The following is a 114,325-nucleotide window of genomic DNA, read 5'->3' as shown; positions in this document are numbered from 1 at the left end:
CTGCGCGTCGGCGCCGCCACCGAGGTGGAGCTGAAGGAGAAGAAGCACCGCCTCGAGGACGCGATCTCCGCGACGCGCGCCGCGATCGAGGAGGGCATCGTCTCCGGCGGTGGCTCCGCGCTCATCCACATCTCGAAGGACCTCGACGACCTCGGCCTCACGGGCGACGAGGCCACGGGCGTCGGCATCGTCCGCCGCGCGCTGGTCGAGCCGGCCCGCTGGATCGCCGAGAACGCCGGTCTCGAGGGCTACGTGGTGACGCACAAGGTGGCCGAGCTGGAGGCCGGTCACGGCCTCAACGCCGCCACCGGCGAGTACGTGAACCTGCTCGACCAGGGCGTCATCGACCCGGTCAAGGTCACGCGCTCGGCCGTGCAGAACGCCGCTTCGATCGCGGGCATGCTGCTCACCACCGAGGCGCTCGTGGTGGACAAGCCCGAGGAGGAGGCCCCGGCCGCCGGCCAGGGTCACGGTCACGGCCACGGCCACTGACCGCGCCTTCCGTCCCGTTACGGCCCGCACCCGGAGGGGGTGCGGGCCGTACGGCGTTTCAGGGGCCGGGCCCTAGGCTGGGGAGCATGCGGTACGCGCGGGCTGTGGAGCGGTTGAGGATGCTGGCCGGGGCGTGCGAGCAGACCAGGCGGCTGCCGGCGGAGGAGCCGTTCCTGCGGGAGGCGCACGTGTTCGGCCCTCTGACGGAGGGGGCGGATCCGCTCGCCGAGATCGAGGTCGCCTTCGTGCTGAACCTGCCGCCGGAGGAGGTGGCCTGGGGCACGCACCCGCCGGGCACGGCGTGGCTGGTGGACTTCCTGCGGCTGGACGAGGGCGGGATCGCCTACTGGTGGCGGTCGTTCGGGGAGCCGGTGGCCAACCATCGCATCCACCGGCCGGTGCGCTTCTGGTCGCTGGAGGGGATCGACGAGGGCGTGCTGGCGGCGCTGCGGGAGCGGCGGTTCGAGGCGCTGCGCGGTGCTGGGGCTCCCCGCGGGGAGGAGCGGGTCGCCGGGGTGGCGGAGGAGCTGGAGGCGGCTCTGGAGCACCTCAGGGCGGTGCAGGGGGCGTACTGGGACCGTCAGTGGCGGCGGGAGCACCGGGGGTTGCGGCGGTATCCGGAACATCACCTCTGGGAGGCGGTACGGGGATACCTCGAACTGCTGGACGCGCGCGATGAATGATCTTGAGCGGCGGCGTGTCCCCTCATGGGCGGGTTGGGGGGAAGTGGGGGAAAAGGTGGCTTATTGGAGTAAACCGGGAGTGTGCGATAAGCGTCGGGGGGTCTGACAAATGTCGCGCATTCCGGGTTATCGCCTGAAACATTATGTCAGCATAAAGGCTTAGTGTGGTCGGTTGATTACTGCTCGTTATCGTCGCTTCAATGTGACCAATCCGTAGCCGTTCGCTATGACGACAGGCCGGATCAGTGCGGGCATCATGCCTATCGTGAGCGAGGGAAGCGTCGCCGACGCCAAAATTGGGGTAAGGCTCGCGTCGAGACTTCCGGCACGGACGGATGACTCCGACCTTAGGGAACTGACGAGCCTCGCCGTGCAGGGAGATCGCAGTGCGATCGAATCCCTGCTCGGGGAGTTGCGTCCGATGGTGGTGCGGTATTGCCGCGCCAGGCTGGGCAGGGTTTCAGGGCAATATCACATTGCCGATGACGTAGCCCAGGAGGTGTGCATCGCGGTGTTGTCCGCGCTGCCGCGGTACCGGGACATGGGGCGGCCCTTCGCGTCCTTCGTGTTCGGGATCGCCTCGCACAAGGTGGCCGACGCGCTGCGGAGCTCGGTGCGCTCCGCGGTGCCGACCCAGGATCTGCCCGACGGGCCCGACGACGGCCCGGGGCCCGAGGAGACGGTGGTCCGTTACATCGAGGTGGAGCACGCCCGGCGGCTGCTGGCCAGGCTGCCCGACAACCAGCGCGAGTTGCTGCTGTTGCGGGTGGTGTCGGGGCTGTCGGCCGAGGAGACCGGTAATGTACTCGGTATGTCACCGGGTGCGGTCCGCGTCGCCCAGCATCGGGCGCTGGCGAGGTTGAGGCAGATGGCCGAGCTGGAGTCGGCTTGACGCCTGAGGAAGATACCGATGCGCTGCTCGACGCGCTCGGTCGTGGAGAGCTGCCCGATCCGGGCGATCGCGCGGCGCGGCTGCTCGCCGCGCTGCTCGAGGACGTCGATCAGCGGCGCTCCTCCGTGTCGATGACGCCGTCGACGTAGCCGCGGGCGTAGTCCCAGCTGACGTAGTCGGCGGGGTCCGGATGGAAGGCCGGCTCGTGCACCTGCGGCTGGCCTTTCTCGATCATCTGTTTGAGGTTGCCGCGCAGCAGCTCCCAGTCGAAGAAGTGCTGCTCGCCGCATTCAGGGCAGTCGAGCACGAGCCCCAGCACCCCCTGCGGTTCGAGCAGGGAGCGGAAGACCTCGACGTCGGCGAGGTCGGTGATGGCCTCGTCGCGCTCGGCGGCGGTGAGTGGCTCGGCGTCGTCGAGCGCGCCCATCGCCGAGGACGGGTCGTTCGGGTCGTCCGCGAACGGATCGCGGGGGACGTCTTCCAGCACCTTCCCACCATATGACCGAAGCGGCCCGCGCGGTGGGGTTTACCTCAGCCATCCGCGTCTGGCCGCCTCGACCCCGGCGTGGAAGCGGGATTGAGCCCCCAACTCGGTCATCGCGTCGGCGAAGCGGGCACGGACGGTGCGTACCGACACGCCGAGCTGGCGGGCGATCGAGTCGTCGCACATGCCCTGCGCGGCCAGGCGCAGCACCTGGAGAGCGCCGTCTCTCCCGCGTCCCCACGGCAGGGGCACGGCGCGGGCCCACAGCTCGCGGAAGAGCGAGCTGAGCACGCCCACCACGACGGACGTGCGCACGAGGTAGAAGTTGTAGGCGTGGTCGGGCAGGTTGCCGCCCCAGTGGGCGGGCAGGCCGGCCATCTCGGGCCCGGCGGCCATGAACCAGCTCGGCACCCGGTCCATCGTGCGCACCTCGCCCCCCGCCTCCGTGAGCCGGGTGAGCTGATCGCGGACGCCGGGGAGCACCAGACTGGAAACCGGGATGATCGCTTGAACGGTAAGCAAATTCCGTTTTTGCGCATCAATCCATGGATCCGCAAATTTACGGACAAAGTCAGTCATAGTCCGGTCATCGGGAACTGCGGTTAGTAAAGGCATTGGTGGGGTTTGACATTGTACGGCGATGCCCACCACGCTCTCGTAGAGGATGTCCGCCCCCCTCGCCATCTCCACCGTGAAAGGCCCGCTGCGATAGTCGCGCCCGGCGTCGTAGTCGCGGATCAGCCCTCGGATCGAGCCCAGCGCCGAGTCGATCCTGCGGCTCTCCTCCGCCAGCCTGTCGAGCCGCTCGGCGATCAGCCGGCCGAGCGCCGCCGCGGGGTGTCTGGCCAGGTACTGGCCCGAGTGTTCGTCGATCACTCCCAGCCTGACGAGGTCGTCGAGCTGGCGGCCGACCTTCTCGATCGGGCCGTCCATGGCCTGGGCCAGGTCCGAACGGGTCGCCTTGTGCAGGCGCAGCACCGCGGAGTAGAGCGCGGTCTGGGCCTGGTCGAGGCCCAGTGTCTCGAGCGGGTCGGACATGATCAGCGGCTCGTCGCGCATTATGGGCGGCTCCGTTGGGGGGACACGGGCGTGCCGTGAGGATAACCCCGCATTCGCTTCGTGTCCGCGTGTTGCGCTGACTGCTTCGCCGCGGCGTGCAACTTCGTGCAATTGCACGTTTTCACATTGCGATGTTCCGTTGAGTAACGCAGGCTTTACCTAGCGTCGGCATCCAGCCAAGGGCGCGGTGGCGCCGGCCATCAGGACGCGGAGGGGGGTTCGGTGGCGTGTCGCGCCGCCGTCGCCCTGGATGCCGGTGGCCGGGGGATGGGACGGATCACCGACCGTCCCATCCCCCGGCACTCTGTCGAGGCCGGGAGTCACGAGGACCGTGGGGGTCTTCGTGCTCCCGGCTTCATCGCGTTTTGGAGGCAGGGCCTAGACTTGGTGCACATCAACGCTAGGCAGGAGGGGGCCGCGGCATGTCCAAGTTCACCGAGATGGGTCTGACCTTCGATGACGTGCTGCTGGTGCCCGGATATTCGGACCTGCAGCCAGGGGAGGCCGACACCCGATCTCGCCTGTCCAAGGGCATCACGCTGTCCATCCCGCTGGTCTCCGCGGCCATGGACACCGTCACCGAGGCCCGCATGGCGGTCGCCATGGCCAGGCAGGGCGGCATCGGCATCCTGCACCGCAACCTGTCGGTCGAGGAGCAGGCCCAGCAGGTCGACCTGGTCAAGCGGTCCGAGGCCGGCATGGTCACCAACCCGGTGACGTGCAGCCCCGACGACACGCTGGCCGACGTCGAGCGGCTGTGCGCCACGTACCGGATCTCCGGGGTGCCCGTGACCGACGTGTCGGGCACGCTGGTCGGCATCGTGACCAACCGCGACATGCGCTTCGAGACCGACCAGACGCGGCCGGTCCGCGAGGTCATGACGAAGATGCCGCTCGTCACCGCCCCGGTGGGGGTCTCGCGTGACGACGCGTTCGCGCTGCTCAGGCAGAACAAGATCGAGAAGCTGCCGCTGGTGGACGCCGACGGCAGGCTGCGCGGCCTGATCACGGTCAAGGACTTCACCAAGAGCGAGCAGTACCCGCTGTCCACCAAGGATGCCGACGGGCGGCTGATCGTCGGCGCGGCCGTGGGTGTCGGCGGCGACGCCGAGCTGCGGGCCAAGGCCCTCATCGAGGCCGGGGTGGACGTCGTGGTCGTGGACGTGGCGCACGGCCACTCCAAGGGGCTGGCCGACATGATCGCCAAGGTCAAGGCCAACAGCAAGGTCGAGGTCATCGGCGGCAACATCGCGACCAGGGCCGGCGCCCAGATGCTGGTCGACGCGGGCGCCGACGCCGTCAAGGTCGGCGTGGGCCCCGGCTCCATCTGCACCACCCGCGTCGTGGCCGGGGTCGGCGCGCCGCAGGTCACGGCCATCTACGAGGCGTCCAGGGCGTGCGCGCCCGCCGGGGTTCCGGTGATCGGCGACGGCGGCCTGCAGTACTCCGGCGACATCGTCAAGGCCATCGCCGCCGGGGCCGACACGGTCATGCTGGGCTCGCTGCTCGCCGGGTGCGAGGAGTCGCCCGGTGAGCTGATCTTCATCAACGGCAAGCAGTTCAAGTCGTACCGGGGCATGGGCTCGCTCGGCGCCGTACGCAACCGCGAGCGCGGCGGCACCTCCTTCAGCAAGGACCGCTACGCGCAGGCCGACGTCGGCGGCGAGGACAAGTACATCCCCGAGGGCATCGAGGGCCAGGTCCCCTACCGCGGCCCGGTCGCGGCCGTCGCCCACCAGCTCATCGGCGGGCTGCGCCAGGGCATGTGGTACTCGGGCTGCCGCACGATCGAGCAGATGCACACCGACTGCGAGCTCATGCCGATCACGGCGGCGGGCCTCAAGGAGAGCCATCCCCACGACATCCAGATGACCGTGGAAGCTCCGAACTATCACAGAAGGTAAGTTCATGACTCAGCAGGTGGAGATCGGCCGGGGTAAGACCGGGCGGCGGGCGTACGCGCTTGACGAGATCGGCCTGGTGCCCTCGCGGCGCACCCGTGACCCGGAGGAGGTCTCGATCGCCTGGCAGATCGACGCCTACCGGTTCGAGCTGCCCGTGGTCGTCGCTCCCATGGACAGCGTGGTCTCGCCGGCCACCGCCATCGAGATCGGGCGGCTCGGCGGCCTGGCGCCGCTCGACCTCGAAGGGTTGTGGACGCGTTACGAGGACCCGCTGCCGCTGCTGGAGGAGTGCGCGGCCCTCGACCAGGAGGCGGCCACCAAGCGGCTGCAGGAGATCTACGCCGCGCCGATCAAGGAAGAGCTGATCGGCCGCAGGATCGAGGAGATCCGCGCGTCCGGGGTGACCACCGCCGTCCGGCTCTCGCCGCAGCGTACGGTCCAGTACCACAAGACCGTGATCGACGCGGGCGTCGACATCTTCGTCATCCGCGGCACCACGGTCTCGGCCGAGCACGTGTCGGGGCGGGCCGAGCCGCTCAACCTCAAGCAGTTCATCTACGAGCTGGACGTGCCGGTCATCGTGGGGGGCTGCGCCACCTACACCGCCGCGCTGCACCTGATGCGCACCGGCGCGGCCGGCGTGCTGGTGGGCTTCGGCGGGGGCGCCTCGCACACCACCCGCAACGTGCTCGGCGTGGCCGTGCCGATGGCCACCGCGATCTCCGACGTGGCGGCGGCGCGGCGCGACTACCTCGACGAGTCCGGCGGCCGGTACGTGCACGTGATCGCCGACGGCGGCATGGGCACCTCCGGCGACATCGCCAAGGCCATCGCCTGCGGCGCCGACGCCGTGATGGTGGGCTCGCCGCTGGCGCGCGCGGTGGAGGCTCCCGGTCACGGGTTCCACTGGGGCTCCGAGGCGCACCACCCCGACCTGCCGCGCGGGCGGCGGGTCGCGTTCGGCACGGTCGGGACTCTGGAGCAGATCCTGCACGGGCCGTCGAGCGTGGCCGACGGGTCGATGAACCTCATGGGCGCGCTGAAGCGGACCATGGCCTCGACCGGTTACTCCGACATCAAGGAGTTCCAGCGGGTCGAGGTCGTGGTGGCGCCGACCCAGCGCTGACGTCCTGGTGGCCGCCGCCCGATGTCCACGGGTGGCGGCCGCGACGTAGGGTTCCTGCCATGGAATCGGTTGAGGACAGGGTCGCCCGGCTCGAACAGCAGGTGGCGGCCCTCCAGCGCTATCTCGGCGTCGATCTCTCCAGCGGTGAGCGGCCGCGGTTCCCGCCGGAGTTCTACCAGGCGCTGCGGCGGGGCAAGACGATCCAGGCCATCGCGATCTACCGCAAGGAGACCGGGGCCACGCTCAGGGACGCCAAGAACGCGGTGGAGGAGATTCAGCGCAGGGCGGGCTCCGGGTTGTAGGCGTGGCGGAGGTCGAGCGGGTCGTCCGCGAGGAGCACGGCGGAGCCGGGCGGGTCTTCCGCGCGGAGTTCGGCGGCGTGCCGGAGGTCGAGCGGGCTTTCCGCGAGGAGTACGGCAGGGCGGTCTCGGTGCTCGTGCGCGTCTTCGGGGACATCGACGTGGCCGAGGAGGCGGTGCAGGAGGCGTTCGCCGTGGCGCTGCGCCACTGGCCGGAGGCCGGCCCGCCGCCGAGCCCGGCAGGCTGGATCATCACCACCGCGCGCAACCGGGCCATCGACCGCCTGCGCAGGGAGTCGGCGCGGCACGACAAGCACGCCCAGGCCGCGCTGCTGCACGCCCCCGCCGAGCACGTGGACCAGGGGCCCGTGCGCGACGACCGGCTCCGGCTGATCTTCACCTGCTGCCATCCGGCGCTGGCCACGCACGCCCAGGTGGCGCTCACGCTGCGGTTGCTGGGCGGGCTCACGACGGCGGAGATCGCGCGGGCGTTCCTGGTGCCCGAGACCACCATGGCGCAACGGCTGGTCAGGGCCAAGGGCAAGATCCGGGACGCGCGCATCCCGTACCGGATCCCGGAGGAGGCCGACCTGCCCGCCCGGCTGCGGGCGGTGCTGGCGGTGGTGTATCTGATCTTCAACGAGGGGTACACGGCCAGCTCGGGCGACCGGCTCGTCCGCGAGGAGCTGTGTGCCGAGGCCATCAGGCTCGGGCGGCTGCTGGCCGCGCTGGTGCCGGACGAGCCCGAGGTCATGGGGCTGCTCGCGCTCATGCTGCTCGTCGAGTCGCGGCGGGCGGCCCGTACCGGGGCGGGCGGCGAGCTGGTGCCGCTGGCCGAGCAGGACAGGGCGCTCTGGGACCGCGGGCTCGTCGAGGAGGGGCAGGAACTGGTCCGGCGGTGCCTGCGGCGCGACGAGCCGGGGCCGTACCAGGTGCAGGCGGCGGTCAACGCGGTGCACGGCGACGCGGCGAGCGCGGCGGAGACGGACTGGGGGCAGATACTCGCGCTGTACGACCTGCTGCTGACCCTCACCCCGACGCCCGTGGTGGCGCTGAACCGGGCGGTGGCCGTGGCCGAGGTGAAGGGGCCGGAGCAGGCGTTGCGGGTGGTCGAGGGGATCGAGGCGGGCGAGTACTACCTGTTCCACGCCGTGCGGGCCGATCTGCTGCGCAGGCTGGGGCGCGAGGCGGAGGCCGCGCAGGCATACGAGGCGGCGATCGCGCGGTCGGGCAACGAGGTGGAGCGGGAGTTCCTGCGGGGGAGACTGTGAGCGGCCGGGTTCGTCAGGCGGGGGTGTGGCGGCGGCGGTGGGCGCGTTGCCGGCAGGCGTTGCCGCAGTAGCGGGCGGGGCGGCCCGTGGCGGTGGGCGCGATGGGGGTGCCGCACTCCGCGCACCTGATTTCGTTAGGTTTCGTTACGGCGGTTCGCAGGCCGTCCAGGACGATGGCGGTGCTCCGGCCCGGGGTGGCGGCGGCGTGCTCCATGGCGGCGCAGCCCGCGATCAGGCTGGTCACGTCCGCTGCGGTCACGTCGGGGCGGACGGCTCCCGACCGCTGGGCGCCGGCGAGCAGGGGAGCCAGTGCGGCCAGGAAACGGTCGCGGACGCCGGGGGAGATGCCGGTGGCGGAGCTCATCGACTCGCAGAGGGCCTTGTTGAGCGCCACCTGGGACACCGCGCGCTCGAACGCGGCGAAGAAGGCCGCGCCCGGGTCGCCTGACGCCGGGGCGGCGAGTTCGTCCACGAGCCGGTCGAGCCGGTCGTTGACCACCGCCGCGAGCAGCGCCTCCTTGCTGGGGAAGCGCCGGTAGACGGTGCCCGCGCCCACGCCGGCCCGGCGCGCGACGGTGTCGAGCGTCGCCGACGGGCCCTCCTCGGCGAACGCCTCCCGCGCCGCCTCCAGGACGCGGGCGTGGTTGTGGCGGGCGTCCGCCCGGCCGGGAACGGTCATGCCCTGAACCTCCTGAGGGTTGACAACCGGAACGGGCGCTCCGTAGCTTCTAAGCGGGTTGTACGTTCCGGATTCTAGTCCGTTCTGGAGGTATGTGATGCATCCGTCCGCCCGTGAAGTGGCCGAGCGTTTCCTGGCCGTCACCGCAGGAGGCGACCTCGCCGCGCTGGCCGACTTCTTCTCGGAGGACTCGGTGATCGAGATCCCGTTCACGCCCGGCGGCGTGCCCTTCAGGTTCGAGGGGAGGGAGGGGCACCGGGCCAGGTTCGAGCGGGCGGGGGCGGTGCTGCGGCAGGACCGGCTGGAGAACGTGGTGCTGCACGAGACCACCGACCCGGAGGTGGTCATCGCCGAGTACGACCTGCACGGCCACGTCCTGTCGTCCGGGCAGCCGTTCGCGAGCACGTACGTGATGGTGATGAGGATCAGGGACGGCCTCATCGTGCACTCGCGCGACTACGCCGACCCGCGGCGCGCGGCCGGCTACCAGGACGAGCTCGCGGCCTCCTGAGGGGCGGTGGCGGCAGGCTCGTGACCAGCGATGTTGGCCTAGCATGCGGGCATGGCTGATCTTCGGCACACGCACGAGCTGACGTACGAGGAGGACCGCGTCGTCAAGCGCTACCTGGACAGCAAGCCGGGCGCGGCCGAGCGCGAGTGGCGGGCGCTGAGGCTGCTGGCCGAGCACGCGCCGGGGCTCGCGCCCGAGCCGATCGCCTTCGAGGGCGGCGCGGTGACGATGTCGAGGATCCCCGGGGTGCCGCTGCGCGGGCTGTTCGCGCGGGACAGGCACATGTCGGCCATGGCGGCGGCGCTGGCGGAGCTGCACGCCGCCGTGCCCGGCGACGTGCTGCGCGGCCTGCCCGTACGCCCCTGGCAGCGCGAGGCGCTGGTCGACTGGGTCAGGGAGCGCTGCGCCGCCTGGCAGCCCAGGGAGCCGCTGGCCGACCGGGCCGTCACGGAGGGGCTGCGCTGGCTGGAGAGCTGGTCGCCGGGCGAGGCCGGGGTCAGGGAGGCGTTCGGCGCGGGCGACGGGAACCTGGCCAACTTCCTGTGGGACGGCACGCGCGTCCGCATCGTCGACTTCGAGGACTCCGGGCGCAGCGACGTCGCGTTCGAGGTGGCCGAGCTGGCCGAGCACGTGTCGATGTGGGTGGACGGGGAGGTGGAGATCGCGCACCGGTTCGAGCTGAGCCCGCAGGAGGAGCGGCGGACCAGGGAATGCCGCAAGGTGCACGCGCTCGTCTGGTTCTTCCTGCTGTCGCACGAGCACCCGCGCAACCCGCCCGGGACCTTCCAGCGGCAGGTCGAGCGGGTGCTGGCAACATTGGGCGCATGAGGCTCGCAGACGAGGGCGACAGGGCCGCCGTGGAGCGGCTCGTCCAGGACGCCTACACGCCGTGGATCGAGGTCATCGGCATGCGGCCGCTGCCGCTGGAGGCCGACTACGCCGCGCTCATCGCCGCGCGCCGGGTGCACGTCACCGACCGGCTCGACCGGCTCGACGGGCTCATCGTGCTCGTTCCCGAGGACGGCGTGCTGCTGGTGGAGAACGTCGCGGTCCGGCCCGAGCTGCACGGCAGGGGCATCGGGCGCGGCCTCATGGACTACGCCGAACAGGAGGCGCGGCGGCTGGGGCTGCCCGCGCTGCGCCTCTACACCAACGTCAGGATGGCCGCCAACATCGCGCTGTACGAGTCGCTCGGCTACGCCGAGACCGGCCGCGAGGGCATCGAGGGCCGCTCGGCCGTGCTGATGCGCAAGCAGCTCGACCTGCCCTGATGCGCGAACAAGCCGGTTCGTGCTGATGCGCCGACAGCTCAGCCCGCGAGTACGCCCAGGAGGTGGCTGACCTCGCGGGCCACCGCGTCGCGGCCGGCCTTGAGGTACTTGCGCGAGTCCACCACCCGCTCGTCGTGGGCCAGGTAGTCGCGCACGGCGCCGGTGAACGCCTTGTTCAGGTGGGTCGCGATGTTGATCTTCTTCATGCCCTGCCGTACGGCCTCGCGCAGCACCTCGTCGGGCACCCCGGAGGAGCCGTGCAGCACCAGCGGCACCGGCACGGCCGCGCGCAGCTCGGCGATCAGCTCCAGGTCCAGCACGGCGTCCTTGGTCGTCATGGCGTGCGAGGTGCCCACGGCCACGGCCAGCGCGTCCACGCCGGTCCTGGCCACGTAGTCGACCGCCTCGTGCGGCTTGGTGCGGGCGCCGGGCGCGTGCACGCCGTCCTTGCCCCCGACCTCGCCCAGCTCGGCCTCCACCCACACGCCGCGCTCGTGGCACCAGGCGGCCACCTCGGCCGTGGCGGCGACGTTCTCCTCGTCGGGCAGGGCCGAGGCGTCGTACATCACCGAGCCGAGGCCCAGCGTCACCGCCTCCTCGACCAGCGCCCTGTCGGTGGCGTGGTCGAGGTGGACCGCGACCGGCACCTCCGCCTTCCTGGCGACCGCGAGCGAGGCCAGCGCGATCGGCTCCAGCGCGCCGTGGTAGCGCACGCAGTTCTCGCTGATCTGCAGCACGACCGGCAGGCTCAGGGCCTCGGCGCCGGCCACGATGGCGGTGGCGTGCTCCAGCTGGATCACGTTGAACGCGCCCACCCCGGCGGGCGACTGGCTGACGAGGTCGCCGATGGAGGCGAGGGGCATGGCGGGGCTCCTTACGTGATGATGATCTGGGGGTGGATGTCGGCGTACACGTCGGGGTCGAACTCGCCTGCCACGGGCCTGGCCACCGCCGCCGCGCCGAGCGCGGCCGCGCGCCTGAGCCTGTCGGGCCACGGATCCGGCTCGACCAGGCCCAGCGCCAGCCCCGCGACCAGCGAGTCGCCGGCGCCGGTCGGGTTGCCCCGCACGGTGTACGGCATCCGCGCCGCGAACGTGCCCTCCCCGGTGACGGCCATCAGCCCGTCGGCGCCCATGGACACCACCACGGCCCCGGCGCCCTGGCCGAGCAGCGCCCGCGCGCCCTCGGCCGGGGTGCCGCCGGGCACGGCCCTGGCCAGCTCGTCCGCGTTGGGCTTGAGGATCGAGGGGCGGCCCTTGGGCGCGTGGCGCAGGGGGTCGCCGTCGGCGTCCACGATGGACGGCACGCCCCGGTCGGCCGCGATGGCCGCCAGGGTGGCGTAGGTGTCGGCGGGCAGGCCGCGCGGCAGGCTCCCGGACAGCACCACCGCGTCGGCTCCGGCCAGGAGGGTCTCGTAGTGCCGGACGAAACCGGCCAGCTCGCCGGCCGTGACCTCGGGGCCCGGCTCGTTGAACAGGGCGGTGTGGTCGGGGTCGGTGACGGCGAGGGTGGCGCGGGAGTCGCCGGCGATGCCGTACAGGGCGGCGGGCAGCCCCGCCGCGTGCAGGTCGGCCTCGACCGCGCGGCCGGTCGGCCCGCCGGCCAGGCCCGTGACCAGCACGTCCCGGCCGAGCGCGGCCAGCACCCTGGCCACGTTGACGCCCTTGCCGCCGGCGCGCCTGTGCACCGCGCTGACCCGGTTGACCCCGTCCCAGTCGACGCCGGGCACCTGGTACGTCACGTCGAGGGCGAGGTTGAGCGTCACCGTGATGATCAATTAAGGCTCCGTGATCCAGACGCCGTCCTTCAGCACGCCGTCCACGTCCAGGGAATCGGAGAGCACCAGCAGGTCGGCCGCCTTGCCCACGGCGATCGAGCCGATCCTGCCGGCCAGGCCGAGCAGTCGCGCGGGCGTCAGCGAGGCCACCTGGACGGCGTCGGGCAGCGACATGCCCAGCTCCTGGACGGCGCGCCGGAACGCCACGTCCATCGTCAGCGTGGAGCCCGCGATCGAGCCGCCCTCGACCAGCCGGGCCACGCCGTCGTCCACGCGCACCGCCATGGAGCCGAGCACGTAGTCGCCGTCGCCCAGGCCGGTGGCCGACATCGCGTCGGTGATCAGCGCCGTCCTGCCGGGCCCCGCCACCTCGTACGCCAGGCGCAGCATGGCCGGGTGCACGTGCACCCCGTCGTTGACCAGCTCGACCGTCACCCGCTCGTCGTCGAGCAGCGCCGCCACGGGCCCCGGCGCGCGGTGGCCGAGCGGCGGCATCGCGTTGTAGAGGTGGGTCGCCACGGTGGCGCCCGCCTCGATGCCCTCGATGGTCTGCTCGTAGCCGGCCTCGCTGTGGCCGATGGCGGCGAGCACGCCTTCCGCGACGGCCATCCTGATCGTGTCGAGCGCGCCCGGGAGCTCGGGCGCGATGGTCAGCATGCGTACGTGCCCGCGCCCCGCCTTCACCAGCCCCGCGAACTCCTGCGGCGAGGGCTCGCGCAGCCGCGTCGGGTCGTGCGCGCCGCAGCGGGACCTGGCGATGTACGGGCCCTCGAAGTGGATGCCCGCCACCAGCCCCTCGTCGCACAGCTCGGCCAGTGCCGCCGCCGCCCTGGTCAGGCCCTCGATCGTGTCGGTGACCAGGCTGGCCATCGTGGTGGTGGTGCCGTGGCGGCGGTGCAGCGCCACGGCCTCGCGCGCCTGCTCCAGGTCGCCGGTGGGGAAGGAGCCGCCGGCGCCGCCGTGGTTGTGCACGTCCACGAACCCCGGCACGACGTGCCGGCCGCCCACGCTGAGGCCGGGACCCGGGGCGGATCCGTGGCCGACGTGCGTGATGCGGCCGTCTTCGATGGTCAGCCACCCCTCGTGCACGCCCTCGGGCGTCACGATCCTGGCGTCGGCAAGAGTAAGGCTCATGAAGAAAGGATCACAGATCGCGTGAGGTGCATGGGCTCGTCGGGGCTCAGCCCCTGGGCGAAGGCCCGTGCCACGGCGACCCGCTGGGCCCGGATCAGCTCGGCCATGGGGTCGAGCGAGGTCTCGAAGAACGTGCCGCCGGTCTCCTCGACCTGGGCGCGCAGCCCTTCCGGGGCGGTGCCGAGCATCCAGGTCACCCGGCCGGGGGCGGCGATGCTGATCGGGCCGTGCCGGTACTCCATCGCCGGGTAGGCCTCCGTCCAGGAGCGGGACGCCTCGCGCATCTTCAGCGCCGCCTCCTGCGCCAGGCCGACCGACCAGCCGGTGCCCAGGAAGCTGAACTGCTCGGCCCGCACCAGCGCGTCGGGCAGCGGCGCGGCCACGGCCTCCTCGGCGTCGGCGATCGCCTGGGTGAGGTCCTCGCCCAGGGAGGCGCGGAGCATGGCGAGCTGCGTCGTGGCGAACCTGGTCTGCACGACCGACTTCTCGTCGGCGTAGTCGAGCACGACGACGTCGTCCGCGGCCGTCATGATCGGCGTGTCCGGGTCGGCGGTGATGGCGACGCTCCTGTCGCTCGTCCTGGCCAGCAGGTCGAGGACCTCGGTCGTGGTGCCCGAGCGCGACAGCGCCAGGACGCGGTCGTAGCGGCGGCCCTGCGGGAACTCGGAGGCGGCGAACGCGTCGGTCTCGCCGTGCCCGGCCCGCTCGCGCAGCACTGCGTACGCCATCGCGATGAACCACGACGTACCGCAGCCGACGACGGCGACCCGCTCGCCCCGGCGCGGCAGCGCGTCGGCGGGGATGTTCGCGACGGCGCGGCGCCAGCAGGACGGCTGGGACGCGATCTCGGCCTCGGTGTGGGTGGTCACCACTTGCCTCCCCATGGTTGATTGTTTCTGCGCTTTTTATATCAGCACAGAGCAGAAATGAACACCGGTAGCTCTGGCGTTCCAGGTTGTGCCACCCTTGCTCCTGTTCCCCATGCCCCAGGAGGCCTCCGTGTCCCGCTATGACCGCTGGAACGCCATCCTCGAGCTGCTGGCGCAGGAGGGCAGGCTGTCGGTGGAGGAGGCGGCCCAGGCGCTCGACGTCTCCACGGCGACGATCAGGCGGGACTTCGACCAGCTCGCCCAGCAGCAGATGCTCATGCGGACGCGGGGCGGGGCGGTGGCGCAGAGCGTCAGCTACGACCTGCCGCTGCGGTACAAGACGGCCAGGCACGCCGACGAGAAGCACCGCATCGCCCTGGCGGCGGCCGAGCTGGTGACACCCGGCGCCGTGATCGGGCTCAACGGCGGGACCACGACGTCCGAGCTGGCCCGCACGCTCGCGACGGTGCCGGCGCTGGAGGCCGGGTTCACGATCGTCACCAACGCGCTGAACATCGCGGCCGAGCTGACCGTCCGGCAGCACGTCAAGATCGTGGTCACGGGCGGGGTGGCCAGGCAGCAGTCGTACGAGCTGATCGGGCCGCTGGCCGGCGGCGTGCTGGAGCAGGTGACCCTGGACGTGGCGTTCCTGGGCGTCGATGGGCTGGAGGTCGAGCTGGGGGCCTCGGCCCACCACGAGGGCGAGGCCAGCGTGAACCACCTGCTGATCAGCAGGGCGGCGCAGGTCGTGGTGGTGGCCGACTCCTCCAAGATCGGCAAGCGGGCGTTCTCCAGGATCTGCCCCATCGGCCAGATCGACACGCTGGTCACCGACGCCCAGCTCCCCGACCGGCTGGCGGGACAGCTCACGGACGCGGGCGTGAAGGTCGTACGTGCCTGAGGGCGTTACAGGGCGATACGTCCGAGGGTAGGTATGGAACGCAGACCACAGGCGTTCCAGGGGGAGTTATGACGTCGGGAAGGAACGCGGCCCGGCTCGGGCCCGCGGAGCGGGCAGAGGCGCTGGAGCGCATGGCGTCCCAGGAGCTCGACGTGGTCGTGGTCGGCGGCGGCGTCGTCGGGGCCGGCATCGCGCTGGACGCGGTGACCCGCGGGCTCGACGTGGGCCTCGTGGAGGCGCGCGACTTCGCCTCGGGCACGTCCTCGCGCTCGTCCAAGCTGATCCACGGCGGCCTGCGCTACCTGGAGCAGCTCAACTTCGAGCTGGTGCGCGAGGCGCTGCAGGAGCGGGCGCTGCTGCTGCAGCGCATCGCGCCGCACCTGGTGCGGCCGGTGCCGTTCCTGTTCCCGATGACCCACTACGGGTGGGAGCGCCCGTACGTGGGCGCGGGCGTGGCGCTCTACGACACGCTGGGCTTCGCCACCGGGCTGACCCGCGGCGTGCCCGGGCACCGGCACCTGTCCAGGTCACGGGCGCTGCGGCTGGCGCCCGCGCTGAAGAAGACCGCCTTCACCGGCGCCGTCCAGTACTGGGACGCCCAGGTCGACGACGCCCGCTACGTGATGACCATGCTGCGCACCGCCGCCACGTACGGCGCGCACGTCGCGCCCAGGGCGCAGGTGGTGGGGTTCCTGCGGGAGGGCGAGCGGGTCACCGGCGTGCGGGTGCGAGACCTGGAGTGCGGCGAGGACTTCGAGATCCGCGCCCGGCAGGTGGTCAACGCCACCGGCGTCTGGACCGACGACATCCAGGAGCTGGTGGGCGGGCGCGGCCAGATCCACGTACGCGCCTCCAAGGGCATCCACCTCGTCGTCCCGCGCGACCGCATCCACTCGGTGACCGGCATCATCCTGCGTACGGAGAAGTCGGTGCTGTTCGTGATCCCCTGGGGCCGCCACTGGATCATCGGCACCACCGACACGGAGTGGACGCTCGACAAGAGCCACCCCGCCGCCTCCCGCACCGACATCGACTACCTGCTCGACCACGTCAACGCGGTGCTGTCGGTGCCGCTGACCCGCGACGACGTCGAGGGCGTGTACGCGGGGCTGCGGCCGCTGCTGTCGGGCGAGTCCGACGAGACGTCCAAGCTGTCCAGGGAGCACGTGGTCGCGCACCCCGTGCCGGGGCTGGTGATGATCGCCGGCGGGAAGTACACGACGTACCGGGTCATGGCGAAGGACGCGGTGGACGCCGTGGCGCACGGCCTGGACCAGCGGGTGCCGCGCTCGTGCACCGACCGCATCCCGCTCGTGGGCGCGGAGGGCTACCAGGCGCTGTGGAACTCCCGGCACCGCCTCGCCCAGGAGTCCGGGCTGCACGTGGCCAGGATCGAGCACCTGCTGCAGCGCTACGGCGCGCTGATCGACGAGGTGCTGGAGCTGATCGAGCGGGATCCGTCGCTGGCCCGGCCGCTGTCGGGGGCCGACGACTACCTGCGCGCCGAGATCGTCTACGCCGCCACCCACGAGGGCGCCAGGCACCTGAACGACGTGCTGACCCGGCGTACGCGCATCTCCATCGAGACCTTCCACCGCGGGGTGGCCGTGGCGCAGGAGGCCGCCGAGCTGCTGGCCGAGCCGCTCGACTGGGACGGCGAGCAGGTCAAGCGGGAGGTCGAGTACTACACGAAGCGGGTGGAGGCCGAGCGGCGCTCGCAGGAGCAGGACTCCGATCACGAGGCCGACGCGATCAGGCTCGGCGCGCCGGAGATCGTCCCCGTGGTCGTCCCCGAGCACTCGCCGTGAGCGAGCCGGCCGGTTAGGAGGGGCGGCCCGCGGCGCTGCGGGGTCCGCGGACCGCCCGTTCCAGGGTGGTATCAGCTCACGCGGGCGGGTACCGCGTGGCGTCGTGGATGTCGAGCAGCGGCTCCTTGACGCCGTCGCCCGAGTCGTCGGTCCAGTTGCTGTTGCCGGTCGAGATCAGCGTGCTGCGCACGGCCAGGGAGCCCGCCCTGGTCGTCGGCTTGTGGGTGCCCGAGGTGAGCAGCGCGGCCGCGCCCGCCACGTGCGGGCTGGCCATCGAGGTGCCGCTGATCGTGGCGTAGCCGCCGGCGCGGTAGGTCGAGTAGATGCACGTGCCCGGCGCCGTGATCTCCACCGTGGCGCCGTAGTTGGAGTAGAACGCCGAGGTGTCGTCCTGGTCGGTCTCGCTGCGGCACGAGAGCGTGCTGCCCCCTGAACCGCCGGGCAAACCGTCGTTGTCGGTCAGCGCGGAGACGGTGACCACGTCGGGGTGGTTGGCCGGGAAGAACGAGGAGGTGTTCGTGTGGCTGTTGCCCGCGGCCACCACGACCACGATGCCGGCGTTGACCGCGTTCGTGATCGCCGTGCTGATCGCGCTGCTGGTGCAGCCGTTGCAGCCGAGGCTGAGGTTGATGACCTCGATGGTGGAGGCGCGCGCCACCACCCAGTTGATGCCGGCGGCGATGCCGGACAGGGTGCCGGAGCCGGCCGCGTTGAGCACCTTCACGCCGTGGATGCGGGCGCCGGGCGCGACGCCCACCGGGCCGATGGTGTTGTCGAGGGCGCCGACGGTGCCCGCGACGTGCGAGCCGTGGCCGTTGTCGTCGGTGCCGGAGTTGTTGACGCAGACGCCGGTCAGGCAGTTGGCGCGGGCGACGACGTTCAGGTCGGGGTGGGTGTTGTCCACGCCGCTGTCGACCACGGCGACGTCGGCGTCGATGCGGACGTCGTCGGTGCCGTCGATGTCCAGGTTCGGGTTGCTCGGGCCGAAGATGCGCCTGACGCCCGTGGGCACGGTCTGGACGAAGGCGTGCACTTCGGCGTCGGGCTCCACGCTGATGACGTTCGGGTTGCGCTTGAGCTGCTCGGCGGCGGTCGCGCTCAGGCGGGCGGTGTAGCCCTTGAACGCGTGCTCGTACACGCCGACGAGCTGGCCGCCGAGGTCGGCCACCTGGTCCTGGGCGGCGCCGCGGGGCGCGCGCATGGCGGGGTTGAGCTGGACGATGTACGTGCCGTCCGGGGCGGCGGTCGCTGCTGAGACGGGCAGGGGCGCGGCGAGTAACGCCAGTGCGCTGACGAGCAATGCGAGCAGGGGGGTGCGTGGTCGCATGGCAGCGTGGGCCCTTTCTGGATCATGGACCGGCCCGCCCGGTATGACACGAACCAACCGGTCCGACACTAGGGTGTAAGCAAAGTTTTCATCATTTGTCGGGATAAGTCCACAAAAAGAGTGCCGGTTCGCTACGAACCGGCACTCTTTGGTTGCTTAACGGAGTGGGATCCACGCTTGTGAGGACAGCGTGGCGAGGTCGTTGACCTGGACCCCCTCGTACGAGACCGTCCACAACGAGTCGCCGATGACCATCGAGCGCTGGATGCCCGGCTCGTAGCTGTAGCCGCCCTCCTGGCGCTGCGTCGGATGCTTGATCATCCCCAGCTCCTTGACCTCCGCGTCGCCGATCTGGAGCACCAGCGCGCCCGACTCGTACGCCTTGTTCAGCGGGATCACCGACAGGCCGGTCTTCGGCCAGTACAGGAACGCGTGCGGGTCCCACTCGGCCCCCGAGCCCGAGTCCTTCTGGAAGAGCCGCGACAGCCGGCGCGGCGCGGCCGGGTCGCTGACGTCGAACAGCGAGACCTGCGTGCCCCGCGTCCTGCCCTCCTCGGTGGCCTCCTGGCCGATGCCGATGAGCCGGCCCTCGCTGCCGGGATGCAGGTACGCCGAGTAACCCGTGATCTTCAGCTCGCCCGTCACCCTGGGCGCCGCCGGATCGCGCAGGTCCAGCGTGTAGAGCGGGTCCACCTGCCGGAACGTGACGCAGTAGCCGATCGGCCCGATGAACCTGACCGAGTAGATGCGCTCGCCCTTGCCCAGGCCGCCGACCTCGCCCACCTTGGCCAGCGTGTCGGCCCTGAGCACGTAGACGGTGCTGGAGCTGGTCTTCTCGTCGCCGGAGTTCACGGTGGTGGCGACGCGCAGGTGGCCGTCGTGCTCCGACAGCGAGTACTGGTTCAGCAGCCGTCCCGGCACCTTGCCCGAGGCCACGTACGCGGGCGCGCCGGGCCTGGTGATGTCGAACCGGTGCACCTCCGTCTCCTCGGGCGGCACCGTGGGCGTCGGCTGGGTGCTCGACGGGCGCACCGGCGGGTCTTCAGGGGTGGGCTCCACCGCGGGGGCGGCCGCGCCGGAGGAGGCCGGGGGCTCCTCGACGGGGAGCGGGCGGGCCACCACCGGGAACCACCAGCGCGGGTTGCTGGCCACGTACAGGCTCTGGCCGGTGCCGTACACCACGTCGCCGTCGGCGGCCAGGCTGATCGGGTCGGTGCCCGCCGCCGTGACGCCCTGCGCCAGGTCGATGGTGTGCAGGGTCAGCATCGAGGTGCCGGTGTAGCCGGCGGGGTGGCTGACCCGCTCGCACTTCACCGTGTCCTTCCTGACGGCGCCCGACGCGTCTGTGATCTCGATCTTCGGCAGCCAGGCGTCCACCGGCGCGCGCCGGACGGCGTCCTGGTTCGCCTTGATCAGGTCGGCCTCCGTGGCGTTCTGCTGCGGCTCGGGGAAGGCGATGTCGGGCTGGCTGCGGGTGACCAGCCGGACCGTGGAGCCGACCATCCTGGCGTCCACGTACGAGCCCTGCGGCCGGATCGTGCTCAGCACCTTGGGCTCGCCCGCCAGGTCCACCACGACGTAGCGGGTGTCGGCGGGCGGCCCGATCGAGCGGGTCTTGTACATGATGTCGCCGCCGCGCATGAGCACCAGCGCGCGGTCACCCGAGAGCAGCAGGTCGGCGGGGAGGCCGGGGCCGCCCTCGCCCTCCGTCAGCCTGACCGACCCGGTGATCTTCCTGGTGGCCGTGTCGATGATCCGCAGGGTGCCGTCCGCGACCGTGATGACCCGGTTGCCGTCGGTCTTGACCAGGTCGGGCTCGTCCACGCCGGCCTCGTGCACGTTCGTGGTGGAGTGCTCCGGCGTCGTCGCCACCCTGGCCTTGCTCTCGGCCGCGGCGTCGTCCGCGACCGCGAACGGCATGACGCCGCCGAAGCCGTACGCGGTGACGTTGGCGGCGGCCTGCTCGCGCAGGCCGGCCAGCGCGTCGTCGCAGCTGTTGTAGGCCACCAGGCGGACGGCGCCGAGTGACGTCGCCTTCGGGGGCGGGGCGGAGGAGCCTCCCGTCGAAGAGGTGCAGGCGGCCGTGACCGCCGCGAGTGCCGCGGCGGTCACGGCCGTGCGGATCAACGTCTTCATGCCCTCATCACGGCTGCGCGAGCGGGATGGTTCAGGAGCCTCTGGACGGGTTGGCGGTGAAGACCGGGCTGAAGTTGAGCTCGTCGGGCACTTCGAGCATCTTGCGCAGCAGCTTGCCGCTGAAGTCGAGCACCTGGATCTCGTCGTTGGGGCCGTTGTTCTGTTCCCAGCAGTAGAGGTGGCTCTCGTCGTAGAAGCCGAGCACCTTGTCGCAGTCGGAGGTGAACTTCTTCACGCGCTCACCCGTCGAGGTGTCCCAGACGCAGTGGTCGCCGTCGCCGCCGTTGGGGCAGTTGGTGACGAACGTCTCGCCCGACGGCGAGAAGATGTCCTGCGTGCCGGCGGAGAGCGTGCCGATGCTCGGCAGCGAGCGGGTGGCCTTGCCCTCGGTGTCGAAGAAGCGCAGGTTGCGGTTGGTCTCGCTGCCGTAGACGTTGACCACGCCCTCCTCCTCGCCGTCGAATCCGAAGGCGGTGTCGCGGATGGAGGTGTCGCTCACGTTGACCACGTCGGCGGTCTTCGCGGCCACGTCCACGACGACGAAGCCGAGGTAGAGCCACTTGCTGCCGCTCTTCTTCTCGATGTTCAGCAGGATCTTGGAGCCGTCCCTCGACCAGGACCTGATGCTGCTGATCAGCGGATCCTTGACGGTCTTGATCGTCGTACGCTCGCCGGAGCCGCGGTCGGTGATCTCGATGAAGTCGAAGTCGTCGGAGCTGTAGCTCCTGCCCCTGGTGGCCAGGAGCTTCCCGTCGGGGGAGACCATCGACTCCCAGTTCTCCTGGAACTTCGTGAACGTGCCGCGCAGCGAGCCCCTGGCGTAGTCGATCCAGTCGTCGTCCTCCTTGTCGAAGACCTCGTAGGAGGTCAGGACGATGGCGTCGGCCGGGTTCTCGTAGAGGTAGATCTTGCCGCCGGGGAGTGTCCTCCTGGTACCGGTCGCCGGCACGGCCGGTGCCGTCGGCGACGGCTCGGCGCTCTTCGAGGCGCGGGACCGCCCGGGGGTCGGGGTCTCGGTTCCGACAGCCACCGTCGTCGTGGCCTTGTCGATCTGGATGATCACGATGACGCCAGCGAGCAGGAGCAGCGCGACCGCCACCGTGACGCCGGCGATCAGCGGCCCCTTGCCGCTCTTGCGCGGCGGCGCCTGCGTGTAGAGGCTCTGCTGACCGTAGGGCGGCGGGGCCGTGGGTTGCTGCTGCCAGTGCGGCTGTTGGGGCTGGGGGAACTGGGCGCCGGTCGCGTACGGGACGTTCCCGGACATGGGCCCCGAAGGGGCGCCGGCCGGTGACGCGAACGGTGAGCCGGACGGAGGGCCCGAGGGAGGCCCGTACGGCGGCCCGGAGGGCGGGCCGTACGGCGGGCCGGACGGGGGGCCAGATGGGGGGCCGGATGGTGGGCCCGCGTGAGGAGCGTAGGGCGGCTGGGCGGGGGCGGCCTCGGCGGCGCCCTGCGCCAGCATGCCGGGGTTCGGCGCCGGCTGCTGCAGCAGCCGCATGATGACCTGCTCGGCCGTGGGCCGCTGCGCCGGGTCCTTGGCCAGGCAGGCCACCACCACGTCACGCAGCGGGCCCTCGCCGAGCGCGTTCAGGTCGGGCTGCTGGTTGAGCACGCGGTTGATCACCGCGGGCATGGTGTCGCTGCCGAACGGCGCCCGCCCGGAGGCGGCGAACACCATGGCGCTGGCCCAGGAGAACATGTCGGCCGCCGGCCCCACGGTGTGACCCATGATCTGCTCGGGCGGCATGTACGACGGCGTGCCCACGACCATGCTGCTGATCGTGGAGGTGGCGTTGAGCGCCCGCGCGATGCCGAAGTCGATCACGCGCGGCCCGTCGGCGCCTATGATCACGTTCGCCGGCTTGAAGTCGCGGTGCACGATGCCGGCCTGGTGGATGGCGGCCAGGGCCGTGGCGGTGCCGATGGCCAGCCGGTGCAGGACGGAGCCCGTGCGCGGCCCCTCCTCCTGCACGACCCGCTGTAACGAGGGGCCCTCGATGAACTCGCTGACGATGAACGGCCTGTCCTGCTCGACCCCGGTGCCCAGGACGGCGGCGGTGCAGAAGGGCGCGACCTGCTGGGCCACCTGGACCTCGCGCAGGAATCGCTCCACGCTCACCTGGTCGCCCGACAGGTCGGGCCGCAGCCACTTGACGGCCACGTGGTGGTCCGCGTGGTCCTTGGCCAGGTAAACGACGCCTTGACCGCCCTCGCCTAGCCGGCCGAGGAGCTCGAAGCCCCCCAGCCGCTGTGGGTCTCCGGGTCGGAGCGGAGCGAAGGATGCCATGAGGGGATTCTGGCCCTATGCCGCGCATCCGCAAAAACTACCCGCCGGTAGCAACGCGGAATATGCTTCGGAGATGCAGGTCACGTCCAGCGGTAGGACCCAGTGCGTCATTGCTCCCTTCACCGGAGAAACCCTTGCTGAGCTGCCCATTTCCGGCGTAGATGACGTCCGGGCGGCGTACGCGAAGGCCAGGGCGGCCCAGGCCGACTGGGCGGGCAGATCTCCCGCGGAACGGGCCAGACCCTTCCTTCTCCTGCACGACGCCATCCTCGACCGCAGGGACGAGATCCTCGACCTCGTCCAGAACGAGACGGGCAAGGCCCGCAAGCACGCCTTCGAGGAGGTGCTCGACGTCGCGGGCTGCAGCCTCTACTACGCCCGCCGGGCGCCGCGCCTGCTCGCGCCGCGCGCCCGCAAGGGCATCTTCCCCGCCGCCACCCGCGTGACGGAGCTGCGCCGGCCCAAGGGCGTGGTCGCGCTGATCAGCCCGTGGAACTACCCGCTCGCGCTGGGCGTCACCGACGCGGTGCCCGCGCTGCTGGCCGGCAACGCGATCGTGCACAAGCCCGACACCCAGACCGCACTGTCCACGTTGTGGACCATCGACCTGCTGGCCGAGCTGGGCATGCCGCGCGAGATCTGGCAGGTCGTGCTCGGCGAGCCGGCCGATGTCGGCGACGCGCTGCTCGACCACGCCGACTACGTCGTCTTCACCGGCTCCACCCGCGGCGGCAGGAAGATCGCCGAGGAGGCGGCCAGGCGCCTCATCGGCTGCTCGCTGGAGCTCGGCGGCAAGAACCCGATGATCGTGCTCGACGACGCCGACCTCGACGTGGCCGTGCAGGGCGCCGTCCGGGCCTGCTTCACCAACGCCGGCCAGCTCTGCCTGTCGATCGAGCGCCTGTACGTGCACGAGTCCGTCTTCGACGCCTTCGCCGAGCGCTTCGCCCGCGCGGCCGAGGGGCTCACGCTCGGCGCCGGGCACGACTGGTCGGTGCAGATGGGCTCGCTCACCTCCCGCCGCCAGCTCGACACGGTCACCGCGCACGTGGACGACGCCGTCGCCAAGGGCGCCACGCTGCTGACCGGTGGCAGGGCCCGGCCCGACCTCGGCCCGCTGTTCTACGAGCCGACCGTGCTCACCGGGGTCCGGGAGGGCATGGAGCTGTGCCGCGACGAGACGTTCGGGCCCGTGGTGGCGCTCTACCCCTTCGCCACGGACGACGAGGCGGTCGAGCTGGCCAACGACACCGCCTACGGCCTCAACGCCTCCATCTGGACCTCCAGCCCGCCCCGCGCCCGCCGCCTGGCCGCCAGGGTGCGCGCGGGGACGGTCAACATCAACGAGGGGTACGCCTCGGCGTACGCGTCCTACGACGTGCCCATGGGCGGCATGAAGGCGTCGGGGCTGGGCCGCCGGCACGGGGTCGAGGGGCTGCTGCGCTACACCGAGGCCCAGGCGGTGGCGTCGCAGGCGGGGTGGCTGGGGTTCGAGCCGCCGGGCGGGGTGCCGTACGAGAGGTGGGCGGGGGTGCTGGTGACGGCGCTGAAGGTGATGCGGCGGGCCCGGCTCAAGTAGGCGCTCAGAGCGGGTGGCTGACCCAGACGTTCGGCTCCACGTAGACGGCGTGGTCGTGGGTGACGTCGCAGTGCACCGGGCTGAGCGCGCCCGGCACCTCCACCGGCCCTGACCGGTCGAACGGCAGGCCGGTCCAGCCGCGCCACTCCGCCAGCGTGCCCGCCACCACCATCGAGCGCGGCGCCACCTTGACGATCCTGCCGCCCGCCCGTACGTGCACCCTGAGCCAGGCGTCGTGGGGCAGGCCGTCGGCGCGGGTCCTGAACGCGTACTCGTCCATGGGGGTGTGCGGTTCGAGGTGCTTGAGGTTGGGGCGCACCGGGGCGACCAGCTCGCGGTGGCCGAGCCGGGCGGCCTGGGAGCGCATCGCCGCCAGCATCACCGAGGACAGGCCCTTGCCCAGCAGGTCGCGGCGGACGGTGATCTCCAGCGCTGAGACGGCGTCGGTCGGCCTGCCGCCCTCGCGGGCCAGCCAGCCGGACCGGATCACCCCGTCCCAGCCGTCGTCGGGCAGCTCGCCGCCGTCCGACACGAACGGGGTCAGGTAGCCCCGCGCGACCAGCCGCCCGGGCTCGGCGTCGTCGTCGGCCACGAGCACGTGGTCCGGGTACGCCGTCTTGACCACCGGGTAGTACAGATCCGCGATCGGGTCCTCCAGCATGAACCGGTGCCACGTGTGCTCCATGTCCCAGAGCGTCGGGGCGAACTCGGGGCGCTCGGCGAGCGTGGTGATGCGGACGGCCATGCCGACCATCCTGCCCGCGGTCCCGGCCGCCCCGCGCCTCATTTATGGGTACTTAAGATCCCAAGAAGGGTGCGCTAGCGTCGGCCCATGACAGAACTTGACGCCAGGCTACGCGCCATCACGGACCTGATGGTGGCCGAGGCACGCGAGGGCGGCGGCAGGCACGAGTACGACGGCCGGATCCAGGACCTGTCGCCCGACGGCGTACGGGCCGGTCTGGCACGGCTCGGCCAGGGCCCCGCCCCCGCGGACGCGCACGACGCCAGGCACCTACAGGTGTTCGAGGACAGTCTGCGCAACCAGCTCGGCGAGCTGGAGCTGCACAGGAAGAACCCGCTGTTCCACCTCTCCAACCTCGACCTGGCCTGCTACGACCGCGACTACGGCCCCGAACAGGAGCGCGCCGCGGCCAAGGCGGCCCACCTCGCGCTCTGGCCCGAAGCCGTGGACGCGGCCGTGGCCGCGCTCGACCAGGTCGCGGCCCCCGTCGCCAAGTCCCTGCTCGGAGCCGCGCAGGGACTGGCCGCCGGCATCACGGACGAGGCCGCGCTCAAGGCGCACGCCAGGCTCGTGGCCCACCTGGAGCGGGCCGTGGCCGAGGGCGACCCGGACGCCTCGCTCGGCGGCGACGCGCTGGCGAGGCTGATGGGCACCGCCGAGGGCCTGCCGGTCGATCTCGGGAAGCTGGCCGAGCGGGCCGACGCCGAGCGCGACCGCCTGATGGTGCTGCTCGCCGACTCCTGCGCCAAGCTGGGGGAGAAGGACCGGGCGCCGCTCGACGTCGTACGCGAGCTGGTCAAGGACCACCCCGACCCGGAAGGCGTGATCGAGGCCGCGCGGATCGGCACCGAGAAGGCCATCGCGTTCACCCGCGAGAAGGACCTCGTGCCCTACCACGACGGCGAGTGCCTGGTGGGCCTGGCGCCCGAGTCGCGCCGCTGGGCGATGGCCATGATGGCGTGGAACTCGCCGGGCGAGCCCGAGGGCCCGTCCTGGTACCACATCACGCCGCCCGACACCTCCTGGCCCGAGCAGGACCAGGAGGAGTGGCTGGAGGTCTTCAGCGCCACGACGCTGCCCGCGATCAACGTGCACGAGGTCGCGCCGGGGCACTTCTCGCACGCCAGGGCGCTGCGTCGGGCGCCGTCCGAGGTGCGCAGGGTGCTGCAGTCGGTGGCGTTCATCGAGGGCTGGGCGCACTACGCCGAGGAGTTGTGCGTCGAGGAGGGCTTCGAGCAGGGCGACCCGCGCTTCGAGATCGGCGTGTGGGTGGAGGCGCTGATCCGCGTCACCCGGCTGGCCTGCGCGATCGGCGTGCACACCGGCCAGATGACCGTCGAGGAGGGCGCCAGGCGGTTCGAGTCCGACACGCACCTGGCGGGCCCCGCGGCGCTGTCGGAGGCCCGGCGGGCCTCGTTCGACCCGACGTACGGCCGCTACACCTGGGGCAAGCTGCTCATCATGGACCTGCGCGAGCGGGCCCGCGCGGAGTGGGGCGCCGGCTTCACCGTCCAGCGCTTCCACAAGGAGCTGCTCGACCTGGGCGCGCCGCCGCTGGGCCTGATCGGCGCGGTTCTCTGACGTACGGGCGAGATCGGGTAGCGTCTCCCGGGGTGATCGGGGGAACGTCTGTAGCGTCGAATCGCTAGGGAGGTTTGTCCGTGCGCGAGCTCTCCGGCAAGGTCGCGGTGGTGACGGGTGCGGCAAGCGGCATCGGGCGGGCGCTGGCCCTCCGGTTCGCGGCCGAGGGGATGACGCTGATGCTCGCCGACGTCGACTACGGCGGGCTCGCGCAGACGGCCGCGATGGCCGGGGACGTCCAGGTGCTCACGCAGATCACCGACGTGTCCGACGCCTGGTCCGTGCGGCACCTGGCCAACCGCTGCTTCGGGGAGCTCGGGGCGGTCCACGTGCTCTGCAACAACGCGGGCGTCTTCCAGGGCGGCCACATGTGGACCCGCGACGAGGAGGACTTCTCCTGGCTGCTCGGCGTGAACCTGTGGGGCGTGCTGCACGGCGTCCACGAGTTCGTGCCGCGCATGATCGAGCAGGACTCCGAGGGCCACATCGTCAACACCGTCTCCGTCGCGGGCCTGTTCGCCTCGCCGGGGTCGGGCGGCTACTCGGTGACCAAGTACGCCGCCCTGGCCGCCTCCCTGACACTGGCCCAGGACCTGGCCGCCACCGGGTCCAAGCTGCGCGTGAGCGCGCTGTGCCCGGGGGCGGTCAGGACCCGCATCGGCGACTCCGACCGCACCCGCCCGCCCGGCCTGACCGTCAACCCGACCGCGGACGAGGTGGAGTCGCGCGAGTCGGTCGCCAGGGCGGCCGAGCGGGGCATGGAGCCGGCCGAGGTGGCCGACCTGGTGGTGGCGGGCATCCACGAGGAGCGGTTCCTGCTGCTGACCGACCCCAGGTACGCCGACCGGCTGCGCGAGCAGACCGAGACCCTGCTCACCGGGAGCCTGCCCGTCTACCAGTGACGGTCGTGCGCCAGCACCCGCACGACCGTGCCGCTGCGCGGCCTGACCAGCACCCGTACGGAGTCGCCCGGCAGCACGTCCTGGTAGAGCCCCTGCTCGATCTCGAACGCGGTGGCCTTGGGCGAGCTGCCGTCGTGCAGGGCGAGGTAGTGGCGGCCGGCGTCGGCCCACCGCTTGACGACGTACCCGGTGACCTCCTGGCGCTGCGGGAGCGGCCTGGCGGGCTCGATCTCGCCGCTGTGCCACCCGCTGCCCGTGAAGATCCACTCCTGCTCGGTCCCGGCCGGGCCCGCCGCGGCGGCCTCGCGGCCGCGCGCCGTCGGCACGAACCCGCGGCCGCCCATGAGCAGCCCGATCCCCGCCACGAACGACACCGCCGTGGCGATGATCCCCGGCCAGGACACCCCGGCCGCCGCGACCGTCACGTACCAGGGGACGACGAGCGCGGCCGCGAGCAGCACCGGCACGAGCAGGCTCGGCCAGCGCCGCCGCGCCAGCCCCAGCTCGATGGCGTGCCGGCGGACGAGGGGGACGAACGCGCGGTCGAGCTCGGCCGCCGTCGGCATGAGGTCGATCACCGCGGCCTCGGAGGCGCCGGCCATGCGGGTCCGCACCCGTTCCAGGACCCACCGCTCGTAGGCCGGCAGCGGCTCCTCCAGCGGGGGCCTGAGCGACAGGTGATCGCCGTCGATCGCCACCCGGCCGCGCCCGGCCAGCTCGAACAGCGCCGTGTGGAACACCTCCTGGGCCCGCATGCCGCGTAAGAGGTCGCCCACGGGGGCGGGTACGGGCACGTCGGCGCCCTGCCCGGGGTCGTGCCGGCTGGACACCTTGAAGGCGGTGACGAGCACGGCGGCCCACAGGGCCCACGCCGCCACCGGCCAGACAAGATCCATCGTTCTGTGTTAGCACGTCGGCCGGTGCCAGGCCAGGTGTAAGAGCCAAGGCGGATACACTGAGGTCACCGCATTCGCCTTTGGGGGGTTCTTCCGGTGTCTGAATTCGACACAGTGCTGGTGGTCGACTTCGGCGCACAGTACGCGCAGCTCATCGCCAGGCGGGTGCGCGAGTGCCACGTCTACTCCGAGATCGTGCCCTCGACCATGCCGGTCGAGGAGATGATGGCGAAGAACCCGAAGGCGATCATCCTGTCCGGCGGCCCCTCCTCGGTGTACGCCGAGGGCGCCCCGCCGGTGCCGTACGGGCTGTTCTCCACGGGCGTGCCCACGTTCGGCATCTGCTACGGCTTCCAGGCCATGGCCCAGGCGCTGGGCGGCGAGGTGGCCCGCACAGGCGTCGCCGAGTACGGCGGCACCGCGCTGGAGGTGCTCGACGAGGGCGTCATCTTCGCCGGCCTGCCCGCCAGCCAGACCGTGTGGATGTCCCACGGCGACAGCGTGGCGGCGGCGCCCGAGGGCTTCGCGGTGACCGCCTCGACCCGCGAGACGCCGGTCGCCGCGTTCGAGAACGTCGAGCGCGGGCTCTACGGCGTGCAGTTCCACCCCGAGGTGCTGCACTCCGAGCACGGCCAGACCGTGCTCAAGCACTTCCTGGAGGCGGCCGGCTGCCGCCCGTCGTGGACCATGCTCAACATCGTCGAGGACTCCGTCGAGGCCGTGCGCCGCCAGGTCGGCGACGGCCGGGCCATCTGCGCGCTGTCGGGCGGCGTCGACTCCGCGGTGGCGGCCGCGATCGTCCAGCGTGCCATCGGCGACCGCCTGACCTGCGTGTTCGTCGACCACGGGCTGCTGCGCAAGGGCGAGGCCGAGCAGGTCGAGCGCGACTTCGTGGCCGTCACGGGCGTCAAGCTGCGCGTGGTCGACGCCGCCGACCGGTTCCTGAAGGCCCTGGAGGGCGTCACGGACCCGGAGGAGAAGCGCAAGATCATCGGCCGCGAGTTCATCCGCGTCTTCGAGGACGAGCAGCGCGCCATCATGGCCGACGGCCCGGTCGACTTCCTGGTCCAGGGCACGCTCTACCCCGACGTGGTCGAGTCGGGCGGCGGCACCGGCACCGCCAACATCAAGTCCCACCACAACGTCGGCGGCCTGCCGGAAGACCTCCAGTTCAAGCTGGTGGAGCCGCTGCGGGCGCTGTTCAAGGACGAGGTGCGCCGGGCCGGCGAGGAGCTCGGCCTGCCGGCCGCCATGGTCTGGCGCCAGCCGTTCCCCGGGCCCGGCCTGGGCATCCGCATCGTCGGCGAGGTGACCCGCGACCGGCTCTCCATCCTGCGCGAGGCCGACGCCATCGCCCGCGAGGAGCTGTCCAGGGCCGGCCTCGACCGGCAGATCTGGCAGTGCCCGGTGGTGCTGCTGGCCGACGTCCGGTCGGTGGGGGTGCAGGGCGACGGGCGCACGTACGGGCATCCGGTGGTGCTGCGGCCGGTGACGTCCGAGGACGCGATGACGGCCGACTGGTCGCGGGTGCCGTACGACGTGCTGTCGCGGATCTCGACGCGGATCACCAACGAGGTGCGCGAGATCAACCGGGTGGTGCTCGACGTGACCAGCAAGCCTCCGGGCACCATCGAGTGGGAGTGACCCCGCTCTCACACTGACCGGGTCAGCAGGTGGGCCTCGCGCATCCGGCCGTCCGGGGTGAACCGGCCGAAGAAGTGCACGTCGATCGCGAGGTCCTTGCCGCGCTGCCGTACGTGCAGGGTGTAGCGGGCGGCGAGGCGGTCCCCGTCCGTGTACGCCTCGTGCACCTCCATGCGGCTCTCGGGGCGGTTCTTGCGTACCGGGCGGGTGTGGGCGATGAGCTTGTCCCGGTCGATCGGGTTCCCGTCGGCGAGCTGCATGATGTCCGGCGTGTGGTACCGGTCGATGATCACGGCCGCGTCCTCGTCGGTGTTGACCAGGTCGTCGCTCAGCGACGTGAAGAAGTCGGCGATGAACGTCTTCGGGTCCGTCTTCATGATGCTCCCAGTGCTGCCATAACTCTTACGCGCTGTAAGATATACACAGCCCATTAACTTGGACAAGGTGTAAGAGATGAGTCAGTCCCCGGCCAGGAACCGCCGTGCCGACGCCCGTCGCAGCAGGTCCGCCATCCTGGCGGCGGCCGTCGAGCTGCTCGACATCGACCCCGACGCCAGCGTCGACGCCATCGCCACCGCCGCCGGGGTGAGCAGGCAGACCGTCTACGCCCACTTCCCCTCCCGTGACCGGCTGCTGGCGGCCGTCCTCGACCACCTCACCGAGGAGACGGTCGCCGCGATGGAGGCCGCCGGCCCCGGCAGCGGCCCGGCCGCCGAGGCGCTGCTGCGGCTGCTCGACGCCGCCGACCGTACGGCCGGCCGGCACCCCGCGCTCCTGCCCAGGCTCGCCGCGCTGCCCGTGACCTCGCAGGACGACCAGGCCCGCCACGCGCCGGTCGCCGAGCTGCTGGAACGCGTGATCAGGCGCGGCCAGGCGGCCGGCGAGTTCGACGCCGAGATGCCGGCGGAGTGGCTGGTCGCGGTCACGATCAGGCTCGCGCACGCGGCGAGCGAGCAGGCCACCGCCGGCCTGATGTCCAAGGAGGAGTCGAGGCGGGCGCTGCACGCCACCCTGCTGCGCGCTCTCGGCATCGCCGGGCCCTGAGGTGTATCAGAGCCGGATCCGCCGTCTCCTCACACACGGGGGCCGGTCGACCCGGAGGGGAACGCACAAGGTGGGCGCGACACGAGACATGCACCGAATCCCGCGCGGCAACATCACCTTCGCCATCCTGGCGGGCGAGCGCGCGCTGTCGGTGGACGGCGACCTGCGGGCCGCCCGCTACTGGTTCGACGCCGCCTACCAGGACGCCGAGCTGAGCGGCGACCCCGAGCAGCTGGCCCGCGCCGCGCTCGGGCTGAGCGGCGTGTGGGTGCACGAGCACCGGACCTGCACGGACTGGGAGCGGGTACGCACCCGCCAGCGCCACGCCCTGCTGCGGCTGGACCCCCGCTCGACGCTCGCCCTGCGGCTCCGGGCCAGGCAGGCGGCCGAGGAGGACTACCGCGCGGGCACGCACGACACGATCCTCCGGCTGCTGTCACAGGCGCGCGGCGCCGGTGACCCGGTGGCGCTGGCGGAGACGCTGAGCCTGGCGCACCACTGCCTGCTAGGGCCCGGGCACGGGCAGCGGCGGCTCCGGCTGGCCCAGGAGCTCATCGGGCAGGCCGCGCGCACCGGGCGCCGCGGCGACGCGCTGATGGGGCTACTGCTGCGTACCGTGGACCTGTTCCTGGACGCCTCGCCCACGGCCGAGCGCAGCCTCGAAGAGCTGCAGGGCATGCTGGCCGCCAAGGAGCACCGGGCGATCGGGTTCGTGGTCAGCGCGATCAAGGTGATGCTGACCATCCGCGCCGGCCGGTTCGAGGAGGCGGAGACGCTGGCGGCGGTCTGCGCGGAGCTGGGCGACGCGACCGGCGACGTGGACGCCACCGGCTGGTACGGCTGGCAGCTCGTCGCCATCCGCTGGCTCCAGGGCCGCGGCGCCGAGCTCGTCCCTGCGCTGTCGGAGATGGTGCACTCGCCCACCCTCAGCGCCCTGGACAACTCCTACCTGGCCGGCCTGGCCGCGGCAGCCGCCGAGGCGGGCGACCGCCGTACGGCCGAGGGGCTGCTGGCCCGGCTGCGCGGGCCCGGCCTGCCGCGGTCCAGCACGTGGATGACGTCGATGTACTTCATGATCGAGGCCGCGCACCTGCTGCGGGACACCGACACCGCCGCCTGCGCGTACGCCGCGCTCGCCCCGTTCGCCGACCTGCCGGTCATCGCCGGCCACGGCGTGACCTGTCTCGGCTCCGCGCACCACCCCCTGGGCGTGGCCGCGCTCACCCTCGGCGAGGCGGACCGGGCGGCCGAGCACCTGCGAGCCGCCGTGCGGCAGAACCTGGCGCTGGGCCACTGGCCGGCCACCGTGCTGTCCAGGCACCGGCTGGCCCAGGCGCTCGCGCTCAGGGGTGACCCGGGCGACGAGGGGCCCGGCGCGGCGAGGGAGGCAGCGGAGCTCGGCATGGTGCTGCCCAGGGCGGCCACCCGGCCCGGCGAGGCCGGCGGCGGCATCCGCTGCCGGCGGCGCGGCCTGCACTGGCTGCTGGAGCTGGACGGGCGTAGCGCCCTGGTCGGGCACAGCGTGGGCATGGGCTACCTGGCGACGTTGATGGCCAACCCCGGCCAGGAGATCCCGGCCATCGACCTGGCCGCCGGCGCGGAGGCCGGCAGGAGCGCGGCGAACTCGGCGCAGCCGGTGCTCGACGAGGTGGCCAGGCGCACGTACAAGGAGCGGCTGGCCCGGCTGGACGGGGAGATCGGCGAGCTGGAATCGGCCGGCGACCTCGAACGGGCCGCCGCGCTGCGCGAGGAGCGGGAGTGGCTGCTGGCCGAGTTGGCCGCGGCCACCGGCATCGGCGGGCGGGCCCGGCCGTTCACGGGCAGCGAGGAGCGGGCCAGGGTCGCCGTCGGCAAGGCCATCTGGCGGGCCGCGGACCGGGTCGCCGCGGTCGATCCGTCGATCGGCGAGGAACTGCGCGCCACCGTGCGTACGGGGACGCGCTGCTGTTACCGGCCCCGATGAGCCGATCGTCACGTATGCGCGCATACCTCTGAGGTTTGTGGGAAGGGAGGCTTCTCCTGGGCCAACGCGGACCGCGGTTGGCGAGGGTGCCCGTGACCCGCGGTTCGGAAGGAGTGGCGAAGCCCGCATGGGCCATGCGAGCGAGTACGGCAGGCAGCCGTTGGTGTTGCTCGTCGAGGACGATCCGCAGGACGCGTTCATCGTCGAGGAGTTGCTGGAGGACAGCGGCCTGGCCGTACGCCTGGAGTGGGCGCGTTCCGTGGACGAGGCCAGGCGGGCCCTGGTCCGGTTGCGGCCGCAGTGCGTGCTGCTGGACCTCGGGCTGCCCGACGCGTACGAGTTCTCGGCCCTGTCCGCCGTGATCGAGGAGGCGGGCGACGCGGCCGTCGTGGTGCTCACCGGCCTGGCCGAGGAGCAGGCGGGCCTGGCGGCGTTGACGGCGGGCGCGCAGGACTACCTGGTCAAGGGCCGGGTCGAGGCCGAGTGGCTGGGCCGGACGCTGCGTTACGCGATGCAGCGCAAGCAGGCCGAGCAGGCCGCCGTGGCGCTGCACGCCGAGCGCGTGCGCGCCAAGGAGAACGAGCGCCTGGAGCGCGGCCTGCTGCCCACGCCGCTGCTGCAGAGCATGCCGATCGGGGTGGCCTCGCGGTACCGCCCCAGCAGGGGCTCGGCCACGCTCGGCGGCGACTTCTTCGACGTCGTCGAGTCCGACGACAAGGCCGTGCACGCCGTCATCGGCGACGTCTGCGGGCACGGCCCCGACGAGGCCGCGCTCGGCGTCTGCCTGCGCATCGCCTGGCGGGCGCTGGTGCTCAGCGGCGTGACGGGCGCGGCCCTGCTGCGCAGGCTCGAACGCATCCTGGAGGCCGAACGGCCCGGCACGGACATCTTCGTCACCATGTCCACGCTCGTCCTGGAGCCCGACCAGCGCACGGTGCGGATCTGGCGGGCCGGCCACCCCGGCATGCTGCTGCACGACGGCGACGCGGTGAGCCTGGCCGACCCGGCGCACAGCCTCGCGCTCGGCCTGCCGGTGGAGGCCGACTGGCACCAGGACGTGCTGGAGCTGCCCAGGGGCGGCGGGCTCACGCTCTACACCGACGGCCTGTTCGAGCGCCGCCTGCCCGGCGCGCCGCCGCGCTGGCTGGGCGAGGAGGGGCTGCTGGAGCTGGCCAGGCGGCACGCGCACCTCGACGGCGAAGGCTTCCTCGACGCGCTGATCGCCGACGTCGAGGAGGTCACCGCGCCCGACGCGCCCGCCGACGACCTCGCCGTGGTGCACCTGCGGTGGAGAGAGCAGGCATGACCGAAACGTCTCGCCTGCGGTGGAGAGAGCGCGTATGACCGAAGCGTCCCGCCTGCGCCGCCTGACCGTGCACGGCTGGTTCCTGGTGATGATCGCGGCCTTCGCCGTCCTGATCGTGTGCTGCGCGGTGATGGGCGCCGTCATGATCGAGCGGACGAGCAGCCTGTCCGACGAGCTGACCGCCCGCATCTCGCCGGCCGCGATCGAGGCGTCCCAGATGCAGAAGGCCCTGATCGACCAGGAGACCGGGGTCAGGGGCTTCCTGCTGACCGGCCGGCAGGAGTTCCTGCAGCCGTACGCCGAGGGGGTGGCCGCCGAGCGGCACAGCCGCGCGCAGGTGGCCGCGTACGTCGGCGACCGGCCGGGGCTGCTCGCCGAGCTGAACGCCATCAGCGACAGGGCCGCCGCCTGGCGCAGGGAGTACGCCGAGCCCATGACCGCCGAGCGGCGCGAGGGTGGCGGCGTCCCCGGCGTGACGGTGGAGGCGGGCAAGCAGGCGTTCGACGAGATCAGGACGATGCTCCAGCGGCAGAACGACCTCCTCGCCGAGCTCAGGGAGAGCTCACGGGCCGAGCTGTCCAGGGCCGAGCGGCTGCGCAACTGGTCGTTCCTGGCCATGCTCGTGCTGTTCCCGCTGGCCGTGGCGGGCATGGCAATCCTGCTGCGCCGCGCGGTCGTCCGGCCGCTCGACCAGCTCCGCACGGCCTCCCGCGAGATCGCCGCCGGCGACTTCGAGCACGTCATCCCGGCCAGGGGCCCCGCCGACATCCGCGAGGTCGCCGAGGACGTGGACCTGATGCGCGTACGGATCATGCAGGCGCTGGGTGACTCCCACCGGCAGCAGGTGCTGCTGCGCGAGCAGGCCGCCGACCTCGACGCGCAGGCCGTGGAGCTGCGGCGGTCGAACGCCGAGCTGGAGCAGTTCGCGTACGTGGCCTCGCACGACCTCCAGGAGCCGCTGCGCAAGGTCGCCACCTTCTGCCAGCTCCTGGAGAAGCGCTACGGGGAGGTGCTGGACGAGCGCGGCAAGCAGTACATCCGCTTCGCCGTGGACGGGGCCACCCGGATGCAGGTCCTCATCAACGACCTGCTGAGGTTCTCCCGGGTGGGCAGGGTGTACGACGAGCGCGAGCCCGTCGAGCTGGAGGAGACGCTGGACAAGGTGATCGACGACCTGTCGGCCCCGGCGGAGGAGTCCGGCGCCCGGTTCGAGCGCCCCGGCAAGCTGCCCGCCGTCATCGGTGACCCCACGATGTTGCGCCTGCTCTGGCAGAACCTCATCAGCAACGCGATCAAGTTCCGCGACCCGGCCCGCGCGCCGCTGATCCGCATCGGGTGCGAGCCCGGGGCGGACGGCTGGGAGTTCTCCGTGGCGGACAACGGCATCGGCGTCGAGCCCGAGTTCGCGGACAAGATCTTCGTCATCTTCCAGCGCCTGCACAGCCGCGAGCAGTACAGCGGCACCGGCATCGGCCTGGCGATGTGCAAGAAGATCGTCGAGAACCACGGCGGCCGGATCTGGCTGGACACCGGCTACACCGGCGGCGCCCGCCTGTGCTTCACCCTGCCCGCCGGCGACCACGAAGGAAAGAGCTCATGACGACCGGACAGCCCATCGAAGTCCTCCTCGTCGAGGACGACCCCGGCGACGAGCTCATCACGCGCGAGGCGTTCGAGGACAACAAGATCCGCAACAACCTGCACGTCGTCAGGGACGGCCTGGAGGCGCTCGACTTCGTCTACCGGCGCGGCGAGCACGCCGCCGCGCCGCGCCCCGACCTGATCCTGCTCGACCTCAACCTGCCCAAGTACGACGGCCGTCAGGTGCTCGAACGCATCAAGGGCGACCCCGAGCTGCGCTCCATCCCCGTCGTGGTGCTCACCACCTCCTCGGCCGAGGAGGACATCCTGCGCAGCTACGAGCTGTTCGCGAACGCCTACGTGAGCAAACCCGTCGATCTCGACCGCTTCATGGCCGTGATCCGCCAGATCGACGAGTTCTTCGTCACGGTGGTGCGGCTGCCCGGCCGCGCGCCGGCGTTCGGCGGGGACGACAACGCCTAGGCCCGCCTGTCGAGGCGCCGCCGCAGCGCCTGCCCTGCCTCCGCCGACAGCCGCACCAGGCTCCCCAGGAACAGCGGCACCAGCAACGCCCCGATGAAGATCGGCGAGGCCATGTAACGGAAGTCCTGCGCCGAGATGTTGGCCAGCACGGCGAGCTGCTGCCCGGCCACCACGGCCGCCACCCCCAGCACGTACCGGTTGCGCAGCGCCCACGCCCCCAGCCCCACCGCCAGGTACGACAGGTACGCCCACGACGCCCCCCGCCACAACACCCAGTCCCACTCGGGCATCAGCGCCCCGGTCAGCCAAGGATCGGCCACCTGGTTGAGCTCCAGGGACAGCGGCCGCAGCGAGTACACCCACCGCCCGGGGAAGTCCGCCACCTTGTCCGGCCCCACGTACGTGTCGGCGTTCGGCCGCCGCGAGAACCGGTACGTCATCCCCCCGGTCACCTGCTCGTCCTGCACCGGTCGCCACGCGATCGCGCCCCTGCACAGCCGCGCGTCCACGACCAGCCGCGGCTCGGTGACCAGCAGCCGCCGCCACAGCTCCAGCAGCTCGCCGGCGTGCAGGTCGGCCTGCGGCCAGCTGAAGTCCTTGCGCCAGATCAGCGGGTTGATCGTGTAGCAGGTGCCGCCCTCCCACCACCGCTCGATCGGCGCCACCGCGGACATGAGGCTGATGTCCCGCGGGGTGAACAGGTCCGGCCGCTGCCGGTAGGCGACCGCGATGTCCCCGTACGCGGTGTGGTAGACGTACGTCTTCGACGGGGCCACGATGCCGAACTGCGGGAACACCACGTTCGAGAGCACGAGCGGCAGCGCGGCGGCGAGCGTGCCGGTGAGCAGCAGCCGCAGCCGCACGGCCGGGACGAGCACCACCAGCGCCAGCACGGCCACGCCCGCGATGAGGAAGCCGTTGGCGCGGAAGAGCCCGAGCGCCACGAACAGCAGCGCCAGCCCGGCCAGCGCGGGCACGCCGACGGCGCGCCTGGCGGCGATCCGCGCGCACAGGCCCGCGATGGCCACGGCGCAGATCGTGAACGGCACGTCCTTCCACAACGTCACCGTGAACGCGCCCACCGGCGGCGCCAGCGGCATCAGCACGACCACCACGGTCGTCAGCAGCCGCGGCGCGCCCATCGCCTTCAGCGACTGCGCCAGGTAGGTCAGCGCCCCGGCCATGGCCGTGGTCTGCGCGAACGTGACGGCGCCCAGGTCACCGGTCTTGGTGAAGCTCAGCCACAGCAGCGCGTCGTAGACCACCGAGTGATCGCTCACCCAGGGCCCCACCATCGTGTGGCTGAGGTAGAGCACCGAGTCGCGGCTGAACAGACCCGGGTAGAACGCCGCCCACCAGCAGCCGAGCACGGCCTGGACGATCAGGAAGGTCGCCAGCGCCACCCAGGGCCTGCGCCTGGTGTCTCTCCCCATGGTTCCATTCCCGAACTGAGGGGGGAACTGCTCAGAAGTAGCTCTCCCCTGGCGTCGGACCCTTGCCGCGCAGCAGTGTGGGCACCGTGACGAGGTGGTAGCCGCGCTTCTTGAGCTCCCTGAGGATCTCCGGCATGACCCGCACCGTCTGCGGCACCACGTCGTGCATCAGGATCACGCCGTCGCGCCTGGCCATCTTCAGCACGGTCGCCTTGATCTTCTTGGTGTCCCGCAGGCTCCAGTCGAGCGTGGTGTGCGTCCACAGGATCTGCGCCAGCTCCGTCTGGCCCGCCAGCCCCAGCACCCGCTCGTCCGTGTGCCCGTACGGCGGGCGGAACATCGTCGGACGCCTGCCCGTTACCTCCTCGATCACCTCCTGGGTGACCTTGAGCTCGTCCAGGATCTCGTTGTCGGAATGTGCCGGCAGCGAGGCGTGCGAGTAGGTGTGGTTGCCGATCGCGTGCCCGCGCGCGACGATCTGCCTGGCCACCTCCGGCCGCTCCTCCACCCGCTTGCCCACGAGGAAGAACGTGGCCTTGGCCCCCGCCTTGGACAGCTCCTTCAGCAGGGCCGGGGTGTCCTTGCCCGGCCCGTCGTCGAAGGTCAGCGCCAGGCACTTGACCCGGGCGCAGTCGACGGCGGCGGTCTGAGCGGCCTGGGCAGGCAGCGAGGTAAGGGCTAAGGAAGCCGCGAGTAGGGCATGAATCACCACACAGCAAAGCCTAGAGGCAACCTCGCCCGCCCTGGCGTGCCCTATGGTCTCGGTCTGGGCACCCTTACCTGTTGAGCCGGGCCCGCAGGAAGAGCGTCACCCCTCGGAGCGACTTGACCGGCAGGTAACGCTCGGCGCAGACGACCGCCGACAGCCCCGCGTTCAGCAGGATGGGGGTCCTGCGCAGGTCGCTGCCGGCGCTGGAGCGCCGCCGGTGGCGGGCCACGAGGGGGCGCAGGAGCACGTTCCAGCTCCAGATGCGGTCGACGGTCAGCCCGGCCTTCTCGACGACGACCGTGAGCGAGTCGCGGCCGTAGCGGCGTACGTGGCCGACGGCGTCGTCGTGCGCCGACCACAGCGACATGTCGCACGGCACCGCGATCAACGCGTGCCCGCCGGGCGCCAGCACCCGGGCGATCTCCTCGGTGACCAGGTGGTCCTCGCGGATGTGCTCCAGGACGTCGAACGCGGTCACCAGGCTCACGCTGGACGTCTCGAACGGCAGCGCCCGCGCGTCCGCCCTGACCGCCTTGAGCCCCCGCTTCCTGGCCGTCTCGACCGCGGCCTCGCACTGGTCGGTCGCGGTCGCGTCCCAGCCCGCCTCGACCAGCACCTGGGTGTTCCCGCCACCCGCGGCGCCGATGTCCAGCGCCCGGCCCGGACGCCCCAGCCCGCGCAGCTCCCTGCGCAGGATGGCGCGGCGCTCGCGGTACCACCAGTGGGTGTCCTCGAGCGCGATCAGGCGGCGGATCTCAGTGGTTTCCATCGATCAGTTCCTTGTCCGGGAGAAGACCAAGCGGAGCAGGGCGAGCAGGCAGTACGTGGCCGCGACGGCGCCCGACTCGGGCACGGCGCCCTGGGCCGGCACGCACAGGACGGCCGCGGTGGTGAGGGCGTAGAGAACCGCGCATCGGGCCGCGGCGCGGACGGCCGACCGGTGGCGGGCCGTGAGGCTGACGATTCCGGCCAGGAGGAGCGCGCCGAGATTCGCCGGCGCCGGCGACCACATTTCCCGTAACGGGATGTACGCCAGCGCATGCAGAATTCCAGGGATTATCGCGATAAATGCAGAAATGTCGAAAATTGGGCGGGTGAGGATCGCGTCCGGGTGGATCGGCGCCGGGGCGGCCCTGCGTACCTGGACCCGGGCGCGGCCCGTCGACATCGACCAGGCCACCCTGGCGAGGCCCTTCAGGTCGTCGATGGCCGTCCTGACCACCTTGACGCGGGAGTCGGCGTCCTCGATCCAGTCCACCGGCACCTCGTGCACGCGCAGCCCGTTGTGCTCGGCCAGCAGCAGCAGCTCGGTGTCGAAGAACCACGCGTCGTCCTCGACCTTGCGCAGCAGCGGCCTGACGACGTCCGTCCTGGCCGCCTTGAACCCGCACTGCGCGTCGCTGAACCGGACCCCGAAACCGTGCCTGAGCAGGGCGTTGTAACCCCGTGACACCACCTCGCGGCGCAGCGAGCGGCGGGTGCGCGCGCCGGGCGCCAGCCGGGTGCCGACGGCGAGCTCGGAGTGGCCGGCGGCCACCGCCGCCACCAGCGGGAACAGGGCGTCGAGGTCGGTGGACAGATCGACGTCCATGTACGCCACGACGTCGGCCGGGCTGTCCTGCCAGGCCGCGCGCAGCGCCGCGCCCCGGCCCCTGATGTCCAGCCGCCGGGCGTGCACCCGCTCCAGCTCGCCGGCCAGCGCCGTGGCGACCCGCCAGGTGCCGTCGGTGCTGCCGTTGTCCACGATCGTGATCCGCCACGGCAGCGGGAACCCGGCGTCGAGGAAACGGACCAGCGTGCGGACGCAGCCGGGGAGCGCGCGCTCCTCGTTGAGCACGGGGATGACGAGGTCTACGCTCGCCGGCCTGGCCGCGGCGTCGAGGACGCGGGGGCTCGGCTCCATGGCGGCACGCGTGTCCATCGACTCCCCTGATCTGCTCGTGGCCGTGGGTCCACGGAAATGGTGCTGGGGGAGTCCAGCGGGGCGCGTGCGGCTTTTTCCGTGCCATTCCGAGAAGCGGAAGTATCTTTACCTTTCGGGGAGCCGGTACACCGAAGAGGTCGCATTCCGGAACCGTAGCTGCGCGAATTTCTCCAGCGCCGGATTTATGCCGGTAAATAGCCATTTGACGCCATATTTCTGGGCGAGTGTCCGGACGTTCTCCGACGTCGGCGCCTCGAACACCACGTCGTTCGCCGCCAGCCGGGCCCGGTCCACGAACGGCTCCGCCAGGTACGACCGGACGAACGGCCTGGCCCGCGACAGCGTGCTCTCGGCGTACGCCCAGCCCTCCACCAGCACCCGCCGCTCGGTGAACCCCGACACCCAGAAGTGCCGGCTGTCGCACACCTGCCACCAGTCGTAGCGGCAGTGCAGGTTCGTGGCCACCACGTCGCCGGGCGCGGAATGCGCCCGCAGCCACCGCCCCGCCTCCAGCGCCCCCTTAGGGATCGACCGCTCCCGCCGCTCCGCCCACGGGTTGACGTGTGCGACCACGTCCCGCACCGAGCCGGGCAGGGCGTACCCGGCCAGCACCGCCACCACCGCCAGCACGGACCCGCGCCGCCACAACAGCAGCGCCGCCACCCCGAGCACCAGGTACGGCATCACCACCCGCACCAGCGCCCCGCCCCCGAACTCCACCTCCGACACCAGCAGCGCACCCCCCGCCCCCGCCGTGGCCAACCACGCGGCCCGCCCCCACGCCACCCTCTGCCTGGCCGCCAGCACCCCGCACACGGCGGCGACCGACAGGTAGGGCCGGGCCGCCTCCAGGAAGTACAGCTGCGACTCGGCCGGATGCCCGAACACCACGGCCGCCCCGATCCCCGCCGCCCCGATCCCGAGCAACAGCAGCACACCGGGCTCCAGCACCCGCCGCCCCACCCCCGCCACCCCGCCCCACACGCAGGCCAGGCAGAACAGATGCACCGCCGTCAGCACCACCAGCGGCACCGCCGACACCGAGGCCAGCTCCGGCATCCCCACCCCGGCGACCGCCCCCCACACCGTCCGCATGGTCGCGAACGGCGAGACGGCCATCCCCTGAGCCCCCTGCCCGAACAGCACGAACTGTGCGAACCCCAGACACCCCACCGTCATGACCGCGACCCCCAGCCACGCAACCCGCACGCGCCGCTCCACCGCTACCCGTACGGCGATGACGACCAGCAGCCCGGCCAGCAACAACGGCAGATAAGTGGCCTTCGCCCCGGTAAGCGCCGCCAGCAACACGACCAGCGCCGCCCACCACGCCCGCCCTCCACGACCCGGCCCCGCCCGGCCTTCACCCACCAGCAGCAGCACCACAGGCACGAACAACAACGCCCCGAACGTCTGCGTCGGACTCGTCGAAACCGTGAACATGGAACGCGAGCTGAACACCGCCCCCTCCACCAGCGCGGGACTGAACAGGAAGTACGTCACCCCGACCGCCGCAATCCCGGCCCCCCAGCTCCCGCCCAGCCGCCGCCCCAGCGCCGCCACCAGCACCACCATCGCCACCGCCATCGGCAACGTGGCCAGCCGGTAGACCAGCGTCACCGGCTCGATCCCGGTCACCCAGCTCGTGGCGGCCATCTCGGCGTACACGAACCAGTGGTAGGCCAGCGGCTCACCCAGCACCGAAGGCAGGGTCGGCGGAAAATGATGCCTGACCTCGCCCACCATGGCCAGGTGGTACGGCATGTCCACGTACCCGGCCTCGACCGGCACCCGGTACTGGAACAACGTGCTCCACACGACCAGGTACGCCACCACCCCGGCCAGCGCCCAAGCACACCACCGCGGCACCCGCTCCCCGCCCGCACACCCCCGCCAGTGCCGCCGCAACCCCGGCACCCCCGCGAACACGCCCACGATCACCACAGGCGGCACCAGCACGAGCAGCGGCACCCCCACGGCCCGCGCCGGAATGTACGCCAGCACCTCGACCGCGTACCCGAGCGCCAGCCCGGCCGCCACCTCCTCACCCACCGACCGCCCCCGCCCGGCCAGCCCCCGCCACAACAACGTCCCGGGCAGCGCCACTCCACCCCCGACATAAGCGGCGAAGGCACACAGATCGCGAACGGAGACCCCGCACCACAGAAAGGCGGCCACAACACCGGCGCACACGAGCGCGGCGGGCCCCCAGGTTCCACGCCCTGGAGACACCCGCAGGCGGGCGAGCGTGCTCTCCGGAGCCGCCAGCGTCATCGAATAACGGTCACCAGGCGCGTGAACTCGGCCGGCAGATCCACCCCGTCCCACACCCGATGGAAGCTCAACGCGCTACCGACCGGCACCATCCGATCGACGCCCCGCCCCGCCAGCCCCCTGGCCAGCTCCTCCAGCTCGTCCTGGCCGAACCCGAAGTGCGTCATCGTCTGATCCCGCCGCTCCACCAGGGGCACCAGCTCACCCAGCGCCCCCAGCCTGGCGTGCGCGAACGTCCCGGCCCCCAGCCACCGCCGGGGCGCCGCCGCCGCGGCCGACAGGTGGACGACGGCCAGCGCGTTCCCGTGGAACTCCACGCTCTCCGCCAGCCCGTCGGCGGCCAGCCCGTAGGTGGAGACCCGCTTCTCCACGGCCATCGCCGCGTCCACCCCCCAGCCGCGTACGGTCACCACCCGCGCCACGTGGTCGGTGAAGTCGGCCCGCGCCGCGTCGCAGTCACCCTCGGACCCCACCCAGAACACGGTCCTGGGGGAGGAGCAGGCGGCCTGGTCGAACCAGTAGGTGTCGTTGACGAACCCCTCGGCGACCGTCACCCGCGCCGCCCGGGGCGCGCACAACCACGCCGCCGCCCGCACCACCGCGAACGACGAACGGTCGGGGAAGGTCAGGTCGCGGGCGTGCGGGGCCAGCGCGTGCCGCCGGATCTCCCGTACGGCGCCGTCGCCGCCCCACACCACCCGCAGGTCGCAGGCCGCCGACAGCGCGGCGGTGACGGTGCCGGAGCGGCCGTAGGAGATGACACGCTGCGTGGCGGCGATCACGGGGTCGGCGTCGGCCAGCGCCTCGTGCAGCGTCTCCAGGATGGTCTCGGCGACGGTGCCGGAGCGGTGCGACAGGCGTACGACGTTGCGGTTGCCCATCAGGGCCGACAGGGCCCAGGAGTAGACGAAGACGGTGTCGACGTTCGCGGGCGGGACGTGGAAGATCAGGCCGCGCGGGACGCGTACGTGCTCGCCGCCGAGCCCTGCCACCGTGCGGGCCAGCTCGCTGGGCCGCAGGAAGAAACCGAGCGAGCCCAGCTCGGGATGCCTGCGCGCCAGCGCGGGCCGCAGCAGCCGCCGCCCGAAGGCCGCGAGGAACTCCCTGACCCGCTCATCACCCACCCGCAGCCCGCCGCCACCCTCGGGCTCGCCACCGAACTGGCCGAGCAGCACCTCGACCGGCACGGTCCCCCCGGCGGGAAACCTGACGTCCACGGCAGACGCGTCGTCACGCGCCGTGCCGGACGCGTCGTCACGCACGATCGCGGATGCACCAAGCGCGGCACCCGATGAGTCGCGGGCGACGGCAGGCATGTCGCTTGCGGTGGGAGACGTGTCGCGTGTGGTGCCGGACGATTCGTGCGCGGTGCCGGACGTGTCGCGTGCGATGGCGGTGCGGTCGTCAGGCATCAGCCCTGCCCCATGGTGTCGCTGCACCCCCGCGCCTCGGCCCGCGGCAGTCTCCCCAGGACCTCGAACCGCTTGCCCGGCCAGCTCCCGTCATCCACCCCGCGCACCACACCCAGATCCTCGGTCAGCAACACATGCCCCGGATACGACGTCGGCAGCGTGCTGACCACCTCGATGATCCCCGGCACCCCGGCCGGCGCCTCCTGCCAGGTCTCGGGGTCGCGGATCACGACGTCGGCGAAGTCGGGGCAGTAGAGCCCGTCACCCTCGGGCCCCTCCAGGAACACGGTGCCGATCTGCTCGACCATGCCGTAGAAGTTGTGCACCCTGCTCAGCCCGCACTCGGCCGCCAGCCGCCGCCGGAACTCGGCGTTGTCGACCGCCTGCTCGGCCAGCCGCTTCCACCCGCCGGAGTGGATCAGCACGCCCTGCGACAGGTCGGCGCCCAGCCCGCGCAGGTGCAGCCAGACCATGAACGTGAACCCGAAGACGAGGAACCGCTCGCCCCCGTGCCGCGCCAGGAACCCCTTGACCGCCTCCGCGTCCACCCGCCCCTGCTCGTCGAGCACGAACGTGTGGTCCCTGCCGAAGTTCATCATGCCGAGCACGCCGGCGCCGCGGGCGCTCAGCGTCGGGTCGCGGACGACCGAGCGGGTGTCGACCACCAGCATGGGCAGCCGCCGCTCGCCGAGCACGGCCCGGATCGTGGCGGCCAGCATGCGGGTCTGCGCCGCCGCGGCCTCCCGGTCGAGGTGGATGCGGCTGGGCCGCTGCCCGGTCGTGCCGCTGGAGGTCAGCACCCGGAACACCTGCTCCTCCGGCACGCTGCGCAGCTCGTGCGTCTTGAACAGCCGCACGGGCAGCCACGGCAGCTCGGCCAGCCGCTCGTAGGGCGGCGCCGCGCCGATGGCGTCGAGGATCCTGCGGTACGGCGGGCACGACGCGCGGTGCCGCTCGGTCAGCGCCGCCAGCTCCGGCACCAGCACGGCCTCCCGCTCCGGCGCGCTCAGCGTGAACACGCGCGCTCACCACCGGCCGCGACGCTTATCCGAGCGACCCCATCGTGCGAGAGGCGCTCACGCATGCACTCCATCGTGCGAAGGCGCTCACGCATGCACTCCATCGTGCGAAAGGCGCTCATGCATGCGACTCCAGACTGCGGCACCCGCTCATGTGAGCGACTCCAGCGTGCGATAGTCGATCTTGCCCGTCGCCAGCAGCGGCAGGTGATCGATGTGCCGCATGTCGAACCCGCTCCAGTGCAGGCGCAGCTCGGCCCCCAGCCGCCGCGCCATGCGCACCTGGGCGGCGGGATCGAGCGCTTCCGTCCAGACCGTCACCCGGTCGTCGCCGCTGGTCACCGCCACGGGGCCGAGGCCGCGCAGCAGCCGTTCGACGTCGTCGAGGTTGACCCGGGTGCCGAAGACCTTGGCGATGCGCTTGAGCCGCCCGGTGACCTCCAGGAACCCCTCGGGGTCGAGTGCCCCGAGGTCGCCCGTGCGCAGCACCCCGCCGAGGTCGTCGCCCCTGGCCAGGTCCTCGGCGTTGTCGGCGTAGCCCATCATGACGTTGGGCCCGCGGTAGACGATCTCGCCGTCGGCGATCTCCAGCGAGCCGCCGGGCAGGGCGAGGCCGACCGTGCCGAGCTTGTCGGCGAGCCGGTCGGGAGGCAGCACGGCCATGCGGGCGGTGGCCTCCGTCTGCCCGTACATCACGTAGAACCGCTCCACCTGCGCGGCGAACTCCTCGATCAGCTCGGGCGCGAGCCGCCCGCCGGCCTGCGTGAGCGTGGTGAGCCTGGGGTACTTCGAGCGGTCGAAGCGGATGCGGCGCATCATCGAGTACTGGTACGGGACCGCGGCCAGCGACGTGCAGTCGTAGGCGTGCAGATCCGCCCAGAACGAGCGCTCCAGCAGCCCGGCCTCCGTGAGCACGACGGCGCCGCCCGCGATGAGGTGGCTGTTGAGCACCGACAGGCCGTAGCTGTAGTGCAGCGGCAGGCTGGTGGGCGCGATCTCGCCGGGCCCGATGGACAGGGCCGTGGCGATGGCCTGGGCGTTGGACAGCACGGCCTGGCGCGACAGGCGGACCAGCCTGGGGTTGCCCGTGGAGCCCGACGTGGCCAGGAGCAGGCCGAGGTCGGGATGCGGGTCGGGCACGTCGGTGCGGGGCGGCGGCGGGTCCTCCAGCGGGTTGGTGAACCCGAGCAGCGCGGCCGGCCTGAACCGCTCCGACAGCTCGGCCAGCGTGGCGGCCGGCAGGTCGGGGTCGAGCAGCGCGATCGGCCGCCCGGCGTGCCAGGCGCCGAGGTAGCAGAACACGGAGGCCATCGTGTTGCGCATGGCGCAGAACAGCGGCCCGGGCCGCAGCCCGTCGAGGTTTTCCGCCGCGCGCTTGATGTAGTGGGCCAGCTTGTCGCCGCCGATGCCCTCCTCGGCACCGGAGGGGATGAGCTGGGCCTGCGGGTGCGGGAACATCACGGCACCAGCCCGCCGTCCACGCCGAGCACCTGGCCGGTCACGAACCCGGCCTGCGGCGACAGCAGGAACGCCACGGCCGCCGCCACGTCGCCGGGCTCGCCGAGCCGGCCGAGCGGGGTCGCCGCGACCACGCCCGCGCGGGCGTCGTCGCCGAGCGTGGCGAGCAGGTCGGTACGGATGTAGCCGGGGGCCACGGCGTTGACCCTGACCCCGGACGGCCCGAGCTCCTTGGCCGCGGCCATGGTGAGCCCGAGCACCGCCGCCTTCGTCGCCGAGTAGACCGCCTGCCCGGCCCCGCCCGCGCGCCCCATGACCGAGGAGACCAGCACCACGGCCGGTGCCGTGCCCCTGCGCAGCAGCCGGAGCGCGGCCTGCAGGGTGTGCGTGGCGCCGACGGCGTTGACCTGGAAGAGGCGGTCGATGGCGGCCTGCCCCGTCATGCCGAGCAGGCCCGCCTCGTGCACGCCCGCGTTGACGACGAGCCCGTCGAGCAGCCCGTGCCGCTCGTAGATCCGCCGCATCATGGCGGACACCTGGGCCAGGTCGCCCACGTCGCCGGCCACCGAGTCGGTCACGCCGCCGGTCTCGGCCGCGATCTCGGCCGCAGCCTTCGCGGCCCGTTCCTCGTCGCGCCCGTGCACCACGACCGTGTGGCCGGAGGCCGCCAGCGTGCCGGCCACGGCCCGGCCGATGCCCCTCGTCGAGCCCGTGACCAGCGCGACCCTGGGACAGGGGGCAGCGGTGCGGGTGTCGTCAGAGGGCGGCGGCGCCGATGCCATGCTTCTCCAGCAGCTCGGCCGCCTTGGCGAACGAGCTCATGTCGATCATTTCGTCGGTGTCGATCATGACGGAGAACTCGTCCTCCATCGCCGCGATCAGCGCCATGTGCGCGAGGGAGTCCCACTGCGGGATGGCGCGGTATTCGAGGCCGTCGACGTCGGTGTCGGGCGGAAGGTTGAGCGCCTTGCGGAAGACGGCCCGCAGGCGATCGAGATGACTCATGATCACTCACTCTCTGTCCTCAAGCCATGACGAAGTGTAGCGGCAATCGCTCGCCAGAAGAAACCAAGCCCCCGTCCTGAGTAATGGAACCGTATAACCAGGCGTGACCCCCGAGGAGGGCTGGGAATGTCGGATGGGACCACGGCAACCGTACGGGGGGAATGATGGACGAATCCAATCACTGGTACGGGCACTCCCGCATACTCGGCGCGTACTGTGGCCTGCCGGACGAGGCTCCGAAACGAATCCAGGGTTTCCTCCAGCACGGATGGAACTACCTGCATGGATTTCCCCCGAATGACCACTGGTGCAGCCCGGGATATCCCCGTTTCGTCTGGTCGGACGTGCTGCGGCGCAGGGGCTGGTCGATGGGCCGCAGGGGCCACTATCTGATCGGCGCGCCCTGGATCTACCTCCTTTACCTGGAGCCGGACCGGGGTGTGGTGCCCGATCGCAACGGTACGATCTGGTATCCCTTTCATGGCTGGGAAAAACATTCCGTCAGCGGCGACCACGCCCGACTTGCCGACGAAATCCGAGATGTCGAGATTGGCCCGGTAACTGTCTGCCTTTATTGGCTTGAATACGCAAATCCGGACATTCGGCGTTCGTATGAATCGAGGGGTTTCCGGGTCATCTGCCATGGCGAGCGTGGATCCCGCTGGGAGGGAAAGGGCCGCGACTTCCTGCGCAAGCAGCTGGTCGAGTTGCGGCGCCACCGCAGGGTGGCCTCCAACCGGCTCGGCAGCGCGCTGTTCTACGGCGCCTCGGTGGGCTGCGAGGTGGCCGTGTACGGCGATCCGATGCAGTTCGACGACGAACGTCCCGAGTACGGCGGCACCGCCCGCCGCAAGCGGCTCTGGCCCGAGCTGCACGGAACGCACGTCGATCCCGGGCTGGCGGCGGAGGCGGCGCGGCGCGAGCTGGGATTCGAGTATCAGGCGACACCGGAGGAGCTACGGCAGATGTTCGGATGGAAGCGGGTGCGCACCGCATGAAGGCCCCGACGAGCGAGGAGGCGCCCGGGAACGTCCGGTTGATCGGCGGGGAGATGCTGCTGTGGTCGGACCTGGCCGCGATGGGCGGCGTCACCGAGTGGCGGGGCGCGGCCCTGGAGCTGATCAGGCGGACGATCCCGGAGGACGGGCGGGTGCTGCTGGTCGGGCCGCATCCGCGGACGCTGGTGGACGACGTGGTCGCGCGCGCCCCGTCGGCGGCCGTGCTGCTGCGCTCCTACCCTGACGCCTGCGCGCTGGGGGCGCGGCACCCCGAGCTGGCGGTGTTCTGCGGCCGGCTGGAGCTGCTGGACGCAGAGGAGCCGTACGACCTGGTGCTGGCGATGGACGGGCTGCTGCGCACCCACTCGGCCGAGGCGCCGGCCGCGGCCTGGGACGAGTCGCTGGGCGCGCTGGCCGACCTCGTCGCGCCCGGCGGCAGGCTGGTCCTCGGCGTACGCAACGACCTGGGCGTCGACCGCTTCATCGAGGCCAGACCGGCCGACCGGGAGTGCGCCGACGACCAGTGGGCGCCGCACGGCTTCGACCCGAGCTACCCCAGCGGCCCCGAGGCCCTCGACCTGGGGCTCGAAGCGGCGGGGCTGAGCCTGCAGCGCTGCTACGCGGCCTATCCGGACCGGCGGGCGCCGCGGTCGCTGCTGTCCAGGGAGGCGCTGGCGTTCGAGCTGCCCGAGGCGCTGACGTTCCCGCTGAGCGCCAGGGACGGCGACCGGATGCTGGTCGCCGACCCGCTGCGGCTGACCCGGCTGGTGTTCAGGCACCGCCTGGGTGAGGAGCTGGCCCCGCTGTGGCTGGTCGTGGCCACCAAAACGCCCCGCCCCGACGGCCGGCCGCAGTCGGTGGAGCTGCCGCTGGGCCTCATCGAGGAGGGTCCTGCCCTGTACGAGCTCACCGCCGCCGGCACCAGGCGCCTGCCCGGCGGTCAGGAGCGGCCGATCCCGGCGGGCCGGGTGGTCGAGGAGATCCTCGTCGAGGCGTGCGCCCGCGAGGACGTCAGGACCGTGCGCGACCTGCTCGGCCGGCTGGCCGAGTGGCTGGAGTCGGGCGGCGACGTGTCGGCGGCGACCGACAGCCTGGTCTACGACGGCGAGCGGTTCGCCGCGGTCAACCCGCCGGCGGGTCCGGCCGTGCCGCCGGGGCCGAGGGTCGTGCTGTGCAGGATCCTGTGGCGGTTCGCGGTCAGGCTGCTGGCGGCGGGGCACCACCATCCGTGGCCGTGGCCGCTGGAGGCCGACCAGCTCACGCTGACCCTGTGCGGCATGGCCGGGCGGCCGTGCGACGCGGGCGACCTCGACCGGGCCCGCAAGCTGGACGCCGAGCTGGGCCAGCCCGCCGAGCTGGCCGAGCACGCCCCGACGTACCGCGACCTGCTGGCGGCCCGCGACCGCCTGGCCGACCAGCTCACCGCCGCCCTGGCCAGGATCTCCCGCCTGGAGACCAAGCTCTCCTACCGCGAGCGCGAGCTGGTGCGGGCCAAGGCCAAGCTGCGCAGGACCCAGCGCAAGGCCACCGCCTACCGCAGGACGCTCGGCTACCGCCTCTCCCGCCGCCTGGCCCGCCCCCGCAAGGTCGCCCGCCGCGTCATCCGCCTGCTGTCCGGCTGAGGTAACGAGCTGAGCAAACGATGAGGAGTGCATGTGCCGGTTCTTTCGGTGATCGTCCCGTTCCACAACGTCGAGAAGTACATCGGACCCTGCCTTGACTCCATAGCGGCCCAGACGCTGCAGGAGATGGAGGTGATCTGCGTGGACGACGGCAGCGCCGACCAGGGTGCGGCCGTCGTCGAGTCCAGGCTCGGGGACGACCCGCGCCTCACCCTCATCAGGCAGGACAACCACGGGGTGGGCCACGCCCGCAACGTCGGGGTCCGCCGCGCGACCGGCGAGTACCTCGCCTTCGTGGACGGCGACGACACCGTCCCGCGCGACGCGTTCAAGCGCCTGGTGTCCTCGCTGGAGGACACCGGCTCCGACCTGGCCTGCGGCAACGTCATGCGCCTCTACCGCAACCTGCTCGTCCCGTCGTGGGCGCACCGCGAGGCGTTCGCCAGGCCCGCCAGGCGCACCCACATCACCCGGCATCCGCTGCTGATCCGCGACCGCATGTTGTGGAACAAGGTCTACCGCCGCTCCTTCTGGGACGCCCAGGGCCTGAGCTTCCCCGAGCGCATGTACGAGGACCAGCCCGTGGCCATGGCCGCCCACATCGGCGCCCGTTCCGTGGACGTGCTGGCCAGGGTGGTCTACCACTGGCGGCACCGCGACGAGCCCGACGCCTCGATCACCCAGCGCCGCCTGGAGCCGGGGAACCTGCGCGACCGGCTGCTGTCCGTGCTGCAGACCGCCGACCTGCTGGCCGCCGGCGCGCCGAAGCTCAAGCCCGTCTTCGACCGCGACACGCTGGACATCGACATGGCCGTCGCCGTGGAGGCGCTGGCCGCGATGGGCGAGGCGGCCGATCCCGGCCTGGCGGACCTGGCCGTGCGCTACCTCGACGGCGTGTCGCGCGAGGCGTGGCAGAGCCTGCCGTTCGAGCAGCGGCTCCTGGTCCACCTGCTGCACGAGCGCCGGCTGGGCGAGCTGGCGGGCCTGTACGCGCAGGCGGAGGACGGGAGGCTGCGGCCCAAGATCGGCTCGGTCGGGCTGCTGCGCAAGCGCTGGTACGGCCGCCACCCGGCGATGCCGGGGCATCTGTCCGAGGTCTCCGGCGAGCTGGCGCTGCAGACCAGGCTGGTGAGCGTCGACTGGAACGACGGCGTGCTGCACGGCTCGGGACGGGTGGCCGTGGGCCGGTTCGACGTGGGGGAGCTGCGCCGGGTGCGGGTGCGTACCTGGATGCAGGAGCGGGGGACCGGTGACGTGGTGCCGCTGTCCGACGAGGAGAGCGTGCCCGTCTGGGAGAGCGTCGAGCAGGAGGACGGGGGGCGGCTGCCGGAGCACGCGTTCCCGTTCAGGTTCGCGTTCGACCCCGGCGCCCTGTCGCGGGGGCAGCTCGCCCGGCACGGCCACTGGGACCTGAAGGTGCAGCTCAGGGGGCACGGCCTGCGGCTGGACGGCCGGGTGGCCGGGCCGCGCTGGCTGCCGCCGCTGATCCCGGTGCCGCGGCGGAAGGCCGGGGTGTGGCTGGTGCCGGCGCGCAACGCCAAGGGCGCCTGGGGCGTGCGGCTGCGTACGGCAGAGGCGATCATCGGCGAGTACCGCGTGGACGGCGGCGAGCTGATCCTCTCGGGGGAGATGACCGACGTCGGCGACGGCGAGCCGGTGCTGCGGCTGCAGCGCAGGAGCGACGGCGAGGAGATGTACTTCCCCGTGGCGCTGGCCGGGCAGGACTTCCACGCGCGGGTGCCGCTGGCCGACATCGACGAGCGCGTGGGGCACGAGTCGTGGTGGGAGGTGGTGATCGACCAGGGCACCGCACTGCGGCCCCTGGTACGGACGAGGCAGCGGGCGGTCGCGACGGTGGACGAGCGGCGCTTCCTCATCGACCGGGCCGAGGACGGCTGCCTGCTCCTGGCCGAGCGCTAGCTACCGGAGGATGCCGGTCAGCGTCTCCGCGACGTGCTCCTGCTGGGCGTCGGTCAGGCCGGGGAACAGCGGCAGCGACAGCTCCTCGGCGTAGTACGCCTCGGCCACGGGGCACAGGCCGCGCCGGTAGCCGAGGTCCTCGAACACCGGGTGCCAGTACGCGGGCACGTAGTTGACCTGCACGCCGATGCCGGAGGCACGCATGCGCTCGTACACCTCGCGCCGCCGCCCGTCACCGATCCTGACGGGGTAGAGGTGCCAGCTCGGCCGCACGTACGCGCGCTGGGCCGGCAGCGTCAGCCCCGGCACGCCGGACAACATCGTGTGGTACCGCTCGACCAGCTCGGCCCGCCGCTCGCGGAAGCGCTCCAGCCTGCGCAGCTGGCTGACGCCGAGCGCGCACAGCACGTCGGGCAGCCGGTAGTTGAGCCCGAACTCGTGCACCTCCTGGTGCCAGCCGCCCTCGCCGGGATGGCGCTGCTCGGCGGGCTCCCTGACCAGGCCGTGGTTCCTGAACCGGGCGGCCCGCCGCAGCAGCGCGGGGTCGGCCGCCGCCACGGCGCCGCCCTCCGCCGTCGTCACGGTCTTGGTGGGGAAGAACGAGAACGTGGTCAGGTCGGCCAGCGAGCCCACCGGCCGGTCCTTGTACGCCGACCCGATCGAGTGCGCGGCGTCGGCCACGAGCACGGCCCCGGCCTCGCCGGCGACCTGCCGCAGCTCGTCGTAGTCGGCGGGATGGCCGGCGTAGTCGACGGCCGTGATCACCCGGGTCCTGGCGGTGACCAGCGCGGCGGCGGCGTCGGGGTCGAGGTTGCCGGTGTCGGGACGCACGTCGGCGAAGCGCACGCGGGCGCCGAGGAGGGCGGCCGTGGCGGCCGTGGCCACGAACGTCAGCGGCGAGGTGACCACCTCGTCGCCCGCTCCGACCCCGGCCGCCACGTAGGCGACGTGCAGCGCCGCGGTGCCCGACGTGACCGACACGCATGGCACGCCGCCCGTCCAGCGGGCCAGCTCCGCCTCGAACCGGCCGACCGCGGGGCCGGTCGTCAGCCAGTCGCCGCGCAGCACCTCGGCGACCGCCTCGACGTCGGACTCCGCGATCGACTGCCGGCCGTAGGGCAGCATCAGCCGGCCACCATGTCGCGCAGGTCGTCGACCGACAGCCACTGCTCGTTGGTGTCGGAGCGGTAGGAGAAGCCGTCGGGCAGCAGCTCGCCGGTCTGCGGTGGCGCGTAACCCCAGGTCGCGATCGTGGGCTGGAGGACGTAGCGGTCTTCCAGCCGGAGTGTCCTGCGGCCGTCGTCGGGGCCGATCATCTCCTCGTGCAGCTTCTCGCCCGGCCGGACGCCGATCTCGTAGACCGGGCTGCTGGGGGCCAGCGCCTCGGCCAGGTCGGTGATGCGCATGCTGGGGATGCGCGGCACGTACAGCTCGCCGCCCTGCATGAGGTCGAAGGAGTCGACCACGAACCTGACCGCCTGCTCCAGCGTGATCCAGAACCTGGTCATGCGCTTGTCGGTGATCGGCAGGCTGCCGCCCTGCTGGGCCAGCCGCTGGAACAGCGGGATCACCGAGCCCCTGCTGCCGACCACGTTGCCGTAGCGGACCACCGAGAAGCGGGTCTCGTGGGCGGCGGCGTAGTGGTTGGCCGAGACGAACAGCTTGTCGGCGACCAGCTTCGTGGCGCCGTAGAGGTTGATCGGGCTGGACGCCTTGTCGGTGGAGAGCGCGACGACCCTGCGCACGCCGCAGTCGATCGCGGCCTCGACGACGTTCTGCGAGCCTGCCACGTTGGTGCGGACGTACTCGAACGGGTTGTACTCGGCGGTGTCGACCTGCTTGAGCGCGGCGGCGTGCACGACGTGGTCGACGCCGTGCATGGCGCGGGTGAGCCGGTCGCGGTCGCGGATGTCGCCGATGAACCAGCGCAGCCGTTCGTCGTCGCCGAAGAGCTGCCTGGTCTCGTACTGCTTGAGCTCGTCGCGGGAGAAGACCACCAGGCGGCGGACCGCGAGCGAGTCGAGTGCGTGACGGATGAACGCCTTGCCGAAGGACCCCGTTCCTCCGGTGATCAGAATCGACGATCCACTGAGAATGCTCACGTGGCCCCCTGAAATCGCGCTGACGCGCTGTAGTCGTCGTGGCAGGCGGTAGCATAGCGCGATCGATCAATCACGCGCTGTCACACGGGGGAATGGGGCTTCGGTGCGTATTGTCGGAATTATTCAGGCCCGGATGGGCTCAACCCGGCTACCCGGAAAGGTGCTGCGGGAGCTGGGTGGCCGCTCCGTGCTGGGCTGGGTGGTCCGCGCCGCGCGGGAGGCGGGAGCGCTGGACGACCTCGTCGTGGCCACCACGACGGAGCCGGCCGACGACGCGGTCGTCGCCGAGTGCCACCGGCTGGGCGTGGCCTGCCACCGGGGGCCCGTCGACGACGTGCTGACCCGGTTCGCGCAGGCGCTGGAGGGCCGGCGGTGGGACGCCGTCATGCGGTTCACCGCCGACTGCCCGCTGCTGGACCCGGAGGTGATCAGGGAGGCGGCGCTGGTCTTCCGCGCCGTGCCGGGGCTCGGCTACCTGAGCACGAGCCTGGCGCGCACGCTGCCGCGCGGGATCGACGTGGAGCTCGCGAGCCGGGCCGCCTTCGCCCGCGCCGACGCCGAGGCCACCGGCTACCACCGCACCCACGTCACCTCCTACCTCTACGAGCACCCGGGCGACACGCGGCTGCTCGGGCTCGCATACCGGCCCGCCGCCGACGACCTGCGGGTCACGCTCGACACCGAGGACGACTGGCGGCTGATCTCGGCGGTGGTGTCCGAGCTGGGCGACCGCTGCGTGCCGGTCAGGACCCTGGTGGGCTGGCTGCGCGAGCGCCCCGAGGTGTGCGGGCTCAACGCGCACGTGCGGCAGAAGGCCCTGCAGGACGCGTGAGCGGCGTGGCACGCCCGGCGCGGGTGGGCTTCCGCTGCGATGCCGGGGTCAAGAGCGGGGTCGGGCACCTGGTGCGCTGCGTGGCCCTGGCCGAGGAGCTGTGCGCGCGGGGCGCCGAGGTGTTCTTCCTCGGCGAGGTGTGCGGCTCGGCGTGGGCGCGGGCGCAGCTCCGCGAGCGCGGGCTCCCGCTGGTGCCCGCGCCGCGCGAGCCCGCCAGGCTGGCCGCGCTGGCCTGCGAGCTGCGCCTGGACGCCGTGGTGCTCGACTCCTACGACCTGCCCGCCGGGACCGGGGCGGCGCTGCGGGACGCCCGCTTCGCGGTGCTGGCCCTGGTCGACGGCGACCCGCTGGGCCAGGAGGCCGACCTCTACCTCGACCAGAACCTCGGCGCCGAGCGGCGGCCCTTCCCGCTGCCCGCCGAGCGGCTGGCCGGAGCCCGGTACGCGTTGCTGCGCGACAGCGTGCGCCGGCGTAGCAGGGCGGTCCCCGGCGGGAACGCGGTGCCCAGGGTGCTGTGCTTCTTCGGCGGCACGGACAGCGGCGGCGTCGCCCCGGCGTGGGCGCGGGCGCTCAGCGCGACCGGCAGGCCCTTCCTCGGCACGGTCGTCAGCCCCGAGCCGTTCGAGGCGGCCGGGCCGATCACCGTGATCCCGCCGACGGACCGGCTGCCGGAGCTGATGGCGGCGGCCGACCTGGTGGTCACGGCAGCGGGGTCGGCCGTCTGGGAGCTGCTCTACCTGGGCGTCCCGACGGCGTTGACGTGGGTGGCGGACAACCAGCTCATCGGCTACGAGGAGCTGGTGGGCAGGGGGGCGGCGGCCGGGCTCGGGCGCGCGGCGGACCCGGCGGCGACCGGCCTGCTGGCCCGCCTGCTCGCCGACCCCGCCGCCCGCGAGGAACACGGCCGGCGGGGCAGCGGCCTGGTGGACGGCAGGGGCCGCGAGCGGGTCGCTGACGCGCTGCTCGGGCTCTGCTAGATCAGATCCCAGCTCAACGGCGTGCCGAAGGCGACATCCCGGGCGAAGCGCCGCCCCATGACCGCCGAGGCCGCGTCCGGCGGCAGACCGCCCGCCGGACGGATCGACCGGACGTTCTCCGGTGTCACGGGCTCGCCCGCGGACACGTCCCGCACCACGTACAGCGAGCGGCGGAAGCGCAGCCCCTCCCGCTCGGACGGCCGCGGCCCGATCGCCACCTCGCCCAGCGACTCCCAGGCCCGCTCGCTCTCCACCACCAGCGCCGCCAGCTCGGCAGGCTCCAGCGAGAACGCCGAGTCCACCCCGCCCTCGGCCCGCGACAGGGTGACGTGCTTCTCGATCAGGCAGGCCCCCAGTGCCACCGCCGCCAGCGCGGCGCCGATCCCTGGCGTGTGGTCGGACAGCCCCACGACCTCGCCCGTGATCGCGGCCAGCAGCGGCAGCGCGCGCAGGTTGCTCTCCGACGGGGAGGCCGGGTAGGACGCCGTGCACGACAGCACGGCGAGCCGCGTGCACCCGGCCTCGCGGGCGGCCGACACCGCCGCCTCGATCTCGGAGACGGAGGCCATTCCCGTGGAGATGATCAGCGGCTTGCCCGTGCCGGCGGCCAGCCGGATCAGCGGCAGGTCCACGATCTCCGAAGACGCGATCTTGTACGCCGGCGCGCCCAGCTTCTCCAGCAGCTCGACCGCCGTGGGATCGAACGGCGCCGAGAACGCGACCAGCCCCCGCTCCCGCGCCCGCTCGAAGATCGGCTCGTGCCACGCCCACGGCGTGTGCGCCCGCTCGAAGAGCCGGTAGAGGCTCTCCCCGCCCCACAACTCGTGCTCGTCGCCCACCCGGAACGGCGGGGCGTCGCAGTCGATGGTCAGCGTGTCGGGCGTGTACGTCTGCAGCTTCAGCGCGTGCGCCCCCGCGTCGGCCACCGCGTCCACGATGGCCAGCGCCCGCTCCAGGCTGCCGTTGTGGTTGCCCGACAGCTCGGCCACGACGAACGGCGGATGCCCCGGCCCGATGGCCCGTCCCCCGATGGAGATCATCCTTCTTCCTTCCTGATCTCGAAGGTCACGGCGTCGCGCGTCACCCCGTCCACGACCTGCTTGCGCCGGCCCACCTCGACGAACCCGAACCGCCTGTGCAGCCGCATGACGGGCTCGTTGCCGTCGAGCACCTCGCCGCGCAGCCTGCTCAGCCCGAGCGGGCCGAAGGCGTGCCCGACGGCCGCCCGCTCCAGCCCGATCCAGGCCCGCAGCAGGCTGCCCTGCCGTTCCAGGGTGTCGAGGTCGAGGTAGTAACCCCAGGTGGCGCTCTCCGGCGTCAGGTCGGAGTAGGTCACCACCCCCGTGGCGACGCCGTGGTGGTCGTAGATCAGAACACGTCTGCCCGGGTCGGTGCGGACGGCCGCCCACCAGCGCAGATGCTCGTCCTCGGTGATCTCGTGCGTGGTGAAGCTGGCGGCGCGCACGCGCGGATGGTTGCGCCAGCGGCGCATGTCCGCCAGATCATCGCCCTGGACGTCCCTCAGCACCGGTGCCCCCTTACTCCTTGTGCTTGATCTCTTGCACAACGTAGCGGATTACGCGTCCGGTAAAGAGCTCATCAGGGACAGTCATCGGACACGGAATCCGGCCGGGCGGCGAGGCATGCTGCCCTCGACCCGGTACCGAGCCAAGGAGCGAATCCGGCATGATCCCCCTGCTCAGCGTCATCGTCCCGATCTACAACGTGGAGCCGTACCTCACCGAGTGCCTGAAATCGCTGGCCGCCCAGACCCTGGAGGACCTGGAGGTGGTCCTGGTGGACGACGGCTCCGTGGACGGCAGCCGGCGCATCGCCGAGGACTTCGTGTCCAGGGACGACCGCTTCGTCCTGATCGGCCAGCGCAACCTGGGGCCCGGTCCGGCCCGTAACCAGGGGATCAGGCAGGCGCGGGGCACGTACCTGGCGTTCGCGGACGGGGACGACGTGGTGCCGCCCGAGGCGTACGAGCTGCTCGTCGGCAGGCTCGCCGAGACCGGCTCCGACCTGGCGTGCGGCGCCGTGCGGCGGCTGGTGGACGGCGAGCTGGAGGAGTCGATCCTGCACGAGAAGGTGTTCAGGCGCCCGCAGCTCTGCACGCACATCACCGACAAGCAGGTGCTGATCAGGGACCGCACGGTGTGGAACAAGGTCTACCGGCGCGACTTCTGGGAGCGCGCGGGCCTGGCGTTCCCCTCCGGCATCTACGAGGACGTGCCGGTCGCCATGCAGGCCCACGTGCTCGCGACCAGCGTGGACATGGTGGGCGAGATCGTCTACCACTGGCGCAAGCGCGAGGAGGGGCAGACCTCGATCACCCAGCGCCGCTCCGAGCTGTCCAACCTGGGCGAGCGGCTGGCGGCCATCCGCTCGGTGCGCGCGTTCCTGGACGAACGGGCGCCCGAGCTGCTCGACGGCTTCGACGCGCTGGTGCTGGAGAAGGACACCGTCTTCCTGTTCCAGGCGCTGGAGCGGTGCGAGGGGGATCCGGGGCCGCTGCTGGAGCTGGCGCACGCGTGGCTCGCCGCGCTGGGGCCGCACGTGCTGGACTCCGCGCCGTCGCTGCGCCGGCTGGAGCTGCACCTGCTCAGGCGCGGCCTGGTCGCGGAGCTGCGTACGGTGCGGGAGTTCCGGCGCGGGCGCGAGGACGTCACGCGCGTGGTGCCGCGCGGGCTGCGCACCACCAACTGGTACGGCGACTACCCCTTCTTCCGCGACCGCCGCCTGCGCATCCCCGACGAGGTGTTCGACGCCCGCGAGGAGCTCAAGCTGATCGCCAGGGTCGAGTCGTGCGAGTGGACCGGCGCCGAGTACCGCCTGCGCGCCTACGTGGGCATCCATCGCGTCGACCGCAAGGTCCCCAAGGTCGGCCTGTGGCTCAGCGACGGCCGGCGCCGGGTCCCCCTGGAGACCCGGCGCCGCGGCCGCTACGGCGTCGTGGCCGCCGTCGACCCGCGCCGGCTCGAAGGCGGCGGGCCCTGGCGGCTCCAGGTACGGGCCGAGATACGCGGGCTCGTCCTCAAGAACTGGTGCAGGGACGCCGCGGGCGGCGCCGTGTGGCGGTTCTCCGTGCCGGGTTGGTCAAGAAGCGGCATGGACATCCCCCAGTAGTTCCAGACAGTAATCGTTCCGGCGCGTCGCGTGGTCATGCTGGGAGGCATGAGGACCTATTCGCTGGATGACGTCTACGAGACACGCAAGCGGAGAGACTCCTGGTGGACCGTGTATTTCGTGGACCCGGTCGCCTGCCGGGTCGCACTTCCCGTCGCCAATCGCACCCGGATGACACCCAACGGACTCACGGTGCTCTCGCTGGTCCTCGGCATGGTGTCGGCCGCCTGTTTCGCGACGAACCACCTCATAGCAGGCGCAGGCTTCTTCTATCTGAGCTTCATGATCGACTGTGTGGACGGCAAAATCGCCCGGCTCAAGGGCACGGGGACACCGTTCGGTCTCTGGCTCGACTACGTGGGCGATCGGATCAGGGTGGTCCTGTGCGCGGGGGGCCTGGCCTACGGGCAGTACGCGCTGACCGGCGATGTGCGCTACGTGGTCCTCGGCGCGGCGGTGGCGGTCCTGGACCTGTTCAGGTACGTCAACGCCCCGCAGATGAAGCGCGTGCGCGAGGCCGTCAGGGAGGAGCGCCAGGACCCGCTGTCGGAGCCGGATCCCCTTCTCGGCCCGGATCCCCTGCTTCACCCGGACCCGCTGATGGACCCGGACCCTCTCGCGGACCCGGATCAGCTGCCCGATCAGGAGCCCGGGCGGGGAGCGCCGGGGCGGGCACGCCGGCCGCGCGCCTTCTTCCGGATCTTCAGGCGGCTCAACCGGTTCCTGGCCCGGCACCGCGTGCGGTCGCACCTGGTGAGCGGCATCGAGTTCCACGCGGCGGTGTTCGTGATCGCGCCCCTTGCGGGGGCATGGGCGCTGATCCCGCTCGCCGCGCTGTCGGGGCTCCTGCTGCTCGCCAACGAGGTCTTCCTTGTCTACCGGATGTGGCTCTTCACGCGCAGGCACGGCGCGGGCTCGCCTCAGCAGAGCCGAGAGCACGTTCTCGTCTAGATTTTCGGGGGTTAGTACTACATGTCCGACCGGCCAGTCTTCGTCATCGGATGTCCGCGGTCCGGCACCACGATGCTCCAGCTCATGCTCCACTCGCACCCCCGTCTGGCGGTGCCTCCGGAGACGCGCTTCCTCGTTCCCGCTTATTACCGCCGCCGCACGTGGGGCGACCTCCGGGTCGCCCAGCGGCGCCGCGCGCTGGCGGAGTGGATCGCGACCGACCGCAGCACGAAGTTCCGCGAGCTCAAGATCGACAAGAACGAGTTCGTCCGCCAGTCCGTCGAGGGCCCCGGCTCGCTCGGCTCGGTCATCGGCACCGCCTTCCGCATGTACGCCGACCGCTTCGACAAGGCCCGCTGGGGCGACAAGCGGCCCAGCTACGTCAAGCAGGTGGACCTGCTGCTGCGGCTCTTCCCGGACGCCCAGTTCATCCACCTCATCAGGGACGGCCGCGACTGCGTGGCCTCGCTGAAGGAGATGCCCTGGTACACCCTTGACTCCTTCCACGCCGTCTCCACCTGGGCGGAGGCCATCGACGCGGGCGGCCGGCTGAAGCGCACGCTGGCCGCGGACACCTACTACGAGCTGCGCTACGAGGACCTCACCGACGACCCGATGACCGAGCTGAAGAAGCTCTGCCACTTCCTGGAGGAGGACTTCTCGCCGGCCATGATCTCGCCGCGCGAGGCGGCCAGCGTGGCGGTGCCGCAGCACAAGGTCTGGCACAGCAACACCCACCGCGAGGTCACCCGCAGCCGCGTGGGGAGCTGGTCGAACCGGCTCGACGCCTGGGAGATCTCGCTCTGCGAGCACATGCTGGGCGACCGGCTGGAGTCCATGGGGTACGAGCTGAGCGGCGCGCCCAAGCCGTCCAAGGAGCACGTGGTGGCGTGCCAGAAGACGATGCAGAAGCGCAAGGCGTCGCGCATGCGCAAGGGCATGCGCGACCGCTTCAACCGGCTGCGTGAGCCGAGCCCGGTCGCGGCGCTGCTCACCACCCGCCAGCGCTCGCTGGCCGGTGTCCCGCAGCAGCGCAAGGAGCTCACCGAGCCCGTCTGACGAGGCGGCGGCCCTGGGAGTCGGCGTTCTCACCGCTCTAGCGTTCGATGTGCGCGAACAGCGACTCCCAGCGGTCCAGCACGTGCTCCAGGCGGAAGGCCTCGACGCGGGCGCGGGCGTCGGCGCCCAGCCGGCGCCGCTCCTCCTCGTCGTCCACCAGCCGCCCCAGCTCCACCGCGAACGTGTCCACGTCCCCCGGCGGCACCAGCACGGGAGCCGCCGACCGCACGCCCCCGGACACGTCGAAGGCGACGGCGGGCACCCCGTGCGCCGCCGACTCCAGCAGCACCACGGGCAAGCCCTCGTACTCGCTGGTCAGCCCCAGCACGGAGGCACGCAGGTACTCGGCGGGCATCTCGGCGGCGGGCACCCGCCCGCGGAACACCACCCGGTCCGCCACCCCCTCCGACCGGGCGTGCGCGCGGAGCCGTTCGAGCTCCCCGCCGTCCCCGATGAGGTGCAGCTCCCACGGCTCGGGCGCGCCCGACCGGGCGAACGCGCTGATCAGCCGGTCGAAGCGCTTGACGCCCTCCAGCCGCCCGACCCCCAGCACCCGCGGCGACTCCAGCACCGACATCTGCTCGGGCCAGGCCGCCAGCGGGTTCGGCAGCGCGGTGGCGTTGGGCAGCAGCGCGTGTTCCGAGAACGCCCGCGCGTCGTCCTCGCTCAGGAAGACCGCCTGGTCGAGCCCGGGGTAGTGGCGCCTGATCGAGGCCAGGTGCCAGCAGTCGCGAGCGTGGTCGTACGACCCGTGGTACTGCCCGATCGGCCGCAGCGGGCCGGGCAGCAGCGGCGCGGCCCTGGCCACCACGGACGGCGAGGTCATGACCGCGTAGCCGGGCCCGAGCTCCGCGAGCAGCGCCTTGAGCCGCCGGTCGGCCCGCCTGCGCGCCAGGCCGCCCGCCGCCGGCCGGTCGCCGACGACGTGGCGGTGGTAGAGCGGCCGGTCCACGTACCGGAACGGGGCCGCGGCCCGCTGCAGCCCGATCACGTGCACCTCGTGCCCGCGCCGCGCCAGCCCCTGGGCGAGGGTGTGGGTGACCTGCTGGATGCCGCCGAGCGTGTCGGCGTCCAGGCAGGTGAACACGACGGTCATCGGACGGCCTCCCCGAAGAAGTCGGCCACGATCCTGGCCGCCGCGTCCCCGTGCTCGTCGGCGCACCACAGGTCGCGGAAGGCCGCGTAGCGCCCGGCGTACGCCTCGTGCACGGCCGGCAGCGCGCGCAGCACCGCCACCAGGTCCTCGGTCGTCGTCAGGCACGGGCCCGGCGCGATGGCCGGGAGGTCGTGGTAGACGCCGCGTTCCGAGAGCCGGTAGTCGTCCCAGTCGTCGATGAAGAAGATCATCGGTTTGCCTGTCAGCGCGTAGTCGCACATGACGGAGGAGTAGTCGGTCAGCAGCGCGTCCGAGGCCAGCATCAGCTCGTTGATCTCCGGGTACGACCCGGCGTCCCTGACGAAGTGCCGCAGGTGCTCGGGCGGGCTGTACCGCTCGACCGGATGCGTACGCAGGACGACCACCCAGTCGTCGGCCAGCTCCTCGGCCAGCAGCTCCAGATCCACCCGTACGGATTTGCCGCTGTTCTTCGCCCGATCCCGGTAAGTAGGCGCATAAAGCAGGACTTGTCGCCCGGATGGCACCTCCAGCCGCCGCCGCACGTCGTCCGACTGCCGGGCCTGGACGAGCGCGTCGCACCGGGGCGTCCCGCACCGGTACACCTTGCCCGAGTACCCGTTCGACGGCAGGAACACCCGCGAGAACTCCGCGCTCGGCGACACCAGCGCGTCCCACCGCGCCACGGCCGCCCGCCACCGCGCGCGCGGCCCGTCGAAGTCGCCGCGCAGGTCCGGCGCGTCGAACCCGATCGACTTGATCCCCTGCCCGTGCCAGGTCTGCAGGTAGCGGGTGCCGCGCGGCTTGGGGTAGTCCAGCGGGAAGCCGTGGCTGTCGACCCAGATCCCGGCCCTGGCCATGGTGTAGACGTAGCGCCAGCTGCCCCTGCGTACGAGCCGCGCGTCGGCGGGGAAGTTCCCGCGCCCCCTGGCCACCGACCAGACGGCCTTGATGGGCAGCCCGCGCCGCCGGATCTCCTCGTAGATGGCGCGGGGGCTGCCGCTGTAGCCCTTGCCGACGTCCGACTCGAACAGCGCCAGGTTCCGGCGCCGCGGCAGCACCCTGATCAGCACCTTGTACGCGCGCAGCTTGTTCGCCGGCGTGCTGACCCGCTTGATCAGCCGCCTCCTGACCCGCCGCCACAACGACCGGGGCGCGAGATCGGGCCGCACGCACAGGTACGCGGCGTAGCCCTCGACCCTGACCGTGCACCCGGGCAGCTCGACGGGCTCGGTACGCGGGTCCGCGATGATCCGGTCGGTCGTGGTGTGCCCGTCGGAGGTCCTGGTGAAGCCGATGCGCGGGTCGCACCTGCCCTTGGGCGTGAACGTGACGTGGCTGACGTACCCGCCCTCGCCCGACGGCTGCGGCGAGATCGGCACCCGTTCCCTGCCGAGCTGCAGGAACGCCGTCCAGTCCACCGGCAGCGCGCCGAACGGGTCGTACGTGCGCACGGTCATCCGCACCCGCTCGCCGTCCGAGGACAGGGCGGCGACCTCGTGCCGCAGCCTGGAGGCGCTGAAGGGCAGCTCGGCCAGCCGCAGCGCGGTGATGTCCAGGCCGGGAGAGACCGACGTGCCCCAGTACGTGCGCCCGTCGAGCTGCACGGCCGCCCGGGGCGCGGCCCGCGGCCCGGTCAGCGAGGCGGCGGCGACCCGAAGGTCCTCGGTGCGGTCGTCCAGGATGAGCCGGCAGCAGACCCGGTCCAGCGGGTCGACGCGGTCGAACACCTCGCCGGGGATCTCCTCCAGGTACGGCCGCACGATCGCGGCGAACTCCTTGATCCACACCGCGTCCCGCATCGGCAGCGGGTTGAGGTAGACCCGCAGGTCCTGGCGGAGGAACCGGTACTGCCTGTGCGGCACCAGGTCCTCGGCGCCGTGCTCGCGCAGGAGGTCGTCGCTCAGCCGGGCCGCGATCACGCGCTGCCGCACGTTCGCCAGGTCGTCGATGCTCAGCGAGATCGAGTCGTTCGTGGCGGCCCGGTGCCAGTGGTAGACCGTCCACGGCACGATCGCGAACCTGCGCGCCACCGCGTACAGCTCGGCGGCGAAGACGTGGTCCTCGTAGTGGATGTCCTCGGGGAACCGCAGCACGTGCCGGCGCAGGAAGGCCACGCTGTAGAGCTTGTTGGTGCTGAAGCAGTCGAGGAACAGCTCGGGCTCCTGCCTGATGCCCTCGACCACCCGCCGCCGCTCGAACAGCGACGGGTAGTACGGCCGCAGCCGCCCGCTCGGCTCGAACAGCCGGGAGATCTGCCCCGACACGAAGTCGGCCCCGGTCCGCTCGATCTCGGTCAGCAGGCTCTTGCACGCGTGCCTGGGCAGTTCGTCGTCGCTGTCCAGGAACATCACGTACGGGGAGGCCGCCGCGTCGATCCCGTCGTTGCGCGGCGCCCCGCAGCCGCCGCTGTTGACCGGCCTGCGCAGGTACCGCACGCGCGGATCGGCCCGCGCGAGCCGCCGGGCCACCTCCGGCGTGCCGTCCGTGCTGGCGTCGTCGGAGATGATCACCTCCAGGTCGCGCAGCGACTGCCGGAGTACGGAACGCACGGCCCTGGGCAGGCGGTCCGCGTCGTTGTAGGTGATGACGACAACGCTGCAGTCGGGCATCCCGGAAGTCCTCCCCCTAGTTCCCCAGCGGGAGTGACACTTCCCCCAGGGCAGCGGAAGCGTCCGGACTTTAGGGAGTATTTGCTGAAAATCAGCGCATAAGCCGACGTATGACCCAAATAAGGACAAGTAGCACCGCGAGGCCGCCCGCGATGGGCGCCAGCCGCTTCAGCAGCGGCTGCCCCGCGATCTCCAGCAGGTCCAGCGCCTCCTCGTCGGGCGAGCGTGACGTGCGCAGCGTGCCCGCCGGCCTGGCGTCCTGCTCCGGCACCGCGCTGAGATGCCGCTCGTCCTCGTGCTTCTCCTGCTTCTCCTGGACGGGAGGCGCCGGCTCGACCATGGGCTCCGAGAGCAGGTCCGCCAGGTTGGCCGCGAACTTCTCGATGAGCCTGCCGCCGACCTCGGCCATCACGCCCCGCCCGAACTGGGCGGGCCTGCCGGTCACGTTGAACGACGTCTCCACCGTCACCAGCGTGGCCTCCTCGCGCGGCTCCATGCGCGCCTTGACCGTGGCGGAGGCCGTGCCGGAGCCGCGGGCCTCCTTGCCCGACGCCTGGATGGTGAGCGAGTAGGAGTCCTTGTCCACGTCCTCGAACCTGGCCGTACCGCGGTAGGTGACCGTGATCGGGCCCACCTTGACCTTCATCCTGCCGGTGAACTCGTCACCCTCGAAGATGTCCAGCGTCGCCCCGGGCAGGCACGGCGCGACCCGCTCGACGTCGAGCAGCACGGCCCAGGCCTGCTCGATCGGTACGGGAACAGTGAACTCGTGCTCGAACCGCATCGCCATCGATCCGCTCCTTCTCCGATGCCAGTGACCCTACGACGGCTCGGGGGCGCCCCGGAAGAGGCGCCCCCGACACAGATCAGGGCGATCCGGCCGCCGCCCGTACCGCGCGGTCGGTCAGCACCTTGGCCAGGTGCCGCCGGTAGTCGGGCTGGGCGTGCAGATCGGCCGGCGGCGAGGTGTCCGCCGCCGCCTCCGCGCACGCCCGGCGCACCTGGTCGCCCAGCTCCACGCCCTCCAGGGCCGACTCGGTCGCCCGCGCGCGCAGCGGCGTCTGGCCCATGTTCGTCAGCCCGATCCTGGCCTCGGCGATCGAGCCGTTCGAGCGCCTGACCGCCGCCGCCACGCCGACGATCGCCCACGCCTGCGCGGTCCGGTGGAACTTCTCGTAGTGGAAGCCCCAGCCCTGGCCCAGCTTCGGGATGCGCACCCCGGCCAGGATCTCGCCCTGCCGCAGCGACGACTCCAGGTAGTCGACGAAGAACTCCGCCGCCGGGATCTCCCGCTCGCCGTCCGCCGAGGCCGCCACGAACACCCCGTCCAGCGCCAGCACCACGGCCGGCAGGTCACCGGCCGGGTCCGCGTGCGCCAACGAGCCGCCGAACGTGCCCCGGTGCCGGATCGCCGGATCGGCCACGTGCGCCGCCGCCATCGCCACCAGCGGGCAGCCCGCCGTCACCACCGGGGAGCGCATGACCTCGTCGTGCGTGGTCATCGCGCCGATGTAGACGTGGTCGCCGCGGTCGTGCACGCCCTTCAGATCGGCCAGCCGGCCGATGTCCACCAGCTTCGACGGGTACGCCAGCCGCAGCCGCAGGAACGGCAGCAGCGACTGCCCGCCCGCCAGGACCTTCGCGTCCTCGTCCGAGCCGAGCTCCCTGCACGCCTCGGCCAGCGAGCCTGGCCGTACGTAGTCGAACTGCGCGGGGATCATCGCCTGACTCCTTCCAGGGCACGCCAGACCCGCTCCGGCGTGCAGGGCATCTGGACGTCGTTCACGCCGCGCGGGCGCAGGGCGTCCACGATCGCGTTCACCACGGCCGGGGTCGAGGCGATCGTGCCCGCCTCGCCCACGCCCTTGACGCCCAGCGGGTTGCTGGTCGCCGGGGACTCCGTCCTGTCGAGGGCGAAGTCCGGCAGGTCGGCGGCCGACGGGAGCAGGTAGTCGGCCATCGTGGCGGTCAGCAGGTTGCCGTCGGCGTCGTACACGGCCTCCTCGAACAGGGCCTGCGCGATGCCCTGCGCGATGCCGCCGTGCAGCTGGCCGTCCACGATCAGCGGGTTGACGACCTTGCCGACGTCGTCCACCGCCACGTACGAGCGGATCCTCACCATGCCCGTCTCGGTGTCCACCTCCACGGCGCACAGGTGGGTGCCGTGCGGGAAGGAGAAGTTCTCCGGGTCGAACGTGACGTCGGAGTCGAGCCTCGCCTCCACCCCGTCGGGCAGGTTGTGTGCCGCGAACGCGGCCAGCGCCAGCTCCTGGATGGTCGTCTGCGACTCGGTGCCCCGGACCTTGAACGCGCCCGCCTCGAACTCCAGGTCCTCCGGCGAGCATTCGAGCACGTGCGAGGCCAGCTTGCGGGCCTTGTCCCTGACCTTGTCGCACGCCTTGAGCACCGCGATGCCGCCGATCGTCAGCGAGCGCGAGCCGTAGGTGTCCAGGCCCTTGGGCGAGACCGCCGTGTCGCCGTGCAGCACCGTGACGTCCTCGAACGGCACGCCGAGCGCGTCGGCCACGATCTGGCTCCACGCCGTCACATGGCCCTGCCCGTGCGGCGAGCTGCCGGTGACGACCTCCACCTTGCCGGTGGGCAGCACCCGCACCGAGCCGTGCTCCCAGCCGCCCGCTCCGGCGTTGTTGTCGCCGAACCACCGCGAAGGGCCCAGCCCGCACATCTCCGTGTACGTGCTGACGCCCAGCCCTAGCTGGACGGGGTCGCCCCTGTCACGCCGGTCGTTCTGCTCCGCGCGCAGCTTGTCGTAGCCGAACAGGGCCATTGCCCGGTCCGTCGCCGCCTCGTAGTTGCCCGAGTCGTAGGTCAGGCCGGAGATCGTGGTGTAGGGGAACTCCTCGTGCTTGATCCAGTTGCGCCGCCGCACCTCCAGCGGGTCCAGCCGCAGCTCGGCGGCCAGCTCGTCCATCATCCGCTCGATGCCGAACGTGGCCTCGGGCCGTCCCGCGCCGCGGTAGGCGTCCGTCGGCATCTTCGTGGTGAACACGCCCGTGCAGGCGAACTCGTAGGCGTCCATCTTGTAGATGGCGTTGAACATCTGCGCCCCGAGCAGCGGCACCGCCGGAGTCAGCAGCACCAGGTAGGCGCCCATGTCGGCCAGCAGCTCCACCTGGAGCCCGCGGATGCGCCCGTCGGCGTCGGCCGCCAGCCGCAGGTGCTGGATCTGGTCCCGGCCGTGGTGCACCGTCAGGTTGCCCTCGGTGCGCGACTCCGTCCACTTCACCGGCCTGCCCACCCTGCGCGCCAGCAGCAGGCACAGCACCTCCTCGGCGGTGACCTGCAGCTTCGAGCCGAACCCGCCGCCCACGTCGGGCGCCACCACGCGGAGCTTGTGCTCGGCCACGCCGGTCACCAGCGCCAGCATCGTGCGCAGGATGTGCGGGATCTGGGTGGACGTCCACATCGTGAACGAGTCGCCGTCGGTGTCGCACAACACCGCCCGCGGCTCCATCGCGCTCGGGATCAGCCGCTGCTGCACGAACGTGCGGTCGATCACCACGGGCGCGTCCCTGAACGCGGCCTCCAGGTCACCCGAGGTCTCCTTGAAGGTGAAGGCCCGGTTGCCCGTCTCGTGCACCTTGGCGGCGGACCCGCCGAGGGCCTCGTTCATGTCGAGGACCGCGGGCAGCTGCTCGTAGTCGACCTCGATCGCCTCCAGGGCGTCCGCGGCGCGGTACCGGTCGGTGGCCACCACGCAGGCCACCGCCTCGCCCACGTAGCGCACCTCCGAGACCGCCATCGGCGGGTGGTCGGGGACGACCGTGTCGCCGCTGCGCGGCCACGCGCACGGCAGGCTGCCCTGCTCGGCCGCGAAGTCCTGGCCGCTGAACGCCGCCACGACCCCCGGCAGGCCGCGTGCCCCCGACACGTCGATCCTGGTGATCCTGGCGTGCGCCATCGGGCTGCGCAGGAACATCACGTGCAGCGTGCCCGGCCGCGAGAGGTTGTCCGTCCACTGCGTGCGCCCCGTCAGCAGCCTGGCATCCTCCTTCCGCTTGCGCGGCCGGCCTACCTCTTGAGTGGTCATGGCGTGCTCACCGCCTGACCCATCTCCTGCGCGCCCCTGCGTACCGCGCGCACGATGTTGCAGTAACCCGTGCAGCGGCAGAGGTTGCCCTCCAGCCCCTGCCTGATCGTCTCCTCGGACGGATCGGGATCTTCCCTGAGCAGATCTATCGCGGCCATGACCATGCCCGGCGTGCAGTAGCCGCACTGCAGCGCGTGCTCTTCGTGGAAGGCCCGCTGCATCGGATGCAGGGAGCCGTTGGCGCCCAGGCCCTCGATGGTGACGACGTCGCAGCCGTCGGCCTGGACGGCGAGCACCGAGCAGCTCTTGACGCTCTTGCCGTCGAGCATGACCGTGCAGGCCCCGCAGTTGCTGGTGTCGCAACCCACGGGGGTGCCGGTCTTGCCCAGGCGTTCTCGTAGCAGATGGACGAGCAGGAGTCGCGGCTCGACGTCCTCCTCGTACTGGATACCGTCGACAGTGACGGTGATTCGGGGCATACGTCCTCCCTCAGGAGCAGGGGGAAAGGCGGACACTCCCGAACCTACGCCGGTGTTTTTCCCGGTCAAGGGTTACTTACCGCGGACCACCCGCGCGACGATCGCCACCAGCCCTGCGAAGGCCAATCCCAGCACCGTCACCCCGACCAGGACCAGCGGATCCGTGATCGCGCGTGTCACCACCAAAATGCCCAGAACGACGAAGAGCACGCCGCTCAGCAGGGCCATCCAGTCCGTCCGGTGCAGGCGACGGGGCCGCTCGACGTCACGCGGCACGCCGCACCTCCATGTCGCCCAGGCCGCCCCTGAGATTGAGCACGATGGTGGCGGCCTTGCCCTTCGGCTTCACCTCCGGCTCCAGGATCTTGTCCGTACGCACGTCCACGCCGCCCCTGAGCGACTGGTCGATCACGATGTCACCGATCTTGTTGCTCGCGTGCACCTCGACCCGCGCCGTCGGGGGCACGATCACCACCAGCTCGCCGGCCGAGATCGTGGCGTTGACCGTCACGTTCGAGCCCGGTGGCAGCTGCAGCTCCGACAGGTCCAGCGTGCCGTCACCCAGCCCCGCGTCGAACACCTGGCCCACCTCCGCGATGGTGGTCGGCGCCCATTCGGCCGTCCCGATGTTCCTCGGCATGCCGCCCAGCATCAACCCCATGCCCACGATGAGCGCCACCGCCGTGCCCGCGGCCACCAGGCCCGCGCCCCGGCCCCACCAGGCGGCCACCAGCAGGCCGGCGCCGATGGTGATGAGCATGGCGCCGCCCACGATGGTCGGGCTCACTCCCGCCGCTGACCTTGCTTGGACGGCCACGACGATCCCTCCGATGATCAATGCTAGCAGGATGGTGATGAGGCCGATGAACGACCTCGGGCGCCGGCGCCGCTGCTGGGCGGGGCGGCGGTACATGCTCGGGTCGTACGGGGAGTAGCCGCCCGGCCTCCTGGCCGGGTCGAGCGGGCGGTAGGGGCCGTTCGGGGCGAACGGCTCGCCGTGGCTGCCGTAGTCGATGGTGGTCGGAGGGTTGGGGCGGTAGGTGGGGGTGGGCTCGTGCGGGGGAATCCGGTGCTCGGCGGTGATCGCGTACGGGGAGACGGGCTCCTCGTCGTCGCGCTGCTCCGGCTTGCGAACGACCGCTTCCGGGACCGGCTGCGCGGCCGGCGCGTCCTGCCGGCCGGGCGCTTGCTGCTCGGCGGGTGCGTGCCGCTCGGGCTCCGCGTCACCCACCGGCGTCGTCGGCTCGTCGGCTGCGGTGGCGTCAAGCTCCTGCTCGGCCCGTTCGGCCAGCCCGGCTTGCTCGGCCTGCGCGGCTTGAGCGGCCTGCCCGGCTACCGCCGGTTGTGCGGCCGGCGCCTGCGACGGCGGGGCCGGGGCGTGCGGCGGCTCGGGAGCTGCCGGGGGCTCGGGTGGTTGGGGAGCGCGTACGGGGGCGGCGCTCTCGTAGGAGGCGGCGGGTTGCTGGGCGCCCCGCCGGCGGCTCAGCCGTTCGGGCATCGACCGGGCCAGCGCCCGCAGGTCCACCCCGCTGGAGTGCGCGGCCAGCAGCGACACCGCCAGGAACACCCCCACCACCAGCGTGCCCGTGTCCAGCCACACCGTCGCCAGGTTGATCGCCAGCCCGAACCCCAGCACCGCCGTCAGCAGCGCCATCACGGTCTCGGCGTCGAAGTCGCGCCGCGTCCACTGCTCGATGATCCCCGGCCGCCCGTTCGGCTCCTTCATCAGCAGGAACGCCGCGAGGTAGAGGAACAGCCCGATCCCGGAGCCGAGCAGGAGCACCGTGAAGCCCGCGCGGAACACCACGGGGTCGATGCCGGTGTGCCGCCCGAGGCCCGCGCACACTCCCATGAGGAAGCGTCCCTCGCTGCTGCGTCGCAGCTCCCGGGGAGGAGAGGCCGGCTGCCTGGGCGGAGCTTCTGTCATGCCTACCATCGTGGACCTACGCGTGCGGTGCTCGCATCCGGGACACCCCTGAGCCGACCCGGGGGTTGTTCCCTGATGCCCGCATGGCCCCCGACATGTGACTATGGCCATGTTATGGCTGACCAGAAGACTCTCGCCGAGCAGAGCGGCGACAAGCCCTACCGCCGGATGATGCGCCCCATGGAGGGGCGCCTGCTCGGCGGTGTCGCCCAGGGGCTGGCGGCGCAGCTCAAGCTTGATCCGGTGGTGATCAGGCTGATGTTCGTGCTGCTCACCGTCGTCCAGGGGGCCGGGGCGGTGGCGTACGCGGTGTTGTGGATGGTGACGCCGCGCCAGCCGTACCAGGGGCAGGCGCCGCAGCGCGACTGGAGCCAGCTCGCCGCGTTCAGCGCGATCGGGGCGGCGCTGTTCTCGTTCGGCTGGCTGACGGGGGCCAGCCAGGGTGGCATCGGCATGTTGCCGTTCGCGGTGGGCGGGATCGGCGCGCTGATCCTGTGGCAGCAGGCCGACCCAGAGCGCCGCAAGAGCTGGGTGAGCGGTGCTTCGCGCAGCATGAGCAAGAACCGCGTGCGTACGCTGCTCGGCATCATCCTGGTCGTGGTCGGCGCGACCGGCTTCCTGGCCGCGGAGGGCGAGCTGCCCCAGGTCAGGGAGAGCCTGCTGTTCACGGTCGTGGTGGTCGGCGGCTTGCTGGTGATCGCCGCGCCGTGGCTGGCCGGCCTGTGGAAAGAGCTGCAACTCGAGCGGCGCGAGCGCATCAGGCAGGAGGAGCGGGCGGAGGTGGCCGCCATGGTGCACGACTCGGTGCTGCACACGCTCACCCTGATCCAGCGCGTCGCGCACGACCCCCGGGAGGTCTCCCGCCTGGCCCGCTCCCAGGAGCGCGAGCTGCGTAACTGGCTCTACCAGCCGAAGCAGGACGCCGACGCCACGGTGGCGGCCGCCGTACGCAGGATCGCGGCCGAGGAGGAGGACGCGCACGGCGTGCCCATCGAGGTCGTCTGCGTCGGCGACATCGCGCTCGACCCGTCCGGCAAGCTGGCCGCGATGCTGAAGGCGTCCAGGCAGGCGATGGTCAACGCGGCCAAATACTCTGAGAGTCCCTCGATTTCCGTCTACGCGGAGGTAGAGGGTGAAGAGGTCACGATTTTCGTGAAGGATCGGGGCAAGGGGTTCGACCTCGAGGCGGTGCCGCTCGACAGGATGGGGATCAGGGAGTCCATCATCGGGAGAATGGAACGTCACGGAGGTTCGGCCCGGGTGCGTACCGAGCCCGGCGAGGGCACGGAAGTGATGTTGACGATGAAGGTGGAGAAGGCATGACGCGCGTACTGATCGTCGATGACCACCGGTTGTTCCGATCGGGCGTGCGCGCCGAGCTGGGCGACTCGATCGAGGTCGTCGGCGAGGCCGAGGACGTGGAGACGGCGGTCCAGGCGATCGCCGCGCACCAGCCCGACGTGGTCCTGCTCGACGTGCACATGCCCGGCGGCGGCGGCCAGGAGGTGCTGCGCCGGGTCCTGGGCTCCGGCTCGCAGGTACGGTTCCTGGCGCTGTCGGTCTCCGACGCGGCCGAGGACGTCATCGGCGTGATCAGGGGCGGTGCCCGCGGCTACGTGACCAAGAACATCAGCGGCAAGGAGCTGACCGACGCCATCAACCGCGTGGCCGAGGGGGACGCGGTGTTCTCGCCGCGCCTGGCGGGCTTCGTGCTCGACGCGTTCGCCTCGTCGGAGGCGCCGTCGATCGACCCCGAGCTCGACTCGCTGACGCAGCGGGAGCGCGAGGTGCTGCGGCTGATCGCGCGGGGGTACGCGTACAAGGAGATCGCCAAGGAGCTGTTCATCTCCGTCAAGACCGTGGAGACGCATGTCTCCTCGGTGCTGCGCAAGCTGCAGCTCTCCAACCGCCACGAGCTGTCCCGCTGGGCCACCGCGCGCCGGCTCGTCTGATCCGGTACGCGAGCCGGGAGTTGCCCGTTTAACGGGCTTTTGGACCGTTACAGGATAGTTATCTGCATTTCGCGCACGAAACAGTGCTCACAGTTGTCACACAAGGAGGCAGTCGAAGCACAAGTCCAGGAGTAACCCCTTTGAAGCGCGTCACCCGGATGCTTCCGGCACTGGTCGCACTGGTCGCCGCGACAGCGTGCGCGGCGGAGAGCGCCCCCGTCCCCCGGCCCCACGTGAGCATCGTCCCCGCCGCCGCGGTGGCCACTACGCCGGCCCCCACGCCGGCCCCCACCCCGACCTCCTCCGGGAAGAAGATCAAGGTCGGCATCGCCGACATCACCCCGATGGGGGAGAAGACCGAGAAGGTGGGCGTCGGGTTCCCGATCATCGTCACGTTCGACCGGGACGTGAAGGACAAGGCGGCCGTCGAGGCGGTGCTGGACGTCGAGTCCGAGGAGGCGCACGAGGGCGCGTGGCGCTGGGTGTCCGCCCGCAAGGTGATCTACCGGACGAAGACGTACTGGAAGCCGTACCAGAAGGTGCTCTTCACGGCGCGGCTGTCGGAGCTGCCCGGCAACACCGGCGCCAAGAACGTCTCCCGCAGGTTCGCCGTCGGCGCGAAGCACATCTCCGTGGTCGACACCCGCAAGCACCAGATGAAGGTGTACCGCAACGGCAAGCTGGCCAAGAAGATCCCGATCAGCGCCGGCAAGGGCGGCCTGATCAGGAACGGCGTGGACGTCTACCTGACCACCAGCGGCGTGCACCTGACCATGGGCAAGAAGGCCGTGGAGACCATGACCTCCTCCTGGATGGGCGTGACGGACCCCAAGGACCCGCGCTACTACAAGGAGGAGATCCCGTGGGCGGTGCGCATCTCCGACAGCGGTGAGTACGTCCACCAGAGCGCCGGCTACTACCAGTACCTCGGCCGCTCCAACCAGAGCCACGGCTGCGTCCGCGCCACCCCCGCCGGGGCCAAGTGGTTCTACACGATCGCCCAGCGCGGCGACGTCGTGAAGATCACCGGCACCAAGCGCAAGCTCCAGTGGAACAACGGCTGGAGCTACTGGCAGCTCAACTGGACCCAGTGGAAGAAGGGCAGCGCGCTGAAGGGCTGACGACCGGACCAGGGCCGCTCACCAGGGTGAGCGGCCCTTCGTGCTGTCTCAGAGCTTCTCCAGCGGCGCGTACGCCAGCAGCAGCGTCTTCTCCCCGCCGCTGCCGAAGTCGATCTTGACCTTGGTCTTCTCCGCGACCCCGTCCACGGACACCACCGTGCCCAGCCCGAACGCGTCGTGCGAGACCCGGTCGCCGGGCGTCAGCGAGGGCACCTTGCGCCCGCCGCCGCCGGAGGAGCTCTTGGCGGGGGCGGCGGTGCGGGCGGGCTCGCGCCGCGTGGCCGCGCTCCAGGCCGACTTCTCCGGGTCGGTGCGCCACTCCATGAGCTGGCCGGGCACCTCGTTCACGAACCGGGAGGCGGGGTTGAACGACGGCGCGCCCCAGGAGCTGCGCACGGCCGCCCGCGTGAGGTAGAGCCGCTGCTGCGCCCTGGTGATGCCGACGTAGGCCAGCCGCCGCTCCTCCTCCAGCTCCTTGGGCTCGCCCAGCGAGCGGACGTGCGGGAACACGCCGTCCTCCATGGCCGTCAGGAACACCACGGGGAACTCCAGCCCCTTGGCCGTGTGCAGGGTCATCAGCGTGACGACCCCCTGGCCGCCGTCGGCGTCGGGGATCTGGTCGGCGTCGGCCACCAGCGACACCTGCTCCAGGAACTCCACCAGCGTGCCCTCCGGGTTGGCCTCCTCGAACTCCGAGGCCACCGAGACGAGCTCGTTGAGGTTCTCCAGGCGGGACTCGTCCTGCGGGTCCTCCGACGCCTCCAGCTCGGCGCGGTAGCCGGTGGCCACCAGCACCTCCTCGGCCAGTGCCGACGGCGGCACGCCCTCGCCCTTGGCGATCAGCTCCTCGATCAGGGCGACGAACTCCTTGACCGCGTTGAGCGAGCGCGTGGCCATGCCGTACGCCTCGTCGGCCCGGCGCAGCGCGTCCCAGAACGTGATGTTCTCGCGCGACGACAGCGCCTCGATCATGGCCTCGGCCCGGTCGCCGATGCCGCGCTTGGGCACGTTGAGGATGCGCCGCAGCGACACCACGTCGGCCGGGTTGGCCAGCACCCGCAGGTAGGCCAGCAGGTCCTTGACCTCCTTGCGCTCGTAGAAGCGCACGCCCCCGACCACCTTGTACGGCAGCCCGGTGCGGATGAAGATCTCCTCGAACACGCGGGAGGCGGCGTTGGTGCGGTAGAAGACCGCCACGTCGCCCGGCTTGACGTCCTCCTCGTCGCTGAGCCGGTCGACCTCCTGGGCCACGAACATGGCCTCGTCGTGCTCGTTGTCGGCGACATATCCCACGATCTTGGGGCCGTCGCCCTGGTCGGACCAGAGGTTCTTCGGCTTGCGCGACTCGTTGCGCGCGATCACGGCGTTGGCGGCGGCCAGGATGTTCTGGGTGGAGCGGTAGTTCTGCTCCAGCAGGATCGTGCGGGCGTCGGGGTAGTCGCGCTCGAACTCCAGGATGTTGCGGATCGTCGCGCCCCGGAAGGCGTAGATGGACTGGTCGGCGTCGCCCACCACGCACAGCTCCGACATGTCGGCGCCCGAGCGCACCAGCTCGCCGTCGTTCGTGCGCAGCTCGGGATGGCCGACCAGCTCCCTGATCAGGATGTACTGGGCGTGGTTGGTGTCCTGGTACTCGTCGACCAGCACGTGCCTGAACCGCATCCGGTAGTGCTCGGCCACGTCGGGGAAGAGCTGGAACAACGTCACCGTGTTCATGATGATGTCGTCGAAGTCCATCGCGCCGGCCTCGGTCAGCTTGAGCTGGTAGGCCTTGTACGCCTGCGCGAGCGTCTTCTCCAGGTGCGAGCCCGCCCGCTCGATCGCCGTCTCGTAGTCGATCAGCTCGTTCTTGAAGTTGCTGACCTGCGCGGAGAACGAGCGCGGCGGATACCGCTTCGGGTCGAGCTCCATCTCCCTGCAGACCATGGCCATCAGCCGCTGCGAGTCTGCCTGGTCGTAGATCGAGAAGCTGGACGGGAAGCCCAGCCGCTTGGCCTCGCGCCGCAGGATGCGCATGCAGGCGCTGTGGAACGTCATCACCCACATCGCCTTGGAGCGCGGCCCGACGAGCTTGTCGATGCGCTCCTTCATCTCCCTGGCGGCCTTGTTGGTGAAGGTGATCGCCAGGATCTCCCCGGGATGCGCGTTGCGCTCGGCCAGCAGGTACGCGATGCGGTGCGTGAGCACCCGCGTCTTGCCCGACCCCGCTCCGGCCACGATGAGCAGCGGACTGCCATGATGGATCACGGCCTCCCGCTGCTGCGGGTTGAGGCCATCGAGCAAGGGGTGGTCAACAGAGACTTGGGTCGGCACCCACCTAGGTTAAGACGCCCCACCGACAATCGGCGCCCGGAATGCCTTCGGCGGGGTTCCGGTTGTCCTCCACGTACGGTGCGAAAGGGGAGACATGCTGCCGGAGAGCGAGATCAACCGCGTACTGGTCGTGACCGCCCACCCCGACGACGCCGACTTCGGCGCCGCGGGAAGCGTGGCACTGTTCGTGGACAGGGGCGTGGAGGTCACGTACCTGCTGGTCACGGACGGTGACGCGGGCGGTAACGAGCGTACCTTGGACAATTCCGGCATGGCGGAGCTGCGCAGGACCGAGCAGCTGGCCGCCGCCAAGGCGGTCGGCGTGACGGACGTACGCTTCCTCGGCTACTCCGACGGCCAGGTGGTGCCCTCGCTGGAGCTCAGGCGGGCCATCGCCAGAGTGATCCGCCAGGTCAGGCCCGACCTGGTGATCACCCACCACCCCGACCGCAACTACCAGTTCATCGCCCCCAGCCACCCTGACCACCGCGCCGTGGGCGGCGCCACCCTGGACGCGGTCTACCCGGACGCGCGCAACCCGTACGCGTTCCCGGAGCTGATCAAGGAGGAGGGGCTGGAGGCGTGGACCGTACGCGAGGTCTGGCTGAACGGCGGCTCCACGCCCAACCACTGGGTGGACATCACCGAGTCCATGGACCGCAAGCTCGCGGCCTTGCAGTCGCACGTGAGCCAGGTCTCACACGTGGAAGGCTTCACCGACTTCGTCAGGAGCCGCTTCGCCGCCTGGGCCGAGCAGGCCGGGCTCGGCGAGGGCAGCTACGCGGAGGGCTTCCAGGTGGTTCCGACCGCCTGAGCGTTCCTGGAGCGGCGTTTCTGGAACTAGGGCACCGAGCCGGGCGGCACCACCCACAGCGAGGGCTGCCCCGTCACCTCCGAGATGATGTCGAAGGCGTGCCCGTAGTGCAGGATCGTCGCCCCGTGCACCTCGGCGCAGGCGGCGATCAGCAGCTCGTTCGGGCCGATGCCGCGGTGCTGGGAGATCTCCACGAGCTGCCGCTGCACGGCCATGGCCCGCGCCTGCACCTCCTGGTCCAGGGGGAGCAGGATGCACTGGCGCTGGGCGTGCAGGATGCGCAGGTAGTGGGCGTAGTCGCGGGCGCTGTAGAGCACCTCCAGGTCGATGACGCTGCAGGTCGCCACCGCCCGCGCGGCGAAGAGCGGCTGCAGCGCCTTGGAGATCACCTCACTGACGCGGATGCGGGCCAGGGCGCTCCTGTCGAGGAGATACATCAGTCCTGTCGTTGCCACGCATGCTTCGTGATCTCCGGGTCCAGCAGATCCGGGCTCCCCTCCGTGCGCCAGAACTCGAACGCCCTGATCGCACCCGCTCTTTCCGCGTCCCTGTCCACGACCGCCTGCAGCGCGGCGTGGACCGTTTCTCTCATGGTCGGCGTACCCAGCGTTTGCTGGGCCGCTTCCAGGAGCTCCTTGTCGATGTCGATTACCGTACGCATGCAGCACCACCTCCGTACCTCCGGCTTATGAGAATTGCCTAATCGGGGGGAGGCGCACATCCCAAGGCGGCGCGGCCTTGAAACAGGCGCCTCGGAGACGTTAAGGCCTGTGGCGCCGCAGGTTACGGGGTGGTCCGAGGGCGGGGGAGAAAACGATGCCGCGGGGCGAAAACCTTCATCCCGCGGCGATCGGACGGTGCCCCGCCGGATTGGGCTGGGGTGCCTGTTTTTGGGTGTTCGCAATTCCGGGCCGGTGGGATGGACGGCTTCATTTCGGGTGGGGGAAATTTTCCGCGTCCGGGCCCGGAAGCCTGGCCGCCAGCCGGGCGAAGGCATAGCCGAGAGAGTTGGTCGCCAGGTGCAGCATGACGGGGGTCAGGAGGCCCCGGTGGCGGCGCAGCTCGCAGAACAGCACCCCGGCCGCCGCCGTGGACACCACGCTCCCCGCCACGACCCGCGCGGTGTCCAGATGTCCGGGGGACTCGCCGGCCGTCAGGGCGCCCAGGGCGGGGTTGGCGCGCGCCATGTCGATGGCCGGGAGGATGTGCCAGAGGCCGAACAGGGTGGAGGAGACCGCCGTGGCCGCGGCCGTGCCGTGCCGGCGGCGCAGCATCCCGTACAGCGCGCCCCTGAACCCCACCTCCTCCAGCAGGACCGTGCCGAGCGGGACCTGGAGCAGCGCCTCCTCCAGGACGCGGGCGCGGGAGAGCGACAGGGCGCGGTCGTCGTGGAAGAGCGGCCTGGTGCGGGGCATGGCGACGCCGGCCGTGTAGACGCCGGCCACCGCGGCCGCCAACACGCCACCGGCGACGGCGCCGCGCCGGCCGTGCTCGAAACCGAGCTCCTTCCAGGACACGCCGGACCTGCGGGCCATCGCGACCAGCGCGGCGGTGGCGACCGTGGAGGTCAGGGGGCCCAGGCGGGGGGCGATCTTGTTGTTGAGGATGTTGGCGGCGGTGAGGACGGCGATCGAGCGCAGCAGCACCCTTGCAGGTTACGTCCCGCTCGCCGGTCCGCAGTCGGGCCGCGGTCCCGTTCGCCGGTCCGCAGTCGGGCCGCGGTCCCGTTCGCGGCTACTCAGGCGGGCTGCGTCCCGTTCGCGACTCTGCGGGCTGGTTGCGGCCTAGGTTCCGGTTGCGACCCGTTCGAGCGGGACGTCGGGGAACGAGCCGTCGCCGAACAGGACCCGTGCCGCCAGCGCCCGGCCGGCGCGGCTGCGCAGCACGGCGATCGCGGCCTCCGCCGCGGCGGGAGAGCGGACGCCGGCGAACGCGCGGCGCAGCAGCAGGCGGCCACGGAAGCGGGCCCTCAGCGCGTTCCCGTCGTAGCGGGCCAGCACGCTCCGGTCGCCCGTACGCAGGTAATCGGCCGTGACCGCCGCGGCCAGATCGGACATGCGCAGGCAGGGATCCAGCCCACCTGCCGTCAGCGGCGAGACCGCGCCCGCGGCGTCCCCGACGAGCAGCCCGGCCGGGCACGCCAGCCGCCGCAGCACCCCGCCCACCGGGATGGGGCCGCCGCGACGCTCGACCGGACCGGCCGGCGGCGCGTATCCGGGGGCGTCCGCGGCGAAGGTGTCCAGCAGGTGGCGGATGCCGCTCCGCATGGCGCCCGGATACCCCGCGACGCCGACGTGCGCGTGCCGGCCGTCGTCGACCGCCCACCCCAGGTAGCCGGGGGCGATCCGCGGATCCAGCACGCAGTGGAAGGCCGGGACGGTCGTGCCCGGCGCGATCGGGTGGACGAGCTCGGCGCCGACGATGAACCGCCGGTTGAGGTCCAGGCCGAGATCGCGGGCCACCCGGGAGCGGGCGCCGTCCGCGCCGATGACGAACCGCGCCGTCACCGCCTCCGTCGAGGTGCCGTCATGCCGTACGCCCAGCAGGACCTCCACCCCGGCCAGGCCCGTCGAGGCGCCCTCGTACCGTACGCCCAGCAGGACCCGCGCCCCCGCCGACTCCGCCTCGCGGCGCGCGTGCCGGTAGACGGCGGCCATGTCCGCCACGCGGTACTCGTCGCGGTCGCTGGTGAGCCGGATCGGCGACCGCCTCGACGGCGGGTACAGCAGCACGTCGCGGATGCCGGGGCCGAGCAGGTGATCCGGCAGGTCGAAGTCGTCGAGGGTGCGCCGCACGAAGATGCCCGTGGTGCGGATGCCCGCCGACAGCGTCCTGCGACGGTCGATCACCGTCACGTCCAGCCCGCGGCGGGCGAGCAGGCCCGCCGTACGGAGGCCGGCCAGGCCCGCACCCACGACCAGTACGTCCACTCTTCGCATACCTGGCGACGCTAGGCCGGACGCCTCCGCCAACGCGATGCTTTGCACGGTACCTCCACACAGCTGCACTGAAAGGCAGGGGTTTCGCCACCGTCGCGTTCCAGACGGCCCGTGCGGAGGCCCAGTGCCTGCCTCCGCTTCGGGCGAGGAGCCGGCGCTCGACCTCCGCTCCGGCGAGCCGCTCCGGCCGGGCGGGGCTCAGTTCACCGCTCGCTTGACCAGCTCGCTGATCCGCGCCTCCACCTCGGGCGTCACCTCGGTCAGGGCGAAGGCGGCCGGCCACATCGTGTCGTCGTCCAGGCTCGCCTGGTCGCTGAACCCGAGCGTCGCGTAACGCGTCTTGAACTTCGCCGCGCTCTGGAAATGGCAGACGATCTTGCCGTCCAGCGCGTAGGCGGGCATCCCGTACCAGAGCTTCGGCGCCAGCGCCGGCGCGCTCTCCAGGATGACGGCGTGCACCCGCTCGGCCATGACCCGATCGGACTCCTGCATCTCCGCGATCTTCGCGAGCACGTCCCGGGCCGCCTCCGCCGCCTTGTCCGCGCGGGAGCCGCGGCGCGCGGCCTTCTTCTGGTCCTGGGCGTGCTCCTTCATCGCCGCCCGCTCCTCGGCCGTGAACCCCTGGTAGGTGCTGCTCATGATGACTTTCTCCTTGAGATCGTGATGGTCGGGGTCGTTCAGGCGGACGTGGTTTCCCAGACGAACCCGTCCAGGTCGGTGAAGGGGCCGGTGCCGCCGCCGAGCACGATCCGGTGTGATCCGGTGCCCTCCTGGGGCATTCCGGTGTCCTTGGCGAGGGCCCTGCGCGGGTAGAGCGCCAGCTTGACGTCCGTGGACGGGGTGTCGAACTCGACGTACTTGCCGCCGAAGCTCTTCGCCACGGCCAGGCCCTGCTCGACGTAGAAGCGCTTGCTCGCCTTGACGTCCGCTACTCCCAGCAGGAGGGCGACCTGGTCGATGTGCCGGGTGGCGGGGGCCGTGTCCTTCTTGTTCGAGGTCGCGACCTTGCAGATGGTCCCGTCCGGGGCGAGGACGACGCCGCCGTAGCCCCAGAAGCTCTTCGTGGCCGGCTTCAGCGTGGTGGCGCCGGCGTCGAGGGCGGCGGTGATGAGGGCGTCCACGTTGCCCGGCTGGGACGCCACGAGTGACAGGGCGAACCCGCGGAAGCCGGTCGTGGGCGCGTCCGAGGCACGTACGTGGACGTAGGAGTCGAGCCCGAGGGCCTGGTAGAAGGCCTGCGCGGCGGTGAGGTCGGGAACTTCCAGGGTGACGGAGGCGAAGGTCATGGCGGAGATCCTTTGAGAGAGCGGGTGGAGCCGGTCGGTTGATCGGGGAGACGGGAGTCTCAGGACGGGGCGCTCAGCGGTCCTGGAGGAGGCCGAGGACGTTGCCGTCGGGGTCCACGACGGTGGCCACCACGCGGCCGGCGCCGACCTCGTTCACGGCCTCCTTCACGGTGCCGCCCGCGGCGATCACCTCGGCCAGCGTCGCCTCGATGTCGTGCACGTGCCAGTACGCCACCGGCGAGGTCATGCCCTGCGGTCCACCGCCCGGCACCAGCCCGATGTGCTGGCCCTCGGCCTCGAAGCCGACGTAGTAGGCCGTGTCGACCTGCGGCGCCATGCCGAGCAGGGCCGCGTACACCGCCTTGGCCTTGGCCAGGTCGGACACCGGGTGCAGCACGGTCTTGATGCCCTGCGTGGAAGAGCCGGTCACTGTCGCTCCTGTGGTGGTCGTGGGTCGCATCGACCCGCCGGGTAGGTGCTCACAGCTTCGCGTCCGGCCCCGCGGGCCCACATCCGTGGCGGCCACGGATTCGCTCCACGGATCGGCTCCACGGACCCCGTACGGTGGCCGTCACGGATGGGCAGTACGCAGGGGATAGGGCACACTGGCACAGTGCTGGCAGCAGTGGACATCTCGCCCCGTGAAGCCGAAGTGCTGGAGCTGATCGGCGCCCATCTGAGCAACGCCGAGATCGGTGCCCGGTTGTGCATCTCGGTCCGTACCGTCGAGAGCCACGTCTCCTCCCTCCTGCGCAAGCTGGACGTCCCGGACCGCCGGGCGCTCGCCCAGCGGGCACCCGAGCCGGCCGCTGATGCCGCCCCGTCCCACCGGGCACCGGTGCTGCCGTCGCTGCTGACCTCGTTCATCGGCAGAGCGGACGAGCGGGCCGAGCTGGCCGAGCTGATCAGGACGCACCGCCAGGTGACCGCGGCCGGCCCCGGAGGGGTCGGCAAGACCCGGCTCGCGCTGGCCGTGGCCGCGCAGGCGGCAGGCGAGTACTCCGACGGGGTGTGGTTCGTCGACCTGGTCCCGGTCACCGACCCCGGCATGGTCGCGACCGCGGTCGCCGGGGCGCTCGGTCTCGGCGAGCAGCCCGGCCGCGACATGACCGAGTCGGTGGCCGCCGCGCTGGCCGACCGCCACGCGCTGCTCGTGCTGGACAACTGCGAGCAGGTCGCGGACGGCGTGGCGCTGTTCCTCGAACGGCTGCTGGCGGCGTGCCCCCGGGTGACCGTCCTGGCGACCAGCCGGGCCCGGCTGATGGTGCCGTTCGAGCGGGTTTACGCGGTCCCGCCGCTGTCGCTGCCCACCGACGGCGGGTCGGACGCGGTCACGCTGTTCATGGAACGGGCGGCGGCGGTCGGCTGGCCGCTGGATCCCGCGCTGCGCGACCAGATCGCCGCGATCTGCGAGCGCCTGGACGGCATGGCCCTGGCGATCGAGCTCGCCGCCGCCCGATATCCCACCCTGGGGCTGGACGGCATCACCGCCGCCCTGTCCCACCCCCTCCGCATGCTCACCGGCGGCTCCCGGGCCGATCAGCGGCACCGCTCGGTGCGGGCGGCGCTGGACTGGAGCCACGCCTTGCTGGATCCGGCCGACCGGGCGCTGCTGCGCCGGGTGTCGGTGTTCGCGGCGCCGTTCACCGCCGGCGCGGCGGCGGAGGTGACCGGGGACGAGGAGGGCCTGGTCATCGACGGCCTGGCCCGGCTCGCCGAACAGAGCCTGCTGGTGGTGTCGGCGTCCCCCGGCGGCACTGAGTACCGGGCGCTGGAGACCATCCGCCAGTACGGGACCGAACGGCTGACCGAGGCCGGCGAGCTGGCCGACATCCGCTCCCGGCACCTCCGCTGGTGCCTGGCCAAGGCCGCCGGCCTGGCGGCCGTACGCGAGGACTGGCGGGCCAGGTTCGACCTGGTGGCCAACGACCTCCGCGCGGCCCTGGCGTGGGCGGCCGACCAGCCGGAGCGGCGGGCGGAGGCGTACGATCTCGCCCGGCACCTCGCCGGGCTGGCCTTCACCCGCAACCTGGTCGGCGAGTCCCAGCGACGCCACGAGCAGGCGGCCGCGCTCGCCGACGACCCGGCCTCGGCCGCTTCGGCACTCCGGCACGCCTCCGTCGTGGCCGGCTGCAGGATGCGTGGTGACGACATGTTCCGCCTGCGCTGCGCGGCCGCGGACGCCGCACGCAGGTCCGGCGACACCGCCGGCGCCGCCGCCGACCTGGCGGCCGCCGCCACCGCCACGTTCCGGTTCGCGACCACGTTCGTGCGGCTGCCGGCTCCTGGGGAGGTGCTCGCGCTGATGGACGAGGCGCGCGGACTGGCCGGCGACGACCCGGCGGCCCTGGCCGCAGTGGCAACCGCCGAGGCCGGCTGGACCCTCCACGCCGCGGTCACCGGCGGGCAGGTGCTTGGTGATGCGGCCACTGACGGTCAGGCGCGCGGTGACACGGTGCGCGGTGGGGCGTTGCTCGGTGACGTCGTCGGTGCGGGTCGGGGGGAATCTGACGACTCCGTGCCGGAGACGATCGCGCGCGCGGAACGGGCAGTCCAACTGACCCACCGTACGGGTGATCCCCTCGCCGAATCCACCGCGCTCGATGTGCTGACCGGAGCCCTGAGCTGGGCCGGTGACACGTACGCCGCCGCCGCCACGACCCAGCGCCGGATCACGCTGCTGACGTCCGCACCCACCACCCCGGCCACCACCCACGAGCTGATCGAAGCGCTCGGCGAGGCCGCCGAGGCCAGTCTCGGCACCGGCGACCTGCCCGCAGCCCGCCAGTGGGCACGCCGGCTCGCCGAACACCCGTTGCTGGCCGAAGTCGGCCACCGCGCCACGAACTGGCTGCTGGTCACCGACGCGCTGGCAGGCAACGTGGACCAGGTGGTCGCCGGCAGCGTCCGGTTCCTCGACGCGTGGCACCGGGCAGGCAGCCCCGCCCAGTCGTACCTCGGCCGGGCGATGGCCGCCGTGGCGATGATCCACGGCCTGCGCGACGACCATGACGCGCGGCGCGAATGGCTAGAGGTCCTGAACCAGCTCGGCACCCTCCCAGGACATTCCTACGGTTACGGGGCGATCTTCGACGCGATGCTCCTGCTGCACCGCGGGCAGGCCGCGGAGGCGTTGGAGCGGATGGCTCCCGAGCCCAGGCAGGTGTGGAAGTGGGTCACCTGGATCTGGCACCACTGGTACGTCGCGCTGCGCACCGAGGCCGCCGTGCTCGCCGGGAACCCGGGCGCTCGCGACAGCCTGACGGAGGCCCGGACCATCGTGGCCGGCAACCCGGTCGCAGGCGCCATCGTCGAGCGGGCCGCCGCCCTCCTCGACGGCGACGAGCAGGCACTGCTCGCCACGGCGAACGCGTTCGAGACCGCCGGCTGCCGCTACCAGTCGGCCCGCACCATGGTGCTCGCCGGCGGCGACCAAGCCGAACGCGGCCTGGCCGTCCTCGCCGAGCTGGGTGTCGCCCCGATGGCCCCCCACCGGTGATCTCATCGCGAGCGGGCCGGACGTGCGGGTGTGACGTCCAGGCAGGTGGTGGGCGTGGGGTCCGGCGGCGGGCGTTGCGTCCAGGTGGAGGCCGGCGTGTGGTCGGCTCGGCGGCGGGTGTCGCGTCCAGGCCGGAAGCGGGCGTCGCGCCCGTCCAGGAGCGGTGCTCACGACGCTGCCTTCTCCTGCGAGCTCACGAGCTCACGAGCTCACGTGGGCTCGCGGGACCGTTGACCGCCAGAGTCCCGGGGATGCTTCTGGGCGCGGGGTGTCAGGAGGCGGCGGGGCGGCGCCAGCCCTCGGGGAAGCGGGTGCGGCGGCGTTCCTCGGGGGTGAGGCCGCCCCAGATGCCCTCCGATTCCCCGGCGCGTAAGGCGTAGGAGCGGCACTCCTTCACCACCTGGCAGGTCGCGCAGACCGCCTTGGCGCGGGCCTCCTGCAAGGGGGTGGGGGCGAGGGGGAAGAAGAGGTCGGGGTCGCTGGATCTGCATGCGCCCCTGCGCAGCCAGCTGATCTCCTCCGGTGCCATGGGTCAACGGTAGAGCCAGGTCATGATCGGTGACATCATCCTGTGGGTTGACCTGTCGATACAACCGCTGGTTCGATCCGGCCCCGGCTCGTACGCCCTCAGCAGGTCCCCACCCCGCCCCGATAACCCCGGACGAACGACGTCTGCCGTTGCTCGGCCGTCCCGTGGGCCGCCGGGTCGAGCCAGTCGTCCGTCGGGTCGCCCGCCGCCGCCAGGCTCGCGAACAGCTCGTACTCGTCCCCCTCGTCCGTCGTCAGCGCGCCCGAGCCGACCAGCGCGGCGAGGGCGCCGCCCGCGTAGCAGTCGGCCTGGAGCTCCATCTGGACGTTCAGCGTGAAATCGGTACGGAGCTGCGCCTGCACGGCGTGCCCGAGCTCATGGGGAATGATGACATAGACCGACCCGTCGCCCATCTCATTCCAGAGCCCCTCCATCCAGCCCTGGTCGAACGCGATGAAGTGACCGAGCGGGCAGTAGAAGGCGTTGTTCGGAACGGAGGGCTGATCGCCGCAGCTCGGGCCGGCGTCCCCCGAGTACGGGATGAAGTCGCTGATGGGGCGGTACGTGCGCCCGAGCTGCTGGAACTGCTGGCTCCAGAACTCCTCCGTCAGCGTGCGCGCCGTGACGACGTCGTCCTCGAACGAGTCGGCTCCCCGCTGATCCATGGACGGCGATCGGACGACGCCGCAGGCGGCGAGCAGGGCGATGGCGATCAGGCCGGCGAACAGCCTGGTGAGCGGGGGCAGGGCACGGGTCACGGCTTCACGCATCCGAAGAGGTCACGGGCTTCAAACGTCCCAGGTGTGTACGGGTTCGTTGGTGTGCATGCGCTCGATGTACTCCAGTGTCATGCCCCGCAACGCCTCGTGCCGGTCGTCTCCGGAGGCGGCCCGCGCCCGTACCCTGTCGACCTGCCAGCTCGCCCCCGTACGTCCTGACAGGCAGCGGCCCTCGATGACGGACAGCAGCCGGTCCGCTACCGTCCCGCGCACGCCCCACGTGGCCAGCCCCTCCCTGGCCATGGGCAGCAGCCGCCGCAGGATCAGCTCCGCCGCCGGCACCTCGCCCAGCCCCGGCCAGTACAGCCGCGCGTCCAGCCCGTGCCGCGCCGCCGCCCCGAGGTTGTCCTCGGCGGCCTTGAACGACATCTGGCTCCAGATCGGACGCTCGTCGTACGGCAGCACGCGCATCAACCCGTAGTAGAACGCGGCGTTGGCCGCGATGTCGGCCACGGAGGGCCCGGCGGGCAGCACGCGGTTCTCCACGCGCAGGTGCGGCACCCCGTTCACCACCGCGTACACGGGTCGGTTCCACCGGTAGACGGTGCCGTTGTGCAGGGTCAGCTCGTGGAGCTGGGGGATGCGGCCGCGTTCGAGCTCGGCGCGCGGGTCCTCGTCGTCGCAGAGGGGCAGCAGGGCAGGGTAGTAGCTGACGTTCTCCTCGAACAGGTCGAAAACGCTCGTGATCCACCGCTCTCCGAACCACACCCTGGGACGTACGCCCTGCGCCTTCAACTCCGCCGGCCGCGTGTCCGTGGCCTGCTCGAACAGCGCGATCCTGGTCTCCCTGTGCAGCTCCCTGCCGAACAGGTACGGCGAGTTGGCCGCCACGGCCACCTGCGCGCCCGCGATGGCCTGGGCGGCGTTCCAGTGGGCGGCGAACGTGTCGGGGCTGACCTGGAGGTGGAGCTGCACGCTGGTGCAGGCCGCCTCGGGGGCGACGCTGTCGGCGTGCGTGTCGAGGCGTTCGACGCCCTCGATGGACAGGTGCAGGTCCTCGCCCCTGGCCGCGAAGATCTGCTCGTTGAGCAGGCGGTAGCGCGGGTTCGCGGAGAGCGTGCCCTCGCCGATGTCCTGCTCGCGCAGGGTGGGCAGGATGCCGATCAGAACGAGGTGGCCGCCCTCGGAGCGGGCGCGTTCCTCGGCGTGGTTGAGCCGGGCCCTGACGTCGTTCTCCAGGCGCAGTGCGCCGTCGCCCGCCAGGTCCTGGGGCTCGATGTTGATCTCGACGTTGAACTGGCCCAGCTCCGTCGCCCAGTCCGGCTGCGCGATCGCGGCGAGCACCTGGGCGTTGCGCATGGCCGCCTCGCCGTGCGAGTCCACGAGGTTGAGCTCGATCTCCAGACCTGCCAGGGGGTGCTCGAACTCGAAACGTGATTCGCGCAGCATCTGGGCGAAGACGTCGAGGCATCTGTGGACTTTTTCCCGATATTTCCGGCGGTCTTCCCTGCTGAACACGACCACCGGCACGTCCCTGCCCATAGCACGAAATGTCGCACGCAAAGGGCGGCTAGGCCATAGTGCGAACGCCACAGGATTCCGACTCGGGCCGGATCCGGTCGGGGCCTGCCGCGCGATGGCGGGGTTGGGACGTGGCGATCTGGTGCGGTGCGGTGCGGGGCTCGGGCTGATGGTGGGGGTTGGTTGCAGGCCGGGATCGCCCGGGCGGCGCTCGTGCGGGGACCTGAGCCTGAGGTCTTGGAACGTCTCGGAACGTCTCGGAACGTCTAGGAACGGCGGTCGTGCGGGAGCGGGGTTCTGGGGCGGTGGGCGTGTGGGGAGTGGCGCTCTTGGAGTGGTGGCGGACGGGCTTGTCTCCACGCGTCGGCCCGGAGCACGCCGCCGCATCTGTCCGGCCGCTGCTGCGGTCGTCGAAGTTATCCACAGGCTGCTCACACCAATGGTCACGGCTGGCTAGGGTTCAGGAATGCGCGTTTTGATTTCTGGTGGGGCGGGATATATCGGCAGCACGATCGCGTCGGCGTGCCTGGACGCCGGGATCGATCCCGTCATTCTGGACAGCCTCGTGACGGGCCGGCGGGAGTTCGCCGATGGGCGGGTGTTCTATGAGGGGGATATCAGCGACGGCCCGCTGATTGACAAGATATTCGCCGAGAATCCGGATATCGAGGCCGTCATCCACTGCGCGGCTCTCATCGTGGTCCCCGACTCCGTGGCCGACCCCATCGGCTACTACCGCGCGAACGTCGCCAAGAGCCTCGAGTTCGTCGACCACCTGCTCCGCAACGGCTGCACGCGGATGATCTTCAGCTCCTCCGCGTCGATCTACCGCACCGGCGCCGACCACACGGTGGACGAGGAGTCCCCGCTCGACCCCCAGAGCCCGTACGCGCGGACGAAGGCGGTCTGCGAGGGCATGTTCGCCGACATCGCCTCCGGGCGGCCCATCAGGATCCTGTCCCTGCGCTACTTCAACCCGATCGGCGCCGACCCCAGGATGCGTACGGGCCTGCAGCTCCGCCGTCCCAGCCACGCCCTGGGCAAGATGATCGAGGCGTACGAGGGCGGCGTCCCGTTCCGGATCACCGGCACCGAATGGCCCACGAGCGACGGCACCGGCATCCGCGACTACATCCACGTCTGGGACCTGGCCACCGCCCACGTGGCGGCACTGCGGCGCTTCGACGAGCTGGAGGCCGACGTGATCAACCTGGGCACCGGCGCGGGCACCACGGTGCGCGAGCTGGTCGACGCGTTCAACCGCGTCGTCGAGCGCCCCATCGAAGTCGTCGAGGCCCCGGCCCGCCCCGGCGACGTGGCCGGCGCCTACACCCGCAGCGACCGTGCCCACCGCCTGCTGGGCTGGCAGGCCCGCTACTCGGTCGAGGAGGGGATCAGGCACTCACTGGAGTGGGCGGGCATCCGCGACTCCCGGCTGGGCTGAGCGACGGCACCCCGGGGCTGCTGGGCTCCGGGGTGCGGCATCGTGGGAACTACCGGCGGATAGAAGCCACGGTGTCGTCTGCGATCTCCAGGTACTCCTGAAGTTCCTCGGACGAGGAGTCCGGGAACTCGTCCATGGCGGCCACCTCGTGCTCGGGCGGCTCGGTGATCGTGACGCTGTGCCCCCAGGCGCTGTACCTGGTGTCAGTGTGTTGCAGCATGCCGGAGAGGACGCTCTTGACGGTGGTGTGCAGGCGGGTGGGCAGACCGGTGGAGGCGGTGCTCAGCCGGTAGTCGAACGTGCCTGTGATCTCACCCCCGCTGATCTGGTGCCCCTGCTTGCCGGTGACCGTGCCCCGGTAAACGCCGTTCCGCACGGACTTGGCGTGGGAGAGCAGACCCTTGAGCTGGGGAGGCCGGAAGATGTCCACAGGGTGTGCGGAGGGGGTTCTCCAGTTTTCGCTGTCCTCCATGTGCACCCACGTCTTGCCTTCGGGAAGATCTTCCCGCAAGGCGTCGCTCCGCATGTAAATATGCTTCCCCACCATGAGGACGCGCACGGTCGTCGGCTTCTTGCTGACGACCGTGCTCCGGATGGTCATGTCCGCGGCGACAACGCCAGACGTGCCGAACCCGAAAGTGCCCGCCGTCTCGAAGTACACCTCCTTCTTGCCCTTGACCTCCGACGAGAGGACCTCGGAGATCTTCACCCCGTGGCCCACGACCAACTGCTTCTTCACCGCCCGTACCGGATCGGGAGCGGCCGCCTGCGCGGGGGCGGCGCCGAGCAAGGTCGCGGCGGCCACCGCCGCCGCCAGTGCCTTCTTCATGTCGATGTCCTCAACGAAGAAAGAGTCCTCCCCCGCCAGAGGGGCGGGGGAGGACTCGATCGATCAGGTCAGCCGGCGATGCTGCCGAGCGGCAGGTCCAGCGACTCGATGTCGTCCTCGCCGTCCTTGAACGTGGTGGCGACCTCCTCCGCGGGCGGAGCCTTGATCGACACCGCGGAACCCCAGCCGGTGTAGCTGGTGTCCACGCTCACGCTGCCCCCGCCGACATCCCCCAGCGCGGACGCCGGGAACGTCGCCACGACGCGGGTGGGCAGGCCCGCCTTGTTCACGGTGATCCGCCAGCTGATGGCGGCCTTCAGCCCCTTGGCGGAGGGCTTGTCGAGCCAGGTGGCACGCAGCCACGGCGAGGCCTTCCACAGGTCGCCGATCACCGTCTTGCCCGAGTACCCGCTGCCGGTGGTCTTGGCGCCCTTGAGCAGGGTCTTGAGCGTGGCGGGCTCCGCCAGGTTCAGCGGCTGGCCGAACGTGCCGAACATGCCGCCGGTCGGGCCGTTCGGGGCCTTGAACCAGGTCTTGTCCTCGGGCAGGACGGTCGTCCAGAAGCCGCCGGAGACGTACGACGTGGTGCCGATCCTGATCGTGCGCTCGGGCTGCGTCATCGCCTTGAGCGTGGCCACCTCGTCGGCGTTGTCGCCGTTCTCGTCGAGGCCTTCGAGGTCGCTCGCGTTGAGGTTGAGCTTGCCCGTGATGTCGGAGGCGGCGATCCCCGACTTCTTGAACTGCAGGGTGCCCGTGCGGCGCAGGAACACCTGCCGCAGGCTGCCCTGGCTGATCGTGGTGCGCTCGCTGAACTTCACGCCCTTGCCGGCGACGAGCTGCTTCTTGACGGCCACCACCGGGTCCTTGGGCGCTGCGGCCAGCGCGGGAGTGGCGGTCACCAACGCGGCGGTCGTGGCTAACGCCACGCCCGTCAGGATTCGCTTCATGCGGGTTTCCTTGGATGTTGTTGAGGGGGAGTTACGGTGCCGCCGGGGCGGGGGAGCCGGTCCCGGCGAACGGCTCAGCGGGCCGAGGGGGCCTCGACCCTGCCGAGCGAGTTCAGCGAGCCGTTCGGGATCTCCTGCGGAACTTCCGTCTCGGCCCCGAGCTCGCTGTAGTCGGCCACCTGGTCGGATGGCGGGGCCTTGATGGTGATCTTGGCGCCCCAGCCCGTGAACCGGGTGCTCACGGTGGTGGTCGTGCTCCCGAGGACGCCGAAGTCCATCGTGTACTCACTGCGGACCGAGTTGATCAGGCCCTTGGAGTTCAGATCGAGAGCATAGTTGATCTTGATCTTGCCCAGCCTCTTGTCGATCTTCTCGCCGTAGAGCTTGCTGACGTCGGCGAACGTCAGCGAGCCCCGGTACGTTCCACTCTTGGAGCTCTTGGCCTTGGAGACGAGCGCCTTGAGCACCTTGGAGTCGAAGACGTCGAGCGGCTGGCTGGTGTAGATCACCGACGGGTCGGCGTACCGGACCCACTTCTTGCCCTCGGGCAAATTCTCGCTGTATATCCCGCCCTGGACATACGTCTGCTTACCCACGGTGATACTCCGGGACGGCATCAGCCCGCCGGCCATTCCGCCGTTGTCCCGGAAGCGCAGATCCGCGGCGACGACTCCGGACTTGCCGAATCCCAGGGTGCCGTTGGTCGTCCTCGTCTGCCCGTTCTTCCCGTTCATGGTCGTGCGGGACGTCTCCGAGACCCGCACCCCATGCCCGGCCACGTACTGCTTCTTCAGGGCCTTCACCGGGTTCACGGGCGCGGCCTGGGCCGGCGTGGCGGTCATGAGCGCGGCGCACGACGCCAGCGTCAGACCCGCGAGAATTCGCTTCATTCGGGTTTCCTTCAGCATTACCAAGAGGAGCGGGGGGCAAGCCTGCCATTGGAAGATCACGACCATATATCGAGCGCCACGTGTTACGGCGACTAATTCATGCAATTTCCGTGCAGATGTCATCCTGGGGAAGTGAGATCACCGTCACATAGCGGAAGAACCGCGACCCGGTGACCTGGGCAGGTCAAGCTTCGGGCTAGGCTTCACTGGCGGAAACGCCCGGCACGCACGGGTTGCCCGGGGCGTCGAACATCAGTCGGATAAGCAAGGACGGACCCTCGTGGACCTGTTCGAACATCAGGCGAAGGAGCTCTTCGCTGACTACGGCATCCCTGTGCCGCGCGGCATCGTCGCCCACACTGTGGAGGAGGTCCGGTCGGCCGCCGAGGAGCTGACCGGCCGCGTTGTCGTCAAGGCTCAGGTCAAGACCGGCGGCCGCGGTAAGGCCGGCGGCGTGAAGGTGGCCGACGACGCCGCCGACGCCGTGACCAAGGCCGAGGCCATCCTCGGCATGGACATCAAGGGCCACACGGTCCACAAGGTCCTCATCGAAGAGGCCAGCGCGATCGCGGAGGAGTACTACTTCTCCTTCCTGCTCGACCGCGCCAACCGCACGTTCCTCGCGATCTGCTCCGCCGCCGGCGGCATGGACATCGAAGAGGTCGCCCACACCTCCCCGGAGAAGGTCGCCAAGGTGCCGGTCTCCGCCCTGACGGGCATCGACCGCGCCAAGGCCCGCGAGATCGCCCAGGCCGGCGGCCTGCCGGAGAAGGCGCTCGACGGCGCCGCCGAGCTCATCGAGAAGCTCTGGTGCTGCTTCGTCGACGAGGACGCCACGCTCGTCGAGGTCAACCCCATGATCCTGTCGGCCGACGGCCAGGTGAAGGCCCTCGACGGCAAGGTCACCCTCGACGACAACGCCGGCTTCCGGCAGGCCGACCACGAGGCCCTGGCCGACAAGGCCGCCGAGGACCCGCTCGAGGCCAAGGCCAAGGAGAAGGACCTCAACTACGTCAAGCTCGACGGCAACGTCGGCATCATCGGCAACGGCGCGGGCCTGGTCATGTCCACCCTCGACGTGGTCGCCTACGCCGGCGAGGCGTTCCCCGGCAAGCCGTCCCCCGCCAACTTCCTCGACATCGGCGGCGGCGCCTCGGCCGAGGTGATGGCCGCGGGCCTGGAGATCATCCTCTCCGACCCGAGCGTCAAGTCGATCTTCGTGAACGTCTTCGGCGGCATCACCGCCTGCGACGCCGTCGCCAACGGCATCGTCTCGGCGTTCAAGCTGCTGGAGAGCCGCGGCGAGGCCGTGACCCACCCCCTGGTGGTCCGCCTCGACGGCAACAACGCCCTGCTCGGGCGGCAGATCCTGGCCGACGCCGCGCTCCCGCGCGTCGAGCTGGTAGACACGATGGACGAAGCGGCCAAGCGTGCCGCCGAGCTCGCTGCGGTAGGTGCGTGACCCATGGCCATCTGGTTGACTGAGAACAGCAAGATCATCGTTCAGGGCATGACCGGTGGCGAGGGCACCAAGCACACCCGCCGCATGCTCGCCTCCGGCGCCAGGGTCGTCGGCGGCGTGAACGCCCGCAAGGCCGGCACCACGCACGAGGGCCTGCCCGTGTTCGGCACGGTCAAGGAGGCCATGGAGGCCACCGGCGCCGACGTGTCGGTCGTGTTCGTGCCGCCGAAGTTCACCAAGGACGCGGTCAAGGAGGCCATCGACGCCGAGATCCCGCTCTGCGTCGTGATCACCGAGGGCGTGCCGGTGCACGACTCCACCGAGTTCTGGGCGTACGCGGTCGAGAAGGGCAACAAGACCCGCATCATCGGCCCCAACTGCCCCGGCATCGCCTCGCCCGGCGCCTCCAACGCCGGCATCATCCCCGCCGACATCACCACCGCCGGCCGCATCGGCCTGGTCTCCAAGTCCGGCACGCTCACCTACCAGCTCATGTACGAGCTGCGTGACTTCGGCTTCTCCACGGCCGTGGGCATCGGCGGCGACCCCGTGATCGGTACCACGCACATCGACGCCCTCCAGGCGTTCCAGGAGGACCCGGGCACCGACGCCATCGTGATGATCGGCGAGATCGGCGGCGACGCCGAGGAGCGGGCCGCGGCCTACATCGAGCAGCACGTCACCAAGCCGGTCGTGGCCTACGTGGCGGGCTTCACGGCGCCCGAGGGCAAGACGATGGGCCACGCCGGAGCCATCGTGTCCGGCTCCGCCGGCACCGCCCAGGCCAAGAAGGAGGCCCTGGAGAAGGTCGGCGTCCGCGTCGGCAAGACCCCCTCCGAGACGGCCCGCCTGATGCGCGAGATCATGCAGACCCGCTGACACCCAGCTTCTCTCCGCGAAGCCTCGCCCGGCATGCCGAGCGGGGCTTTCGCGTGCGTGGGGCAAGGGTGCTCGCGGGGCGCCGTGCGGGTGGTTGAGTGTTGATGCACGTCAACGGCTCACAGGTCGCCACGGCACCGGCCCACTGTGCGTCGTAACGGCGGTGCGCCACTGAACGGGTCAGGCAGCGTCTTCCTGGACGGGCGCGAGGCAGCGACGGCGGGTGGGGCAAGCCTGCGGAGCCGTAAGGGATGGAAGTCGGCGCGCCGTAACAGATGGAAGCGCAATCCCGGCGCGTCAACCAAGCTTTGGTTGGGAAAGATTGAGAAAATCGCCGTGTGACGGCGATCCTCGACCAGCTGCGTACAGGCCCCCGGTCGATGCTTGGCAAGCTCGCGGGCGACGACGACGAGGCCAGGCGCCCGCTGCCGGTCTCAGGCATGCTCGCCGCCGTCTTCACGCTGGGCGTCGGCCTGGCCGCGCTCACCACGCTCACCCTGGTCGGGTGGATCGCCGCGCCGCGCGGCACGCTGGGCGCCGGGCTGCCGGGGGTGTTCCGTACGGCCGCGCAGTTGTGGCTGGCCGCGCACCATGCCGGGTTCGCCATTCCCGGCGGGCGCGTCGGGCTGCTGCCGCTCGGGCTGATGATCCTGCCCGCCGTGCTCCTCTACCGCGCGGGCCGATGGATGGCCCGCGACGCCGACCTGCGGCTGCGCCTGCCCGCCCGGCTGCCGAAGAACAGCCCCAAGGAGCAGGCTGGGGCTCGCCGTCGCGCCCAGCTCGTGCTGGTGGTGCAGGCCGGGGTGTCGCTCGCGGCCCCGTACGCGCTGCTCGCGGGCCTGATCGCGCTGGTGACCAGCAACGAGATCACGCAGCCGTTCATCGGGGAGGCGCTGCTCAGCCACTTCGTGCTGGCGTTCCTGGCGGGTTCGCTGGCCACGGCGCGCATGATCGGGCCGTGGCGGGTGATGTTGCGGCTGCTGCCCGAGCGCGTGCGCGCCCTGACGGTCGGTACGGCGGTCGCGACGGCGCTGCTGCTCGTGGCCGGGTTCGTGCTGGTGCTGATCGCCGTCGTGCTCAACTTCGACCAGGTCGAGGAGCTGTCGGGGGTGCTGTCGCCCGGGTTCGTGGGCGGCGTCCTGCTGGCGCTGCTCCAGCTGCTCTACCTGCTGAACGCCGTCATCTGGGCCTTCTCCTACATCGCCGGGCCGGGGTTCGCCATCGGCGCCGACACCCTGGTGGCGCCCACGGGCGTGCAGCTCGGCACCGTGCCCAGCCTGCCGTTGCTCGGTGCGCTGCCGGAGAGCGGGCCCGTGCCGGCGTGGATGATGGCGGTGGTCGCGGTGCCGTTCGCGGCCGGGGCCGTGGCGGGCGTGATGGTGGCGAGGATCTCGCCGTCGCCGTCGTACGAGGCGGCGCCGCTGTGGGGGTTCCTCACCGGGGTCACGACCGGGCTCGTGGCGGGGGTGCTGGCGGCGTTGTCCGGCGGGCCCATCGGCGGTGGGCGGCTGGCGGCGGTCGGGCCGTCGCCGTGGGAGGTGGCGCTGTCGGTGGCGCTGGAGGCCGGGGTGGCCGCGGGCATCTCGGCGGGCGTGACCAACCTGCTGCTGCTCAACAAGAAGGCCAGGGCGCCGCTCGACAAGGCGGCCGCCCCCGTACGCAAGGCGGGCGCCGCGCTGGCGAAGGCGGCCAGCAAGGTGGGCCTGGCCGAGTCGGACCCGCGCCCGCTGCCCGGCCACTGGATGGACGCCACGGAGGCCGACACCCAGGAGATCCCGGTCATCAGGGACGACTGGCAGGACGAGCACGCTTCCGCCGAGGCGGAGACCCAGGCCCAGGCCCGCCCGCAACCACCGGAGCCGGCACCGGTGGCCCGGCCGCCCCGCAAGGACATCGTGGACGAGTCCGACGACCGCGGCGGCCACGTCATCTACGTCGACCCGTACGCGTGGGACCGCGACTGATCGTCGCTCCGTACGGCCTGGGACGGCGACCGATCGTCGTCCCGTACGGCGCGGAACCGCGACCGAGCGGGTGCCCGGTTACGGCTGCATGGCGCCGAGGACTTCCAGCACGTCCGGCGGGAGCTTGCGCTGCGCGGCGTCCCTGAACTGGGTGAAGCACTCGCCCTGCGCAGCCACCGTGCCCGCGCCCTTCATGCACTCCTGGTAGGCGGAGTACTCGTCCATGAGGTAGAGCTGCATGCCCGTGGCCCCGGCGGACAGGGCCAGCGCGAGCGCAGAGACGGTGATGCCGCCCACCGCCACGCCCGTGGGCCTGCCCGCGCCTCTCAGCAGGGGCAGCGCCCGGATCCCGGCCATCAGCGCGAACAGCGCCATGACCAGGCCGGCCAGCGGCAACATGAACGTCATGGCCAGCGCTGCGATGGACAACCAGATCGCTCGGCGGCCCGCTGACTCCGCGGGCTGCTGGCCTGCCGGTGCCTTCACCGGTGTCGACACCTGACCTCCTCTGCGTCGCCGGGCGATGAACAGATACCCTGTGACCCCCACCCTGTTTCCTCATTGGAGTGTGTGTGTCTAAGGCTGGGCGGCTCGTCGTCCTCGTCTCCGGCTCTGGAACCAACCTACAGGCCCTGCTGGACGCTTCCGCCGACCCGTCGTACGGGGCTCGAGTGGTCGCGGTCGGCGCCGACAGGGAGGGGATCGAGGGGCTGGCGAGGGCTACCAGGGCAAATGTCCCGACATTTGTTGAAAAAGTGGGCAATCATGCGACGCGGGCGGACTGGGATGCCGCCATCGCGGCCAAGATCGCATCGTACGAACCCGACCTGGTGGTGTCCGCGGGCTTCATGAAAATTTTGGGTACGCCGACGCTCGACGCGTTCCCCGTGCTGAACACGCATCCCGCGCTGCTGCCGTCGTTCCCCGGCGCCCATGGCGTGCGTGACGCGCTGGCCCACGGGGTCAAGGTGACCGGCTGCACGGTGATGCTGGCCGACGAGGGGATCGACACGGGGCCCATCGTGGCGCAGGAGGCGGTGCCCGTGCTAGCAGACGACGACGAGGCGGTCCTGCACGAGCGCATCAAGACGGTCGAGCGCCGGCTGCTCGTCGAGACCGTCGGCCGGATGGTCCGCGAGGGCTGGACGGTCAGCGGACGTACCGTCCGAATCGGCAATCACACAGGAGGGGAATCCACGTGACTCGCATCGCCATCCGGCGCGCGCTGATCGCTGTTTACGACAAGTCCGGGCTCGAAGAGCTGGCCAGAGCCCTCGACGGCGCCGGTGTGGAGATCGTCTCGACCGGTGGCACGGCCGCCGCGATCTCCTCCTACGGGATTCCGGTGACGAAGGTGGAGCAGCTCACCGGGTTCCCGGAGTGCCTGGACGGGCGGGTCAAGACGCTGCACCCGCGCGTGCACGCCGGGCTGCTCGCCGACGTCACCAAGCCGCACCACGTGGCGCAGCTCGACGAGCTGGAGATCGACCCGTTCCAGCTCGTGGTGGTGAACCTGTATCCGTTCCAGGAGACGGTGGCCTCCGGGGCGTCCGACGAGGAGTGCGTCGAGCAGATCGACATCGGCGGCCCCGCCATGATCCGCGGCGCCGCCAAGAACCACAACACCTGCGCGGTCGTGGTGAACCCGAGCTTCTACGGCGACGTGCGCGACGCCCTGGCCGAGGGCGGCTTCACGCTGACCGAGCGGCGGCGGCTGGCGGGCATCGCCTACGCGCACACGGCGTCGTACGACGTGGCCGTGGCCAACTGGTTCGCGGGCACGTACGTGGGCGACGGCGAGGAGTTCCCCGAGTTCGCCGGGACGGCGTACGAGCGCAAGGCCACCCTGCGCTACGGCGAGAACCCGCACCAGCGCGCGGCGCTCTACGCGGACGGCGGCGCTGCGGGGAACGGCGGGCTGGCGGGCGCCGAGCAGTTGCACGGCAAGGAGATGTCGTACAACAACTACCTCGACGCCGACGCCGCCTGGCGGGCCGCGTGGGACTTCGCCGAGCCCGCCGTGGCCATCATCAAGCACCAGAACCCGTGCGGCATCGCCATCGGCGCCGACGTCGCCGACGCGCACCGCAAGGCGCACGCCTGCGACCCCGTCTCGGCGTACGGCGGCGTCATCGCCGTGAACCGGCCCGTCACGGCGGAGCTGGCCCGGCAGGTCGCCGACGTGTTCACCGAGGTGGTCATCGCCCCCGGGTACGACGAGGAGGCGCTGGAGGTGCTGCGCGCCAAGAAGAGCCTGCGCCTGCTGGCCTGCCCGCAGGGGCCGTCCTCGCCGACCGAGTTCCGCAGGATCGACGGCGGCCTGCTCGTGCAGACCGTGGACCGCGTGGACGCGTCCGGCGACTCGGCCGCGCAGTGGGAGCTCAAGGCCGGCGAGCCGGTCTCGCCGGAGGTGCTGGCGGACCTGGAGTTCGCCTGGCGCGCCTGCCGCTCGGTGAAGTCGAACGCCATCCTCCTGGCCAGCGGCGGCGCCACCGTGGGCGTCGGCATGGGCCAGGTGAACCGGGTCGACTCCTGCCGCCTGGCCGTCACCCGGGCGGGGGAGCGCGTGGCCGGGTCGGTGGCGGCCTCCGACGCGTTCTTCCCGTTCCCTGACGGGCTGGAGGTGCTGCTGGAGGCGGGTGTGCGTGCCATCGTGGAGCCCGGCGGGTCCATCAGGGACGAGCTGGTGATCGAGGCGGCGAAGAAGGCCGGTGCGAGCCTGTACTTCACGGGCACCCGCCACTTCTTCCACTGATCGCCGCACGGCTATCCGATAAGGGGTGACATGATCAATATGTCACCCCTTATCCGTTTTTGCGGCGAGCACCCCTGAGGCCGGGCTACCCTGAACTACTTCCCGGTCCTCGTCCCCCGGAGTTCACCTATGGCGCTCGACGCGTTCCTGCAGGCGTTCGTCACCCTGAACGGCCTGGCCACCAGCCCCTTCGTGCTCCTGGTCCTCGCCTTCATCGGCGCCTACCTCGGCAGCCGCGTCGTAGAGGTCATCCCCTTCACCCGCCGCATCATCGAGCGCCGCGAGGCCCAGGCAGCGGCCGAGCGCGACTGACCGCACCCGCCCGTCACCGCAGTCCTGGGTGGGCCGAGCGCGACCGGCCGCGCCCGCCCGTCACCGCGGCCCTGGGCGGGCCGGAGAGCGCCGGTCGGTGCTGACGAACGCCGGGGAGTCTCCGGGCAGGTCAGAGCGCTCGCCAGGCGAGCTGCGCCGCTCCGGCCAGGCTGGCTCGCACGCCCAGAGTGCTCTGCTTGACCTGCACCGCCCGTACGAAGGGCAGGCCGGAGACGTCGTCCAGCGCGTCCCGTAACGGGTTGAAGAGGACCTCTCCGGCAGCCGACACGCCGCCGCCGATGACCACCGCCGTGAGCTCGACGGCCGCCGCGGTGGAGGCGATCATGCCGGCCAGGGCCCTGGCGCTGCGCTGGAAGGCCGCCACCGCGACGGGATCTCCCGCGGCGGCGTCCCGGGCCAGCGTCCGCGCATCCGCCTGAGCTTCTTCCAGGTGTCCCGCCGCGCCGCCATGGTCGCTCTGCGGCGGGAGTTCCGTACGGGCGGAGCCGCCGGCATTTGAGGCGGCGCCGGGTGACCAGCCGTGCGCCAACGCCCAGCGGGCCATGTTGGGGCCGCTGGAGTAGCGTTCGACGCAGCCTCGGCCGCCGCACTCGCAACGCTCGCCATTGGGGTCGATGCTCATGTGGCCGACATGTCCGGCGTTTCCGGTCGGGCCGAGGAGGGGGACTCCGTCGATCACCAGGCCGCCGCCGATGCCGGTCGACACGACGATGCCCAGCAACGACGTGCAGCCGCGGCCGGCTCCCAGCCAGTGCTCGCCGAGGGCGAAGCACTGGGCGTCGCCGGCCAGCACCGTGGGGAGCGTGGTCAGCTTCTGCACCTCTTCGCGCAGCGGGAAGCCGCGCCAGCTCGGCATGTTCACCGGGCTCACGGTGCCCGAGGCGAGATCCACGGGGCCCGCGCAGCCGATGCCGGCGGCCTGGGGCGGCGGGCCGCCGTCCATGACGTCCGTGACGAGGGCCGCCAGGGCGGACATGACCTCCTCCCGGGGCGTCGGACGGGTGGCGGAACGCAGGATCGAACCGGCCTCGTCCACCAGCGCGGCGGCGAGCTTGGTTCCTCCGATGTCGATGGCAAGTACGCAGGTCATCAGTGTTTGTGGTGGTTGTCGGGCTGGCGGGGGTCGCCAGGGTGCTCCAGTCCGGGCATGAGTCTTACTTTCTTGGCGCGCAGGTCGTCGAGCCACCAGGCGAAGGCTTTTCGCTGGGCGGCCCGGAGAAGGTCGGGTTCTTGACGTGTCGGCTCACTGTCGGGCCGGGGCTCGGGGACGGCGATCGCGACGTGCCAGCCGAGGGCGTCCTCGACCGGGGCGGTGAGGGCGCCGTCCGGATGGCGCCGGAGGGCGTCGGCGATCGCGCTCGGCAGGGATCCGAGCGTGACCGCGCCGAGGGGTTCCAGGTCGGCGGGGGTCGCCCGCTGGGCTTGGGCGCGGTCGGGGAACAGCCGGTGCCGTACGAGGTGGCGTGGCTCGGGCTCGGACGCAGGCCGGGAGCGCCATTCCGAAGGGATCGTCACCGTGGCCGTGACGTGCTCGAACACCGCCCGCACCCAGGGGTTGGCGTTGTAGGCGGCGGCGTTGATCGAGCCCAGCTCCACGGCCGCCACAGGGTCCAGGAGGGGATGTTCGGGGATGGCGGCTCCGAGTGCGGGGGCGGGTCGATGCCGCGGAGGCAGGTCTTCGCCTCCGAGGGGTTGGGGGCTGAGGTCGGTAGCTGCCGATTCGCGGTGGGGTGGAGGGCTGAGGTCGGTGGCTCCCGGTTCGCGGTGGGGTGGAGGGCTGAGGTCGGTGGCTCCCGGTTCGCGGTGGGGTGGAGGGCTGAGGTCGGCGGCTGCCGGTTTGCGGTGGAGCTGCGGGTTGAGGTCGGTGGCTTCCGGTACGCGGTGGGGTTGCGGTGCGCGGTGGGGTTGCGGTGCGGGTGCCAGGAGGAGGTCGGTGGCGGCCCATTCGCAGAGGCACTCGGTGAGGATGACCTGCGTCAGCCAGCGGGCCAGCTGACGGTCCTCGGAGGTGCCCGGCCTCGGCAGGGTGGAGCTGAGCGGCCCGTTGCGCAGGTCCGCCAGGCGCCGGTCGAGACGCTCGCGCGGAACCGGCCGGTCGGCGACCCAGCCGATCGTGTCGGCGGGCGTGTGCTCGTGGGGCCGCCGGTGCTCGTGGTGCCATAGGTGCTCTTGGGGCCGAAGGTGCTCCTGGGGCCGCCAGTGCTCGTGGGGCGGCGGGGTCGTGGCGGGGGTGTCGACCGGCTGCTCAGGGATCTCGGTCAACGGGTGACCTCCAGGCGGATCGCCGGCGCGTACTGGCAGCGGCCGAACCACATGACCTTGGCCAGCGCCCACGCATGCCCGGGCGGCTGGTCGGCCGGGACCTCCACCGGGAACGTCACGTCGATCGTCTCTCCCGCCGCCACGGTGAAGCCCTGGATGACCTCGGGAAGCATGGCCCACGTGCCCCAGGGTGACGCCAGTTGCGACTCGCCGCGGATCTCGTCCGAGGTGGTGTTGGTGAGCCGCAGGGTCAGCGAGGCGCGCTTCCCTGGGCGGAGGGAGACGGCGTCGGCGAGGGGTTCCAGCGACAGGCCGGTCGGGCGGGCGTCGGGCGACTTGGTGCCGCGGATGGCGGCGCCGGGCTTCGCGGGCCGGTCGGTGACGGGCAGCTCGGGGAGGTCGCCGGTGGCCACGGTGGTGACGTCCTCGATGACCTGGCCGCCTGCCGAGGTGCGGGCCGAGATGAAGGACAGGCCCGGGGGCGTCGTGGTGGGGGTGATCGTCACCGGGAAGCGGAGGTGGCCGCCGGGAGGCAGGCGGAAGGGGCGCCGGGACGGGGTGGCCGTCCAGCCGTCGGGGACGCGGATGTCCGCGATGCCCTCATGTGGCTCGTTCGTGAGGTGGGAGGCGAGGACCACCTCCACCTCGAACGGGCCCTCCGGTGAGGTGACGAGGCCCGGGGTGAGGGTGATGGAGATCGGCAGGTAGCCCAGCGGGGCCGGGCCCTTGTTGTGGAGCCAGTAGCGGCTGTAGACGGGCTGGGCTCGTTCTGTCGTGCGGGCGGCTTCGGGGGCGGCCGGTTGGGGTGGCGTGGTGGCGAGGTAGGTGGCGATCTCGAAGCCGGCGAGGGGGAGGTCGTGGGGGTCCGCGGCTTCGGTGCCCGGGCGTTCCAGGAGGTCGGCGTGGGTGAGCGGGTCGAGCTGGAGGACGGGGGAGGCGAGCTCGGCCCGAGAGCCCAGGCCGGTGGACTCGGCCAGGCGGATGGTCACGGCAGGCTCCGGAGCCGCGGGGGTGAGGCCGTGGGCGAGGGGGTTGCCGGTGGCCTTCAGGGTGCTCAGGAGGACGTCTCTGGGCGGGGTGATGGTGAGAAGGGAGTGGGTCGAGGGCAACGGGCCCTGCTGGGCGGAGGGGAGGAGGCGGGGGAGCAGCGGGGTGATGTGTTCCTGGGCCGCCGCCGGGAGCTGGAGGGCGCGCCAGTCGCCTGCTCCGGACACCAGGGAGTAGGAGAACTCGTGCGTCCAGTGCTGGAGCTGGAAGCCGGAGCCGTCGGGAGTCGTGCGGTGGGGCGGGTCCAGCCAGATGCCCGACGGCCAGCCGGTGCAGGAACGCATGAGGGACAGGTGGAGCGCGCCTGACGGATCCACGGCGAAGCCCGGCAGGCCGTACGTGAGCAGGGCGACAGTACGGCTCTCCAGCCGCTCGACGCCGAGGGGGCAGTGTGCCTCGATGGTGGCGTCGGCCAGGTCGGACACCAGGTCGGCGATGGGGCCGGTGACGATCAGGGCGGGGAGGGCACGCAGGTCGCGCAGGTCGGCGCTGGGCTGCCAGACCTCATGGAGCGGGCGTTCCGCCGGGATCCAGACGCGGGTGGCGCCCGACCGCAGGGCCTTGGCGTAGGACTCGTCGGCTCGGGCGAGCAGCTCGGCGGCCAGCGGGTTGGTGTCGGGGCCGCCCAGCACGATGCGTACGTCGGGGAGGTTGGAGTCGACGTCGAGCCAGCCGTACCGGGTGCCGTGCGCGGAGGACGTCGTCGCCGTCACGCCGGCTCTGGCCAGGGCTACCACCAGGTCGCGGGCCTGAGGGGCGTCCTCCAGGGTGGGGACCACGACCTCCGCGACGCCCAGCGCCCGCGCGCCCGCCTCGCCGAGGTCGACCTTGGCCGTGGACGACAGGCCGAACCAGGTGTTGGCCGGGTTGTCGAGTGTCCACGGGTGCTCGGCCGTGTCCACGTCGGGCAGGGCGAAGCCGCGACCGACCACCGCGCCCGAGACGTCTGAGACGGGGAGCGCGCCTTCGACCCGGGCCGGGAAGCGGACGCGGAGCAGGCGGTCGGCGCCGGTGTGGTCGAGCACGCGGGTGGTGAAGTCGATGCGGTCGGAGCCGGTCAGGAGGGTGACGGTCTGCTCGTAGGTGATCTCGCCGACCCGGCCGGTGACGGTCAGGCGCTGACCCAGCGGGCTGGTCTCGGTGGTGGCCGAGGTCGCGGGGTGCTCGGACGAGCCGACGACGTGGCCGGTGGGGATGAGGTGCCACGGGCCCTCGCCCATGTCCGGGTGCTGGGGATATTCGTCGTAGAGGCGCAGCTCGTTGCCGGGGCCGGTGAGGAGCTCCTGGCCGGAGCGGAGGTCGAGGATCGATGACAGGGCGCCGCCCCGGGCGGGATCGGCGGTGATCTGCCAGCGGTCGTTGCGGATGGTGGCGGGGGTGGTACGGGGATCGCCGGCCAGGCCGGCGGTGCTCCCGGTGGTGCGGGTGCCGTCCGGGCCGGCGGTGCTCCCGGTGGTGGTACGGGTGCTGTCCGGGACGGCGGACGTGGTGGAGCCGGCGGCGGTGCCCGAGGTCTGGCGCCAGGGCTGGGGCGTGCCTGGGACGACGGCGTACGTGCGCCACCCCATCGACGGCACGTCCCGCGCGAGGAAGGTGACGACGCCGTTCTCCACGACGGCGGGGACCTCGGCGCTCGCCACGTCCGCGACGGCGGAGATCTCGGCCCGCGATGCGTCTGCGACGGCGGGGACCTCGGCCCCTGACGCGTCCGCGAGGGTGTGGCCGGCGGGGAGGGAGACGCGGACGAGGCCGTCGCGGGTGAAGGGGAGCGTGTTGGTGACCACGACGCTGCGGCCGTCCACCGCGATCTGGCCGGTCAGGGCCGCGAGGGCGGTGTCGCGGGCCTCCGCGGCCAGGTCGTGGGCCTCGCGCCAGCCGGTCAGCAGGTCGATGTAGACCTGGTCGGACTCCGAGCCGGTGATCGCGTCGTGGTGGGCGCCGTAGGCGAGCTGCCGCCACACCTTGTCGAGCGCCGTGTGCGGGTAGCCGCCCAGGCCCAGCAGGGACGCGAACGTGGACAGGCGCTCGGCGTCCAGGGCCGCCACCTCGGCGGCGCGCTGGGCCTGCTTCGTGTCGATGTAGGAGACGTCCTTGCCGGTGTAGACGGGGTTCATGTCGCGCGTCTGGGGGCTGAAGGACGAGCGGCCGGCGCGGACGGCGTCGAGGAAGTCGCGCGGGGTGGCGCAGACGAACCTGGGCCAGACGTAGCGGGACGCCCACTCGCGGTGGATGTCGGTGACCCACTTGTTGGGCGGGGTGTAGTCGGTGCCGACCGGGAGCAGGATGTTCCTGGTCGCGGCCACGGGCTTGAGCGAGCGGTAGAGGTCGTAGACCGCCTGGCAGGCCTCGTCGAGTGACGGCGCGGAGTCCATGGACCAGCCCGCCGAGTAGTGGGCGGGCATGTAGTGGGTCAGCACGCCCTGCCCCGACGGCGCGATCCACTCGAACTCGCTGGGGAACTGCATCAGCGCCGCGTCGTTCTTGGCCTGCTTGAAGTTCTTGCTGATCGGCCCCCACTGGTGGAACGGCCCGCGCGCCCACGCGCTGCCCGTAAGCCCCGCCGCCGCGAGGTAGCCGGGGAACTGCGGGTCGTGCCCGAACACGTCGAGCTGCCACGCCGTGCGCGGATCGCCGCCCAGGATGTCGCGCTGGTAGCCGATGCCGTGCACGAGGTTGCGGATGGTGGTCTCGGCGCCGGTCAGGTTGGTGTTGGGCTCGTTGTACGTACCGCCGACCAGCTCGGCCCTGCCCTCGGCCAGCAGCGCGCGCAGGTCGGCCCGGCGCTCGGGACAGGTGTCGAAGAACGGCTTGAGATAGTCGACCTCCGCCAGCACGAAGCGGTAGTCGGGGTCGCGCAGCGCCAGCTCGATGTGCGCCTCCACCAGAGCGAACGCGTTGCGCTCCCACAGCGGCCTGGTGGTGGCGTCGGCGGACAGGAGCTCCCACGGGCTGGTGTAGGCGGCCTGGGTGTTCCACCACACCGGGTCGTAGTGGAAGTGGGACACCATGAACATCGTCCAGCCCGGCTCCTCCGCCGTGACCGGGACCTGCAGCGTCTCCCCCTCCAGGGTGAGCAGGCACGGCACGGTGGTGCCCGGGGGCGCCGACACGACCAGCGGGACCTCCAGGGTCGCGGCGGCGGGGGGAACGGTGATCTCGCCGGCCAGGCGGACGCCCGCGCCGCGCAGCCCCAGCGACGATGCGTGATCTCCCTGGGCGACGGTGACGCGCAGCACCTGGTGCGGCTCGCCGGGCGTGCCCACGAACAGGTCGGTCGACTCTGCGGACAACAGGCGGAAAGGCAAGGGGACCTCCGTGCACTTGTTGCTGGCGCCCGTAACACTAAGCCCTTCCAAGATCAATGACAACGATGTCAGTGTGCGGCTGTGGATAACTCGGATCGACTGCCTGGGGCCTGTGGATAACCGGGCGCGGCGGAGTACGGCGAGGGCGGGCGTGGTCCGGTGCGGAGGAACGGGGGAGGCATGGAAGGATTGCGGCATGAGCGCAGTGAAACTCGATGGCAAGGCGACCGCCGCCAAGATCAAGGCAGACCTCACGAACCGGGTGGCAGCGCTCAAGGAACGCGGCGTCACCCCCGGCCTGGGCACCGTGCTCGTGGGCGACGACCCCGGCAGCCAGATCTACGTCGCGGGCAAGCACCGCGACTGCGCGGAGGTGGGCATCGCCTCCATCCGCGTCGACCTGCCGGCGACCGCCTCCCAGGCCGACGTCGAAGCGGCCATCGACGAGCTCAACGCCTCCCCGGCGTGCACCGGCTACATCGTCCAGCTCCCGCTGCCCAAGCACCTCGACACGATGGCGCTGCTGGAGCGCATCGACCCGGCCAAGGACGCCGACGGCCTGCACCCGGTCAACCTCGGGCGGCTCGTGCACATGGTCGACGCCCCGCTGCCCTGCACCCCGCACGGCATCGTGCTGCTGCTGCAGGAGTACGGCGTCCCGATCAAGGGGGCCGAGGTCGCCGTGGTGGGGCGCGGCATCACGGTGGGGCGCTCGCTCGGCCTGCTGCTGACCCGCCGCAGCGAGAACGCCACCGTGACCCTCTGCCACACCGGCACCCAGGACCTGGCCGCCCACGTCCGCCGGGCCGACATCGTGGTGGCGGCGGCCGGGGTGCCCGAGCTGATCACCAAGGACATGGTCAAGCCGGGCGCCGCCGTGCTCGACGTCGGGGTCTCCCGCGTGAACGGCAAGATCGCCGGGGATGTGGCGCTGGACGTGGAGGAGGTCGCCGGGTACCTCACGCCGAACCCGGGCGGGGTCGGGCCGATGACGCGGGCGTTGCTGCTGTCCAACGTCGTGGAGGCCGCCGAGCGCCGCCTCCGGTGACGGCCGGGATGGTCGGGGGCCGCCGCCTCCGGTGACGGCCGGGATGGTCGGGGGCCGCCGCCTCCGTCATTTGACGGAGGTCGTGGCGGCCTCGTCGCTCCAGGATGGGTCCTCAAGGGCTCTGCCAGCGCGAACGCGGCAGGGCAGCCCTCTTGAGGAGGTGTCCATGGAGCTGGACGGGCTGGTCGCCGTCGTCACCGGCGGTGCCTCCGGGCTCGGCGCCGCCATCGTGGACGGCCTGGCGTCCCACGGCGCGAACGTCGTCTACGGCGACCTCCGCGAACGCGCCGACACAGGCGGGCGTGACCGCGCCGACGCTGGCGGGCGTGACCGCGGCGATGCCGGCGGGCGTGACCGCGGCGATGCCGGCGGCCGTGACCGCCCCGATGGCGGGCACAACCCTCAGCACAGTGTGAGTGGCGGCGCGGGCGGTGGCCACGCGCGTGGCGGTGCAGATCGTGGCGACGCGCCTGGTAGCGCGGATGGCGGCGCAGGTGGTGGCGGCGCGCGTGGTAGCGCGGATGGCGGCGCGCGTGAGGATGCGGGTGGCGGTGCGCGTGAGGATGCGGGTGGCGGTGCGCGTGACGATGCCGGTGGCGGTTTCCGGGATCGCGAGAGCGGACAACCCTCCGGCCGCACCTGCTTCCACCCCTTGGACGTCCGCGACCCCCACTCCTGGCAGGACCTGGCCACCAAGGTCCGCACCACCTACGGCCGCCTCGACCTCCTCGTCAACAACGCCGGAGTCAGCACCCGAGCCGACCTCCTGTCGACCACGGACGACGACTGGGACCGCATACTCCGCACCAACCTGTGGGCCCCCTGGGCGGGCATCCGCACGTTCATCGAAGACCTGACCACCAGCCCACGCGCCAGCGTCGTCAACATCGGCTCGATCTACGGCCACCTCCCACCCCCGCCACCCCCCGCACCCCCGTCCTCGGTCGCCTACCAGGTCAGCAAGGCCGGCCTGCACATGCTGACCAGAACGGCCGCGGTGGAGCTCGCCCCCAGGGGCATCCGCGTCAACGCCGTCCTGCCGGGCGTCTTCGTCACCCCGCTCCTCCAGGACCTGCCCGCCGAGCAACTCCGCCCCCGCATCGAGCGGGCCCCCATGGCCCGCCCGGGCGACCCGGCCGACGTGGCCGCGGCCGTCTGCTACCTGGCCTCCCCGCAGGCGTCGTTCGTGACGGGCGTCCTGCTGCCCGTGGACGGCGGATACACCGCGTCCTGAAAATCCCCCCATGAAGTGAGAGGTCGCGATGACCAGCGACAACACCACGACCACCCCACCACCCACCTCCGCCACCTCGAACCTGCGCGCCGTCGTCGCGGGCAGCTTCGGCAACGTCATGGAGAACTACGACAACCTGGTGTACGCCTACACGGCCGCCACCCTGGGCAAACTGTTCTTCCCCGAGTCGGACGGCCTGGCCGGCACCCTCTACACCTTCGCCGTCTTCGCCGTCGGCTTCCTGATGCGCCCGCTCGGCGCGATCACGTTCGGGCACGTCGGTGACAAGTTCGGCCGCAGGATCGCGCTGGTCGTCAGCGTGCTGATGATGGGCGCGGCCACCACGCTGATAGGCCTGCTGCCGACGTACGAGAGCATCGGCGTGCTGGCCCCGCTGCTGCTGGTGGTGCTGCGCATGGTGCAGGGCTTCTCGGTGGCGGGCGAGTGGGCGGGGTCGGCGGCGTTCCTGGTCGAGTACGCCCCTGAGCGCAGGCGCGGCTTCTTCGGCAGCTTCAACCAGGTCTCGACGGCGGCCGGGTTCCTGCTGGCGTCCGGGGTCGTGGCGCTGAACAGCACGATCTTCACCGAGCAGCAGGTCATCGAGTGGGCCTGGCGGGTGCCGTTCCTGCTGTCGGCGCTCACGGCCGTGGCGGCGCTCTGGCTCAGGTACGGCCTGGCCGAGACGCCGGCGTTCGCCGAGGAGCAGGCCAGGGGCGAGACCGCGAAGAGCCCGCTGCGCGAGGGCCTGCGCACGCAGTTCGGCGGCATCGCCCGCGGCTTCGGGTTCACGATGTTGTGGACCGTCGCGTACTTCTTCTTCCTCACCTACCTGCCCACCTGGCTCACCGACGTGGCAGGCGTGGACGCGGGCGTGGCCCGCGTCTCGAACCTCGTCGGCCTGGTGACGCTGACCCTGTGCATCGCGGCGTTCGGCGCGCTGTCGGACCGGATCGGCCGCAAGCCGCTGCTGATCGCCGCCGCGGCCGGCTTCCTGGTGCTGAGCTGGCCCGTCATGGCGCTCATCCAGAACGGCGGGGTGTTCGGCGTGTACGCGGGGCAGATCGCGATCGGGGTGATCCTGGCGATGTTCTCGGGCCCCGGCCCGGCGGCGCTGTCGGAGCTCTTCCCGACGAAGCTGCGGTATTCGACGATGTCCATCGGATACAACTTCGCGGTCATGGCCTTCGGCGGCACGGCGCCGTTCGTGGCGACCGGGCTGGTCCAGCTCACCGGCTCGGGCATGGCGACGGCCCTGCTGCCGATCGTGTCGGCGGCGGTCACGCTCGCGGTCGTGGCCGGCATGAGGGAGAGCGCCCACCGGCGCCTCCACTGAGGAGATCATCATGACGAAGCTGATCGCGGTCGAGGGCACGTACGAGGAGATGGGCGCCGAGCTGGGCCGCCGCACGAGCGAGCTGGTCGAGCGGAGCGTGCAGACCTACCTGCGGCGCTTCCGCGACGACGCCGGCCTCTCCGCGGCGGACGTGTCCCGCTGGGGCGCCGTCTACCTCGACGTGGCCAGACGGTACGACGCCCGCATCGCCGCCATGCTGGAGGGCCTGGCGGCGGGCGCCGGCCAGCCCATCGAGCACATCACCGCCCTGAACGCCCGCACCGAGATGTTGTACGGCACCGGCTACCGCGACGAGGGCTGCACCTCGGTGGCCGTGCTCCCCAAGCACACCAGGCAGGGCCACACCCTGCTCGCGCAGAACTGGGACTGGCACCCCGAGCAGGGCCCGGTCACGTTCCTGCTGGCGACCAGGGACACCACGGGCTTCACGGTGCTCACGCTGGCCGAGGCGGGCATGCTGGCCAAGTCGGGGCTCAACTCGGCCGGCCTGGGCGTCTGCGCGAACCTCCTGGTCTCCGACCGCGACACCGGCGGGGCCGGGGTGCCGTACCACTACCTGCTGCGCGGCGTCCTGCAGTCGCGGACGATGAGCCAGGCGCACCGCAAGGCACTGGACGTGGTGCGCATCTCCTCCGGCAACCTGCTCATCGCCGACGCCGGCGGCGAGGCCATCGACCTGGAGGTGGCGCCGGACGTCTTCGGCACGCTCCTCCCGCAGAACGGCCTGATCACGCACTCCAACCACTTCCAGGCCCCGCTCCCGCTGGTGGACAGGAAGGCCGCCACCTCGGCGCTGACCCTGCTGCGGCCCGCCAGGGCCAGGCACCTGCTGGAGGACGCCGCCGCGGCCAGGACCCTGGAGCCGGAGGACGTCGTCGCCGCGCTGCGCGACCACTACTCCTACCCCGACAGCATCTGCCGCCACGTGGACCCCGACGCCGGCAAGGGCGAGGAGATCGCGTCCGTCTACTCCGTGGTGATGGATCTGGACGCCCGCGAGCTGTCCATCGCCGAGCACCCGCCCTGCGAGCGCCCGTACGAGAGGTGGCGGCTGGACGACCTGTTCACGCCCGGCGCCGGACCCGAGATCTGCTTCCCCATCGAGGAGGACCATGCCTGACGACCGTTCGACGATCTGCCTCACGTTCGACTTCGACGCGATCTCGCTCTGGCTCGCGCGGGGCATGGCCTCGCCTGGGCCGGTGTCCCGGGGCGAGTTCGGGGCGCACGCGATGCCGCGGATCCTGAAGCTGTTGCGGGAGCGCGGCATCACCGCCACGTTCTTCGTTCCCGGGCACACCGTGGACACCTATCCCGCCGAGTGCGCCGCCATCGCGGAGGCGGGGCACGAGATCGCGCTGCACGGGTACGTGCACGAGCCGGTCTCCAAGCTCGACCGGGCCGGAGAGCTGGCGGCGGCCGTGCGGGCGCGCGAGTCGATCGTCAAGGTCACCGGGTACGAGCCCGTCGGGAACCGCACGCCGAGCTGGGACTTCACCCCTTCGACCGTGGACGTGCTGCTGGAGCTGGGCTGCGAGTACGACTCCAGCCTCATGGCCACCGACTACACGCCCTACTACGCCAGGCGCGGCGACGTGGCCGACCCGGACGGGCCGTACCGGTTCGGCGAGCCCACCACGCTGGTCGAGCTGCCGGTGTCGTGGACGCTGGACGACTACCCGCAGTTCGAGTACCTGCGGATGGACACCGCCGTCCTGCCGGGCCTGCGGGAGCCCGCGGGGGTGTTCCGCAACTTCCTCGACGACGTCGACTACATGCTGCGGGACGTGCCGGGCGGGGTGTGCGTGCTGACCTTCCACCCGCAGGTCATCGGGCGCGGGCACCGCATGCTGGGGCTCGAACGCTTCCTCGACGCCTGCCTGCAGCGGCCGCTGGACTTCCGCACCTGCGCGGACGTGGCGCGGGCGTTCCGGGCGGCCTGATGCGGGCGCTGGTCATGGGCGCCACCGGCGGCCTCGGCCGCGCCACCTGCGCCGCACTGTCGGCGGCGGGCCACGAGGTGGTGACAGTGGACTCGCCGCGTACACAGGCGCGGGCGAACTCGCCGCGTTCACAGGCGCGGGTGGACCCGCCGCGGTCACAGGGGCGGGCGGATTCGGCGCGTTCACAGCCGCAGGTCGATGTGGTGGCCGATCTGGCGGAGCCGGGCGCGGCGCGGGCGGCGGTGACGCGGGCGTGGGAGTCGTACGGGCCGCTGGACGCACTCCTGCACGTGGCCGGACTGTTCCCGGCACGGCGCGCGCTGGAGACGACGGAAGAGCTGTTCGACACGGTGATGGCGGTCAACACGCGCTCGGCGCTGATGGCCGCGACGGCGCTGGCCGACCTCTGCGTACGGCACCGCCGCCCCGCCACCGTCGTCCTCACCAGCACGGGCGGCGCCCTGCGCCCGCGCCCCGGCACCACCGTCTACGCGGCCTCCAAGGCGGCCCTGGAGGCGGTGACCAGAGGACTCGCGCTGGAGCTGGGCCCGCTGGGCGTGCGCGTCAACGCCGTCGCGCCCGGCTTCGTGGACGTCGGATCGCCGCTGAACCCCGTCCCCGCCGCGTACGTCGAGGCCGTGCGGGCGGCGAGCCCGGCGGGCAGGGTGGCCACGCCCGCCGACATCGTGCCCAGCCTGCTGTGGCTCTGCTCTCCCGACTCCGCCTGGGTCAACGGTCACGTGCTGGCGGCGGACGGCGGCGCCGGCCTCGGCTCACCCGGCATGCCCTCCTGGCTGGGCGAACACCGGACGGAAGCGGTGCCGGGCCAGCTCGACGGGTGAGATGACCCGGCTCCTGCCGTCCTGCACCTGGTGGACGAGATGGGCGTGGGCGAGCGAGGCGTCGAACGTGTCGTCGGGGTAGGCGAGCGCCCGCTGCCCTCGCCCGCCGAAGTAGTACGGCCCGGCGGCGCCCCGGTGCACGGTCTCCCGCAGCGAGCGCACCGTCGCGCCGAAGTCCCACGGCCGTCCCACCGTGGCCCAGGCTCCGGCCAGCAGGTGGATCATGTCGTAGTGGATGGCCGCGCTGCCGCTGCCCGGCTCGTCCCCGTACGCCCGCCGGTAGCGGTCCATGAACCTGGCGCTCACCGGGTCGCCGTACGTGCCGATGACGGTGGCCCACAGCAGGCCCTCCGCCAGGCCTTCCATGCGTTCCTCGAAGCGGGGGATCGTGGGCGTCCAGACCGTGTAGACGAGTGAGCGGGAGCCGGTCCCGCGCAGCTCGCGCAGGAACAGCCGGAGCTCGTCCTCGACGTACGTGCAGACCAGCACGGCGGCGGGGTCGCCGGACTGCAGGGCCGCCACGACGGAGGCCCAGGGCACGCCCGTGTCGGGGACCGGCACCACGGCGGCCAGCTCCCAGCCGCGGGCGGAGGCCAGCGCGTCGAGGTCGTGCGCCTGCCCCGCGTCGAACCCGTCGGCCCGCACCACCACCATCACGCGCCGGTTGCCGGGGCGCCACTGGCCGGAGGTCGCCAGCAGCTCCAGCGTCCTGATAAATCCGGACATGTAGGCGGTCTCTGTCGCGCACACCTGGAACGTCTGGCCGAGCACGCCGGGATTGTCGTGAACGTGCTCGGCGATCGACGGCGTGACCATGGAGTGCATGAGCGGCGCCCGGTACTCCGCGGCCCGCATGATGGCGTCGAGGTGGTGGCGCGGGCTGACGTTGCCGAGCGTGATGGCGTCCACGTCGTGCGAGCGCAGGTAGTCCACGGCCGCCAGCAGCTCGGCGTCGGTGTCGCCGGACACCTCGATGGCCAGGTGGTCGACGCGCCGCCCGGCCACGCCGCCCTTGGCGTTCAGCTCCTCCACCGCGATCGCGGCCCCGCGCCGCATGGCCAGCGCGTCGAACCGGCGCGGCCCGTCCAGCGGGTAGATCGCCCCCAGCCGGATCGGCCGCCGCCGCACCTCACCACGCGGCACGACCGCACGCCCGAGACCGGCCTCCATGCGCCCGGCCCCGCCGGCTTGCGGGCGTCTTGTCTCACGGGGCTCCTCGCGGGCCGGCCCGCAGGGCTCGGCGAACGGTGCGAGCAGCGCCTCCCCGGCCGTGGCGAGCGCCGCGGCCGCCGCCCGCGTCGGCGCGCCCAGCTTGGCCAGCACGTTCTCGACATGCGTGGCCACCGTACGGGCCCCGCATCCCACCCGCGCGGCCGTCTCCGGGTTCGTCATGCCGACGGCCACGCACGTCAGCACCTCGTGCTCCCGCTGCGTCAGCCCCCACGGCGCCTCG

102 protein-coding genes and 1 pseudogene (2 of these 103 running past the window's edge) are annotated in these 114,325 nt (G+C 71.7%); 48 read left to right on the top strand and 55 right to left on the bottom strand.

From position 1 onward, the window contains the following. The 4 genes from groL to HD593_RS52035 form a co-directional block, all read left to right on the top strand. Nucleotides 1–492, top strand: the final stretch of a protein-coding gene (groL, locus tag HD593_RS52050) for a chaperonin GroEL (protein WP_185110272.1). Its footprint begins 1,128 nt before the window's first position; the window shows 492 of its 1,620 coding nt (coding positions 1,129–1,620); its start codon lies off the left edge, out of view; its stop codon occupies nt 490–492. Between the two features lie 86 nt (nt 493–578). After that, a complete protein-coding gene (locus HD593_RS52045) occupies nt 579–1,175 on the top strand; it encodes a DUF7711 family protein (RefSeq protein WP_185110271.1) in 597 nt (198 codons plus the stop codon). Nucleotides 1,176–1,431: 256 nt separating this feature from the next. Continuing rightward, nucleotides 1,432–2,067, top strand: coding sequence for a sigma-70 family RNA polymerase sigma factor (locus HD593_RS52040; protein WP_090930520.1), 636 nt, complete (start codon nt 1,432–1,434; stop codon nt 2,065–2,067). After that, nucleotides 2,064–2,216: a hypothetical protein gene (locus HD593_RS52035; protein WP_185110270.1), complete on the top strand. Its 153-nt coding sequence runs from the start codon at nt 2,064–2,066 to the stop codon at nt 2,214–2,216. Before HD593_RS52040 ends, HD593_RS52035 begins: the two co-directional genes overlap by 4 nt. On the opposite strand, the gene HD593_RS52030 is transcribed toward HD593_RS52035, so the two are convergent. Next, on the bottom strand, nt 2,177–2,554 hold the full coding sequence (locus tag HD593_RS52030; protein ID WP_080043188.1) for a DUF5319 domain-containing protein: 378 nt from the start codon (nt 2,552–2,554) through the stop codon (nt 2,177–2,179). The genes HD593_RS52035 and HD593_RS52030 overlap by 40 nt on opposite strands. Nucleotides 2,555–2,593: 39 nt before the next feature. Then, nucleotides 2,594–3,610, bottom strand: coding sequence for a helix-turn-helix transcriptional regulator (locus HD593_RS52025; protein ID WP_185110269.1), 1,017 nt, complete (start codon nt 3,608–3,610; stop codon nt 2,594–2,596). Nucleotides 3,611–4,032: 422 nt separating this feature from the next. Between HD593_RS52025 and guaB the strand changes: the two genes are divergently transcribed. The 4 genes from guaB to HD593_RS52005 all read left to right on the top strand — a co-directional run bounded on the left by guaB (nt 4,033) and on the right by HD593_RS52005 (nt 8,210). After that, entirely contained in the window at nt 4,033–5,514 is a 1,482-nt protein-coding gene (gene guaB / locus HD593_RS52020) for an IMP dehydrogenase (protein WP_185110268.1), read from the top strand. A gap of 4 nt (nt 5,515–5,518) precedes the next feature. Continuing rightward, entirely contained in the window at nt 5,519–6,640 is a 1,122-nt protein-coding gene (locus HD593_RS52015; RefSeq protein WP_185110267.1) for a GuaB3 family IMP dehydrogenase-related protein, read from the top strand. A gap of 59 nt (nt 6,641–6,699) precedes the next feature. After that, nucleotides 6,700–6,942, top strand: coding sequence for a hypothetical protein (locus HD593_RS52010; RefSeq protein ID WP_185110266.1), 243 nt, complete (start codon nt 6,700–6,702; stop codon nt 6,940–6,942). A 77-nt stretch (nt 6,943–7,019) separates the two neighbouring features. Continuing rightward, entirely contained in the window at nt 7,020–8,210 is a 1,191-nt protein-coding gene (locus HD593_RS52005; RefSeq protein ID WP_185112651.1) for an RNA polymerase sigma factor, read from the top strand. Nucleotides 8,211–8,223: 13 nt separating this feature from the next. On the opposite strand, the gene HD593_RS52000 is transcribed toward HD593_RS52005, so the two are convergent. Then, nucleotides 8,224–8,889, bottom strand: a complete 666-nt coding sequence (locus HD593_RS52000) for a TetR/AcrR family transcriptional regulator (protein WP_185110265.1) — start codon at nt 8,887–8,889, stop codon at nt 8,224–8,226. Between the two features lie 97 nt (nt 8,890–8,986). Here HD593_RS52000 and HD593_RS51995 point away from each other — a divergent pair, with 97 nt between their 5' ends. The 3 genes from HD593_RS51995 to HD593_RS51985 are packed head-to-tail and all read left to right on the top strand — an operon-like array spanning nt 8,987 to nt 10,671. Continuing rightward, entirely contained in the window at nt 8,987–9,400 is a 414-nt protein-coding gene (locus HD593_RS51995; RefSeq protein WP_185110264.1) for a nuclear transport factor 2 family protein, read from the top strand. Nucleotides 9,401–9,451: 51 nt separating this feature from the next. Beyond that, nucleotides 9,452–10,228 carry a phosphotransferase family protein gene (locus HD593_RS51990; RefSeq protein WP_185110263.1) on the top strand — a complete coding sequence of 259 codons (777 nt, stop codon included), beginning with the start codon at nt 9,452–9,454 and terminating at the stop codon, nt 10,226–10,228. Continuing rightward, nucleotides 10,225–10,671: a GNAT family N-acetyltransferase gene (locus tag HD593_RS51985; protein ID WP_185110262.1), complete on the top strand. Its 447-nt coding sequence runs from the start codon at nt 10,225–10,227 to the stop codon at nt 10,669–10,671. Before HD593_RS51990 ends, HD593_RS51985 begins: the two co-directional genes overlap by 4 nt. A gap of 38 nt (nt 10,672–10,709) precedes the next feature. Here the strand turns inward: HD593_RS51985 and HD593_RS51980 are convergent, their stop codons facing one another. Genes HD593_RS51980 through HD593_RS51965 form a run of 4 tightly spaced genes read right to left on the bottom strand, consistent with a single transcriptional unit; the run spans nt 10,710 to nt 14,451 of the window. Next, entirely contained in the window at nt 10,710–11,534 is an 825-nt protein-coding gene (locus HD593_RS51980) for a class II fructose-bisphosphate aldolase (protein ID WP_185110261.1), read from the bottom strand. Between the two features lie 11 nt (nt 11,535–11,545). Beyond that, nucleotides 11,546–12,448, bottom strand: a complete 903-nt coding sequence (locus tag HD593_RS51975; RefSeq protein ID WP_185110260.1) for a 1-phosphofructokinase family hexose kinase — start codon at nt 12,446–12,448, stop codon at nt 11,546–11,548. Further along, a complete protein-coding gene (nagA, locus tag HD593_RS51970) occupies nt 12,449–13,582 on the bottom strand; it encodes an N-acetylglucosamine-6-phosphate deacetylase (RefSeq protein WP_185110259.1) in 1,134 nt (377 codons plus the stop codon). It abuts the gene before it with no gap. After that, nucleotides 13,579–14,451 (bottom strand): SIS domain-containing protein, encoded by an 873-nt coding sequence (locus tag HD593_RS51965; protein WP_312904354.1) that lies wholly within the window; start codon nt 14,449–14,451, stop codon nt 13,579–13,581. The genes nagA and HD593_RS51965 overlap by 4 nt, the downstream gene beginning before the upstream one ends. 130 nt (nt 14,452–14,581) lie before the next feature. Here HD593_RS51965 and HD593_RS51960 point away from each other — a divergent pair, with 130 nt between their 5' ends. Beyond that, nucleotides 14,582–15,352 (top strand): DeoR/GlpR family DNA-binding transcription regulator, encoded by a 771-nt coding sequence (locus tag HD593_RS51960; protein WP_185110257.1) that lies wholly within the window; start codon nt 14,582–14,584, stop codon nt 15,350–15,352. Nucleotides 15,353–15,420: 68 nt separating this feature from the next. Continuing rightward, entirely contained in the window at nt 15,421–17,160 is a 1,740-nt protein-coding gene (locus HD593_RS51955) for a glycerol-3-phosphate dehydrogenase/oxidase (RefSeq protein ID WP_185110256.1), read from the top strand. 76 nt (nt 17,161–17,236) lie between these two features. On the opposite strand, the gene HD593_RS51950 is transcribed toward HD593_RS51955, so the two are convergent. From HD593_RS51950 to HD593_RS51940, 3 genes are all read right to left on the bottom strand, one after another. Further along, nucleotides 17,237–18,487 (bottom strand): S8 family peptidase, encoded by a 1,251-nt coding sequence (locus HD593_RS51950; protein WP_185110255.1) that lies wholly within the window; start codon nt 18,485–18,487, stop codon nt 17,237–17,239. 156 nt (nt 18,488–18,643) lie between these two features. Next, nucleotides 18,644–20,623: a beta-propeller domain-containing protein gene (locus HD593_RS51945; protein WP_185110254.1), complete on the bottom strand. Its 1,980-nt coding sequence runs from the start codon at nt 20,621–20,623 to the stop codon at nt 18,644–18,646. Nucleotides 20,624–20,654: 31 nt separating this feature from the next. Next, nucleotides 20,655–22,910, bottom strand: a complete 2,256-nt coding sequence (locus HD593_RS51940; RefSeq protein ID WP_185110253.1) for a WD40 repeat domain-containing serine/threonine protein kinase — start codon at nt 22,908–22,910, stop codon at nt 20,655–20,657. Nucleotides 22,911–22,983: 73 nt separating this feature from the next. Between HD593_RS51940 and HD593_RS51935 the strand changes: the two genes are divergently transcribed. After that, complete coding sequence (locus HD593_RS51935; protein WP_185110252.1) at nt 22,984–24,489, top strand: succinic semialdehyde dehydrogenase; 1,506 nt, start codon at nt 22,984–22,986, stop codon at nt 24,487–24,489. Nucleotides 24,490–24,493: 4 nt separating this feature from the next. Here the strand turns inward: HD593_RS51935 and HD593_RS51930 are convergent, their stop codons facing one another. Beyond that, nucleotides 24,494–25,234, bottom strand: a complete 741-nt coding sequence (locus HD593_RS51930; protein WP_185112650.1) for an N-acetyltransferase — start codon at nt 25,232–25,234, stop codon at nt 24,494–24,496. An 87-nt stretch (nt 25,235–25,321) separates the two neighbouring features. On the opposite strand from HD593_RS51930, the gene HD593_RS51925 reads away from it, so the two are divergent. Both HD593_RS51925 and HD593_RS51920 read left to right on the top strand, forming a co-directional pair. After that, the gene (locus HD593_RS51925) at nt 25,322–26,815 is read left to right on the top strand and encodes a DUF885 family protein (RefSeq protein ID WP_185110251.1); all 1,494 of its coding nucleotides are present in this window, start codon (nt 25,322–25,324) and stop codon (nt 26,813–26,815) included. 80 nt (nt 26,816–26,895) lie between these two features. After that, nucleotides 26,896–27,717: an SDR family NAD(P)-dependent oxidoreductase gene (locus tag HD593_RS51920; protein ID WP_185110250.1), complete on the top strand. Its 822-nt coding sequence runs from the start codon at nt 26,896–26,898 to the stop codon at nt 27,715–27,717. Here HD593_RS51920 and HD593_RS51915 read toward each other — a convergent pair. Beyond that, on the bottom strand, nt 27,708–28,613 hold the full coding sequence (locus HD593_RS51915) for a DUF2207 domain-containing protein (RefSeq protein WP_185110249.1): 906 nt from the start codon (nt 28,611–28,613) through the stop codon (nt 27,708–27,710). The genes HD593_RS51920 and HD593_RS51915 overlap by 10 nt on opposite strands. A gap of 72 nt (nt 28,614–28,685) precedes the next feature. Between HD593_RS51915 and guaA the strand changes: the two genes are divergently transcribed. Beyond that, a complete protein-coding gene (gene guaA / locus HD593_RS51910) occupies nt 28,686–30,257 on the top strand; it encodes a glutamine-hydrolyzing GMP synthase (RefSeq protein ID WP_379478756.1) in 1,572 nt (523 codons plus the stop codon). 8 nt (nt 30,258–30,265) lie between these two features. On the opposite strand, the gene HD593_RS51905 is transcribed toward guaA, so the two are convergent. Then, nucleotides 30,266–30,634, bottom strand: coding sequence for a nuclear transport factor 2 family protein (locus HD593_RS51905; protein ID WP_185110247.1), 369 nt, complete (start codon nt 30,632–30,634; stop codon nt 30,266–30,268). A 76-nt stretch (nt 30,635–30,710) separates the two neighbouring features. On the opposite strand from HD593_RS51905, the gene HD593_RS51900 reads away from it, so the two are divergent. The 5 genes from HD593_RS51900 (at nt 30,711) to HD593_RS51880 (ending at nt 36,634) form a co-directional block, all read left to right on the top strand. Continuing rightward, a complete protein-coding gene (locus tag HD593_RS51900; RefSeq protein ID WP_185110246.1) occupies nt 30,711–31,301 on the top strand; it encodes a TetR/AcrR family transcriptional regulator in 591 nt (196 codons plus the stop codon). A gap of 88 nt (nt 31,302–31,389) precedes the next feature. Further along, complete coding sequence (locus HD593_RS51895) at nt 31,390–33,264, top strand: hypothetical protein (RefSeq protein ID WP_185110245.1); 1,875 nt, start codon at nt 31,390–31,392, stop codon at nt 33,262–33,264. A gap of 127 nt (nt 33,265–33,391) precedes the next feature. Continuing rightward, nucleotides 33,392–34,570 (top strand): PP2C family protein-serine/threonine phosphatase, encoded by a 1,179-nt coding sequence (locus HD593_RS51890; RefSeq protein ID WP_185110244.1) that lies wholly within the window; start codon nt 33,392–33,394, stop codon nt 34,568–34,570. Between the two features lie 34 nt (nt 34,571–34,604). Next, the gene (locus HD593_RS51885; RefSeq protein WP_185110243.1) at nt 34,605–36,170 is read left to right on the top strand and encodes a sensor histidine kinase; all 1,566 of its coding nucleotides are present in this window, start codon (nt 34,605–34,607) and stop codon (nt 36,168–36,170) included. Then, nucleotides 36,167–36,634, top strand: coding sequence for a response regulator (locus tag HD593_RS51880; RefSeq protein ID WP_185110242.1), 468 nt, complete (start codon nt 36,167–36,169; stop codon nt 36,632–36,634). Before HD593_RS51885 ends, HD593_RS51880 begins: the two co-directional genes overlap by 4 nt. Here HD593_RS51880 and HD593_RS51875 read toward each other — a convergent pair. The 10 genes from HD593_RS51875 to HD593_RS51830 all read right to left on the bottom strand — a co-directional run bounded on the left by HD593_RS51875 (nt 36,631) and on the right by HD593_RS51830 (nt 47,868). Then, nucleotides 36,631–38,067, bottom strand: a complete 1,437-nt coding sequence (locus HD593_RS51875) for a hypothetical protein (RefSeq protein ID WP_185110241.1) — start codon at nt 38,065–38,067, stop codon at nt 36,631–36,633. The genes HD593_RS51880 and HD593_RS51875 overlap by 4 nt on opposite strands. 31 nt (nt 38,068–38,098) lie before the next feature. Then, nucleotides 38,099–38,779 carry a polysaccharide deacetylase family protein gene (locus HD593_RS51870; protein ID WP_185110240.1) on the bottom strand — a complete coding sequence of 227 codons (681 nt, stop codon included), beginning with the start codon at nt 38,777–38,779 and terminating at the stop codon, nt 38,099–38,101. A gap of 64 nt (nt 38,780–38,843) precedes the next feature. Beyond that, a complete protein-coding gene (locus HD593_RS51865) occupies nt 38,844–39,545 on the bottom strand; it encodes a class I SAM-dependent methyltransferase (protein WP_185110239.1) in 702 nt (233 codons plus the stop codon). A gap of 3 nt (nt 39,546–39,548) precedes the next feature. Next, on the bottom strand, nt 39,549–40,697 hold the full coding sequence (locus tag HD593_RS51860) for a glycosyltransferase (RefSeq protein WP_185110238.1): 1,149 nt from the start codon (nt 40,695–40,697) through the stop codon (nt 39,549–39,551). 108 nt (nt 40,698–40,805) lie between these two features. Next, nucleotides 40,806–42,974, bottom strand: a complete 2,169-nt coding sequence (locus HD593_RS51855; protein WP_185110237.1) for a hypothetical protein — start codon at nt 42,972–42,974, stop codon at nt 40,806–40,808. After that, the gene (locus HD593_RS51850) at nt 42,971–44,236 is read right to left on the bottom strand and encodes an acyl-CoA reductase (RefSeq protein ID WP_312904353.1); all 1,266 of its coding nucleotides are present in this window, start codon (nt 44,234–44,236) and stop codon (nt 42,971–42,973) included. Before HD593_RS51850 ends, HD593_RS51855 begins: the two co-directional genes overlap by 4 nt. A gap of 149 nt (nt 44,237–44,385) precedes the next feature. After that, nucleotides 44,386–45,405: a LuxE/PaaK family acyltransferase gene (locus HD593_RS51845; protein ID WP_185110236.1), complete on the bottom strand. Its 1,020-nt coding sequence runs from the start codon at nt 45,403–45,405 to the stop codon at nt 44,386–44,388. Nucleotides 45,406–45,555: 150 nt separating this feature from the next. Continuing rightward, on the bottom strand, nt 45,556–46,863 hold the full coding sequence (locus HD593_RS51840; protein WP_185110235.1) for an AMP-binding protein: 1,308 nt from the start codon (nt 46,861–46,863) through the stop codon (nt 45,556–45,558). Then, nucleotides 46,863–47,645: an SDR family NAD(P)-dependent oxidoreductase gene (locus tag HD593_RS51835; RefSeq protein WP_185110234.1), complete on the bottom strand. Its 783-nt coding sequence runs from the start codon at nt 47,643–47,645 to the stop codon at nt 46,863–46,865. The genes HD593_RS51840 and HD593_RS51835 overlap by 1 nt, the downstream gene beginning before the upstream one ends. Beyond that, entirely contained in the window at nt 47,620–47,868 is a 249-nt protein-coding gene (locus tag HD593_RS51830) for an acyl carrier protein (protein ID WP_185110233.1), read from the bottom strand. The genes HD593_RS51835 and HD593_RS51830 overlap by 26 nt, the downstream gene beginning before the upstream one ends. Before the next feature lie 161 nt (nt 47,869–48,029). On the opposite strand from HD593_RS51830, the gene HD593_RS51825 reads away from it, so the two are divergent. From HD593_RS51825 to HD593_RS51815, 3 genes are read left to right on the top strand one after another with little or no spacing between them, the layout of a single operon-like run. Continuing rightward, on the top strand, nt 48,030–48,866 hold the full coding sequence (locus HD593_RS51825; protein WP_246547203.1) for a hypothetical protein: 837 nt from the start codon (nt 48,030–48,032) through the stop codon (nt 48,864–48,866). After that, complete coding sequence (locus HD593_RS51820; RefSeq protein WP_185110232.1) at nt 48,863–50,488, top strand: class I SAM-dependent methyltransferase; 1,626 nt, start codon at nt 48,863–48,865, stop codon at nt 50,486–50,488. The genes HD593_RS51825 and HD593_RS51820 overlap by 4 nt, the downstream gene beginning before the upstream one ends. Before the next feature lie 33 nt (nt 50,489–50,521). Continuing rightward, on the top strand, nt 50,522–52,408 hold the full coding sequence (locus HD593_RS51815) for a glycosyltransferase family 2 protein (RefSeq protein WP_185110231.1): 1,887 nt from the start codon (nt 50,522–50,524) through the stop codon (nt 52,406–52,408). Here HD593_RS51815 and HD593_RS51810 read toward each other — a convergent pair whose 3' ends face one another. Together HD593_RS51810 and pseB are read right to left on the bottom strand one after the other, a co-directional pair. Then, nucleotides 52,409–53,533 carry a DegT/DnrJ/EryC1/StrS family aminotransferase gene (locus HD593_RS51810; protein ID WP_185110230.1) on the bottom strand — a complete coding sequence of 375 codons (1,125 nt, stop codon included), beginning with the start codon at nt 53,531–53,533 and terminating at the stop codon, nt 52,409–52,411. After that, nucleotides 53,533–54,510: a UDP-N-acetylglucosamine 4,6-dehydratase (inverting) gene (pseB, locus tag HD593_RS51805; RefSeq protein ID WP_185110229.1), complete on the bottom strand. Its 978-nt coding sequence runs from the start codon at nt 54,508–54,510 to the stop codon at nt 53,533–53,535. Before pseB ends, HD593_RS51810 begins: the two co-directional genes overlap by 1 nt. Before the next feature lie 103 nt (nt 54,511–54,613). On the opposite strand from pseB, the gene HD593_RS51800 reads away from it, so the two are divergent. Together HD593_RS51800 and HD593_RS51795 are read left to right on the top strand one after the other, a co-directional pair. Further along, complete coding sequence (locus HD593_RS51800) at nt 54,614–55,342, top strand: cytidylyltransferase domain-containing protein (RefSeq protein WP_185110228.1); 729 nt, start codon at nt 54,614–54,616, stop codon at nt 55,340–55,342. Beyond that, nucleotides 55,339–56,319 carry a PseG/SpsG family protein gene (locus HD593_RS51795; RefSeq protein ID WP_221525384.1) on the top strand — a complete coding sequence of 327 codons (981 nt, stop codon included), beginning with the start codon at nt 55,339–55,341 and terminating at the stop codon, nt 56,317–56,319. Before HD593_RS51800 ends, HD593_RS51795 begins: the two co-directional genes overlap by 4 nt. On the opposite strand, the gene pseI is transcribed toward HD593_RS51795, so the two are convergent. Next, a complete protein-coding gene (gene pseI / locus HD593_RS51790; protein WP_185110227.1) occupies nt 56,316–57,359 on the bottom strand; it encodes a pseudaminic acid synthase in 1,044 nt (347 codons plus the stop codon). The two genes, HD593_RS51795 and pseI, sit on opposite strands and share 4 nt — an antisense overlap. After that, nucleotides 57,356–57,847, bottom strand: a complete 492-nt coding sequence (locus HD593_RS51785; RefSeq protein ID WP_185110226.1) for a GNAT family N-acetyltransferase — start codon at nt 57,845–57,847, stop codon at nt 57,356–57,358. Before HD593_RS51785 ends, pseI begins: the two co-directional genes overlap by 4 nt. Before the next feature lie 158 nt (nt 57,848–58,005). Between HD593_RS51785 and HD593_RS51780 the strand changes: the two genes are divergently transcribed. The 3 genes from HD593_RS51780 to HD593_RS51770 are packed head-to-tail and all read left to right on the top strand — an operon-like array spanning nt 58,006 to nt 61,458. Then, entirely contained in the window at nt 58,006–59,448 is a 1,443-nt protein-coding gene (locus HD593_RS51780; protein ID WP_185110225.1) for a glycosyltransferase family 2 protein, read from the top strand. Between the two features lie 48 nt (nt 59,449–59,496). Continuing rightward, complete coding sequence (locus HD593_RS51775; RefSeq protein WP_246547201.1) at nt 59,497–60,399, top strand: CDP-alcohol phosphatidyltransferase family protein; 903 nt, start codon at nt 59,497–59,499, stop codon at nt 60,397–60,399. A gap of 21 nt (nt 60,400–60,420) precedes the next feature. Beyond that, nucleotides 60,421–61,458, top strand: a complete 1,038-nt coding sequence (locus HD593_RS51770) for a sulfotransferase family protein (protein ID WP_185110223.1) — start codon at nt 60,421–60,423, stop codon at nt 61,456–61,458. Between the two features lie 37 nt (nt 61,459–61,495). Here the strand turns inward: HD593_RS51770 and HD593_RS51765 are convergent, their stop codons facing one another. The 8 genes from HD593_RS51765 to HD593_RS51730 all read right to left on the bottom strand — a co-directional run bounded on the left by HD593_RS51765 (nt 61,496) and on the right by HD593_RS51730 (nt 71,641). Continuing rightward, nucleotides 61,496–62,554: a glycosyltransferase gene (locus tag HD593_RS51765; protein ID WP_185110222.1), complete on the bottom strand. Its 1,059-nt coding sequence runs from the start codon at nt 62,552–62,554 to the stop codon at nt 61,496–61,498. After that, complete coding sequence (locus tag HD593_RS51760; RefSeq protein WP_185110221.1) at nt 62,551–65,184, bottom strand: CDP-glycerol:glycerophosphate glycerophosphotransferase; 2,634 nt, start codon at nt 65,182–65,184, stop codon at nt 62,551–62,553. Before HD593_RS51760 ends, HD593_RS51765 begins: the two co-directional genes overlap by 4 nt. A 91-nt stretch (nt 65,185–65,275) precedes the next feature. After that, nucleotides 65,276–65,974, bottom strand: a complete 699-nt coding sequence (locus HD593_RS51755; protein WP_185110220.1) for an SRPBCC family protein — start codon at nt 65,972–65,974, stop codon at nt 65,276–65,278. Between the two features lie 76 nt (nt 65,975–66,050). Continuing rightward, nucleotides 66,051–66,905 carry an FAD binding domain-containing protein gene (locus HD593_RS51750; RefSeq protein ID WP_185110219.1) on the bottom strand — a complete coding sequence of 285 codons (855 nt, stop codon included), beginning with the start codon at nt 66,903–66,905 and terminating at the stop codon, nt 66,051–66,053. Continuing rightward, a complete protein-coding gene (locus HD593_RS51745) occupies nt 66,902–69,235 on the bottom strand; it encodes a xanthine dehydrogenase family protein molybdopterin-binding subunit (protein ID WP_185110218.1) in 2,334 nt (777 codons plus the stop codon). Before HD593_RS51745 ends, HD593_RS51750 begins: the two co-directional genes overlap by 4 nt. Beyond that, entirely contained in the window at nt 69,232–69,714 is a 483-nt protein-coding gene (locus HD593_RS51740) for a (2Fe-2S)-binding protein (RefSeq protein WP_185110217.1), read from the bottom strand. The genes HD593_RS51745 and HD593_RS51740 overlap by 4 nt, the downstream gene beginning before the upstream one ends. A 72-nt stretch (nt 69,715–69,786) precedes the next feature. Then, nucleotides 69,787–69,990: a hypothetical protein gene (locus tag HD593_RS51735; protein WP_185110216.1), complete on the bottom strand. Its 204-nt coding sequence runs from the start codon at nt 69,988–69,990 to the stop codon at nt 69,787–69,789. Next, nucleotides 69,980–71,641, bottom strand: a complete 1,662-nt coding sequence (locus tag HD593_RS51730) for a PspC domain-containing protein (RefSeq protein ID WP_185110215.1) — start codon at nt 71,639–71,641, stop codon at nt 69,980–69,982. Before HD593_RS51730 ends, HD593_RS51735 begins: the two co-directional genes overlap by 11 nt. Nucleotides 71,642–71,755: 114 nt before the next feature. Here HD593_RS51730 and HD593_RS51725 point away from each other — a divergent pair, with 114 nt between their 5' ends. The 3 genes from HD593_RS51725 (at nt 71,756) to HD593_RS51715 (ending at nt 74,714) form a co-directional block, all read left to right on the top strand. Further along, nucleotides 71,756–72,964 carry an ATP-binding protein gene (locus HD593_RS51725; RefSeq protein ID WP_185110214.1) on the top strand — a complete coding sequence of 403 codons (1,209 nt, stop codon included), beginning with the start codon at nt 71,756–71,758 and terminating at the stop codon, nt 72,962–72,964. Beyond that, entirely contained in the window at nt 72,961–73,593 is a 633-nt protein-coding gene (locus HD593_RS51720; RefSeq protein ID WP_080043096.1) for a response regulator, read from the top strand. The genes HD593_RS51725 and HD593_RS51720 overlap by 4 nt, the downstream gene beginning before the upstream one ends. A gap of 140 nt (nt 73,594–73,733) precedes the next feature. Next, a complete protein-coding gene (locus tag HD593_RS51715; protein WP_185110213.1) occupies nt 73,734–74,714 on the top strand; it encodes a L,D-transpeptidase in 981 nt (326 codons plus the stop codon). 48 nt (nt 74,715–74,762) lie between these two features. On the opposite strand, the gene pcrA is transcribed toward HD593_RS51715, so the two are convergent. Continuing rightward, on the bottom strand, nt 74,763–77,027 hold the full coding sequence (gene pcrA, locus HD593_RS51710; RefSeq protein WP_379478749.1) for a DNA helicase PcrA: 2,265 nt from the start codon (nt 77,025–77,027) through the stop codon (nt 74,763–74,765). Nucleotides 77,028–77,121: 94 nt separating this feature from the next. Between pcrA and HD593_RS51705 the strand changes: the two genes are divergently transcribed. After that, nucleotides 77,122–77,841: a PIG-L deacetylase family protein gene (locus HD593_RS51705; protein ID WP_185110212.1), complete on the top strand. Its 720-nt coding sequence runs from the start codon at nt 77,122–77,124 to the stop codon at nt 77,839–77,841. Nucleotides 77,842–77,867: 26 nt separating this feature from the next. Here the strand turns inward: HD593_RS51705 and HD593_RS51700 are convergent, their stop codons facing one another. The 7 genes from HD593_RS51700 to HD593_RS51670 form a co-directional block, all read right to left on the bottom strand. Next, a complete protein-coding gene (locus HD593_RS51700; RefSeq protein ID WP_185110211.1) occupies nt 77,868–78,296 on the bottom strand; it encodes a PIN domain-containing protein in 429 nt (142 codons plus the stop codon). Further along, complete coding sequence (locus HD593_RS51695; RefSeq protein WP_185110210.1) at nt 78,278–78,502, bottom strand: type II toxin-antitoxin system VapB family antitoxin; 225 nt, start codon at nt 78,500–78,502, stop codon at nt 78,278–78,280. Before HD593_RS51695 ends, HD593_RS51700 begins: the two co-directional genes overlap by 19 nt. A 268-nt stretch (nt 78,503–78,770) precedes the next feature. Beyond that, nucleotides 78,771–79,487 carry a CPBP family intramembrane glutamic endopeptidase gene (locus tag HD593_RS51690; protein WP_185110209.1) on the bottom strand — a complete coding sequence of 239 codons (717 nt, stop codon included), beginning with the start codon at nt 79,485–79,487 and terminating at the stop codon, nt 78,771–78,773. Nucleotides 79,488–79,625: 138 nt separating this feature from the next. Continuing rightward, a complete protein-coding gene (locus tag HD593_RS51685) occupies nt 79,626–80,780 on the bottom strand; it encodes an NAD(P)/FAD-dependent oxidoreductase (RefSeq protein ID WP_185110208.1) in 1,155 nt (384 codons plus the stop codon). A gap of 198 nt (nt 80,781–80,978) precedes the next feature. Then, nucleotides 80,979–81,419, bottom strand: coding sequence for an iron chaperone (locus tag HD593_RS51680; protein WP_185110207.1), 441 nt, complete (start codon nt 81,417–81,419; stop codon nt 80,979–80,981). A gap of 38 nt (nt 81,420–81,457) precedes the next feature. Beyond that, complete coding sequence (locus tag HD593_RS51675) at nt 81,458–82,066, bottom strand: VOC family protein (RefSeq protein WP_185110206.1); 609 nt, start codon at nt 82,064–82,066, stop codon at nt 81,458–81,460. A gap of 73 nt (nt 82,067–82,139) precedes the next feature. Continuing rightward, nucleotides 82,140–82,496, bottom strand: coding sequence for a VOC family protein (locus HD593_RS51670; RefSeq protein ID WP_185110205.1), 357 nt, complete (start codon nt 82,494–82,496; stop codon nt 82,140–82,142). 183 nt (nt 82,497–82,679) lie between these two features. Between HD593_RS51670 and HD593_RS51665 the strand changes: the two genes are divergently transcribed. Further along, nucleotides 82,680–85,565 carry an ATP-binding protein gene (locus tag HD593_RS51665; RefSeq protein ID WP_312904352.1) on the top strand — a complete coding sequence of 962 codons (2,886 nt, stop codon included), beginning with the start codon at nt 82,680–82,682 and terminating at the stop codon, nt 85,563–85,565. A gap of 271 nt (nt 85,566–85,836) precedes the next feature. On the opposite strand, the gene HD593_RS51660 is transcribed toward HD593_RS51665, so the two are convergent. The 3 genes from HD593_RS51660 to HD593_RS51650 all read right to left on the bottom strand — a co-directional run bounded on the left by HD593_RS51660 (nt 85,837) and on the right by HD593_RS51650 (nt 88,355). Beyond that, nucleotides 85,837–86,094 (bottom strand): WhiB family transcriptional regulator, encoded by a 258-nt coding sequence (locus HD593_RS51660; RefSeq protein ID WP_185110203.1) that lies wholly within the window; start codon nt 86,092–86,094, stop codon nt 85,837–85,839. Between the two features lie 98 nt (nt 86,095–86,192). Then, entirely contained in the window at nt 86,193–86,864 is a 672-nt protein-coding gene (locus HD593_RS51655) for a neutral zinc metallopeptidase (protein WP_221525382.1), read from the bottom strand. 18 nt (nt 86,865–86,882) lie between these two features. Then, nucleotides 86,883–88,355 carry a glutamate-cysteine ligase family protein gene (locus tag HD593_RS51650; protein ID WP_185110202.1) on the bottom strand — a complete coding sequence of 491 codons (1,473 nt, stop codon included), beginning with the start codon at nt 88,353–88,355 and terminating at the stop codon, nt 86,883–86,885. 445 nt (nt 88,356–88,800) lie between these two features. On the opposite strand from HD593_RS51650, the gene galE reads away from it, so the two are divergent. Then, nucleotides 88,801–89,778 (top strand): UDP-glucose 4-epimerase GalE, encoded by a 978-nt coding sequence (gene galE, locus HD593_RS51645; protein ID WP_185110201.1) that lies wholly within the window; start codon nt 88,801–88,803, stop codon nt 89,776–89,778. 49 nt (nt 89,779–89,827) lie between these two features. Here galE and HD593_RS51640 read toward each other — a convergent pair whose 3' ends face one another. From HD593_RS51640 to HD593_RS51630, 3 genes are all read right to left on the bottom strand, one after another. Continuing rightward, nucleotides 89,828–90,607 carry a hypothetical protein gene (locus HD593_RS51640; RefSeq protein WP_185110200.1) on the bottom strand — a complete coding sequence of 260 codons (780 nt, stop codon included), beginning with the start codon at nt 90,605–90,607 and terminating at the stop codon, nt 89,828–89,830. 68 nt (nt 90,608–90,675) lie between these two features. Next, a complete protein-coding gene (locus HD593_RS51635; protein WP_185110199.1) occupies nt 90,676–91,554 on the bottom strand; it encodes a hypothetical protein in 879 nt (292 codons plus the stop codon). A gap of 74 nt (nt 91,555–91,628) precedes the next feature. Continuing rightward, entirely contained in the window at nt 91,629–92,444 is an 816-nt protein-coding gene (locus HD593_RS51630; protein ID WP_185110198.1) for a hypothetical protein, read from the bottom strand. A gap of 280 nt (nt 92,445–92,724) precedes the next feature. Between HD593_RS51630 and sucC the strand changes: the two genes are divergently transcribed. The 3 genes from sucC to HD593_RS51615 all read left to right on the top strand — a co-directional run bounded on the left by sucC (nt 92,725) and on the right by HD593_RS51615 (nt 96,749). Further along, nucleotides 92,725–93,906 carry an ADP-forming succinate--CoA ligase subunit beta gene (sucC, locus tag HD593_RS51625; RefSeq protein ID WP_185110197.1) on the top strand — a complete coding sequence of 394 codons (1,182 nt, stop codon included), beginning with the start codon at nt 92,725–92,727 and terminating at the stop codon, nt 93,904–93,906. Nucleotides 93,907–93,909: 3 nt separating this feature from the next. Further along, nucleotides 93,910–94,785, top strand: a complete 876-nt coding sequence (sucD, locus tag HD593_RS51620) for a succinate--CoA ligase subunit alpha (protein ID WP_185110196.1) — start codon at nt 93,910–93,912, stop codon at nt 94,783–94,785. 338 nt (nt 94,786–95,123) lie between these two features. After that, entirely contained in the window at nt 95,124–96,749 is a 1,626-nt protein-coding gene (locus HD593_RS51615) for a cell division protein PerM (protein WP_185110195.1), read from the top strand. A 78-nt stretch (nt 96,750–96,827) separates the two neighbouring features. Here the strand turns inward: HD593_RS51615 and HD593_RS51610 are convergent, their stop codons facing one another. After that, nucleotides 96,828–97,247 carry a hypothetical protein gene (locus tag HD593_RS51610; RefSeq protein WP_312904351.1) on the bottom strand — a complete coding sequence of 140 codons (420 nt, stop codon included), beginning with the start codon at nt 97,245–97,247 and terminating at the stop codon, nt 96,828–96,830. Between the two features lie 74 nt (nt 97,248–97,321). Between HD593_RS51610 and purN the strand changes: the two genes are divergently transcribed. From purN to HD593_RS51595, 3 genes are all read left to right on the top strand, one after another. Next, complete coding sequence (gene purN, locus HD593_RS51605) at nt 97,322–97,951, top strand: phosphoribosylglycinamide formyltransferase (RefSeq protein ID WP_312904350.1); 630 nt, start codon at nt 97,322–97,324, stop codon at nt 97,949–97,951. Beyond that, nucleotides 97,948–99,504 carry a bifunctional phosphoribosylaminoimidazolecarboxamide formyltransferase/IMP cyclohydrolase gene (gene purH, locus HD593_RS51600; protein WP_185110193.1) on the top strand — a complete coding sequence of 519 codons (1,557 nt, stop codon included), beginning with the start codon at nt 97,948–97,950 and terminating at the stop codon, nt 99,502–99,504. Before purN ends, purH begins: the two co-directional genes overlap by 4 nt. A 129-nt stretch (nt 99,505–99,633) precedes the next feature. After that, a complete protein-coding gene (locus tag HD593_RS51595; RefSeq protein WP_185110192.1) occupies nt 99,634–99,816 on the top strand; it encodes a hypothetical protein in 183 nt (60 codons plus the stop codon). Between the two features lie 130 nt (nt 99,817–99,946). On the opposite strand, the gene HD593_RS51590 is transcribed toward HD593_RS51595, so the two are convergent. From HD593_RS51590 to HD593_RS64080, 3 genes are read right to left on the bottom strand one after another with little or no spacing between them, the layout of a single operon-like run. Beyond that, the gene (locus HD593_RS51590) at nt 99,947–100,927 is read right to left on the bottom strand and encodes an ROK family protein (protein WP_185110191.1); all 981 of its coding nucleotides are present in this window, start codon (nt 100,925–100,927) and stop codon (nt 99,947–99,949) included. Beyond that, a complete protein-coding gene (locus tag HD593_RS51585) occupies nt 100,927–102,099 on the bottom strand; it encodes a DUF7158 domain-containing protein (protein WP_185110190.1) in 1,173 nt (390 codons plus the stop codon). Before HD593_RS51585 ends, HD593_RS51590 begins: the two co-directional genes overlap by 1 nt. Beyond that, entirely contained in the window at nt 102,096–106,436 is a 4,341-nt protein-coding gene (locus tag HD593_RS64080) for a glycoside hydrolase family 38 N-terminal domain-containing protein (RefSeq protein ID WP_281402521.1), read from the bottom strand. Before HD593_RS64080 ends, HD593_RS51585 begins: the two co-directional genes overlap by 4 nt. A 211-nt stretch (nt 106,437–106,647) precedes the next feature. Between HD593_RS64080 and HD593_RS51575 the strand changes: the two genes are divergently transcribed. Continuing rightward, entirely contained in the window at nt 106,648–107,499 is an 852-nt protein-coding gene (locus HD593_RS51575) for a bifunctional methylenetetrahydrofolate dehydrogenase/methenyltetrahydrofolate cyclohydrolase (protein ID WP_185110189.1), read from the top strand. Between the two features lie 112 nt (nt 107,500–107,611). Here the strand turns inward: HD593_RS51575 and HD593_RS60785 are convergent, their stop codons facing one another. Next, nucleotides 107,612–108,124 carry a hypothetical protein gene (locus HD593_RS60785; RefSeq protein ID WP_221525381.1) on the bottom strand — a complete coding sequence of 171 codons (513 nt, stop codon included), beginning with the start codon at nt 108,122–108,124 and terminating at the stop codon, nt 107,612–107,614. A gap of 15 nt (nt 108,125–108,139) precedes the next feature. On the opposite strand from HD593_RS60785, the pseudogene HD593_RS60780 reads away from it, so the two are divergent. The 5 genes and pseudogenes from HD593_RS60780 to HD593_RS51550 form a co-directional block, all read left to right on the top strand. After that, nucleotides 108,140–108,733, top strand: a pseudogene (locus HD593_RS60780) (SDR family NAD(P)-dependent oxidoreductase); the annotation flags it as partial. Between the two features lie 28 nt (nt 108,734–108,761). Continuing rightward, nucleotides 108,762–110,066, top strand: a complete 1,305-nt coding sequence (locus HD593_RS51565; RefSeq protein WP_185110187.1) for an MFS transporter — start codon at nt 108,762–108,764, stop codon at nt 110,064–110,066. Nucleotides 110,067–110,076: 10 nt separating this feature from the next. Then, nucleotides 110,077–111,207 carry a C45 family autoproteolytic acyltransferase/hydrolase gene (locus HD593_RS51560; protein ID WP_185110186.1) on the top strand — a complete coding sequence of 377 codons (1,131 nt, stop codon included), beginning with the start codon at nt 110,077–110,079 and terminating at the stop codon, nt 111,205–111,207. Next, nucleotides 111,200–112,030: a polysaccharide deacetylase family protein gene (locus HD593_RS51555; RefSeq protein ID WP_185110185.1), complete on the top strand. Its 831-nt coding sequence runs from the start codon at nt 111,200–111,202 to the stop codon at nt 112,028–112,030. The genes HD593_RS51560 and HD593_RS51555 overlap by 8 nt, the downstream gene beginning before the upstream one ends. After that, a complete protein-coding gene (locus HD593_RS51550; protein WP_185110184.1) occupies nt 112,030–112,872 on the top strand; it encodes an SDR family NAD(P)-dependent oxidoreductase in 843 nt (280 codons plus the stop codon). The genes HD593_RS51555 and HD593_RS51550 overlap by 1 nt, the downstream gene beginning before the upstream one ends. Here the strand turns inward: HD593_RS51550 and HD593_RS51545 are convergent. After that, nucleotides 112,804–114,325 carry the 3' portion of an ABC transporter substrate-binding protein gene (locus tag HD593_RS51545; protein ID WP_185110183.1) on the bottom strand. Its footprint extends 251 nt past the window's final position, so 1,522 of the gene's 1,773 nt are visible here — the last part of the coding sequence; the start codon falls outside the window, past its right edge; its stop codon occupies nt 112,804–112,806. The genes HD593_RS51550 and HD593_RS51545 overlap by 69 nt on opposite strands.

This window comes from Nonomuraea rubra, assembly GCF_014207985.1.
Classification (GTDB): Bacteria; Actinomycetota; Actinomycetes; order Streptosporangiales; family Streptosporangiaceae; genus Nonomuraea; species Nonomuraea rubra.
The sequence above is the reverse complement of the archived record's forward strand: the minus strand, read 5'-3'. Positions and strand labels throughout refer to the sequence as shown.

Bases quoted from the DNA above. Each gene is read 5' to 3' on its own strand.
- HD593_RS51775 (WP_246547201.1), top strand. From the start codon at position 59,497: ATGAGGACCTATTCGCTGGATGACGTCTACGAGACACGCAAGCGGAGA.
- HD593_RS51590 (WP_185110191.1), bottom strand. From the start codon at position 100,927: ATGACCTGCGTACTTGCCATCGACATCGGAGGAACCAAGCTCGCCGCC.
- HD593_RS51945 (WP_185110254.1), bottom strand. From the start codon at position 20,623: ATGAAGACGTTGATCCGCACGGCCGTGACCGCCGCGGCACTCGCGGCG.
- HD593_RS51675 (WP_185110206.1), bottom strand. From the start codon at position 82,066: ATGACCTTCGCCTCCGTCACCCTGGAAGTTCCCGACCTCACCGCCGCG.
- HD593_RS51955 (WP_185110256.1), top strand. From the start codon at position 15,421: ATGACGTCGGGAAGGAACGCGGCCCGGCTCGGGCCCGCGGAGCGGGCA.
- HD593_RS51935 (WP_185110252.1), top strand. From the start codon at position 22,984: ATGCAGGTCACGTCCAGCGGTAGGACCCAGTGCGTCATTGCTCCCTTC.
- HD593_RS51905 (WP_185110247.1), bottom strand. From the start codon at position 30,634: ATGAAGACGGACCCGAAGACGTTCATCGCCGACTTCTTCACGTCGCTG.
- nagA (WP_185110259.1), bottom strand. From the start codon at position 13,582: ATGAGCCTTACTCTTGCCGACGCCAGGATCGTGACGCCCGAGGGCGTG.
- galE (WP_185110201.1), top strand. From the start codon at position 88,801: ATGCGCGTTTTGATTTCTGGTGGGGCGGGATATATCGGCAGCACGATC.
- HD593_RS51990 (WP_185110263.1), top strand. From the start codon at position 9,452: ATGGCTGATCTTCGGCACACGCACGAGCTGACGTACGAGGAGGACCGC.
- HD593_RS51835 (WP_185110234.1), bottom strand. From the start codon at position 47,645: ATGGCATCGGCGCCGCCGCCCTCTGACGACACCCGCACCGCTGCCCCC.
- HD593_RS51760 (WP_185110221.1), bottom strand. From the start codon at position 65,184: ATGCCCGACTGCAGCGTTGTCGTCATCACCTACAACGACGCGGACCGC.
- HD593_RS51925 (WP_185110251.1), top strand. From the start codon at position 25,322: ATGACAGAACTTGACGCCAGGCTACGCGCCATCACGGACCTGATGGTG.
- HD593_RS51640 (WP_185110200.1), bottom strand. From the start codon at position 90,607: ATGAAGAAGGCACTGGCGGCGGCGGTGGCCGCCGCGACCTTGCTCGGC.
- HD593_RS51995 (WP_185110264.1), top strand. From the start codon at position 8,987: ATGCATCCGTCCGCCCGTGAAGTGGCCGAGCGTTTCCTGGCCGTCACC.
- HD593_RS51770 (WP_185110223.1), top strand. From the start codon at position 60,421: ATGTCCGACCGGCCAGTCTTCGTCATCGGATGTCCGCGGTCCGGCACC.
- HD593_RS51900 (WP_185110246.1), top strand. From the start codon at position 30,711: ATGAGTCAGTCCCCGGCCAGGAACCGCCGTGCCGACGCCCGTCGCAGC.
- HD593_RS51820 (WP_185110232.1), top strand. From the start codon at position 48,863: ATGAAGGCCCCGACGAGCGAGGAGGCGCCCGGGAACGTCCGGTTGATC.
- HD593_RS51680 (WP_185110207.1), bottom strand. From the start codon at position 81,419: ATGAGCAGCACCTACCAGGGGTTCACGGCCGAGGAGCGGGCGGCGATG.
- HD593_RS52000 (WP_185110265.1), bottom strand. From the start codon at position 8,889: ATGACCGTTCCCGGCCGGGCGGACGCCCGCCACAACCACGCCCGCGTC.
- HD593_RS51730 (WP_185110215.1), bottom strand. From the start codon at position 71,641: ATGACAGAAGCTCCGCCCAGGCAGCCGGCCTCTCCTCCCCGGGAGCTG.
- HD593_RS51950 (WP_185110255.1), bottom strand. From the start codon at position 18,487: ATGCGACCACGCACCCCCCTGCTCGCATTGCTCGTCAGCGCACTGGCG.
- HD593_RS51685 (WP_185110208.1), bottom strand. From the start codon at position 80,780: ATGCGAAGAGTGGACGTACTGGTCGTGGGTGCGGGCCTGGCCGGCCTC.
- HD593_RS52045 (WP_185110271.1), top strand. From the start codon at position 579: ATGCGGTACGCGCGGGCTGTGGAGCGGTTGAGGATGCTGGCCGGGGCG.
- HD593_RS51650 (WP_185110202.1), bottom strand. From the start codon at position 88,355: ATGGGCAGGGACGTGCCGGTGGTCGTGTTCAGCAGGGAAGACCGCCGG.
- HD593_RS51720 (WP_080043096.1), top strand. From the start codon at position 72,961: ATGACGCGCGTACTGATCGTCGATGACCACCGGTTGTTCCGATCGGGC.
- HD593_RS51555 (WP_185110185.1), top strand. From the start codon at position 111,200: ATGCCTGACGACCGTTCGACGATCTGCCTCACGTTCGACTTCGACGCG.
- HD593_RS51880 (WP_185110242.1), top strand. From the start codon at position 36,167: ATGACGACCGGACAGCCCATCGAAGTCCTCCTCGTCGAGGACGACCCC.
- pseI (WP_185110227.1), bottom strand. From the start codon at position 57,359: ATGATCTCCATCGGGGGACGGGCCATCGGGCCGGGGCATCCGCCGTTC.
- HD593_RS51860 (WP_185110238.1), bottom strand. From the start codon at position 40,697: ATGGACACGCGTGCCGCCATGGAGCCGAGCCCCCGCGTCCTCGACGCC.
- HD593_RS51750 (WP_185110219.1), bottom strand. From the start codon at position 66,905: ATGATCCCCGCGCAGTTCGACTACGTACGGCCAGGCTCGCTGGCCGAG.
- HD593_RS51830 (WP_185110233.1), bottom strand. From the start codon at position 47,868: ATGAGTCATCTCGATCGCCTGCGGGCCGTCTTCCGCAAGGCGCTCAAC.
- HD593_RS51825 (WP_246547203.1), top strand. From the start codon at position 48,030: ATGATGGACGAATCCAATCACTGGTACGGGCACTCCCGCATACTCGGC.
- HD593_RS51575 (WP_185110189.1), top strand. From the start codon at position 106,648: ATGAGCGCAGTGAAACTCGATGGCAAGGCGACCGCCGCCAAGATCAAG.
- HD593_RS52015 (WP_185110267.1), top strand. From the start codon at position 5,519: ATGACTCAGCAGGTGGAGATCGGCCGGGGTAAGACCGGGCGGCGGGCG.
- HD593_RS51565 (WP_185110187.1), top strand. From the start codon at position 108,762: ATGACCAGCGACAACACCACGACCACCCCACCACCCACCTCCGCCACC.
- HD593_RS51875 (WP_185110241.1), bottom strand. From the start codon at position 38,067: ATGGGGAGAGACACCAGGCGCAGGCCCTGGGTGGCGCTGGCGACCTTC.
- HD593_RS51635 (WP_185110199.1), bottom strand. From the start codon at position 91,554: ATGAAGCGAATCCTGACGGGCGTGGCGTTAGCCACGACCGCCGCGTTG.
- HD593_RS51980 (WP_185110261.1), bottom strand. From the start codon at position 11,534: ATGCCCCTCGCCTCCATCGGCGACCTCGTCAGCCAGTCGCCCGCCGGG.
- sucD (WP_185110196.1), top strand. From the start codon at position 93,910: ATGGCCATCTGGTTGACTGAGAACAGCAAGATCATCGTTCAGGGCATG.
- HD593_RS51740 (WP_185110217.1), bottom strand. From the start codon at position 69,714: ATGCCCCGAATCACCGTCACTGTCGACGGTATCCAGTACGAGGAGGAC.
- HD593_RS51855 (WP_185110237.1), bottom strand. From the start codon at position 42,974: ATGACGCTGGCGGCTCCGGAGAGCACGCTCGCCCGCCTGCGGGTGTCT.
- HD593_RS51560 (WP_185110186.1), top strand. From the start codon at position 110,077: ATGACGAAGCTGATCGCGGTCGAGGGCACGTACGAGGAGATGGGCGCC.
- HD593_RS51940 (WP_185110253.1), bottom strand. From the start codon at position 22,910: ATGGCATCCTTCGCTCCGCTCCGACCCGGAGACCCACAGCGGCTGGGG.
- HD593_RS51915 (WP_185110249.1), bottom strand. From the start codon at position 28,613: ATGGATCTTGTCTGGCCGGTGGCGGCGTGGGCCCTGTGGGCCGCCGTG.
- HD593_RS51725 (WP_185110214.1), top strand. From the start codon at position 71,756: ATGGCTGACCAGAAGACTCTCGCCGAGCAGAGCGGCGACAAGCCCTAC.
- HD593_RS51630 (WP_185110198.1), bottom strand. From the start codon at position 92,444: ATGAAGCGAATTCTCGCGGGTCTGACGCTGGCGTCGTGCGCCGCGCTC.
- HD593_RS52010 (WP_185110266.1), top strand. From the start codon at position 6,700: ATGGAATCGGTTGAGGACAGGGTCGCCCGGCTCGAACAGCAGGTGGCG.
- HD593_RS51810 (WP_185110230.1), bottom strand. From the start codon at position 53,533: ATGCTGCCCTACGGCCGGCAGTCGATCGCGGAGTCCGACGTCGAGGCG.
- HD593_RS51705 (WP_185110212.1), top strand. From the start codon at position 77,122: ATGCTGCCGGAGAGCGAGATCAACCGCGTACTGGTCGTGACCGCCCAC.
- HD593_RS51885 (WP_185110243.1), top strand. From the start codon at position 34,605: ATGACCGAAGCGTCCCGCCTGCGCCGCCTGACCGTGCACGGCTGGTTC.
- HD593_RS52040 (WP_090930520.1), top strand. From the start codon at position 1,432: ATGCCTATCGTGAGCGAGGGAAGCGTCGCCGACGCCAAAATTGGGGTA.
- HD593_RS52025 (WP_185110269.1), bottom strand. From the start codon at position 3,610: ATGCGCGACGAGCCGCTGATCATGTCCGACCCGCTCGAGACACTGGGC.
- HD593_RS51985 (WP_185110262.1), top strand. From the start codon at position 10,225: ATGAGGCTCGCAGACGAGGGCGACAGGGCCGCCGTGGAGCGGCTCGTC.
- HD593_RS51745 (WP_185110218.1), bottom strand. From the start codon at position 69,235: ATGACCACTCAAGAGGTAGGCCGGCCGCGCAAGCGGAAGGAGGATGCC.
- HD593_RS51655 (WP_221525382.1), bottom strand. From the start codon at position 86,864: ATGCGTGAAGCCGTGACCCGTGCCCTGCCCCCGCTCACCAGGCTGTTC.
- HD593_RS51660 (WP_185110203.1), bottom strand. From the start codon at position 86,094: ATGGCACCGGAGGAGATCAGCTGGCTGCGCAGGGGCGCATGCAGATCC.
- HD593_RS51840 (WP_185110235.1), bottom strand. From the start codon at position 46,863: ATGTTCCCGCACCCGCAGGCCCAGCTCATCCCCTCCGGTGCCGAGGAG.
- HD593_RS51890 (WP_185110244.1), top strand. From the start codon at position 33,392: ATGGGCCATGCGAGCGAGTACGGCAGGCAGCCGTTGGTGTTGCTCGTC.
- HD593_RS51595 (WP_185110192.1), top strand. From the start codon at position 99,634: ATGGCGCTCGACGCGTTCCTGCAGGCGTTCGTCACCCTGAACGGCCTG.
- HD593_RS51895 (WP_185110245.1), top strand. From the start codon at position 31,390: ATGCACCGAATCCCGCGCGGCAACATCACCTTCGCCATCCTGGCGGGC.
- HD593_RS51780 (WP_185110225.1), top strand. From the start codon at position 58,006: ATGATCCCCCTGCTCAGCGTCATCGTCCCGATCTACAACGTGGAGCCG.
- HD593_RS51865 (WP_185110239.1), bottom strand. From the start codon at position 39,545: ATGGAAACCACTGAGATCCGCCGCCTGATCGCGCTCGAGGACACCCAC.
- HD593_RS51930 (WP_185112650.1), bottom strand. From the start codon at position 25,234: ATGGCCGTCCGCATCACCACGCTCGCCGAGCGCCCCGAGTTCGCCCCG.
- HD593_RS51765 (WP_185110222.1), bottom strand. From the start codon at position 62,554: ATGACCGTCGTGTTCACCTGCCTGGACGCCGACACGCTCGGCGGCATC.
- guaB (WP_185110268.1), top strand. From the start codon at position 4,033: ATGTCCAAGTTCACCGAGATGGGTCTGACCTTCGATGACGTGCTGCTG.
- HD593_RS51550 (WP_185110184.1), top strand. From the start codon at position 112,030: ATGCGGGCGCTGGTCATGGGCGCCACCGGCGGCCTCGGCCGCGCCACC.
- HD593_RS51755 (WP_185110220.1), bottom strand. From the start codon at position 65,974: ATGGCGATGCGGTTCGAGCACGAGTTCACTGTTCCCGTACCGATCGAG.
- HD593_RS51695 (WP_185110210.1), bottom strand. From the start codon at position 78,502: ATGCGTACGGTAATCGACATCGACAAGGAGCTCCTGGAAGCGGCCCAG.